This window comes from Helicobacter sp. WB40 (assembly GCF_027859275.1).
Taxonomy (GTDB): Bacteria; Campylobacterota; Campylobacteria; order Campylobacterales; family Helicobacteraceae; genus Helicobacter_D; species Helicobacter_D ibis.
This window is the reverse complement of record NZ_JAQHXS010000004.1, coordinates 1-115,343: the sequence shown is the minus strand read 5'-3', so window position 1 is coordinate 115,343 and position 115,343 is coordinate 1. Positions and strand designations below refer to the sequence as shown.

At 31.4% G+C, this 115,343-nt stretch carries 124 protein-coding genes and 3 pseudogenes (1 of these 127 running past the window's edge); 60 read left to right on the top strand and 67 right to left on the bottom strand.

Annotated features, from left to right (window positions below):
• From msrA to PF022_RS04180, 7 genes are all read right to left on the bottom strand, one after another.
• On the bottom strand, positions 1–396 hold the 5' portion of the coding sequence (gene msrA, locus PF022_RS04210) for a peptide-methionine (S)-S-oxide reductase MsrA (RefSeq protein WP_271021635.1). The gene continues 99 nt to the left of window position 1, outside the view; only the first 396 of its 495 coding nucleotides appear in the window; the start codon lies at positions 394–396; its stop codon lies off the left edge, out of view.
• On the bottom strand, positions 396–2,339 hold the full coding sequence (locus PF022_RS04205; RefSeq protein WP_271022887.1) for a ribonuclease J: 1,944 nt from the start codon (positions 2,337–2,339) through the stop codon (positions 396–398). The genes msrA and PF022_RS04205 overlap by 1 nt, the downstream gene beginning before the upstream one ends.
• 11 nt (positions 2,340–2,350) lie before the next feature.
• Positions 2,351–3,082 (bottom strand): 16S rRNA (adenine(1518)-N(6)/adenine(1519)-N(6))-dimethyltransferase RsmA, encoded by a 732-nt coding sequence (gene rsmA / locus PF022_RS04200; protein ID WP_320415072.1) that lies wholly within the window; start codon positions 3,080–3,082, stop codon positions 2,351–2,353.
• A gap of 66 nt (positions 3,083–3,148) precedes the next feature.
• Positions 3,149–3,820: a pilus assembly FimT family protein gene (locus PF022_RS04195; RefSeq protein ID WP_271022885.1), complete on the bottom strand. Its 672-nt coding sequence runs from the start codon at positions 3,818–3,820 to the stop codon at positions 3,149–3,151.
• Positions 3,810–4,982: a hypothetical protein gene (locus PF022_RS04190; protein WP_271022884.1), complete on the bottom strand. Its 1,173-nt coding sequence runs from the start codon at positions 4,980–4,982 to the stop codon at positions 3,810–3,812. The genes PF022_RS04195 and PF022_RS04190 overlap by 11 nt, the downstream gene beginning before the upstream one ends.
• The gene (ilvA, locus tag PF022_RS04185) at positions 4,960–6,165 is read right to left on the bottom strand and encodes a threonine ammonia-lyase (protein WP_271021630.1); all 1,206 of its coding nucleotides are present in this window, start codon (positions 6,163–6,165) and stop codon (positions 4,960–4,962) included. Before ilvA ends, PF022_RS04190 begins: the two co-directional genes overlap by 23 nt.
• Entirely contained in the window at positions 6,162–6,557 is a 396-nt protein-coding gene (locus PF022_RS04180; RefSeq protein WP_271021629.1) for a CoA-binding protein, read from the bottom strand. The genes ilvA and PF022_RS04180 overlap by 4 nt, the downstream gene beginning before the upstream one ends.
• Positions 6,558–6,633: 76 nt before the next feature.
• Here PF022_RS04180 and PF022_RS04175 point away from each other — a divergent pair, with 76 nt between their 5' ends.
• On the top strand, positions 6,634–6,873 hold the full coding sequence (locus PF022_RS04175) for a DUF2443 domain-containing protein (RefSeq protein WP_271021628.1): 240 nt from the start codon (positions 6,634–6,636) through the stop codon (positions 6,871–6,873).
• 12 nt (positions 6,874–6,885) lie between these two features.
• Here the strand turns inward: PF022_RS04175 and bcp are convergent, their stop codons facing one another.
• Positions 6,886–7,356: a thioredoxin-dependent thiol peroxidase gene (gene bcp / locus PF022_RS04170; RefSeq protein ID WP_271021627.1), complete on the bottom strand. Its 471-nt coding sequence runs from the start codon at positions 7,354–7,356 to the stop codon at positions 6,886–6,888.
• Between the two features lie 75 nt (positions 7,357–7,431).
• Here bcp and gltX point away from each other — a divergent pair, with 75 nt between their 5' ends.
• Together gltX and PF022_RS04160 are read left to right on the top strand one after the other, a co-directional pair.
• Positions 7,432–8,823 (top strand): glutamate--tRNA ligase, encoded by a 1,392-nt coding sequence (gene gltX, locus PF022_RS04165; protein ID WP_271021626.1) that lies wholly within the window; start codon positions 7,432–7,434, stop codon positions 8,821–8,823.
• A complete protein-coding gene (locus tag PF022_RS04160) occupies positions 8,817–9,989 on the top strand; it encodes an MFS transporter (RefSeq protein WP_271021625.1) in 1,173 nt (390 codons plus the stop codon). Before gltX ends, PF022_RS04160 begins: the two co-directional genes overlap by 7 nt.
• Here the strand turns inward: PF022_RS04160 and lpxD are convergent.
• Genes lpxD through PF022_RS04140 form a run of 4 tightly spaced genes read right to left on the bottom strand, consistent with a single transcriptional unit; the run spans position 9,982 to position 14,428 of the window.
• Positions 9,982–10,956: a UDP-3-O-(3-hydroxymyristoyl)glucosamine N-acyltransferase gene (gene lpxD, locus PF022_RS04155; RefSeq protein WP_271022868.1), complete on the bottom strand. Its 975-nt coding sequence runs from the start codon at positions 10,954–10,956 to the stop codon at positions 9,982–9,984. The two genes, PF022_RS04160 and lpxD, sit on opposite strands and share 8 nt — an antisense overlap.
• Positions 10,957–10,966: 10 nt before the next feature.
• Positions 10,967–11,434 carry an acetolactate synthase small subunit gene (ilvN, locus tag PF022_RS04150; protein ID WP_271021623.1) on the bottom strand — a complete coding sequence of 156 codons (468 nt, stop codon included), beginning with the start codon at positions 11,432–11,434 and terminating at the stop codon, positions 10,967–10,969.
• 2 nt (positions 11,435–11,436) lie between these two features.
• Positions 11,437–13,128, bottom strand: coding sequence for an acetolactate synthase large subunit (locus PF022_RS04145; RefSeq protein WP_271021622.1), 1,692 nt, complete (start codon positions 13,126–13,128; stop codon positions 11,437–11,439).
• Positions 13,082–14,428 carry an aminotransferase class V-fold PLP-dependent enzyme gene (locus PF022_RS04140; protein WP_271022867.1) on the bottom strand — a complete coding sequence of 449 codons (1,347 nt, stop codon included), beginning with the start codon at positions 14,426–14,428 and terminating at the stop codon, positions 13,082–13,084. Before PF022_RS04140 ends, PF022_RS04145 begins: the two co-directional genes overlap by 47 nt.
• A gap of 96 nt (positions 14,429–14,524) precedes the next feature.
• On the opposite strand from PF022_RS04140, the gene PF022_RS04135 reads away from it, so the two are divergent.
• Genes PF022_RS04135 through PF022_RS04125 form a run of 3 tightly spaced genes read left to right on the top strand, consistent with a single transcriptional unit; the run spans position 14,525 to position 18,593 of the window.
• Positions 14,525–16,285, top strand: a complete 1,761-nt coding sequence (locus PF022_RS04135; RefSeq protein ID WP_271022865.1) for an aminopeptidase P family protein — start codon at positions 14,525–14,527, stop codon at positions 16,283–16,285.
• A complete protein-coding gene (locus PF022_RS04130) occupies positions 16,255–18,030 on the top strand; it encodes a bifunctional anthranilate synthase component I family protein/class IV aminotransferase (RefSeq protein WP_271021619.1) in 1,776 nt (591 codons plus the stop codon). The genes PF022_RS04135 and PF022_RS04130 overlap by 31 nt, the downstream gene beginning before the upstream one ends.
• A complete protein-coding gene (locus PF022_RS04125; protein WP_271021617.1) occupies positions 18,027–18,593 on the top strand; it encodes an anthranilate synthase component II in 567 nt (188 codons plus the stop codon). The genes PF022_RS04130 and PF022_RS04125 overlap by 4 nt, the downstream gene beginning before the upstream one ends.
• A gap of 47 nt (positions 18,594–18,640) precedes the next feature.
• Here the strand turns inward: PF022_RS04125 and PF022_RS04120 are convergent, their stop codons facing one another.
• The 11 genes from PF022_RS04120 to PF022_RS04070 all read right to left on the bottom strand — a co-directional run bounded on the left by PF022_RS04120 (position 18,641) and on the right by PF022_RS04070 (position 30,579).
• Positions 18,641–20,824, bottom strand: a complete 2,184-nt coding sequence (locus PF022_RS04120) for an NADP-dependent isocitrate dehydrogenase (protein WP_271021616.1) — start codon at positions 20,822–20,824, stop codon at positions 18,641–18,643.
• A 102-nt stretch (positions 20,825–20,926) separates the two neighbouring features.
• Positions 20,927–22,345, bottom strand: coding sequence for a replicative DNA helicase (locus PF022_RS04115; protein WP_271021615.1), 1,419 nt, complete (start codon positions 22,343–22,345; stop codon positions 20,927–20,929).
• Between the two features lie 3 nt (positions 22,346–22,348).
• Complete coding sequence (locus PF022_RS04110) at positions 22,349–23,047, bottom strand: EI24 domain-containing protein (RefSeq protein WP_271021613.1); 699 nt, start codon at positions 23,045–23,047, stop codon at positions 22,349–22,351.
• 39 nt (positions 23,048–23,086) lie between these two features.
• Positions 23,087–23,806 (bottom strand): methyltransferase domain-containing protein, encoded by a 720-nt coding sequence (locus PF022_RS04105; protein ID WP_271022864.1) that lies wholly within the window; start codon positions 23,804–23,806, stop codon positions 23,087–23,089.
• Positions 23,806–24,432, bottom strand: a complete 627-nt coding sequence (locus PF022_RS04100; protein WP_271021611.1) for a pimeloyl-ACP methyl esterase BioG family protein — start codon at positions 24,430–24,432, stop codon at positions 23,806–23,808. The genes PF022_RS04105 and PF022_RS04100 overlap by 1 nt, the downstream gene beginning before the upstream one ends.
• Positions 24,416–25,579 carry an aminotransferase class I/II-fold pyridoxal phosphate-dependent enzyme gene (locus PF022_RS04095; protein WP_271022863.1) on the bottom strand — a complete coding sequence of 388 codons (1,164 nt, stop codon included), beginning with the start codon at positions 25,577–25,579 and terminating at the stop codon, positions 24,416–24,418. Before PF022_RS04095 ends, PF022_RS04100 begins: the two co-directional genes overlap by 17 nt.
• Positions 25,567–26,715 (bottom strand): glutamine-hydrolyzing carbamoyl-phosphate synthase small subunit, encoded by a 1,149-nt coding sequence (carA, locus tag PF022_RS04090; protein WP_271022862.1) that lies wholly within the window; start codon positions 26,713–26,715, stop codon positions 25,567–25,569. The genes PF022_RS04095 and carA overlap by 13 nt, the downstream gene beginning before the upstream one ends.
• On the bottom strand, positions 26,715–27,266 hold the full coding sequence (locus tag PF022_RS04085; RefSeq protein WP_271021608.1) for a DUF507 family protein: 552 nt from the start codon (positions 27,264–27,266) through the stop codon (positions 26,715–26,717). Before PF022_RS04085 ends, carA begins: the two co-directional genes overlap by 1 nt.
• A 45-nt stretch (positions 27,267–27,311) precedes the next feature.
• Entirely contained in the window at positions 27,312–27,953 is a 642-nt protein-coding gene (gene bioD / locus PF022_RS04080; RefSeq protein ID WP_271021607.1) for a dethiobiotin synthase, read from the bottom strand.
• A complete protein-coding gene (locus PF022_RS04075; protein ID WP_271021606.1) occupies positions 27,953–29,320 on the bottom strand; it encodes an L-serine ammonia-lyase in 1,368 nt (455 codons plus the stop codon). Before PF022_RS04075 ends, bioD begins: the two co-directional genes overlap by 1 nt.
• A complete protein-coding gene (locus tag PF022_RS04070; RefSeq protein ID WP_271021605.1) occupies positions 29,317–30,579 on the bottom strand; it encodes an aromatic amino acid transport family protein in 1,263 nt (420 codons plus the stop codon). Before PF022_RS04070 ends, PF022_RS04075 begins: the two co-directional genes overlap by 4 nt.
• A 71-nt stretch (positions 30,580–30,650) precedes the next feature.
• Here PF022_RS04070 and PF022_RS04065 point away from each other — a divergent pair, with 71 nt between their 5' ends.
• Genes PF022_RS04065 through PF022_RS04015 form a run of 11 tightly spaced genes read left to right on the top strand, consistent with a single transcriptional unit; the run spans position 30,651 to position 38,581 of the window.
• Positions 30,651–31,757, top strand: a complete 1,107-nt coding sequence (locus PF022_RS04065) for an epoxyqueuosine reductase QueH (protein ID WP_271021604.1) — start codon at positions 30,651–30,653, stop codon at positions 31,755–31,757.
• A gap of 26 nt (positions 31,758–31,783) precedes the next feature.
• Positions 31,784–32,509, top strand: coding sequence for a thiol peroxidase (locus PF022_RS04060; RefSeq protein ID WP_271022861.1), 726 nt, complete (start codon positions 31,784–31,786; stop codon positions 32,507–32,509).
• The gene (locus PF022_RS04055) at positions 32,509–33,606 is read left to right on the top strand and encodes an MlaE family ABC transporter permease (RefSeq protein WP_271021602.1); all 1,098 of its coding nucleotides are present in this window, start codon (positions 32,509–32,511) and stop codon (positions 33,604–33,606) included. Before PF022_RS04060 ends, PF022_RS04055 begins: the two co-directional genes overlap by 1 nt.
• A complete protein-coding gene (locus PF022_RS04050; protein ID WP_271021600.1) occupies positions 33,607–34,338 on the top strand; it encodes an ABC transporter ATP-binding protein in 732 nt (243 codons plus the stop codon).
• A gap of 9 nt (positions 34,339–34,347) precedes the next feature.
• Positions 34,348–35,151, top strand: coding sequence for an MlaD family protein (locus PF022_RS04045; protein WP_271022859.1), 804 nt, complete (start codon positions 34,348–34,350; stop codon positions 35,149–35,151).
• Positions 35,148–35,672: an ABC-type transport auxiliary lipoprotein family protein gene (locus PF022_RS04040; RefSeq protein WP_271022857.1), complete on the top strand. Its 525-nt coding sequence runs from the start codon at positions 35,148–35,150 to the stop codon at positions 35,670–35,672. The genes PF022_RS04045 and PF022_RS04040 overlap by 4 nt, the downstream gene beginning before the upstream one ends.
• Positions 35,669–36,007 (top strand): dihydroneopterin aldolase, encoded by a 339-nt coding sequence (locus PF022_RS04035; protein WP_271021596.1) that lies wholly within the window; start codon positions 35,669–35,671, stop codon positions 36,005–36,007. The genes PF022_RS04040 and PF022_RS04035 overlap by 4 nt, the downstream gene beginning before the upstream one ends.
• A complete protein-coding gene (locus PF022_RS04030) occupies positions 36,000–36,704 on the top strand; it encodes a hypothetical protein (protein WP_271022855.1) in 705 nt (234 codons plus the stop codon). The genes PF022_RS04035 and PF022_RS04030 overlap by 8 nt, the downstream gene beginning before the upstream one ends.
• Positions 36,695–37,219 carry a CDP-glycerol glycerophosphotransferase family protein gene (locus tag PF022_RS04025; RefSeq protein ID WP_333770822.1) on the top strand — a complete coding sequence of 175 codons (525 nt, stop codon included), beginning with the start codon at positions 36,695–36,697 and terminating at the stop codon, positions 37,217–37,219. Before PF022_RS04030 ends, PF022_RS04025 begins: the two co-directional genes overlap by 10 nt.
• 8 nt (positions 37,220–37,227) lie before the next feature.
• The gene (locus PF022_RS04020) at positions 37,228–38,370 is read left to right on the top strand and encodes an FkbM family methyltransferase (RefSeq protein ID WP_271022854.1); all 1,143 of its coding nucleotides are present in this window, start codon (positions 37,228–37,230) and stop codon (positions 38,368–38,370) included.
• Position 38,371: 1 nt separating this feature from the next.
• Positions 38,372–38,581 carry an alkylphosphonate utilization protein gene (locus PF022_RS04015; protein ID WP_271022852.1) on the top strand — a complete coding sequence of 70 codons (210 nt, stop codon included), beginning with the start codon at positions 38,372–38,374 and terminating at the stop codon, positions 38,579–38,581.
• Here the strand turns inward: PF022_RS04015 and flhB are convergent.
• Together flhB and PF022_RS04005 are read right to left on the bottom strand one after the other, a co-directional pair.
• Complete coding sequence (gene flhB, locus PF022_RS04010) at positions 38,578–39,642, bottom strand: flagellar biosynthesis protein FlhB (RefSeq protein WP_271021589.1); 1,065 nt, start codon at positions 39,640–39,642, stop codon at positions 38,578–38,580. The two genes, PF022_RS04015 and flhB, sit on opposite strands and share 4 nt — an antisense overlap.
• Positions 39,643–39,669: 27 nt before the next feature.
• Positions 39,670–40,221 (bottom strand): molybdenum cofactor guanylyltransferase, encoded by a 552-nt coding sequence (locus tag PF022_RS04005; RefSeq protein ID WP_271021588.1) that lies wholly within the window; start codon positions 40,219–40,221, stop codon positions 39,670–39,672.
• An 89-nt stretch (positions 40,222–40,310) separates the two neighbouring features.
• On the opposite strand from PF022_RS04005, the gene moaA reads away from it, so the two are divergent.
• On the top strand, positions 40,311–41,273 hold the full coding sequence (moaA, locus tag PF022_RS04000; RefSeq protein WP_271022851.1) for a GTP 3',8-cyclase MoaA: 963 nt from the start codon (positions 40,311–40,313) through the stop codon (positions 41,271–41,273).
• A gap of 109 nt (positions 41,274–41,382) precedes the next feature.
• Positions 41,383–41,820, top strand: coding sequence for a Dps family protein (locus PF022_RS03995; protein ID WP_271021586.1), 438 nt, complete (start codon positions 41,383–41,385; stop codon positions 41,818–41,820).
• Here PF022_RS03995 and gpmI read toward each other — a convergent pair.
• Positions 41,817–43,283, bottom strand: a complete 1,467-nt coding sequence (gpmI, locus tag PF022_RS03990; RefSeq protein ID WP_271022849.1) for a 2,3-bisphosphoglycerate-independent phosphoglycerate mutase — start codon at positions 43,281–43,283, stop codon at positions 41,817–41,819. The two genes, PF022_RS03995 and gpmI, sit on opposite strands and share 4 nt — an antisense overlap.
• A 70-nt stretch (positions 43,284–43,353) precedes the next feature.
• Between gpmI and mraY the strand changes: the two genes are divergently transcribed.
• Both mraY and murD read left to right on the top strand, forming a co-directional pair.
• The gene (mraY, locus tag PF022_RS03985; protein ID WP_271022847.1) at positions 43,354–44,412 is read left to right on the top strand and encodes a phospho-N-acetylmuramoyl-pentapeptide-transferase; all 1,059 of its coding nucleotides are present in this window, start codon (positions 43,354–43,356) and stop codon (positions 44,410–44,412) included.
• The gene (murD, locus tag PF022_RS03980; protein ID WP_271022846.1) at positions 44,412–45,650 is read left to right on the top strand and encodes a UDP-N-acetylmuramoyl-L-alanine--D-glutamate ligase; all 1,239 of its coding nucleotides are present in this window, start codon (positions 44,412–44,414) and stop codon (positions 45,648–45,650) included. Before mraY ends, murD begins: the two co-directional genes overlap by 1 nt.
• A gap of 86 nt (positions 45,651–45,736) precedes the next feature.
• Here the strand turns inward: murD and PF022_RS03975 are convergent, their stop codons facing one another.
• Complete coding sequence (locus PF022_RS03975; protein WP_271022844.1) at positions 45,737–46,300, bottom strand: DUF4879 domain-containing protein; 564 nt, start codon at positions 46,298–46,300, stop codon at positions 45,737–45,739.
• A 148-nt stretch (positions 46,301–46,448) separates the two neighbouring features.
• On the opposite strand from PF022_RS03975, the gene cfrA reads away from it, so the two are divergent.
• Positions 46,449–48,554: a TonB-dependent ferric enterobactin receptor CfrA gene (cfrA, locus tag PF022_RS03970; protein ID WP_271022843.1), complete on the top strand. Its 2,106-nt coding sequence runs from the start codon at positions 46,449–46,451 to the stop codon at positions 48,552–48,554.
• A 20-nt stretch (positions 48,555–48,574) separates the two neighbouring features.
• Here cfrA and PF022_RS03965 read toward each other — a convergent pair whose 3' ends face one another.
• A complete protein-coding gene (locus PF022_RS03965) occupies positions 48,575–49,459 on the bottom strand; it encodes a LysR substrate-binding domain-containing protein (protein ID WP_271021578.1) in 885 nt (294 codons plus the stop codon).
• A 94-nt stretch (positions 49,460–49,553) separates the two neighbouring features.
• On the opposite strand from PF022_RS03965, the gene PF022_RS03960 reads away from it, so the two are divergent.
• On the top strand, positions 49,554–50,654 hold the full coding sequence (locus PF022_RS03960; RefSeq protein ID WP_271021577.1) for a putative sulfate exporter family transporter: 1,101 nt from the start codon (positions 49,554–49,556) through the stop codon (positions 50,652–50,654).
• A gap of 13 nt (positions 50,655–50,667) precedes the next feature.
• Here the strand turns inward: PF022_RS03960 and PF022_RS03955 are convergent, their stop codons facing one another.
• From PF022_RS03955 to PF022_RS03910, 10 genes and pseudogenes are all read right to left on the bottom strand, one after another.
• Entirely contained in the window at positions 50,668–51,015 is a 348-nt protein-coding gene (locus tag PF022_RS03955) for a hypothetical protein (RefSeq protein WP_271021576.1), read from the bottom strand.
• Entirely contained in the window at positions 51,012–51,701 is a 690-nt protein-coding gene (locus PF022_RS03950) for an AzlC family ABC transporter permease (RefSeq protein ID WP_271021574.1), read from the bottom strand. Before PF022_RS03950 ends, PF022_RS03955 begins: the two co-directional genes overlap by 4 nt.
• Complete coding sequence (locus PF022_RS03945; RefSeq protein ID WP_271021573.1) at positions 51,698–52,468, bottom strand: hypothetical protein; 771 nt, start codon at positions 52,466–52,468, stop codon at positions 51,698–51,700. The genes PF022_RS03950 and PF022_RS03945 overlap by 4 nt, the downstream gene beginning before the upstream one ends.
• Positions 52,469–53,076: 608 nt before the next feature.
• Entirely contained in the window at positions 53,077–54,981 is a 1,905-nt protein-coding gene (locus PF022_RS03940; protein WP_271021572.1) for a heavy metal translocating P-type ATPase, read from the bottom strand.
• 9 nt (positions 54,982–54,990) lie between these two features.
• A complete protein-coding gene (locus PF022_RS03935) occupies positions 54,991–55,320 on the bottom strand; it encodes an ArsR/SmtB family transcription factor (protein WP_271021571.1) in 330 nt (109 codons plus the stop codon).
• An 84-nt stretch (positions 55,321–55,404) separates the two neighbouring features.
• Positions 55,405–56,598: a type II secretion system F family protein gene (locus tag PF022_RS03930; RefSeq protein ID WP_271022842.1), complete on the bottom strand. Its 1,194-nt coding sequence runs from the start codon at positions 56,596–56,598 to the stop codon at positions 55,405–55,407.
• The gene (locus tag PF022_RS03925) at positions 56,595–57,998 is read right to left on the bottom strand and encodes a GspE/PulE family protein (protein ID WP_271022841.1); all 1,404 of its coding nucleotides are present in this window, start codon (positions 57,996–57,998) and stop codon (positions 56,595–56,597) included. Before PF022_RS03925 ends, PF022_RS03930 begins: the two co-directional genes overlap by 4 nt.
• Positions 57,999–58,134: 136 nt before the next feature.
• Positions 58,135–58,736, bottom strand: a pseudogene (locus PF022_RS03920) (type II restriction endonuclease).
• A gap of 3 nt (positions 58,737–58,739) precedes the next feature.
• A pseudogene (locus tag PF022_RS03915) lies at positions 58,740–59,560 on the bottom strand (DNA adenine methylase).
• Between the two features lie 174 nt (positions 59,561–59,734).
• Complete coding sequence (locus tag PF022_RS03910; protein WP_271022840.1) at positions 59,735–60,940, bottom strand: argininosuccinate synthase; 1,206 nt, start codon at positions 60,938–60,940, stop codon at positions 59,735–59,737.
• A 123-nt stretch (positions 60,941–61,063) separates the two neighbouring features.
• On the opposite strand from PF022_RS03910, the gene PF022_RS03905 reads away from it, so the two are divergent.
• The 6 genes from PF022_RS03905 to PF022_RS03880 all read left to right on the top strand — a co-directional run bounded on the left by PF022_RS03905 (position 61,064) and on the right by PF022_RS03880 (position 65,373).
• Complete coding sequence (locus tag PF022_RS03905; protein ID WP_271021564.1) at positions 61,064–61,312, top strand: RNA-binding S4 domain-containing protein; 249 nt, start codon at positions 61,064–61,066, stop codon at positions 61,310–61,312.
• Positions 61,309–61,854 (top strand): phosphorylase family protein, encoded by a 546-nt coding sequence (locus tag PF022_RS03900; RefSeq protein ID WP_271022839.1) that lies wholly within the window; start codon positions 61,309–61,311, stop codon positions 61,852–61,854. The genes PF022_RS03905 and PF022_RS03900 overlap by 4 nt, the downstream gene beginning before the upstream one ends.
• Positions 61,844–62,887 carry a 23S rRNA (adenine(2503)-C(2))-methyltransferase RlmN gene (gene rlmN / locus PF022_RS03895; RefSeq protein WP_271021562.1) on the top strand — a complete coding sequence of 348 codons (1,044 nt, stop codon included), beginning with the start codon at positions 61,844–61,846 and terminating at the stop codon, positions 62,885–62,887. Before PF022_RS03900 ends, rlmN begins: the two co-directional genes overlap by 11 nt.
• Before the next feature lie 133 nt (positions 62,888–63,020).
• Positions 63,021–63,668 carry a glycerol-3-phosphate 1-O-acyltransferase PlsY gene (gene plsY / locus PF022_RS03890; RefSeq protein WP_271021561.1) on the top strand — a complete coding sequence of 216 codons (648 nt, stop codon included), beginning with the start codon at positions 63,021–63,023 and terminating at the stop codon, positions 63,666–63,668.
• Between the two features lie 70 nt (positions 63,669–63,738).
• Complete coding sequence (locus tag PF022_RS03885) at positions 63,739–65,112, top strand: anaerobic C4-dicarboxylate transporter (protein WP_271021560.1); 1,374 nt, start codon at positions 63,739–63,741, stop codon at positions 65,110–65,112.
• 105 nt (positions 65,113–65,217) lie between these two features.
• Positions 65,218–65,373, top strand: coding sequence for a hypothetical protein (locus PF022_RS03880; RefSeq protein ID WP_271021559.1), 156 nt, complete (start codon positions 65,218–65,220; stop codon positions 65,371–65,373).
• A gap of 14 nt (positions 65,374–65,387) precedes the next feature.
• Here the strand turns inward: PF022_RS03880 and PF022_RS03875 are convergent, their stop codons facing one another.
• The 7 genes from PF022_RS03875 to dnaA all read right to left on the bottom strand — a co-directional run bounded on the left by PF022_RS03875 (position 65,388) and on the right by dnaA (position 73,457).
• Entirely contained in the window at positions 65,388–65,945 is a 558-nt protein-coding gene (locus PF022_RS03875; RefSeq protein WP_271022837.1) for a restriction endonuclease, read from the bottom strand.
• Positions 65,932–66,846 (bottom strand): SAM-dependent methyltransferase, encoded by a 915-nt coding sequence (locus PF022_RS03870; RefSeq protein WP_271022836.1) that lies wholly within the window; start codon positions 66,844–66,846, stop codon positions 65,932–65,934. The genes PF022_RS03875 and PF022_RS03870 overlap by 14 nt, the downstream gene beginning before the upstream one ends.
• Positions 66,847–66,884: 38 nt before the next feature.
• Positions 66,885–68,012, bottom strand: coding sequence for an HNH endonuclease family protein (locus PF022_RS03865; RefSeq protein WP_271022835.1), 1,128 nt, complete (start codon positions 68,010–68,012; stop codon positions 66,885–66,887).
• A 215-nt stretch (positions 68,013–68,227) separates the two neighbouring features.
• Positions 68,228–68,602 (bottom strand): DUF262 domain-containing protein, encoded by a 375-nt coding sequence (locus PF022_RS03860; protein WP_271022834.1) that lies wholly within the window; start codon positions 68,600–68,602, stop codon positions 68,228–68,230.
• Complete coding sequence (gyrB, locus tag PF022_RS03855) at positions 68,602–70,917, bottom strand: DNA topoisomerase (ATP-hydrolyzing) subunit B (protein ID WP_271022833.1); 2,316 nt, start codon at positions 70,915–70,917, stop codon at positions 68,602–68,604. Before gyrB ends, PF022_RS03860 begins: the two co-directional genes overlap by 1 nt.
• A 24-nt stretch (positions 70,918–70,941) precedes the next feature.
• A complete protein-coding gene (gene dnaN, locus PF022_RS03850) occupies positions 70,942–72,015 on the bottom strand; it encodes a DNA polymerase III subunit beta (RefSeq protein WP_271021556.1) in 1,074 nt (357 codons plus the stop codon).
• 149 nt (positions 72,016–72,164) lie between these two features.
• A complete protein-coding gene (gene dnaA, locus PF022_RS03845; RefSeq protein ID WP_271021555.1) occupies positions 72,165–73,457 on the bottom strand; it encodes a chromosomal replication initiator protein DnaA in 1,293 nt (430 codons plus the stop codon).
• 108 nt (positions 73,458–73,565) lie between these two features.
• Here dnaA and ruvC point away from each other — a divergent pair, with 108 nt between their 5' ends.
• The 12 genes from ruvC to PF022_RS03785 all read left to right on the top strand — a co-directional run bounded on the left by ruvC (position 73,566) and on the right by PF022_RS03785 (position 84,158).
• Positions 73,566–74,045, top strand: a complete 480-nt coding sequence (gene ruvC / locus PF022_RS03840; RefSeq protein WP_271021554.1) for a crossover junction endodeoxyribonuclease RuvC — start codon at positions 73,566–73,568, stop codon at positions 74,043–74,045.
• A gap of 8 nt (positions 74,046–74,053) precedes the next feature.
• Complete coding sequence (gene thyX / locus PF022_RS03835) at positions 74,054–74,683, top strand: FAD-dependent thymidylate synthase (protein WP_271021553.1); 630 nt, start codon at positions 74,054–74,056, stop codon at positions 74,681–74,683.
• Between the two features lie 2 nt (positions 74,684–74,685).
• Positions 74,686–75,327, top strand: coding sequence for a DsbA family protein (locus PF022_RS03830; RefSeq protein ID WP_271021552.1), 642 nt, complete (start codon positions 74,686–74,688; stop codon positions 75,325–75,327).
• A gap of 60 nt (positions 75,328–75,387) precedes the next feature.
• Entirely contained in the window at positions 75,388–75,789 is a 402-nt protein-coding gene (locus tag PF022_RS03825) for a hypothetical protein (protein WP_271021551.1), read from the top strand.
• A gap of 110 nt (positions 75,790–75,899) precedes the next feature.
• Entirely contained in the window at positions 75,900–77,282 is a 1,383-nt protein-coding gene (locus PF022_RS03820) for a cation:dicarboxylate symporter family transporter (RefSeq protein ID WP_271021700.1), read from the top strand.
• A gap of 9 nt (positions 77,283–77,291) precedes the next feature.
• On the top strand, positions 77,292–78,575 hold the full coding sequence (locus PF022_RS03815; protein WP_271021550.1) for an adenosylmethionine--8-amino-7-oxononanoate transaminase: 1,284 nt from the start codon (positions 77,292–77,294) through the stop codon (positions 78,573–78,575).
• A 94-nt stretch (positions 78,576–78,669) separates the two neighbouring features.
• Complete coding sequence (gltS, locus tag PF022_RS03810) at positions 78,670–79,893, top strand: sodium/glutamate symporter (protein WP_271021549.1); 1,224 nt, start codon at positions 78,670–78,672, stop codon at positions 79,891–79,893.
• Positions 79,894–80,051: 158 nt separating this feature from the next.
• The gene (locus tag PF022_RS03805; protein WP_271022831.1) at positions 80,052–80,969 is read left to right on the top strand and encodes a hypothetical protein; all 918 of its coding nucleotides are present in this window, start codon (positions 80,052–80,054) and stop codon (positions 80,967–80,969) included.
• Between the two features lie 70 nt (positions 80,970–81,039).
• Positions 81,040–81,579 (top strand): hypothetical protein, encoded by a 540-nt coding sequence (locus PF022_RS03800; protein WP_271022830.1) that lies wholly within the window; start codon positions 81,040–81,042, stop codon positions 81,577–81,579.
• A complete protein-coding gene (locus PF022_RS03795) occupies positions 81,576–82,493 on the top strand; it encodes a hypothetical protein (RefSeq protein ID WP_271022828.1) in 918 nt (305 codons plus the stop codon). Before PF022_RS03800 ends, PF022_RS03795 begins: the two co-directional genes overlap by 4 nt.
• 131 nt (positions 82,494–82,624) lie before the next feature.
• Positions 82,625–83,146 (top strand): hypothetical protein, encoded by a 522-nt coding sequence (locus tag PF022_RS03790; protein ID WP_271022826.1) that lies wholly within the window; start codon positions 82,625–82,627, stop codon positions 83,144–83,146.
• A gap of 25 nt (positions 83,147–83,171) precedes the next feature.
• A complete protein-coding gene (locus PF022_RS03785) occupies positions 83,172–84,158 on the top strand; it encodes a hypothetical protein (protein ID WP_271022824.1) in 987 nt (328 codons plus the stop codon).
• Positions 84,159–84,173: 15 nt separating this feature from the next.
• Here PF022_RS03785 and PF022_RS03780 read toward each other — a convergent pair whose 3' ends face one another.
• Positions 84,174–85,112, bottom strand: a complete 939-nt coding sequence (locus PF022_RS03780) for a hypothetical protein (protein WP_271022823.1) — start codon at positions 85,110–85,112, stop codon at positions 84,174–84,176.
• A 140-nt stretch (positions 85,113–85,252) separates the two neighbouring features.
• Between PF022_RS03780 and PF022_RS03775 the strand changes: the two genes are divergently transcribed.
• The 4 genes and pseudogenes from PF022_RS03775 (at position 85,253) to PF022_RS03760 (ending at position 88,189) form a co-directional block, all read left to right on the top strand.
• Entirely contained in the window at positions 85,253–85,708 is a 456-nt protein-coding gene (locus PF022_RS03775; RefSeq protein WP_271022822.1) for a hypothetical protein, read from the top strand.
• 57 nt (positions 85,709–85,765) lie between these two features.
• Positions 85,766–86,761, top strand: a complete 996-nt coding sequence (locus PF022_RS03770) for a hypothetical protein (RefSeq protein WP_271022820.1) — start codon at positions 85,766–85,768, stop codon at positions 86,759–86,761.
• A pseudogene (locus tag PF022_RS03765) lies at positions 86,761–87,619 on the top strand (hypothetical protein). The gene PF022_RS03770 and the pseudogene PF022_RS03765 overlap by 1 nt, the downstream one beginning before the upstream one ends.
• A gap of 15 nt (positions 87,620–87,634) precedes the next feature.
• Positions 87,635–88,189, top strand: a complete 555-nt coding sequence (locus PF022_RS03760; RefSeq protein WP_271022817.1) for a C39 family peptidase — start codon at positions 87,635–87,637, stop codon at positions 88,187–88,189.
• 5 nt (positions 88,190–88,194) lie between these two features.
• On the opposite strand, the gene PF022_RS03755 is transcribed toward PF022_RS03760, so the two are convergent.
• Genes PF022_RS03755 through PF022_RS03745 form a run of 3 tightly spaced genes read right to left on the bottom strand, consistent with a single transcriptional unit; the run spans position 88,195 to position 90,211 of the window.
• Positions 88,195–88,548: a YraN family protein gene (locus PF022_RS03755; RefSeq protein WP_271021542.1), complete on the bottom strand. Its 354-nt coding sequence runs from the start codon at positions 88,546–88,548 to the stop codon at positions 88,195–88,197.
• Positions 88,545–89,816, bottom strand: a complete 1,272-nt coding sequence (locus PF022_RS03750) for a homoserine dehydrogenase (protein WP_271022816.1) — start codon at positions 89,814–89,816, stop codon at positions 88,545–88,547. The genes PF022_RS03755 and PF022_RS03750 overlap by 4 nt, the downstream gene beginning before the upstream one ends.
• 41 nt (positions 89,817–89,857) lie before the next feature.
• Positions 89,858–90,211 (bottom strand): hypothetical protein, encoded by a 354-nt coding sequence (locus tag PF022_RS03745; RefSeq protein ID WP_271021540.1) that lies wholly within the window; start codon positions 90,209–90,211, stop codon positions 89,858–89,860.
• A 108-nt stretch (positions 90,212–90,319) separates the two neighbouring features.
• Between PF022_RS03745 and PF022_RS03740 the strand changes: the two genes are divergently transcribed.
• From PF022_RS03740 to PF022_RS03705, 8 genes are read left to right on the top strand one after another with little or no spacing between them, the layout of a single operon-like run.
• The gene (locus PF022_RS03740; RefSeq protein WP_271021539.1) at positions 90,320–91,165 is read left to right on the top strand and encodes an ATP phosphoribosyltransferase regulatory subunit; all 846 of its coding nucleotides are present in this window, start codon (positions 90,320–90,322) and stop codon (positions 91,163–91,165) included.
• 42 nt (positions 91,166–91,207) lie between these two features.
• Positions 91,208–92,449 (top strand): adenylosuccinate synthase, encoded by a 1,242-nt coding sequence (locus PF022_RS03735; RefSeq protein ID WP_271022814.1) that lies wholly within the window; start codon positions 91,208–91,210, stop codon positions 92,447–92,449.
• Positions 92,446–92,865, top strand: coding sequence for a flagellar export protein FliJ (locus PF022_RS03730; protein WP_271021537.1), 420 nt, complete (start codon positions 92,446–92,448; stop codon positions 92,863–92,865). The genes PF022_RS03735 and PF022_RS03730 overlap by 4 nt, the downstream gene beginning before the upstream one ends.
• Before the next feature lie 9 nt (positions 92,866–92,874).
• Positions 92,875–93,405, top strand: coding sequence for a MotE family protein (locus tag PF022_RS03725; protein WP_271021535.1), 531 nt, complete (start codon positions 92,875–92,877; stop codon positions 93,403–93,405).
• Positions 93,386–93,607: a hypothetical protein gene (locus tag PF022_RS03720; RefSeq protein WP_271021534.1), complete on the top strand. Its 222-nt coding sequence runs from the start codon at positions 93,386–93,388 to the stop codon at positions 93,605–93,607. Before PF022_RS03725 ends, PF022_RS03720 begins: the two co-directional genes overlap by 20 nt.
• A complete protein-coding gene (locus PF022_RS03715; RefSeq protein WP_271022813.1) occupies positions 93,594–94,331 on the top strand; it encodes a type II secretion system protein in 738 nt (245 codons plus the stop codon). Before PF022_RS03720 ends, PF022_RS03715 begins: the two co-directional genes overlap by 14 nt.
• Complete coding sequence (locus PF022_RS03710; protein WP_271021531.1) at positions 94,331–94,684, top strand: hypothetical protein; 354 nt, start codon at positions 94,331–94,333, stop codon at positions 94,682–94,684. The genes PF022_RS03715 and PF022_RS03710 overlap by 1 nt, the downstream gene beginning before the upstream one ends.
• A 27-nt stretch (positions 94,685–94,711) precedes the next feature.
• Positions 94,712–95,491 (top strand): HesA/MoeB/ThiF family protein, encoded by a 780-nt coding sequence (locus tag PF022_RS03705; protein ID WP_271021530.1) that lies wholly within the window; start codon positions 94,712–94,714, stop codon positions 95,489–95,491.
• Between the two features lie 56 nt (positions 95,492–95,547).
• On the opposite strand, the gene PF022_RS03700 is transcribed toward PF022_RS03705, so the two are convergent.
• The 18 genes from PF022_RS03700 to PF022_RS03615 all read right to left on the bottom strand — a co-directional run bounded on the left by PF022_RS03700 (position 95,548) and on the right by PF022_RS03615 (position 110,496).
• The gene (locus PF022_RS03700) at positions 95,548–96,114 is read right to left on the bottom strand and encodes a D-glycero-alpha-D-manno-heptose-1,7-bisphosphate 7-phosphatase (RefSeq protein WP_271021529.1); all 567 of its coding nucleotides are present in this window, start codon (positions 96,112–96,114) and stop codon (positions 95,548–95,550) included.
• Entirely contained in the window at positions 96,115–96,279 is a 165-nt protein-coding gene (locus tag PF022_RS03695; protein WP_271021528.1) for a hypothetical protein, read from the bottom strand. It abuts the gene before it with no gap.
• Between the two features lie 11 nt (positions 96,280–96,290).
• A complete protein-coding gene (rpsR, locus tag PF022_RS03690; protein ID WP_271021527.1) occupies positions 96,291–96,548 on the bottom strand; it encodes a 30S ribosomal protein S18 in 258 nt (85 codons plus the stop codon).
• 10 nt (positions 96,549–96,558) lie between these two features.
• On the bottom strand, positions 96,559–97,050 hold the full coding sequence (locus tag PF022_RS03685; protein WP_271021526.1) for a single-stranded DNA-binding protein: 492 nt from the start codon (positions 97,048–97,050) through the stop codon (positions 96,559–96,561).
• 15 nt (positions 97,051–97,065) lie between these two features.
• Positions 97,066–97,458, bottom strand: a complete 393-nt coding sequence (rpsF, locus tag PF022_RS03680) for a 30S ribosomal protein S6 (RefSeq protein WP_271021524.1) — start codon at positions 97,456–97,458, stop codon at positions 97,066–97,068.
• A 68-nt stretch (positions 97,459–97,526) separates the two neighbouring features.
• The gene (locus PF022_RS03675; protein WP_271021522.1) at positions 97,527–98,528 is read right to left on the bottom strand and encodes a DNA polymerase III subunit delta; all 1,002 of its coding nucleotides are present in this window, start codon (positions 98,526–98,528) and stop codon (positions 97,527–97,529) included.
• Positions 98,525–100,636 carry an RNB domain-containing ribonuclease gene (locus tag PF022_RS03670; protein WP_271021521.1) on the bottom strand — a complete coding sequence of 704 codons (2,112 nt, stop codon included), beginning with the start codon at positions 100,634–100,636 and terminating at the stop codon, positions 98,525–98,527. The genes PF022_RS03675 and PF022_RS03670 overlap by 4 nt, the downstream gene beginning before the upstream one ends.
• Positions 100,629–101,441, bottom strand: coding sequence for an HDOD domain-containing protein (locus PF022_RS03665; protein WP_271022811.1), 813 nt, complete (start codon positions 101,439–101,441; stop codon positions 100,629–100,631). The genes PF022_RS03670 and PF022_RS03665 overlap by 8 nt, the downstream gene beginning before the upstream one ends.
• A gap of 442 nt (positions 101,442–101,883) precedes the next feature.
• A complete protein-coding gene (locus tag PF022_RS03660; RefSeq protein ID WP_271021699.1) occupies positions 101,884–102,315 on the bottom strand; it encodes a hypothetical protein in 432 nt (143 codons plus the stop codon).
• Entirely contained in the window at positions 102,315–102,878 is a 564-nt protein-coding gene (gene gmhA / locus PF022_RS03655) for a D-sedoheptulose 7-phosphate isomerase (protein ID WP_271021519.1), read from the bottom strand. Before gmhA ends, PF022_RS03660 begins: the two co-directional genes overlap by 1 nt.
• Positions 102,875–104,392 carry a D-glycero-beta-D-manno-heptose-7-phosphate kinase gene (gene rfaE1 / locus PF022_RS03650; RefSeq protein ID WP_271021518.1) on the bottom strand — a complete coding sequence of 506 codons (1,518 nt, stop codon included), beginning with the start codon at positions 104,390–104,392 and terminating at the stop codon, positions 102,875–102,877. Before rfaE1 ends, gmhA begins: the two co-directional genes overlap by 4 nt.
• The gene (rfaD, locus tag PF022_RS03645; RefSeq protein ID WP_271021517.1) at positions 104,389–105,384 is read right to left on the bottom strand and encodes an ADP-glyceromanno-heptose 6-epimerase; all 996 of its coding nucleotides are present in this window, start codon (positions 105,382–105,384) and stop codon (positions 104,389–104,391) included. The genes rfaE1 and rfaD overlap by 4 nt, the downstream gene beginning before the upstream one ends.
• 20 nt (positions 105,385–105,404) lie before the next feature.
• Positions 105,405–106,967 (bottom strand): class I SAM-dependent methyltransferase, encoded by a 1,563-nt coding sequence (locus PF022_RS03640; protein ID WP_271022809.1) that lies wholly within the window; start codon positions 106,965–106,967, stop codon positions 105,405–105,407.
• 38 nt (positions 106,968–107,005) lie between these two features.
• A complete protein-coding gene (locus PF022_RS03635) occupies positions 107,006–107,911 on the bottom strand; it encodes a sulfate/molybdate ABC transporter ATP-binding protein (protein WP_271021514.1) in 906 nt (301 codons plus the stop codon).
• Positions 107,908–108,573 carry a molybdate ABC transporter permease subunit gene (modB, locus tag PF022_RS03630; RefSeq protein ID WP_271021512.1) on the bottom strand — a complete coding sequence of 222 codons (666 nt, stop codon included), beginning with the start codon at positions 108,571–108,573 and terminating at the stop codon, positions 107,908–107,910. Before modB ends, PF022_RS03635 begins: the two co-directional genes overlap by 4 nt.
• A gap of 4 nt (positions 108,574–108,577) precedes the next feature.
• Positions 108,578–108,937: a hypothetical protein gene (locus PF022_RS03625; protein WP_271021511.1), complete on the bottom strand. Its 360-nt coding sequence runs from the start codon at positions 108,935–108,937 to the stop codon at positions 108,578–108,580.
• Entirely contained in the window at positions 108,930–109,694 is a 765-nt protein-coding gene (gene modA / locus PF022_RS03620) for a molybdate ABC transporter substrate-binding protein (RefSeq protein WP_271021510.1), read from the bottom strand. The genes PF022_RS03625 and modA overlap by 8 nt, the downstream gene beginning before the upstream one ends.
• Positions 109,695–109,704: 10 nt before the next feature.
• Entirely contained in the window at positions 109,705–110,496 is a 792-nt protein-coding gene (locus PF022_RS03615) for a molybdenum-dependent transcriptional regulator (protein ID WP_271021509.1), read from the bottom strand.
• Between the two features lie 122 nt (positions 110,497–110,618).
• On the opposite strand from PF022_RS03615, the gene PF022_RS03610 reads away from it, so the two are divergent.
• The 7 genes from PF022_RS03610 to traT all read left to right on the top strand — a co-directional run bounded on the left by PF022_RS03610 (position 110,619) and on the right by traT (position 115,255).
• Complete coding sequence (locus PF022_RS03610; RefSeq protein WP_271021508.1) at positions 110,619–110,843, top strand: hypothetical protein; 225 nt, start codon at positions 110,619–110,621, stop codon at positions 110,841–110,843.
• 9 nt (positions 110,844–110,852) lie between these two features.
• A complete protein-coding gene (locus PF022_RS03605; RefSeq protein WP_271021507.1) occupies positions 110,853–111,101 on the top strand; it encodes a tetratricopeptide repeat protein in 249 nt (82 codons plus the stop codon).
• Positions 111,092–111,490: a CiaD-like domain-containing protein gene (locus tag PF022_RS03600; protein ID WP_271021506.1), complete on the top strand. Its 399-nt coding sequence runs from the start codon at positions 111,092–111,094 to the stop codon at positions 111,488–111,490. Before PF022_RS03605 ends, PF022_RS03600 begins: the two co-directional genes overlap by 10 nt.
• 243 nt (positions 111,491–111,733) lie before the next feature.
• Positions 111,734–112,423: a response regulator transcription factor gene (locus tag PF022_RS03595; RefSeq protein WP_271021505.1), complete on the top strand. Its 690-nt coding sequence runs from the start codon at positions 111,734–111,736 to the stop codon at positions 112,421–112,423.
• Positions 112,424–112,426: 3 nt separating this feature from the next.
• Positions 112,427–113,677 carry an ArsS family sensor histidine kinase gene (locus PF022_RS03590; RefSeq protein WP_271021504.1) on the top strand — a complete coding sequence of 417 codons (1,251 nt, stop codon included), beginning with the start codon at positions 112,427–112,429 and terminating at the stop codon, positions 113,675–113,677.
• Entirely contained in the window at positions 113,670–114,647 is a 978-nt protein-coding gene (gene hemB / locus PF022_RS03585) for a porphobilinogen synthase (protein WP_271021502.1), read from the top strand. The genes PF022_RS03590 and hemB overlap by 8 nt, the downstream gene beginning before the upstream one ends.
• Positions 114,644–115,255 (top strand): complement resistance protein TraT, encoded by a 612-nt coding sequence (gene traT, locus PF022_RS03580; RefSeq protein ID WP_271021501.1) that lies wholly within the window; start codon positions 114,644–114,646, stop codon positions 115,253–115,255. The genes hemB and traT overlap by 4 nt, the downstream gene beginning before the upstream one ends.
• The last annotated feature ends 88 nt before the right edge of the window (positions 115,256–115,343 follow it).

The following is a 115,343-nucleotide window of genomic DNA, read 5'->3' as shown; positions in this document are numbered from 1 at the left end:
TTCTAATAGCATAACTTCAGTTACTATTTTTTGCTTAAGTGATATTTGATATTTTGCTACAAACTCCAATACAAATTCTAGTGTAGCAGAATCTTGTGTGTAGATTCCGCTTCTATATTGCTCTCCTATGTCATTTCCTTGATAATTTAGTGCAAAAGGATCAATAATGCTAAAAAATCTACGCAATATTTCATCTAAAGATAAAATGCTATCATCATAATAAAGCTCCAATGCTTCAACGGCACCACTACTTCCACTGCATACTAGCTCATAACTTGGGTTTTTGACTTTAGAGTTTGCATACCCAACGCTAGATTTAATACTACCTTTAAGTAAATCAAAATAACCTTGAATCCCCCAAAAACAACCTCCAGCTAGATATATAACACTCTTCATCAAAAAATCACACTAACAATAATTGAAGGATATTTTTTAGTTCTTTTAAACATCACTTTTCTTAGTGCGTTTTTTATCTCGTTTTCCATTGCTTTTTGGCTATTATATAGCTCTTTTTTGCAATTTTTCAAAAATAGCTCAAAAAACTCCTCTATTTCTTTGTTGAATCCCATAGTTTCCTTATTAGACACTATGCCCATAGAGTGTATTTTTGGCTTTTCTTTTAATGATTGCTTATTTTTATCAATTTGAACTACAACGCATAAGATTCCATTTTCAGCCAAGTTTTGTCTATCTAAAACTACATCATTAGATATTGTTGAATTTACTTGGTTGTCAATATATGTTTTGCCTGTTTTTACACTCTTTACCTTACGCATATAATTGTGAGCAATCTCTACTTGATCGCCATCTTCCATAAGATAGATATTTTTCTCATTTACACCACAAGAAATAGCGGTTTCTTTATGCTTTAAAATGTGGTTATACTCCCCATGCACTGGCAAGAAAAACTTAGGCTTTACAAGACGCAACATTAGCTTTTGTTCCTCTTGCGCTGCATGTCCACTTGTATGAATCTCGCTAAAATCTTGGTAATACACCTTAGCACCAGATTTTGTAATGAAATTTATAACATTTGATACAGCACCTTCATTTCCTGGAATCGCCTTTGCAGAGAGGATTACCACATCGCTTTCTTTGATTTTTATGTGTCTGTGCTCATCTGTTGCCATTCTATATAATGCACTCATGGTTTCACCTTGACTGCCGGTAGTAACTATTAGCACTTCTTCATCTGGGTATTTTGCTACTTCATGTGCTTCGATAAATATATTTTGTGGCAAGTCAATATAGCCTAAAGTTCTAGCAATTTCTAAGTTTTTCTCCATAGAACGCCCAATAACGGATACCTTTCTGCCATATTTGATTCCATGTTCTATTGCTTGATATACTCTATGGATATTTGAGCTAAATGTGCTCATAATCACTCTTCCCTTAGCACGAGAGAATAGTAAATCAAATGCAGGTCCAACACTTGCTTCACTTGGTGTATAGCCACTTTTATGTGAGTTTGTAGAATCACTTAATAACAATAAAACTCCTTGCTCACCATAATGTGCAATTCTATTTAGATCTGTTGGATAGCCATCAATTGGTGTATGATCTATTTTAAAGTCTCCAGTATGGAAGATTAATCCTGCTTCTGTTTTGATAGCTAAAGCACTAGAATCTACAATAGAATGCGTAATATGAATCCATTCAATTTCAAACTCTCCGATTCTAATAGGCTTCCTTTTCTCCACTGCTCTAAAGAGTGAGCGATATTTTTTAAGCCCATGCTCATCAAACTTAGAACCAATAAGCCCTAGTGGTAGTGGTGTGCCATAGATAGGAAACTGATATTTTTTAAAGAGATATGGCATAGCACCGATATGATCTTCATGTGCGTGAGTGATTATAATCCCTGCAATTTTGTCTTTAATCACTTCTAAATAACTAAAATCAGGCACTAAAATATCAACCCCATGCATACTAGAATCTGGAAAGCTCATACCCGCATCAATGATGACTGCAGAGTTTTGCGTTTCAATCACAGTCATATTCCCGCCAATCTCACCTAGCCCACCAATAGGAGTTATTCTAACCTTGCCATTTGGATTTACATGCACTTGAGAATGCGGAGTTAGCGTATTGTGATGAATCTTAGCATTTATATCAACAACCCTCTTTAGCTCTGTGTTATTTTCCTTTGGAGCTTGTCTGTTGCCATGCTTTGCTTTGTCTGTATTTTTAAATTTTTGATTATATCTAGGCTTAGATTCTTGATTTTTATCTTGTGTTCTCTCTTTGTTTTCTCTGTTTTCTCCCTTATTATGTGGGCGAAATCTCCTCTTTGGTCTTTGTTCGTTTGGTTTTGTTTCATTTTGTTTATTTTCTTCCATGTTCCGCTCTTTTATAAAAATTTCAAAAGTCGGTGATAAGTATCTGTATCCACTTCATGAGGTCTTGAATTTATCGGTATATTTAGTTTCTGCAAAATATCCTTAGCATTTTTATAAGTTTTGCTAAGGTTGTTTAACAATGTCTTTCTTGGGCTAGTAAAAGCAATTTTTAGCATTGCTTCTAGCTTGTCTAAAGATTCATAATTTTTTGTCTTTTGTATTAAAAATACTGCTGAAGTTACTTTAGGTGGAGGGCTAAATGCCTCTTTTGGAACAGAGAATAAATAACTGGCCACTCCTACACTTTGCGTCAAAATACTCAATGCTCCAAAACTAGAGCCAAATACATCAGCACAAAATTTCTCTGCAACTTCCTTTTGTGTCATAACAACACAGCCCTTACAAAAAGGATCTTTTAACACCTTTACAATAAGTAAAGTAGCAATATAATAAGGAAGATTCGAAACCAAAAAATATTTCTCGTTTTCTAAAGTCTCCCCTTTCCAATACTCAAGTATATCTCCTAGCTTTAGCTGCAATTGCTTTGATTTTAGAGCATCACTAAAACGCCTCTGCAAATGCGGCACAAGCTCCATATCGACCTCATACGCAGTGATACTTCCTAAGCTTAATAGCTTATTTGTTAAATCACCTAAGCCAGCCCCAATTTCTAATATTTTATATTGTCTCACATCTTTGGGAATGGATTGGATAATCTGTGTTAAAATAATTTCATCTTGCAAGAAGTTTTGCCCAAAACGCTTCTTAGCTACTACATTTGCACCTATGATAACCCTTAGATTCTAAAATTATTCAATTATATCACAAATATTTCCACTTTTTGTGATACATATCTTTTCGCTACTAAATTTATCAAAAATCTCTAAAATTACATTTTCTTTTGGACGAGAAATACCAACATTAGCAATCTTGCACACTAAAAACCCAAAATCATCAAACAAGATTCTATTGCTCTCCCCACAGCCACCGCTTATTTTTATATCAACAATCCCATATCTACTAGAAATAGCCAAACTTCCATCTCTTAGAGCATTAGCAAACTTTGAATTATTATAATTATAAACACTTAAATATTTTGAATCTATCGGACTTCTAGCTATTTCAAAAGAATCCATAGGTCTATCATCAAAATTCTTTGTCTTAGAATCTCTGGCACTATCACTAAAGATAGAATAACTCCAGCCAATATCTTTTAATTTATTAAATTGAATCCTATAAAAACTTTGTTTATATTTTTTCATTTCTTCACTACAAAAATCACTTTTGCAAAACTTATATTGTGTAATTTCCTTGCTATTTTGCAATGCCAAATATTTTGTGTATTGTATATGTTTTACTATCTGATTTTTTGCTAGGTGCAGTTTTGAATGAGGATATAAAACATAACCAATAGATGCTAAGATTCCAACAATAACAATAAAAAGCAGAATCTCAAATAAGCTAAATGCCCTATTCCACATAGAATCTAACTATTTCTTTATTGTGGTATATAATTGGCACTGGTCTAAAGTTCTCCTTTTTTATATAGCTAAGCTCTCTATCTCCTCTATCTATCCCATAGAATCTAAGTCTTTCTTGCAAAGGCACATCTGTCTTTACACTATAGATTCCTCGAATCTTCAAACTCTCGCTTAATTCCTTTGCTATATAGTGTCTAAGTGCGAAATTATCACTATAAGGCATTACCAAAAACAATAGCTTAGATACAAAAATACTAGAAGTAAAAATTATAAGCACAATAAAAGACACAACAAATGGAATCTTATATCTAGCTCTAAATTGTGGCAACCTAACTCTAAGCCCAGATAAAAATAGTAACACCATAAAAGGCAAGAAACACAAAAGCAATGGAGCATAATTTTGCGTATCTATCTTTTGTCTTAATGATACAAATAATATAAACAAAAGTGCGACAATAGCGATATAAAATCCAAGTGGTTTTTCTTTTTTATTTGCGAATCTATAAAGGCTATATAAAAAATACACAAAAATAAGTGGAGAAAAAATAAGCATCAAATGCCCCATAGTATCAGCAAAATATCCTCTAGGATACCCACCAATATCAATCCCAAAAATATAAGAATTAACCCCAAAGCCAATAAGTGAGACAAAAATCAATATAGTATTTTTATTGCTAATACCATAAAAAATCAAAGCCAAAAAAATAATAGAAAAACTCTCATCTAAGAACATTAAAAATACAAGTAGCCAATATGGAATCTTGTTATATCTTTGATACAAAAAACACAACAAAAGAGTAAAAAAAATCGTAATATTTACTTCTAACACAAGCAATGCCCCAGCATTAATGCCGGGCAAAAGCATAAACAAAATAGTGCAAAATAGCGAATCTTTATCGTTTTTCAAATTGCTTCTAGCATATAAAAACATAAGCACTATATTAAATATGTGTAATATTAAAAAAAAGATTCTAAGCCCAAAGTCATTTTGACCAAACAAATACACGCCAAAACGCGATAAATACGCACTTAGTGTAGTGCCATTAAAAAATGCTAAAGTTTCATGGTAGCTTATGCTTAAATTTGACCAAAACCAGCAAAGCAAAGCAACATGCAATAAAATAGCCAAAAAAAGATAACTAGAAACTCTCACTAAACTCATAGCCATTTATTCTTAGTTTATTTCTTATTAATTCTTGGTGTTCTTTGCCTTTTGTATCTAGCATAATGCTGACGCTTGCATCGCCATAAGAAGTAGAGATTCTATCAAAGTCAATCTTTACAATATTCGCCCCCAAACTTGATAGCAAATTGCTAAGTTCTTGCAAACTTCCGGGCTTATCAATTAAAGTTACACTAAACCTCATCTTTCTATGAGCTCTAACTAAGCCCTTTTCTATAATCACACCAAGCATTGTTACATCTATGTTTCCACCACTTAGCACAAGTCCTATATTTTCGTTTTTAGATATTTGAAACTTATTGTGCAAAAGTGCAGCTACGACACTAGCCCCGGCACCCTCGACTACTAGCTTTTGTTTTTCTAGCAAAAATAATATCGCCTCTGCTATTTCATAATCATCTACCATTACAATTTCATCAACACATTCTAAAATGTATCCAAAATTCTTTTCATTAACATTCTTAACAGCGATTCCATCAGCTATCGTCCGCACTGAATCTATGCGTTCTATTTCTTTTTTTAAAAACGAATGATACATAGCAGCAGCACCTTGAGCTACGACGCCTACTATTTTTGTATTAGGAATCATTTGCTTATACACAGCACCAATACCGCTTATAAGTCCACCACCACCTATTGGCACTACTATTGTATTTAGGTTATTTTCCGCTTCTATCATCTCTAAGGCTATCGTTCCTTGACCGGCTATTACCTCATCATCGGCAAATGGGTGGATAAAACATAAATTATTTTCTTTGGCATATTCTAGTGCATACGCATAAGATTCATCATAATTATTCCCCTTAAGTATCGCTTCTGCACCAAGCTCTTTTACGCCCATTACCTTTAAAAGTGGGGTAGATTCTGGCATCACAATTACTGCTTTAATACCAAAATGCTTTGCACTATATGCAACACCTTGCGCATGATTCCCAGCACTTGCTGCAATTACTCCTCGATTTTTTTCATCATCACTTAGAGTTGCTATTTTGTTAAATGCTCCCCTAAGCTTAAAAGAGCCTGTATTTTGGAGATTTTCTTGTTTTACATATACATTTGCCTCTCTTTTAGCACTAAGTCTTGGTGCAAAAGCTAACTTTGTGTTTTGCACCACTCCATTTAGCCTCCTTGAAGCGTCCATTATCTTTGATAGAGCAATCATCTAAAAAGCCTTTTGTGTTCTAGTTTTATACATAAATTTTCAACATAAAATATATCACTATTTTCTAATAACTCTTTTGATTCTTTAGATTCTATGCCTAGTTGCACCCACATGCACTTTGGCTTATTTTTTAAAGCTAATACCTCTTGTGCAATTCCAAAAATAGCCTCACTTTTTCTAAAAACATTTAAAATATCAATCCTTACATCAATTTCTTGTAGGCTTTTATATGTTTTAATCCCTAATATCTCATCATATTTTGGGTGTATTGGTATTATGTTATAGCCATTATTTAACAAATACTCCCCAACCATGTAGCTTGGTTTATTTATATCATTGCTAAGCCCTAAAATTGCTATATTTTTACTTGCTTGCAGAATCTCTTTTATCATTTTTTCTCTTTCATGTATTTGCTTAATTTTAACGCAAAAAATGATAAAATCACCAAATTACAACAAAGGTAGGCAAATGTTTGAAAGAATTGATTCAATATTAAGAGAAATAGAAGAAGCACAAGCTGAAATAAAACTACTGCTAAATATGGCAAAAATTTCATTCGTTGATTTTATAATGATAAAAAGAGGCTCACAAGATATGCCAGAAGGCTTAGGGGAATGGAATTTTCAACAAATAGACAATGAAGTAAGAAGATTAAAAGAAGCTATTGATACTTTAAACAAAATAAAAAAAGAAGTCCTAACTTGGTAAGTTTAGGTTTCTCTATTTAGATAGCTCTTTTAATTTATCCATTACTTCTTGTGCATGACCATTTACCTTTACATTTTTCCAAATATACTCTATCTTGCCGCTAGGGCTTATAATATATGTGCTTCTTAGCACTCCATAATACTCTTTGCCATATAGCTTTTTTAATCCCCAAGCATTATATGATTCTAAGACTTCTTTATTTGAATCGCTCAAAAGTGTGAAGTTTAATGAATCTTTTTCTATAAAGCTTTTATGACTTTTTATACTATCTGGGCTAACTCCAATTATAGTTGCCCCAAGAGAAGAGATTATCTTCATATTATCCCTAAAATCACACGCCTCTTGTGTGCAACCTTTAGTTTTATCTTTAGGATAAAAATAAAGCACAACAAAACTTCCAACATAATCTTTTAATGACACTTCTATTCCATCTTGATTTTGAAGCCTAAAATTTGGTGCTATATCACCTATTTTTAATTCCATTTTTACTCCTTTTTGAGAGATAATTTTTACATATTTTAGGGTAATATTACAAATTTATAATTTTTGGAGATAACAATGAGCACAATAGTAACTAGATTCCCGCCTTCACCTACTGGATTTTTACACATAGGAGGCTTAAGAACAGCACTTTTTAGCTATCTATATGCTAGAGCAAATAATGGCAAATTCCTATTAAGAATCGAAGATACAGACCAAGCAAGAAACTCAAAAGAAGCAACAGATGCAATTATAGAAGCATTTAAGTGGGTTGGAATGGACTATGATGGCGAGGTTGTATATCAAAGTCAAAGATATGATCTATATTCACAATATGTTCAAAAGTTACTAGAAAGTGGCAAAGCATATTATTGCTATATGAGCAAAGAAGAATTAGACCAATTACGAGAATCTCAAAGGCAAAGAGGCGAAACTCCAAAATACGATAATAGATACAGAGATTACAAAGGTACTCCACCTAAAGATATAAAGCCCGTAGTAAGGATAAAAGCACCACTAGAGGGAGAAATATCATTTTATGATGGAATAAAAGGAGATATGAATATAAATGCAAAAGAACTAGATGACTTCATCATTGCAAGAAGCGATGGAAGCCCAACTTATAACTTTTGTGCAGCCATAGATGATGCACTAATGGGGGTAACAGACATAATAAGAGGCGATGACCACCTAAGCAACACTCCAAAACAAATCATAGTATATGAAGCACTAGGATTTAAAGTGCCTAAATTCTACCATGTGCCTATGATACTAAACCCACAAGGGCACAAACTAAGCAAAAGAGATGGCGCTACTAATGTTATGGATTATAAAGATATGGGATACCTTCCACACGCACTCTTAAACTTCCTAATAAGGCTTGGCTGGAGTCATGGAGACCAAGAAATATTTAGCATTGATGAAATGCTAAGACTATTTAATCCAAAAGACATAAACACTGCTCCATCAGCATACAACCAAGAAAAGCTTTTATGGCTAAATAGTCAATACATAAACAAACTAAGCAATAATGAGATAAATGAACTCTTGCCAAATTATGGAGCAACAATTCCAAGCAAAGAAATACAAGACATACTTTACTCTGAAGCAAAAGAGAGGTCAAATACTCTAGTAGAGTTTGCTAACATAATAAATGAATGTCTAAATGATGAGATAAACTTTGATTCTAAAATGAAAGAAAAAATTAAAAATGATGAAAATATTCATATACTAAAAGAATTTCTAACATACACAAACACAATGACAAAGCCAAAAACCATACAAGATTCAGAAAACGAAATAAATGCTTTTGCAGATTTTCAAGGCATTAAAGCAAAAAGTCTATTTATGCCATTAAGATATGCTTTACTTGGCAAGAGCGGTGGTGTTGGCGTTGCAGTGTTATTAAGCATATTAGAAAAAGATCAAATACAACTAAGATTACAAAACGCAATTAATAGCCTATGCTAAGAGGACAATATTTTGCACTAAACTTAACAATACTAATATTAGTTGCAATAAACTTAAGAGCACCGATAACTTCAATAGGACCAATTGCAGAGATAGTTCAAAAATACTATCAAATAAGCTCATCTGAAGTTGGACTTTTAACATCGCTACCGCTTATGGCTTTTGGTATATTTTCTTTCTTTGCTATGTATTTACAAACAAGTCTTGCATTGTTTTTAGCATTAATATCAATGTTAATAGGCGAGATTCTAAGAAGCTATGGCTCACATTTCTTGCCAAACAATAGTGCATTATTTCTAGGCACTATAATAATAGGCTTTGGAATTGCAATAGGAAATGTGGTTTTGCCCATTTTTGTAAAATCAAAATTCAAAAAAAATCTATCAAAAATAATGAGTCTATATAGTCTCATTATAAACTCATCTGGTTTTTTAGGAATCTTAGTTGCCCTTCCACTAGTATTAATGTTACCAATCCCACATGCTCTTGCTACATGGACTATACTAGCCTTTATAGCATTGATTGCTTTCTTGCCATACACAAAGAATAAAAGATTATTCAAAAAGCGTAAAAGAATACAAAAGTCACAAAATTTATTTTTCTCAAAGACTGCATGGAGTGTTACTATTTTTATGGGATTCCAATGCTCTATTGCATATTGCTTGCTTGCGTGGTTTCCTACATTTATAGTAGAGAAAGGATATAGTTTGCAATATGCTTCAAACATTACTTTATTTATGCAACTAATCTCACTTCCAGCCTCTTTTATATGCCCCATACTTTTAACTAGATTCAAAGGCAAAAAAGAAGCATTATATATAGCTTGTTTATGTATATTATATTTTCTAGGATTCATATCTCTTTATTATGCAAAAGAACCTTTAGAGATATTCATATCTACATCGATAATAGCCATTCCATTTGGTGGAGTATTTGGGATTGTATTATTGTTTATCTCACAAAAAGCAATCCAAGTATCAACCGCCTCAAAGCTATCGGCTATGGCGCAAGGTATAGGATATATAATAGGTGCTATTGGACCATATCTAATAGGCAAGATTCATGATATAACTTTTAGATATGATTATGGGATATTGCTACTAGCATTATATGCTTTATTTTTACTAATTGTAGCCAGTCTTTCATATAGGGCAAAGCCTATTTAGACTTTAATAGCTTTCTTGTAATTGCGTGTGTCTTTAACCAATCTTGCAAAGGCAATAGAGGGTATCCAGCCATTTTGCTAAATGGCTTGACATCTTTTGTAATACCACTCTTTGCACCAATTTGAGAAAACTCTCCGATATGCAAATGCCCCACACTACCAGCCTGACCGCCAAGCACTACATTTCTTCCCGTGCTAGTAGAACCTGATAGTCCAACTTGAGATACAATAATACTATATTCTCCAAGCACACAATTATGTGCTATTTGAACTAGATTATCTATCTTTACACCTTTTTTGATTCTAGTCTCACCAAAAACTGCCCTATCTACTGATACATTAGAACCTATCTCTACATCATCTTCTATTATTACTACACCATTATGATATATCTTTATATGCTCCCCACTAGCAGTATGTGCATAGCCAAACCCATCTCCACCAATTACACTATTTGCATGAATTGCTACACTAGAGCATATTTTTGTATCATTGTATATACATACATTTGGATAGATAATGCAGTTATCGCCTATCTCTACATTTTCTCCTATTACAACACCAGACATAATTAGAGTATTATCCCCTATTTTGCTTCCATTGCCTATTGTTACATTATTCTTAATTACTGCACTTGTGCTAATGCTAGGACTTATAGTGCTAGAAAATAGTGGCTTTGCAAATAACTTTGTCAAATACGCCATTATTAAATATGGGTTCTTACTTATTACAACTATCCTATTCTTTGGCAAGATTTCTTTATGAATCTCCCTTGCTATTATCATACTTGCATTTGTATTTTGTATATCGATTATATATTTATCTTTTTCTAGGAATGTAATATAGCCACTCTGTGCTAGTTTTGGAGATTCAATCCCTAAAATCTCAAAATCATCACAAAATCCATCTCCAACCTCAACTCCATCTATCTTATCTGCTAAAAATTCCAAAACTTCCTTTAATTTCATAAGTATCTCCCTAATTAGCCTCTATTGATAAAATTCCACTTCTTGTTATATCTCTAGGAGAAAATGATTTTATAGCTTGTAATAAATTATTAATCCTAGAACTCGTATCATACGCCATAAACACGGCAAATTTCTCATTTACTTCCAAAAGCCTACCACCATATCCACTAAATATCGCACTTAATTCATTTAGAGATTCTTTTATATCAAACTTTATAAGTATCGCCTCTAGCCCACAAAAATCACTCTCATAGACCTTAAGCACTGGTATTAATTTGTTTAGTTGCTTTAATATTTGTTCTAATACTTTATTGTCGCCCTTAGTAGTTATAGTAATTTTAGAGAATTTGCTATCAAGCATTGGGGCTACATTTAATGCCTCTATATTATACCCACGCCCAGCAAATAGCCCACTAATGCGCGATAGAACCCCATGTTCATTTAGCACTATTATAGTTATTGTTTTTTGGCAATCCATAACTACTCCTTAGATTCAAGTATCATATTAAACAAAGCTCCACCCGTAGGCACCATAGGAAGCACATTCTCCATTCTATCTATCCTTACATCTAGCAATGCAACTTTGTTTTGTGATATTGCATCTTTTAATGCTTTCTCAAAAGAATCTTTATCCTCACATACATAACCCACACCGCCAAAAGATTCCACAAGTTTTACAAAATCAGGTTGTATTTCTAAATTAGTATTAGAAAACCTCTCATCATAAAAGAAGCTCTGCCACTGACGCACCATTCCTAAGTAATTATTATTAAGCACGATATTTATAACAGGGATATTTTCTACCACACAAGTTAAAAGCTCTTGAATATTCATAAGTATAGAACCATCGCCACTTATGTTTATAGAAATTTTACTAGGATTTGCACACTTAGCCCCCATAGCAGCTGGCAGACCAAACCCCATAGTCCCTAAACCTCCACTAGTTATAAACTCTCTAGGAGATGAGAATGGATAAAATTGAGCGCACCACATTTGGTGTTGCCCCACATCTGTGGAGATAAAGGCATTTTTGCTTACAATTTCTCCAACTTTTTGTATTACCCATTGTGGTTTTAATACTTCATTGGAATCTTTAAAGCTTAAAGGGTGAAGTGCATTGTATTTCTTTAGGCTATCTCTCCATGTTTTATGAATCTCACAATTATAATTATCTTTTAGCAACTCTACAATCTCACAAACAACACTAGAAACATCGCCAACAATAGGATAATCAACTTGAACAATCTTTGAGATAGAGCTTGGGTCTATATCAATGTGAATAATATCTGCCCCTTTAGCAAACTCGCTTAATTTACCAGTAACCCTATCGTCAAATCTAGCACCAAGTGCGATTAACAAATCAGCCTCACTCATAGCCATATTAGCAACATAGCTACCATGCATTCCAACCATTCCTAGAAGATTCTCACAATCACTTCCTAACACGCCTCTTGCCATTAATGTCTCAATAGCCGGAATCTTTGTAATCTCACATAACTTTAGTATAGAATCTCTAGCATTTGATGAGATACTTCCACCACCTATGTATAAAAGCGGTCTTTTAGATTCCTTTATAGCAGTAGCTGCTTTTTGAATCTGTCTTGCATTTCCTTTATATGTCGGCTTATAAGTCTCTAGGCTAATGGTTTGTGGATAATCAAACTCACCAATAGTTGCACTAATATCTTTTGGTAAATCTATATGCACAGGTCCCGGTCGCCCACTTCTAGCAATAAAGAATGCCTCTTTTAAGATTCTAGGAAGACTTTGTATATCTTTTACTAGATAATTATGTTTTGTGCATGGACGCGAGATTCCTACTGCATCTATTTCTTGGAATGCGTCTGTGCCAATTAGTGTTGTAGGGACTTGTCCGCTAATTATTACAAGAGGGATTGAATCCATATAAGCAGTAGCAATACCAGTAACAGCATTTGTAAATCCCGGACCGCTTGTAACAATTGCAACCCCAACTTCCCCGCTTGCCCTTGCATATCCATCTGCTGCATGAACTGCTGCTTGTTCGTGTCGCACTAAAACATGCCTAAAAAAATCTTGTTTATAAATTTCATCATAAATATTTAAAGCAGCACCACCGGGATAACCAAATACTACCTTTACACCTTCATTTTTTAATGCGTGCATTAGCATTAGTGAGCCATTTAACTCCATAAAAACAACCTTGATTATTTTTTATAATTTTATACAAACAATCTTTAAGATATTGTATATCCCTAATTTCATGCGTATAGTGTAAGCTAACACGCAAAAATCCGGGCTTACTACTAAATGTATCATTATCTCTAAACCCCAATAAATCATGCCCATAAGGTCCAGCACATGCACAACCAGCACGAAGCAAGATTCCATTATCTTTGTATAAAATACTTGCTATCTCGTATGGATTTTTATTTTTTATATTAAACGAAAATATAGATAATGCATTATGCTCTAAATTTCCGTAACTTATCACTCTTTTATCATCAAAAAAATCCAAAAATTCTAAATGTGCTTGATTCTTTTTCTCTGCTATATATTCTAATCCTATTTCATCTCTTAACGAATATGCTAAAGATGCACGAATAAGCTCTAAAATACCGGGAGTCCCAGCTTCTTCTCGAATCTCTTCTTGCGAGAAATAATTCTGTGTGCTTCTAGATACATAGCCAACAACCCCACCTCCACAAAAGCTAGGCGATATACTCTTATCAACAAGCTCCTTTTTGATAATCAAAATCCCACTTCCTCCAATACCACCTAATAGCTTATGTGATGAGATAAATGCGACATCATAAATCTCACAAGGTATATTAAAATAAGCAGAAGTGCTAGCCATATCAAAGCAAACTATCCCACCATAACTTCGAACCAACCTAGAAATATCAAAAAATGGCACAACAATACCGCTTACATTTGAGCCAAGCGAGAATGACGCAATAATTTCCCTACCTCTATTTTCTTGTAACACAGATTCTAAGTGCGATAAATCAACAAGCCCAGAATCTGTAAGCTTAATCCTTACAACATCGCAGATCCCTTCTCTAAAGCTAACTTCATTACTATGATGCTCATAAGGTCCAACTATAACTAATGGCTTATTTTTAATGCTATTTTTATCTATTGCTAATCTTTTTATTAACTTAGGTGGCGCATAAATCCCTAGTAATTCTTGGAATTTCTTTATAGCTGAAGTTGCACCAAACCCGCATGAAATTAAAGCAAAGCTTGAATCTAGCCTAAATCTTTCTTTTAAATTTTCTCTAGCTTTATTGTATATATTTGTAATTATTGAATCCTCGCTAGAGTGCGTATTAGAATAATATGGGAGTATTCGTTGAATCTTATTTTCTATATCTCTTAGCCCAAGCCCACTGCCTGTCCAATCAAAGTAATGAAAGCTAGAATCTAAGATTATATTCTCTCTTAAAGTATCTATGTTTTGTAAAACATCTTCAAAAAATCTATTATGCAAAATAAATCCTAAAGTTTTAGAGTGCATTATACAAAAAGCGTATAAATTTAAGCATTAATATCATATATTCACGCGATTAATTAATTAGGATATATTATGAATCCAAAGCAAAGAATACAAAAATTACAAAGCCTGCTAAAACAAACTAACATAGATGCATATTTAGTGCTAACTTCAGACCCGCATTTAAGCGAGTATACACCACAACACTGGCAGGAGAGAGAATATCTTAGTGGGTTTAGCGGTAGTGCTGGAGTTCTTATAGTAATGCAAGAAAATGCATTTTTATTTACCGATGGCAGATATTTTTTACAAGCAGAAAATGAGCTACAAGGAAGCGACATAAAACTACAAAAAATAATAAACAATAAAGATTCATATCTAAACTGGATTTTAGAAAATCTAAAGCCAGATTCAATAATTGCTACTAATGGGGAAGTCTTGCCATCTTCGCTTGAGAGCGCCCTAAGGCTAAAACTACTTACAAAAAATATAACTCTAAAAACAGACATGAATTTAATTAGCAAAATATGGGAGAATAGACCGCCACTACCGCAAAATATAATCTATGAACACAATAGTAAATACTGCTATAAAACAAGCAAAAAATTAACACTAATAAGAAAAGAAATGCAAAGAGTAAATGCAACGCATCATCTAATATCATCACTAGATGATATAGCATGGATAATGAATCTAAGAGGGAGCGACATACCATACAATCCTCTATTTTTATCATACCTATTGCTAAGCCAAACAGAAATAACACTATTTATAAACAACGATAAATTAATGCCAAAAATAAAATCAAAACTAGAAAAAGACAATGTAAAGATAAAGCCATACGATGAGATTTTCTATACTTTAGATAACTTAAATGGCAATGTGCTACTAGACCCAAGCAAGACAACATCAAAAACAATAAATCATCTAACAAAATGCAAAATAATAGAATCTAAAAATCCAAGCTCGCTTTTAAAAGCTCAAAAGACAAAACTAGAAATAAAGCACATAAAAGACGCTATGATAAGCGATGGAATTGCACTTTGTGAGTTTTTTGCTTGGCTTATTACATCTCTTAAAAAAGAAAAAATAACAGAACTAACAATAGATGAGAAACTACAATACTTCAGAAGTCAAAATGGGCTATACATAACAGATAGCTTCTCTACAATAGCTGGGTTTAATGAAAATGGAGCATTGCCACACTATAAGGCTACAAAACAGCACAATAGCACAATAAGCAGAAATGGGCTTTTACTAATAGATTCAGGTGGGCAATATCAAAATGGCACAACAGATATAACGCGAGTAATACCAATAGGAAAAATAACAAAAAAACAAAAAATCGACTATACGCTTGTGTTAAAAGCAAACATAGCATTAAGCATGGCAGTATTCCCAAAAGACATTTCACTATCAATGCTAGATTCAATAGCTAGAATGCCACTTTGGAAAGAGCATTTAGACTATATGCATGGCACTGGACATGGCGTTGGATACTTCTTAAATGTGCATGAAGGACCACAGAGCATATCATATTATTCATACAACCAACATGCACAAGCAAAAGAAGGCATGTTAACATCAATAGAGCCCGGAATCTACAAAGAAGGAAAATATGGAATAAGACTAGAAAACTTGGTGCTAAACAAATACAGCAAAGATAAAAATTTTCTATGCTTTGAAGTGCTTAGCCTATGTCCTTTTGAACCTAGTTGCATAGTAAAAAGTATGCTAAGTGATGAAGAGAAAAAATGGCTAAATGACTATCACAAACTAGTATATAAAAAACTCTCAAAACACCTAAGCAAAAACGCACTAAAATGGCTAAAGACAAGATGCAAAGCAATATAGATAAATTTGCTATTTTTGGTAAGTTCTTATACAAAAATCCTAAATTCTTGCTACAAGCATACAATCAACAACAATCCAAAAAAGCACTAAAAATAATAGAAAAATATAAGAAAAAATATTACTTCATAGGATACATAAAGTATGAATTTTATAAATATTTAGATAGTAAAGATTATACAAGCAGTGAGCCTTGCTTGGTTTTTTACGCCTTTAAAGATAGAGAAAAATACAAAAAAGAAGAATGCACCTTTGAATTTTGCCCAATTTTTACCAAACACATATTAAAAGGTAACTACAAAGATAATTTTAATAGCATAAAAAATAGCATTGCAAAAGGACAATGCTATGAAGCAAATTTAAGCGATGAGATACACTTTATCTCAAACCTAAATGGATATGAGATATTTAACTCTCTACACACAAGGCAAGATACACCATATAAAGCATATATAAGCACTGATTTTGAAGAAATAATTTCATTCTCTCCAGAGAGATTCTTCAAAATTAAAAACAACAAAATAACCACAAAACCAATGAAAGGCACAATCAAAAAAGGAAGCACAAAAAAAGAAGATAAAGACTTAAAAAATTTCCTAAAAACAGATACCAAAAGCATGAGCGAAAATGTAATGATTGTGGATTTATTAAGAAATGATATTTCAAAAATAATAAAAGCAAACTCGCTAAAAGCAAAACTCTTTCAGATTAAAAGCTATCCAACGCTACACCAGATGATATCAACAATAAGCGGGGAATTAAAGAATAATATAAATCTCTACAAAATATTAAAAGCGCTCTTCCCATGTGGCTCAATCACAGGAGCACCAAAAATAGAAACAATAAAACTCTTAGAATCTTTAGAAAAGCGAGAAAGAGGGATATATTGTGGTTCTGTTGGATTTATACATGGTGATGTTATGGACTTTAGTGTAGCAATAAGGACAATTTATAAAAACAACTCTACAGACTATATTTATGGCACTGGGAGCGGACTAGTATGGGATTCAAAACTAGATGATGAATTAAAAGAATTGGAACTAAAAAGCAAAATATTGCAAAATGATTTTTATTTATTTGAGAGCATGTTTTATAAAAATGGCGAAGTTTTGTTTTTTAAAGAGCATTTAGAAAGACTATTAAACTCTGCAAAATTTTTTAACTTCAATACAGAAAAGATTCTAAAAGCCTTTAGCACCACACTAAACTTCACGCTAAAAATAGCAGAATCATTTAAAGACATACACGACTTTGACCAAAAAGCATTTAGTAAAAAATATTTTTTCTCACCTCTAAATTCAGATAGCGGAACAAAATGCTTAAAATTAAAGCTATACAAAAATGGAGAATATGAGCTATTAGCAACGCCATTGCAAGAATCTAAGAACAATAAACTACTAATCTCAAAGACAACCATAAAGCCAAACTTCTTGCTAAATCACAAAACTTCACTAAGAGAGCACTACAAACAAGCTACACAACTATGGCAAGATAACACATGCTATGATGTTATATTTTTTGATGATTGTGGTCTTTTAAGTGAGGGTGCAAGAAGCAACATAATAATAAAGCTAGATAACAAATTAATAACCCCAAAAACAAACAATGCACTAAATGGAATTTATAGACAAAAACTCTTGCAATATGATCTAATAAAAGAGCAAAATATAGACAAAACAATGCTACAAAATGCAGATGAAATATATGCGATAAACTCGCTAAGAGGCTTAAAAAGGGTGGTTTTATGAAAGTTTTAATAATTGATAATTACGATTCATTTACATATACGATTGCCTACTATCTAAAAGAGCTAAATGTAAAATACAAAGTAATAAAAAATGATAAATATAAAAATGTAAAAAAGCTAGAAAAATACAATTTCACACATCTAATAATATCTCCCGGACCAAACTCTCCAAAAGAATCAAAGCTAAGCATGGACGCTATCAAATACTTTGCAAAAACAAAAAAGATTCTTGGAATCTGTCTAGGACATCAATGTATTGCCGAAGTTTTTGGTAGCAAGGTAGAACAACTATCAACCCCCATACATGGCAAAGTAAGACAAATACACTTTAAAGATAGCAAGATATTTAAAGGACTAAAAAACAACTTCAATGTATGCTTATATCACTCATTGCATGTGAGCAAAATAAGTAAGGAGTGCAAAATACTAGCACAAAGTGAAGATTCAATAATCATGGCACTAAAACATAAAAAATATAAAGTGTATGGGATTCAATTCCACCCAGAATCTGTGCTAAGCCAAAATGGAAAAAAGATTCTAAAAAACTTCTGCTATAAAATATAACATTTAATTCCTATGCTACTGCAAGGAGAAGCTCTCTCCATTGCATATTAAAATTTCTCTAAAATCTCATTAAATGTCTTGCTAGGTCGCATTATTGCATTACACTTATCATCATCAAGCTTATAATACCCGCCTAAATTGACGGCTACACCTTGGGCGTCTATATACTCTTTATATATTTTTTCTTCATTGCTTTCTAATTCTTTTGAAATCTCACTAAAAAACTCCGCTAGATTTTTATCTTCATTTTGTTCTGATAGCGATTTTGCAAAATACATAGCCACATAAAAATGGCTAGTTCTATTATCATCTTCTTTTGTTTTTCTTGATGGTGCTTTGTTATTATCTAAATACTTACCTATTGCATAATCAAGGCTTGTAGCAAGTATTTTGGCTTTTTTATTATGCGTTTTTTGCGAGAGGAATTCTAAGCTTGCCTGCAAAGCTAGAAACTCTCCTAAACTATCCCATCTTAAGTGATTTTCAGAGATTAGTTGTTCTACCTGCTTTGGCGCACTACCACCAGCACCAGTCTCAAACATCGCACCACCATTTAGCATAGGCACGATCGATAGCATTTTTGCACTTGTGCCAAGCTCCAAAATAGGAAACAAATCAGTCAAATAATCCCTTAGAACATTTCCAGTAATTGAGATACAATCCCTCCCAGCACGAATCTCGCCTAGAGATTCCAAACAAGCCTCTTTTGGTGCTAGAATCTTTAGCTTATCACTTAGACTAATACCTTTACTAGCTAGTCTATCTTTTACAATATCTATCATTATTTTATTGCTTGGACGCTTCTCATCTAGCCAAAATATAGCCTTAGCCCCGCTAAGTTCTGCCCTCTCTAATCCTAAGTCAATCCAATTTAACACAGCATCATTTTTAGCTTCATTAGCTCTATAAATATCTCCCTTTTTCACACTATGAGATATTAACACTTCCCCATTAGCTATTATTCTAAACTCTCCATCTTCTGGTGCTACAAATGTCTTATCATGTGAGCCATATTCTTGAGCCTTTTTTGCCATTAGGCCGACATTTGAGACGCTTCCTAATTTGCTTGGGTTAAGAGTGCCATTTTTTCTTAAATCCTCAATTACCGCTTCATATATCGTAGCATATGTTTTATCTGGTATTAGTGCATTTGTATCTTGCTCTTTACCATTCTTATCCCATAATCTAGCACCATTTTTTAGCATTGCTGGCATTGATGCATCGACTATTACATCACTAGGGACATGCAAATTGCTAATGCCTTTATCAGAATTAACCATAGACAATGGGGCGCTATTTTTCAAAATCTCGTTGTATTTATTTAATATCTTATCCTTTAGGCTAGAAGATTCTATCTTGCTTAAAAGTTCTGCAACGCCATTATTTACACTTACTCCAAGAGATTCTAATTCATCTTTAAACTCCAAAAACAAATCTTTAAAATAAGCTTTTATTGCATAGCCGAAAATAATTGGATCGCTAACCTTCATCATCGTAGCTTTTAAGTGTAGGGATAGAAGGATATTTTCATCTTTGCACACTTGAATTTGCTCTTCATAAAATTTAAAAAGCTTCTCAACGCTCATAAATGTGGAATCTAACACCTCATCTTTTTCTAACTTCCACTTGTCTTTTAGAATTTGAATCCCTGTGCTACCTACAAACTCGATTCTAGCCTCGCAGTTATCCTTTATCAACACTGCTTTTTCATTGTCAAAAAAATCTCCACTAGCCATGTAAGAGATTCTACTTTTAGAATCTTTATTAAACTCAACTACTCTATATGGATTTTTCTTAGCATACTCTTTGACTGCCTTTGTGCATCTTCTATCAGAATTCCCCGCCCTAAGAACTGGATTAACCGCACTACCTAATACTTTTTGATATTTTGCTTTAATCTCTTCTTCTTCTTTATTGCTAGGATTATCAGGGTAGCTTGGAATCTTAAATCCCTTTTCTTGCAGTTCTTTAATGGTGGCTTTTAGTTGAGGGATTGACGCAGAAATATTTGGTGTTTTTATCAAATTTGCCTCTGGCTTTTGCACTAGCTCACCCAAATATGCTAACTCATCTTTAAAGTCCAAAAAAGAAGCCATAACTCTAGCACTAAGTGATATATCAGAGCTTTCGACTTCTATATCTGCTTTTTTCAAAAATGCTCTTATTATTGGCAGAAATGAATATGTCGCCAATGCTGGAGATTCATCAGTTAGAGTGTAAGTGATTTTCATACGCTATCCTTTTGTGAGTGTTTTAAAGAGTATAGCAAGAATCTAGAATCTTTATGCAGTTTTACAATTATTTTTTAACTTTTTAGTTGTGGTTGTTACTAATTATATACTTGGCATATCTATTAATTCTGTATTTATATTGATGTGTGGCTCTCTTACATCAAGTGCAATATCTTCAAACTTAGAAAATCTCTTATGAAACTGAAGCTTAATTGTCCCAGTTGGTCCATTTCTTTGTTTGCCTATTATTATTTCTGCTTCTTCGTTATCTTGTATTTGCTCTTGTTGCACTGCTTTTGCCTTTTCAAACTCTCCTGCTTTCTTTAGTGCTTCTTCTCTTTCTTTTGCGTCTTTTGCTTTATATACTGCCTCTCTATAAACAAACAAAATAATATCTGCATCTTGCTCTATTGCTCCAGATTCTCTCAAATCCGATAGCATAGGTCTCCTATCGCTTCTACTCTCCAAACTTCTATTTAGCTGTGAGAGTGCTATTATAGGCATTTTAAGCTCTCTTGCTAGAGTTTTTAAGCCCCTACTTATATCGCTTACTTGCTGATGCCTATCTTTGTTATCAGAACTTATCATTAACTGGAGATAATCCACAATAGCAATGGAAACTTCTGGGTGCTTAGTTTTCAATCTCTTTAGTTTGCTTTTTAAATCATTTATAGTTAAAGAACTATTGTCATCTATAAATAATGGAGCTTTTGACATTTCATCTGCAGCTTTTGATAGCATTGATAACTCACCATCTTGCAAGTCTCCAATTCTAAGATTCTGCAATGATATTTTTGTCTTTGCTGCTAACATTCTTAGCATTAATTGCTCTGATGGCATCTCAAGCGAGAAAAATGCAACTCCCTTGCCAGTATCCAATGCTCTTTGTGCCATATTTAATACAAGTGTAGTTTTTCCCATGGCAGGTCTTGCGGCTACTATTATTAAATCCCCCTCGCCAAATCCAGTAGTCTGCTTGTTTAAGTCTCTAAATCCAGTATCTATACCTATTAGCGTTAAATTTCCCTTCTTTTTCATATCCTCTATGTAGAGCATTGTTTTTGTAACTACTTCTTGTGCTACTTTAAATTCGCTACTTTCTTTTGTGGTGGTAATATTATAAATTTCACTCTCAAGCATGCCAATAATTTCGCTAGAACTTTTATCAAACATATAATCTTCATTTATCTGTGTCGCTAATTTCATCAGCTTTCTTTTTAAAGAGTATTCTTTTATATTATGAGAATAGGTTTCTATATTTGCAACACCAGTTATGCTTAATACCTCAAGCAAATCAGATTCAGAAAATTTATATGTCTTTGCTTTTTGCAAAATCGCATTATGCTCTATTGGTAGCTCTAAATTTTTTAACTCCAAAATAGCCAAAAAGATTCCACCATTTGGCTTATAAATAAAATCATCTGCACTAATTATCCTCTCTGCTACTTCTATGTGTTCTTCATTATATATCATAGAACGCAACACAATGCGTTCTTCTTGAATCCTATGAACTTCTGACATAATCTATCCTTGTGACTTTTTGGTAAAAATCAAATGAGAAAACACAATAAGAGAGAAAAACGGCACAACAAAATTCAAAAAAGGTATCAAACTAGCACCATATAGTAATCCGCCTAAGATTCTTATGTCTCTTTTGTTATTAGATTCAATTTGTTTTAAATTTGAAACTCCAACAATTATGCTTCCAACATCAAAAACAACACATTTTGTAAAAAACCAATAATTAATAAACAATAACACACAAGCCCCAAGCACTGGGATAAAATATATAGGGATACAAACTAAAAGCACAAACAAATACAAAACATATATCTTTAAAAGACTAAAAATACTAACAAGATTGGAATCTTCAAGTAGCTCTATGCTTCCATAGTGCTTATCTTTAGTATGTTTCACAACCAATGGTGCTAAAAAAGAACAAACAATCAAATTGCTAAACAAAATAAATACAAAAAACAACACAAATAAAAGCAAAAAAATCGTAACTTTAGAAAGCCAATCAAGCACATATTCAAGCCAAGTTAGCCAAGAGCTAGTAAAGCTAACATCAACAAAAGAAAACAAATACACAAATAAATCATAAGAAAAATAATAAAAAATAACTGCCCAAAAAACAAACAAGCACACAATCGGCAAAAAAGTTAGTTTTAGCATATAAGGTGAGAGAAAATCTTTTATGGACTTTATTATCAAATCTTTCACAAAAATTCCTAAGTTTTAATTCAAATTTTTATCATTTGTTTAATAAAGAATAGCTTTTTTAGCCAAGATATAAATAGGCTCATAAGTGATTGTATTTTGTGCTTCTTTTTCTATTTTGTTTAATATTTTCTTTGTAAGTCTAAAGTTATTGCTTAGCGAGTTTGTTCCTGTGTTTTTAAAATGTCTAAAAACTTCTATTGGGTTTTTAAAATGTATTTTTTTCACTTGTGAATAGCATTCTAAAATCCTCCAGCCATCAAGCATTCTCTTATAATCATCAACACAAAAATAACTAAGCCCAACACCACAAATATCTCTTATTTCTTTTAGATTATTTTTTCCAAAGATTCCAAGTAGCAAATAAGAATCTCTACTGCTTATCTTGTTAATTCCTATAAGAATCTCTTTTTGATTCCCCCATTGCAGTGCAGCGTTTGAAACAATAAGATCATATTTATTATCTAAAGATTCTAAGCTATTCATATCTAATAGCCTAAACTCCATATTCAATGAAGAAAGACACTCTCCAAATGGCGCAATATCTATGGCTAGAAATTTTTTGTATCGTATATATTTTGCTATAAGCTGTGATAGCCCTCCACTGCCACAACCAATCTCTAGTACATTTTTAAAATCTATCTTGCATAAACTATGTTTTTTAGCAATTTGTATTAACTCATTTTGCATTTGTATTTGGACAAATGCATTATCTAAATAGCTATCTTTTGAATCTAAAAACTTTCTGGCAATATATTTCATTAAATCTCCAAAGTAAAAAACGCAAAATGCGGAGAATCAATAAAAACAACCCTATCTAAAAGCCCCTCTCTTTCCCAAAACCGCACTTGAGATTCGCTAGAGAAAATCGAATCATCTTTTGAGATATAAACCTTATCCCAAGAAATATATTGTTTTGGGGCTTCTTTATTCTTTATAAAAAATAACAACTCATCTTTTAAGACAGAAATCTCTAAAAACAAAAAATCTTCACTCCTAAACCTCCCAAATAGATTCTTAACAAAACTTTGAAAATCAAAATTTCTATATACCGCTTTAAAGAGATTAGGATTTATCCCATACGCTCTATCTATGCCAAACCCAGTACCATTTACCGCAACTTTTGTCGAATTTTTGACAAAATCTCTTAAAGATTCATATAGCATATAAAAAACCCACACTCCCATAGAAAATGCTACTACTTTATTAACTTGCATATTATTTTCTTGTAATAGCTTTACTAAATTATCACCTTTTAAAGTATTATAGCCATACACAACGACTATATTCTCACCAAAAAATGGCAAAAAATGACTATAATGACTAGCAAATCCACCAAAAATTAATGTTATATCTTTATTATTATTTGATTTATGATAAATATTCATTATCAATCTCTATAATATCTCGAACAAATAACGATAGCTCTTCATATCCAAAGTTAGAGCATAGTGAGATTCTAAGCAAAGCCTTATTTTTTGGTATTGTAGGCTCTTTGATTGCTGGTAGATAATATCCCCTTTCTTCTAGCATTTTTTGAAAATGCACAGCTTTTTTATTCTCTTTTAGAACAATTGATATAATGTTGTAATCTCCCATTATCTCATATGGCAATTGCTTTAGAGAATCTTTGAGATATTTTGAAATATCACTTAAGTGTTCTCTCCTATCTTGCATAGATTCTAGCTTTTTAAAGACAAAATAACTCATAGCAACGCTAAGAGGCGGCAATGCGGTTGAATATATAAGACTTCTTGCTTTGTTTATAAAATAATCTCTAAACTCACCATAGCATAACACACAAGCCCCAAAGCTGGAAATAGCCTTACCAAATGTTAAGATTAAAATATCAATCTCATCTAAAAGCTTATAATAGTGTGATAATCCAAGCCCACTTCTCCCAACTATGCCTATACTATGTGCCTCATCTATATAAAGATACATATTTTTGTATTTTTTCTTTAAGCTAACTAGCTCTTGTAGCTTTGCAAAATCACCCTCCATGCTAAATAGCCCCTCGCTTACCACAAAGACTGCTTCATATTTGCTGCTATCTTGCAAGATTATCTCTAAAGATTCCATATCATTATGCAAATATCTCTTAAAATTGGTTTTTTTGAACCCCTTTAATCCATCAATAACACTTGCATGGATACTCTTATCCACCACAAATAAGACATTATCCAAGCTTGCCAAAGCACTAACAATTCCAACATTTGCATGGTATCCGCTATTAAAAAGCAGAGATTCTTTGTTAAAAACTTCAGACAAATATTCCTCAAACTCAAAAAACACACTAAAGCTACCACTCAAACTACGCGATGAGGAACTGCTAAAATGCAAATTATCAGAAAATAACTTCGAATCTAAAAACTCATCTACAAAATCATTTGCACATAGATAGTTATTACTAGCTAAGTTTAGGAGCTTTTTATTGTTTTTGTAGATATGCTTACCATTGTGAATCTGAACAAATAGCTCCCTAAAGTTAGATTCTTGTTTTAAAGATTCTAATATCTTACTTATTTGCTGCATTTAACACTATTTATAAACTCTGCAAACTCTCTAAAAATGGCTGTAGATTCTAATGGACCAGGACCTGCTTCTGGATGGTGTTGCAGTGAATATATAGGATAGTCCTTATACTTTAGCCCTTCAATAGTGTTATCAAACAAATTAACATGAGTTATATCTGCAATTTTTACTATATCATCTGGCACAGAATAGTTATGATTTTGTGCAGTTATTTCAATTTTATTTGTTAGTGTATTTTTTACTGGGTGATTCCCACCATGATGACCAAAAGGTAGTTTATATGTAGGATATCCCATTGCTAAAGATATAAGCTGATGACCTAAACATATAGCAAAAATAGGAATTTTTGCTTCAATTAGACTAGATATTTCTGCCACTTCAGAACTTAGCACTTGAGGGTCTCCCGGACCATTTGATAAAAATATAGCATCAAACTCGCTATTTTTATACCCCTCTATAAGCTTACTAGCCTTTGTAGTATTTGGCACTACTGATACGCTAAATCCAGCATTTACCAATTGTTGAAGAATGCTTCTTTTAATACCAAAATCAATTGCTACTATTTTTTTAGAAGTATTTGGGGTTTCATATGCCATAGTATTAAAGTCAAATTTCCCAAAATAATAATTATAAGCTTCCTTTGTGCTTACCTCTTCTATATAGTTTATATCTTCTATTCTCTTAGACTTTGATAGCATTTCTTTTAACTCATCTTTAGAAGATATTTCGCTTGAAGCTATCATCATCATAGAACCATTTGTCCTTATACTCTTAGTAAGCTTCCTAGTATCAATGCCACAAATCCCCATGCAATTATTTGCCCTCAAAAACTCACCAAAGCTAAAATCCGCTCTAAAATTTGAAAAAAACTCATTATAGTTTCTACAAATAATTCCTTTTGCGTAAATCTTGACATATTCCATATCTTGATTATTAGCGCCAACGATACCTATCTCTGGCATTGTTAGACACACAAACTGCCCTGCATAGCTAGGATCACTTGATATTTCTTGATAACCACTAAGAGAAGTGTTAAAAACTATTTCTCCAACATAGCTTCCACTAGCACCAAAACTCCTAGCTTCGTAAAAATCGCCATTTTCTAAATATATCCACGCCTTTTGTAATTCTTGCATTATAAAAAGCCTTTCTTTTTTAGCTCTTCTTCATAGAGCTTATCAAATATTAAGTCAAACTCCTCGCTTCCAAAGACTATTTTTCTTTTATAGTTACTAATTTTGTCATAAATTGAATCTTCTATCTCACTATATGCCTTTGAGTAGCTATTTATAGCTTTAAAAATTATATTTTTCACCATTACTTCAGATACAGAAAAATCTATTAAATCTTCATCTAAAAGTTCTTGCATAATATTATGTGATAACTTATTGTATCTATCTTCAAAATTTAGTTCAAAATCCGATTCTTGTGCAATATGTCTTTTAACTTTCCAAAACAATTGATGTTCATCAGCTTGCATAAATTCTATTTCTTCTGAATTTTCCTCTACTATTTCTCTTGCTTTTTCTTCGATTTTTAATTCTTCTTGTATATTCTTAGTCAAAAGCTCACTAGCTACCTTTACAATACCATCCAAACCATGTAATAAGCTCACAAAATTACAATTTGCCAAATCAATAGCTATTTTATTTCCAATATAAGGTGCATGAGATACTTTAAATTTCATTGTTATACCTTAGATAATTTTTATAAAATTCTACAATTCTTTGTCTTAAAGTTTAAAGCAGTTTTTAAATTCGCTATTTTGCAATTCCTCCCTTAATAAATCAGCATTTTTTATAAACTCGTCTTTTGATGAATAATGCTTAAAGTTGAAAAATTTGACCCCGCTGTAACTTTCTATAAAACTAGAAAAATTAATATCTACTCCACCACTAAAGATTCCAAAAAGCACATTGATTTTTTTAACTTTCAGAATCTCTAAACTCAAAAGAGTATGATTTATAGCACCCAAATAATTACTAGATACCAATATAACTGGCAAGTTATGCAACAGCACAAAATCAAGCATACAACTTTTACCATCAAGTGGAGTTAGTATTCCACCTGCACTCTCTATTACAAGATTCTCTGAAGCTGGCATCTTTATATCAGTTAGGCTATACAAAATACCCTCTTCTTTCATCGCTATATGAGGGCTTTTTGGAGCTTTTAGAGTAATTCCATTATTAAATATTCTGGCATTACTTAAAGAGGCTATCACTTCTTTATCTTCTATAATGTTTTCTCCATTATACACACCGCTTCCTGCTTGAACTATCTTAAAATAATCCAGCATAAACGCGTAACACAAAGCGGCACTTACGGAAGTTTTCCCAACTCCAGTATGAATCCCACATGTGCATACACGCATTAGCACACACTTTTACTTTTGCTTAGTGTTTTTGCTAATCCACCAAGTGCAGTTTCTCTATATTTTGAATTCATATCCTTGCCTGTTTGATACATCGTAGCTATTACATTATCTAGACTAACTACTGGGTGGCTTTTACGATTCATAGCCATTCTTGCAGCTGATATTGCTTTTATAGCCCCAAAAGCATTTCTTTCGATACATGGTATTTGCACAAGCCCAAAAGCCGGATCACAAGTAAGCCCCAAGTGATGTTCCATAGCAATTTCAGCCGCACTACATGCTTGATCTATATTTCCACCAAGTACACTAACCATAGCAGCGGCAGCCATAGAACTAGCAGATCCAATTTCAGCTTGACAACCTGCTTCGGCACCACTAATTGAGGCATTCTTCTTATACAGTGAGCCTATCATCATAGCAGATAACAAGAAATCAACCGCCGTCTCATCACTAAAACCTACGCTATGATTTTTCAAATACAACATTACACTTGGTATCACAGCACATGCACCATTTGTAGGTGCAGTAACAACCCTACCGCCACCTGCATTTTCTTCGGCAATAGCAATTGCATACAAACTAACATAATCTAAAATACCAAATGGATCGGTGCTTGGCTTTATCCTCTCGCTTAGTTCTTTTGCCCTCCTATGAAGCTTTAAAGGTCCGGGAAGCTCCAAAGATGATGGGTTGCAACCACTCTTAAAAGATTCTTGCATTACCTGCCACATAGAAAGACAATACTCAACTATATGACTTTTGCTATGAAACTGCCTTTCATACGCCATAGATATTTTTGATAGATTTTTCTTTCTCTTTTTAGCTTCTAGTATTAATTCTTTTGCATTATTTATAGATATATCAAGCTTTTGCGTTTCTTTGTCATCGTTTTGTTGCATTTCCTGCTCGGTTTTGACAAATCCACCGCCTATTGAATAATATCTCTCTTGCAATAAAATTTCATTGTTACTATTTAACGCAAAAAATTCAAGCCCATTTTCATGTAATGGTAGAAAATCGTTACAAAACTCTATATTTTTTTCATAATCAAAGGTTATTTTTTTGCAAGAATGTAGATTTAAAATTTTATTATCAAGCACCAAATCCAAAACTTCTTGCTGAATCTTTGGTGTAGCCATCTTTGGCGTAATCCCACTTAGTCCCCACATCAATGCCTTATCACTCAAATGCCCCTTACCAGTTAAGCTAAGAGAGCCATAAAGAGTGCATTTTATGGTGTGTGTTATATCTAAAAGATTCTTGTTTATTAATAATTCACAAAATAAATTAGAAGCAATCATAGGACCAAGAGTATGCGATGAACTCGGTCCTATACCTATTTTAAAGATACTTAAATTACTCATAATAATTTATATACAACGCTAGTTATAGTTAAAAGCCCAGTAATAATTACAAAAGCGTCTAATGCTGGGTTTTTATACTTTTTAAATTTACTAACACTCCAAATAGCAATCATTGGCATGATAAATAAAATCATAGCAATAATAGGACCGCCTAAATCCTCTATGAATCCTAAAATACTTGGATTAATATAAGCTACGATAATTATTGTAATATACATAAATAATGTACTAAATACTTTAATTACTTTTATGTTTGGGTTTTCATTACCACTCATTTTTACTGCTTTTCTTACAATTCCATTTAATCCCTCATAAGCACCAAAATAATGCCCAAAAAACGAACTAACAATAGCCAAAAATGCAACCAAAGGTGCTCCATAAGAAATAATAGGAGTATCAAATTTATTTGCAAAATAAGAAAGAATAGGAATATTTGCCTCTCTAGCGGCGGCAAAATCACTAGAATCTAAACACAAAATACAAGAAAATACAAAAAACATAACAAATGCTAAAAGCATTAAAGAAGTTCTAAATAGAATCTGATTCGCCTTTGCAACTGAAGCTTCTTCTCCATACTCTCTTCTTACGCTAAGAGTAAATGTAGAAATTGCAGGAGAATGATTAAAAGCAAAAACAAGCACAGGTAAAGTAAGCCAAACAACTTCTAAAAATTCTTTTAAGCTAGGTGAAGTCTGTATTATTTCTAACTTCCAATGAGGTATCAAATATAGAGAAAAACCAAACAACACTAAGCACAAAGGATAAACAAGTGCATTACAGGCTTTTGTTACTACTTCTTCTTTTAGCACCATAACAGACATCATAGCAGTAACTAGAACAAATGCTAAGCCCATTCTAACTGCTGGATACATAGTCATGGTCTCTGGATCATATAGCCCCTCTAGCTTAAGTTGATTAACAAAAAAGCTACCAAATGTATTTGTAATACCAACACCATAAGCCAAACAAATAGGATAAATAGCAAAAAAATACAATATTGTTATAAAAAAACTAACATTTCTGCCCCAATACTCTTCAGCTGCGTGAGTTATATCATGCTCAACACTTTTAGATTCATTGACAAATCTGCTAAGTGCTCTATGAGATAGCCAAACCATAGGAAAAATTAATAATGTCATAACAACAACAGGCCAAAATCCTCCCGTCCCAGCTCTAATTGGCAAAAACAAGATTCCAGCACCAACTGCCGTCCCAAACAAGGATAACATCCACCTATTGTCAAATTTATTCCATTGCATTAAAAAACCTCCAAAAAAGCTTATATTTTCAATATAATTGCGGAATTATAATAGCAAAAAAAGGCAAAATAGTGAGTGCATTTAACTTTAAAGATACAAATACAACACTAGTTCATATATGTTGTAGCGTAGATAGTCATCATTTTTTAACTCAATTGTTACAAAAATACCCAGAAAAGAATTTCTGCGGATATTTTTACAACCCAAACATACACCCATATGAAGAATACAAAATGCGACTAGATGATGTAAGGCGAAGTTGCCAAAGACTTGGGATTCCGTTGGTTGAAGGCAAATATGATGATAAAGAATGGCTAGAAAATGCAAAAGGTATGGAAAATGAACCAGAAAAGGGCATTAGATGCTCTTATTGCTTTGATTATCGGCTAAAGAGTTCTGCGAAAATTGCAAAAGAATTAAAATGTGTAGAATTTACAACAACACTTCTAGCAAGTCCCATGAAAACACAAAACGAACTATATACTCAAGGCACAAAAATAGCACAACAATATAGTCTAAACTTCCTGCCAATAGACGTCAGAAGCAATGGTGGCACACAAATACAAAGCAAAATCGCAAAAGAAGAGAATCTATATAGACAAAATTATTGTGGTTGTATATTTGGACTAAGCAAACAAAGAGAACAATCAAAAAAAATGCCATTTGAACTTTTTTCATCTTTATCACTACCAAAGGATAGTAGCACACTGCCAAAAATAAGGATAAAAAACTTCAAAACAAGAGAAGAATTAGAAAAAAATAACACAAAATATAAAATGATAAGACAAAAAGTTCTAGCATACAGAATTTTAAAAGGCCTATTAAGAGTAGAGAGCGTTGTGATTCCTAGCTTTATTTGTAGCTACTCATATCTTAAAAAACCACTAAAGAGTGAAATAGAATTTTGGCATAACAATATAGGCTATGCCCAAAAAGAAGGGGCAATTTTTATACTCTTTGATTCTATTAAAGAACAAATAAAATACGATAGTTTTGAATCTCTATTGAAAAATGGCTTAGATGAGAAAATACAGCTAAGCTTGAGACTAAAATTTAGCGACAATGGCCTCTTTACCTCACCTATTGTAATAATAAAAGATAAGTTTTATGGAAGCTTTATGCTAGAGATTGACGCAATATCACAAGATGAAATATTTGAAAGCTTTATTGTAGTATAATCTTTACTTTTACTAAAAGGAGATTTATGAAAAAAATACTTGTAATAGCATTATTAATTAGCAGTGTATTTGCAAATGCAAATTTTGACAAAAACTTCCAAAAAACAATAAAAGAAGTAGCAGATATAGAAATAGAAGTGCAGTTTAAAAAAGAGTTAAAGAGCTTTCCAGCCTTCTTTGTAATAGGAAAGACAAAGGGCGGAGATCTATTTCCAGTAATATCAAACAAAAATGGAGATTATTTCTTTGGTCTTAGTAATGTTATGCACCTAGATGAAAAAGATTCTAGCATGATAAGAAGCGAGTTGAACAAAGCACAAGCCCAAAAAAACAAACAAGACAAGGTAGTGCTAGACAAGTTATTTAGCAGTTTTTCAGATAATGATTATTTATTCTTAGAAGGAAATTCTAAGAATCTTCCTACACAAATTGTAGTTAGCGATCCTGATTGCCCTTATTGTAGAAAACACTTAGATGAAATAGAAGACACACTAAAAGTAGCAAATGTAAAATATATTTTTGCACCTGTGCATGAAGGAGATGCATTTGTAAAATCACAACTAATAATGGATGAAGCAAAGAATCTAAAAAGCACTAAAGACAAAATAAAAGTAATGAAAAAATACTACAAAGATATAGAGCTAAGCAAGAAACAACTAGGCACAAATACTTCACAAATAGATAAAAATGCAAAAAAAATATTTGAATCTGGCGTAATACGCGGAGTTCCATTTGTCTATGAAGTAGAATAATGCCCTTTCTTAAGATTAACTACTCTAATAAAATCGAAGTAACTCTAGGTGGTGCTTGGGACTATAAAATCCCAAGTAGCACCATAAGGCAGCTTGAACAAATTCCTAACAATAAAGAAATATCACTAAAGCTAGATGATGATTTTGATTTAGATTTTTGTGGTGGCAAGATTCTGCATTCATGGTGCAACAATAGAATCTTTGCCCAAAATGAACTTCTCTATAATCAAAAAAGCAAACATATACTAAAAGAACTAGATAGCAGTCAAAAACCAAAAGACAAAACTCTGCACGAAGAGATAATAGTAGCCCATAAAGATAGCTTCAAAATTATTAAAAGCTTCTCTAAAAAACTCTATTTTGCGTTTGGGTTTTTAGGGGAGATTATTTCTCTTGTAATACTAAGTTTTATAAAGCCAAAGAATATCAGAGTAAAAGCATTTTTCTATCATACTCAAGAATCTCTAATAAAAGCCGTAGGAATAGTATCTTTAGCCTGTTTTCTAATAGGAATTGTAATAGCATATCAAGGCTCAATTCAGCTAAAACAATTTGGTGCAAGTATCCTAATAGTCGAAATGAGTGCAATGCTAACTTTAAGAGAAATGTCGCCAATTATTGCTGCAATAATAATTGCCGGAAGAAGTGCATCTTCATTTAGCGCAGAAATAGGCATGATGAAATCCACACAAGAACTAGATGCAATGTCTGTTATGGGATTTAATCCGATTACTTTTTTAGTTATCCCTAGAATCTTAGCCCTATGCTTGATTATGCCTTTGGTTGTATTCATTGCTGATTTGTTTGGGATTTTAGGCTCTATGTTTATTAGCTCACTACAGCTTGATATAAGCACGGAGCAGTTTTTAGAGAGATTTTTAACTATGGTAGATGAGAGACATTTTTGGGTAGGTATGATAAAAGCACCATTTTTTGGACTTATAATATCCCTAATTGGGTGTTATCATGGATTTATAGTGGCAAAAGATACTAGAAGCATAGGTTTGCACACGACAAAAAGCGTAGTTGAATCTATATTTGCAGTAATAGCATTTGATGCAATTTGTTCTGTTATCTTTACCGAGCTTGGATTGTAGATGCAAAATATAATTGAAATAAAAAATCTAACTACCAAATATGGAGATAGAATAATCCATGATAATATAAGCTTCAACATACAGCAAAAGGACATATTTGCCATACTTGGTGGAAGCGGTAGCGGTAAAAGCACCCTGCTAAATACAATGATATTTCTAAAGCCTCCTACAAGTGGCGAAGTTAGATTTTTAGATAAAAATATATGGACGCTAGATGAAGAAGAATCTCTAAAGATGAAACTAAAATGCGGAGTTTTATTTCAGTTTGGTGCTCTTTTTTCATCTCTTAGTGTGCTTGATAACATTACAATTACTCTAAGAGAATACACTTCATTGCCAAATAGAGTAATAAACGATCTTGCATACATGTGGATACATCAAGTTGGACTAAAGCCTGAAGTAGCAAATCTATATCCTAGTGAGCTAAGTGGTGGAATGATAAAAAGAGTTGCATTAGCTAGAGCATTATCTCTTAGCCCAAAAGTGCTATTTTTAGATGAACCAACAAGTGGACTTGACCCAAAGAGTGCTAGACATTTTGATGAGCTAATAAAAGAGCTTAGAGATATTTTAGGCATTAGCATAGTTATGATAACGCATGATATGGATAGCGTAAAAAGCGTAGTAAATAGACTAATAATTTTAAAAGAGAGAAAAATATTTTTTGAAGGAACTATTAGTGAGCTAGAGAGGCAAACGGAATCTTTGGATTTATTTTTGTATCAAATTTAGGAGGAGATAATGGAGGCTAGGCTAAATCATGTGCTAATTGGTGTATTTTTTGTATTATCATTATTTGCACTTGCTTACTTTGTGTATTGGATTGGTAGATATGATAGAAATATTTCAAAATATAATGAATATTATGTATATAACACAGAGCTTCCAAAAGGGATTCGTTCAGAAACACAAGTTAGATTCCTGGGAATCCCAGTTGGTTTTGTCAAAAGCTATAAGCTAATAGACGATAATGTAGAAATGGTAATATGGATTAAAAAAGACATAAACATTAAAAAAGGAGCGAAGATTCTTGTAGATTCCCAAGGATTAACAAGTGGTAATTTTCTATCATTAATACAAGGCAACGAAGGGGACTTCACACAAGGAGAAAAGGCTGTCTTAGGCTTTGAAGAAAACTGGGTAGATAGAGTAGGAAACAAAGTAGAAAAAGCAATGGAGCAACTAGAGACAAGTTTATATAAAGTAAATATGCTTCTAAACGATAAGAATCTACAAAACATAGAATCTAGTTTGGAAAATTTTGCAAAATTTTCACAACACCTAGATAGAACACTCCTAAATATAGAGAGTGAAATACTAAAATTTGGTAACACAAGAGAGGTTTTTGAAGAATCTATAAAAAATGGAGACTATAATTTAAGAGAAATGATTACACCTCTTATATTTGACTTGCAACAAAGTGCAAAAAGATTTGACTCAATCTTGCAGAGCACACAAAGTATCACAAATGAAATAGAATCTTCTCCTTATGATTTTATTTTTGGAATTAAGACTAATAAACTTGGACCTAGGGAGGAGAGATGAGACAAATACTATTTTTAGGAATTAGTGCGATACTATTTGCTGGTTGCTTTAGCAAACAAATACAAGAACAAAATAAATATGAAATATACACCCCACTAAATAATAAAGAATGCCAAAAATATATAACAATAAGCTATCTTGGAATCGAAGTGGCACAAAAGATAAATAGCACAAAAATAGCTTACAAAGAAAACAATAACAAACTAGAATATTTTGCAAAGAATAAATGGGCTTCAAATCTGCAAGATATGCTAGAGATAACACTAAATAAAATAGCAAAAAACAACTGCATAGCACTAAGTGACAATAATAGCCCAGGGAGTATGAAGCTAAAAGTGCTTGATTTATACTTCGATGAATCTAGTAATAAAGCCGTTTTTAATGCTATTTTGGAGTTAGGAGAGAGACAAATATGGATAGCAAAGCACACAAAAGTAGAGGAAGGTGATTTTAGTAAAATTATAAATGCACTAAATAGCACTATAAACTCTGGACTAGATGAGGCATTAGGTGAAATATGATATATACGATAAATATAGAAAATCTAAGACTTAAGGCAATAATAGGGATTCTGCCATTTGAAAGAGAAAATCCACAAGAAATAGAGGTGAATTTTTCTTGTAAATACGAAAAAAATAAAGAGTTTTTAGACTACTCAAAAATAAAAGAATTTATAGAAGAATCTTTTAAGAATGATTTTTTACTACTAGAAGATGCACTAGAGTTTTTTTATAACGAGATTCCAAAACGCTTTATAATTATTGATAGCTTTTCTTTAAAGATAACAAAACTAGACATTTTTAAAAACTGCAAAGTATCAATGGAGGTAAGCTATAAAAAGGATATAAATGAATGAGATAATAGATTTTATAAACCAAAGACATAAAAACTACGAAACAATAAAACAAAAACTAAAAACGCAAGATAAAATCCGTATAGGAATCCTAGTATGCTCTGATACTTCATTCCAATATCATTCTTTAATTACAGAATTACAAAAAGATTCTAGATTTGTAATAAATATTTTCGTAGTGCCAATGATTACTAAAAGTTTAGAAAAAATAAACGAAATGCTTACGACAACACTTACAAATTTACGCCAAAAATATCCGAATGTATATTCTGTATTCAATTTTGAAAAGCAGTGCTATATGGATATTTCGCCACATATTGACATTGCATTTTTTTGCAATATATATGATGCTGGAGTGCATGAATTATATAGAATAACTTATTTATCACAATTTATGCTTACTGTTTATGTGCCATATGGTTATACAGGGTTATTAAACTATGATGTGAATCACATAATAAATAAAATAGGATACAACACGCTTTGGAAAATATATGTAGAAAATAAAAAAACACAAAAATTAACACAAAATACTAAATATATGCCACACGATAATGTAATAGCTGTAGGCTATACAAAAATGGATCTATTACCAGCTCCAAAAATGACTGGGGGGGGGGGGCGATATGAAAACAATAATAATTTCTCCTCATCATACTATTACAAATTGGGAAGGATTAAGGCTATCAAATTTTTTTAGAATTTAGTGATTTTTTCTTAGAATTACCAAAGCTATATCCTCAAATACACTTTATCTTCAGACCTCATCCACTTCTATTTGATACTATAAAGCAAAATCCAAATCTATGGAATGATAGCGTCGAATCTTATCTGACAAAAATCTCAAGAATACCAAATATGACATACGATGATACAAGCGATTACTTACAAACTTTTATGGATTCTAGTGCTTTGATACATGATTGTGGATCATTTCTGGCAGAGTATCTATTTACAGAAAAGCCAATGCTATTTATAGCAAAGAGAGCACAAGCAAATGATAGCTTCACCAAACATGGCAAAGACCTACTAGATAGACTATATCTAGCATATACACAAGAAGAAATAATAAACTTCATAAACGAAGTGGTTATAAACAATAATGATTACATGAAGAAAAAAAGAGTAAATTTTGCCAACAAGCAAATAATCTACAATCAAGGCAATGCTGGAAAAGCAATCGCTAATGATATAATAAGAGAAATTTTTGGGTAAGGAAAATAATGCTACAAAGAAAGAATCTAAGATATGAAAATGGATTATTAGTAAAGGAAAAATACTATCTAGGAAAACTATGCGTATTAAAAAGAACTATAGACTATAAAAAATATGACACACAAACCACAACATATCTCTTTGGAATCCCACTATATAAAGAAAGCACAAAAATTAGCTCTAGACTTCTTTATAAATGCCATATACAAGAAAGCAAATACAACCACACGCTAGACGCAAACCATTATATGTCCCAAGATATAGCAAACGCAACAACGCAAAATAATCTGCATGATAGGCTAGAGAGGCTATGCAAGAATCTAGATCCACAAAGCATAGAAGTAGTAAGCAGAATAATAAATAGACTAAAGCTAACAACACTAAGCAAGGATAAATCATACACTGGAGTAAGCAAAGAAGAACATAAAGCGCTAGAAAATCTAAGAGATAACTATCTAACAAATATAATAAAGCTAGATGAAAATTTGTATTTTTATAATGGATATTTCATGCCAAAAAATCCACTTTACGAAGCTTCAGTATGGCTGTATGAACATAATATGAATCTATTCTCTACGCTAGATAAAATAAAAAATAAAAACATAATTGATGTTGGTGGATATATAGGAGATAGTGCCATTATCTTTGAAAAATACACAGACAAAAATATATACTGCTTTGAGCCTGTAAGTGATAACTACAAGCTAGTGCAAGAAACAATAAAACTAAATAATGCAACAAAAATAATACCTATAAACAAGGGTCTAGGCTCCAAGAAAGAAAATCTATCTATAATGAAAAATGGTGCAAACTCTACTATAAACAATACAGATAGTAGTATAAAAAACAAAGAAAAAGAACAAATAAGCATAACAACCCTAGATAGCTTCGTAGAGGAAAATAACATTGAAGTAGGATTCATAAAAGTAGATACCGAAGGCTTTGAAATGGAATTCCTAAAAGGGGCACTAGAGACTATAAAAAGTCAAAAACCAGCAATGCTACTTAGCATATATCATAGTGCAGATGACTTTTTTGGTATCAAACCATTTATAGAGTCTCTAAATTTAGGATATAGTTTTACTATTCACAAACCTATTGATTTTACTATTTCAGGTGAGTGTGCATTATATTGTGAAGTAAGGAATTAAAATGGCAAAAGATTCAAATGGAACAGAACTAAACGCTGGAGATAGCGCAAGTGTGATAAAAGACTTAAAGGTAAAGGGTGCAAACTCCACTATAAAAAGAGGCACAACAATAAAAAACATAAAGCTAACTAATAAAGATGATGAAATAGAAGCAAAAGTTGATAAATGCGGTGTGGTAGTGCTTAAGACTTGTTTTTTAAAGAAAATTTAGAGTTTCTTTTTCTTTGCTTCGTTAATTTGTTGAACCTTAATTAACACTTGAACCATTGCTTGATAAAGAGATTCTGGAATCTCTTTATCAATATCTACATCTTTATACAATGCCCTTGCAAGTGGTGGGTTTTCTATTATTGGTATTTCATGTTCTTCTGCTACTTTTTTAATCCTTTGAGCGATTAAATCGACTCCTTTTGCCAAGACTCTTGGTGCTCTTTCTTTTTGTGTATCATATCTTAGTGCCACTGCATAGTGAGTTGGGTTTGTAACTACAACATCGGCACTTGGTATATTTTGCATCATACGCTTTTTTGAAGCCTGGAACATAAGTGAGCGAATCTTTCCTTTTACTTGCTGGTCTCCTTCTTGGTTTTTAAACTCATCTTTTACTTCTTGTTTTGTCATTCTTAGGGATTTAAAATATTGATAACGCTTTAACATATAATCAGCCGCTGCCATAACTAAGAAAAATGCCAAAAGTATGCCAATTAGAATCAATGCTTTATCCCTAAACCACAACATTTGATCGCCCAAATTAAAAAGTGAAACCGTTGCTAATTCATGCATGAATCCTAAAAACACAAAAAAAGCAATAATAAATGCACTAAAAACCTTAAAGGTAATCAAAAAGCCATCTAAAAGCTTTTTTAAGGAGAATAGATTCTTAATTCCAGAGATAACATTTAACTTTTGAAGCTTTGGTTGTATTGCCTTTATAGTTAATAAAAGTCCGCTTTGTGCTACATTTGCAACAACTCCAGTTATCATCAATGCAGCAAAAATAGGCACAAGAAGCAATATGGTCTCAAATGCCAACGACAAAGTTAAAGACATTGAATTTGCTAGGTTTAAATCTCTATTAAACAATCCATATACCGCATGAAACATATCACTTAATCCAGAGACCCAAAAACTAAAACACAAAAATATAAGCACAAGCCCAACAACCATACCCAAAAAAGCATTTACATCAGGGCTTTTTATAACATTACCTTCTTCTCTTGCCTTTTCTATCTTACGCCCGGTGGGTTCTTCTGTCTTTTCTTCATCAGCCATTTATAACCTTTAAATCCGCAAATTATATCAATATTTATAAACCATTCTTAAGGCTTCTTTATAGTCTTCTTTATAGTTTAGATTCTGTGTTTCTTTTAAATCTATACTTACATAATCTGCTTTTAATGATATAAGCAAATTTTGTAATTTATAGTTATTTTCTTGTATATGCTTTTTTACAACATTAATCGAATCTTTCGGATATATACCTATTAGCGGGTGGATTTTAGAATTACTCTTAGCAAAAGTTGGTCTTTGCATCTCATAAAAAGAATTAATAAGCCTAGTAAAAGATACAAAAAAGGGAGTATCAACCGCAAGAACAAAAATATCATCATCTATAAACTCTAAAGAGCTACAAAGCCCAAAAATAGGTGCATAAATATTGCTATTATCAAATATTGTTGGTATGTTATATGAATTTAACACAGATTCTTTGCTTGAGAAATATAATTTTTCAAAATTAGCTTTCATTTTTTTTGCTTGATAGTCTGCAAGAGTGAAATCTGCAAATTTCAAATACTCCTTTTTTTCTCCCATTCTTTGACTTCTGCCACCACATAATATCACGCCTACCATAATATCACCTTTTGCAAATTGATAAAAATTATAGCTTTTTTTATAACACTTAGGTAAGATTATGCTTTACTTTATAAAGGGAGAAATATTTGCTAGTTGATAGTTTTGGACGCACAATAGACTATATAAGAATAAGCTTGACTGAAAGATGTAATTTTAGGTGCATGTATTGTATGCCAAATACACCTATGGATATAGGCAGTGAGAGTGATGATGTGCCATTAGATTCTGTATTAAACTTCATAAAAATAGCAATAAAACAAGGTGTAAAAAAAATAAGAATAACAGGTGGTGAGCCATTACTTAGGAGCCAAATTGTGCCTTTTATTGCAAAAATTTATGAACTAAATCCAAATATCGATATAGCACTAACTACAAATGCTTTTTTATTAGCTCCACTAGCAAAAGACTTAAAACAAGCTGGGTTAAAGAGAATAAATATCTCCCTAGATTCGTTAAAACCAGAAAAAATAGTACTAATTTCAAAACGAGATGGTCTAAATAAAATCCTACAAGGCATAGAATCTGCAGTCAAAGAAGGCTTCACAATCAAGCTAAATATGGTACCACTACTAGGCATAAATGATGATGAAATTGTGGATATTTTAGAATATGGAATGAATCTTGGAGTTGGAGTTAGATTTATAGAGTTTATGGAGAACACACACGCAAAAGATTCCACAAAAGGGCTTAGAGCAAATGAAATACTACATAAAATAAAAGCAAAATATGAAGTAGATTTATTAGAGAAGGATTTTTTTGGTCCTGCAACACTATTTAAGCTACCAACAAAAGATTGTATATTTGGAATCATAGCACCACACAATGATGATTTTTGCAAAACTTGTAACAGAATAAGGCTCAGCAGTGAAGGTAAATTAATACCATGTTTATATCATGAAAATGCAGTTGATATAAAAGAGCATATGTTAAGAGGAAATGAAAAAGAGATTCTGAAAAATCTAAAACTATGCGTAGAAAAAAAACCAGAAAAAAATGACTGGGACAATAATGAAGTATCTACTAGGGCATTTTATAAAACAGGTGGATAATAGTTCTAAATAATAATAATTTTCTTTTAAGAATTAATCTATATAATTACACCAACTTTTTCAAATAAAAGTGATATAATCAAATTAACTTCAAATTAAGGAAAAAATAATGAGCAAAGTAGTTCAAACTTTAAAACAAATTCAAGCAGATAGTGCAGTATTCTACATTAAGCTTCACAACTATCACTGGAATGTAGTTGGTATGGATTTTCACCCTGTGCATAAAGCATTAGAGGAAATGTATGATGATATTACTGATTTAATGGACGATTGTGCAGAGAGAATCTTGCAATTAAACGAAAAGCCTTATGTAACACTAAAAGATATGCTAAGTGCTAGTAAAATTGCTGAAGAGAGTGCTACAAAATTTGATTCAAAGACTATCTTAAAAGCTATTTTGCCTGACTATGAGATGTTCTTAAAGAATCTAAGAGAGCTATCTGATATAGCTGGTGAAGCAAATGACAAAGCAACAGTTGCACTAGCAGATGAGAAAATAGCTTCTTTAGAGAAGTTCTTATGGATGCTAAAGGCTCAACTAGCCTAAAACAAAGGAGTATCCATCTCCTTTGGAATCTCTAGCCCCATTAGTTTTAGCACACTTGGTGCAATATTATTAAGTCCTCCATTTTTTACACTTTTGACATTTGGTGCTGATATAAATGCCCACACCTCGCCTATAGTATGATTTGTAAGAATCTCACCATTATTATTTTGCATTTCCTCACAATTCCCGTGATCACTTGTTAGAATTAGTGCATATTCTTTTTCTTTGGATTTCTCATAGATTCTGCCTATTTGAGTATCCACTGCTTCGACTGCTTTTATAGCTGCAGACAAAGAACCTGTATGTCCTACCATATCACCATTTGCAAAATTAACAACAATAAAATCATACTCCATATCCATAGCTTTTAATACCTCATCACACACTTCAAAAGCACTCATTTCTGGCTTTTCATCATATGTTTTAACCTTTGGTGATGGTATTAAGATTCTATCTTCTCCATTATATGGTTCTTCAATTCCGCCATTGAAGAAAAATGTTACATGTGCATATTTTTCTGTCTCTGCTGTGTGGAATTGTCTTAAGTTATTTTTAGAAATTATCTCTGCAAGTGTATTTTGTATGCTATCTTTTGGAAACATAACTGGAAAGTTAAAATTCTTATCATATTGTGTCATTGTAACCAACGGTAATTCAACAAAACCTTTCCTGACAAAAGAGCTAAAATCAGCAATCCCCAATGCACTAACAATCTCTCTAGCTCTATCACTTCTAAAATTCACAAAAATAATGCCATCATCTTTACTAAAGCTCTCTCCAATAAAACTAACTGGCTCTATAAATTCATCAAAAATTTCTTTAGAATATTGAGTCTCTATATACTCTAGTGGCGTTTTATCTGTTAGATTTTCGCCAAGTGCTATTGTATTATATGCCCTCTCTACTCTGTCCCACCTATTATCTCTATCCATTGCGTAGAATCTCCCGCAAAGAGAAGCCACCTTGATATTTGTGCCTTGAATCTTCTCTAAAATAGACTGCACAAAACCTAATGCACTTTGAGGCAACACATCCCTACCATCGCTAATTAAATGTAAATATATCTCATGACTATCTTTAAGTCCAAATGCCAAAGCATTTATATGATCTATATGAGAATGCACACCACCATCACTTGCTAAGCCTATTACATGAATCTTTTTTGTGTTTTTTAGAGATTGCAAGGCTTTATTTTTTAACAATTCTCCACTCTCTATTGCTTTGTTTATTTTTACTAAGTCTTGGTATAAGATTCTGCCACTTCCTATACACATATGCCCCACTTCAGAATTCCCCATTTGTCCATCTGGTAGCCCAACTGATAATCCATAAGTCTTTATCATTCCATATGGAACTTCTTTGAAAAGCTTTTCATAATTTGGCTTATTAGCGTGGAAAAATGCGTTATATTCTGTCTCTTTACTATATCCTATGCCATCTGTTATCGCAAGTATTGTTTTCATTAGCTATCCATATTTAAACTTTATTTAGTTAGAATCTTACCTTAAATTTTGGATTTTAAAGTGTTTATTCATGTTATACTATATTTATTCTATATTTGACATAAATATCTTTCAATACATCTCTGTAAGGGCGGCTATAGCGTTTTTCGTAAGCTTCATTTTGGTTTTAATTTGTATGCCAAAATACATACTATGGACACAAAAGAGAGGCACAAATCAACCAATATCAGAGTTCGCTCCCAAAAATCACCAACAAAAGACAAACACGCCAACAATGGGTGGAATAGTATTTGTATCATCAACACTAGTTGCTTCTTTTATATGCGCCAAATTAACAAACGAATATGTAATCTTAGGATTTTTGAGCATTATATTATTCTGCTTAATAGGAATCAAAGACGATTTATCAAAAGTCTTACAAAGAAAAAACGCTGGTATGAGTGCTAGAACAAAACTTCTTTTGCAAGGACTTAGTGCTTTTGTTATTGCACTTGGATTATATTTATTTAATTTTGATACATCTTTTTATGTTCCATTTTTAAAGAATCCTTTGTGGTATTGGGATATATTTAGTATTTGCTTTTGGATTTTAGTCTTTATTGCTACTAGTAATGCGGTGAATCTAACAGATGGACTAGACGGACTAGTAGCAATTCCATCAATTTATGCAATCACAACTCTTGGTGTATTGGTATATATTGCTGGGCACTCTGTGTTTAGCTCATATTTATTGTTGCCAAAAATAATCGGAAGTGGCGAAGTTGCCATTGTTGCTTCAGCTTTAGTTGGCTCTTTAATAGGGTTTTTGTGGTATAACTGCCACCCTGCACAGGTATTCATGGGAGATAGTGGCAGCTTGGCTTTAGGTGGGTTTATAGCATATATGGGGATAGTATCAAAAAATGAGATTTTATTATTTGTAATAGGTTTTATTTTTGTCGTTGAAGCATTATCTGTATTATTACAAATAGGAAGCTACAAAACAAGAGGTAAGAGGATTTTTCTAATGGCACCACTTCATCATCACTTTGAAGAAAAGGGACTAAGTGAATCTAAAATAATAGTTAGATTTTGGATTGTTGCATTAATTAGCAACATAATTGCATTAATTACTCTAAAGCTTAGATGATGATTGTATTACTTGGATTTGGTGGGACAACACAAGCTATTGCAAAGCAATTTGCACCTTGTGCTATTTTTGATGATAAGTTTCTATATAAACAAACAGACGAGCTTGGAAATATTCTAATGCCTACAAATATGCTTGTATCTTTTTTATCAGAAAACAAAAATATACAAGTCATAACAAGTCCCGGAATCCCGCCACAAAACCAAATGATACAAGATACAATAAAGATTCTAGGCAAAAATAATTTGCTTAGCGAATATGACTTCTTTGCCAAAGATATGCCTCCTAGCATATGGATAAGTGGCACAAATGGCAAAACCACAACAACACAAATGCTACATCACCTATTATCACATAGAGGTATTGAGTGTGGGGGCAACATAGGCACACCACTTGCAAATCTATCCAAAAATGCACCAATGTGGATTTTAGAGACTAGCTCATTTACTCTGCATTACACAAATATTGCAAGACCAAATTTATATATCTTATTACCACTTAGTGAAGATCATATAAGTTGGCATGGAGACTATGAATCTTATGTAGATTCTAAACTAAAAGTGCTTTTACACATGAGAGAAAAAGAAATAGCCATAATCCCCAAAAATCTGCAAAACCATAAATACTGCAAAGAAAGCTTAGCTTGTCTTATATTCTATGAAAATAGCACAGATCTTGCAGAATCTTTTTATATAAATTTGCAAGATATACCATTTAAAGAACCATTTTTGCTCGATAGCATTCTTGCACTATGTGCTAGTAAGGCTCTATTTTCAGAAGCAAACTACAAATTACTATCAGAATTTAAAATAGGGCAACATAAAATAGAAGAATTTTTTGATAATAAAAATCGACTATGGGTTGATGATAGTAAGGGAACAAATGTAGATGCTACTATACAAGCTCTAAAAAGATACAAAGACAAAGAGATTCTGCTAATTTTAGGCGGAGATGATAAGGGTGCTAATTTAGACTACTTATTTGCAGAGCTAAAAATGCTAAATGTAAAAATATATGCCATAGGAAGCAACGCAGAAAAGCTAAAGCTCCTAAGCGATGAATCTAGCATAACATGCACCATGTGTAAAGAGCTAAAAATAGCAATAAAAGAGATAAACAAGATTCATAGCACAACTTCTGTTGCACTACTATCGCCTGCTGCTGCTAGTTTGGATCAATTCTCCTCATATAAACAAAGAGGAGAATTATTTAAAAAATACGCATTAGAAATAACATAAATCCTTCTTAGATTCCTAAGCTAGTAATTATGTTATCTATTTTCTTTGTTACAAAATTATACACTTAACTCTAGGGTAATTTTATCTTACTTTATAAAAATCGTCGTATTTAATGCTGGGCCTACATTTATAGAGCGAGAAGTATAGCTAAAGATTCCACTATCGTTTGCCAATTCAGAAATATCCCATAATTCTAAATATCCATCAACCCTTCTATCACCATCAATGTCTATACCAGAAGTCTCTATTAATCTAGCTTCATTTCCCAAAAATGTAGCACTCCCATAGCCCTTACCACCATAGCCAATAACAGCAGTTTGCACCACAAAAAAGCCCCCTTCATGATCGTATTGCGTAGCTAGTTGATTGTTTGGTATATCTTCACATACTTCCTTTGTTGTTTGCAGCTTTTTTGTAGAACACACTTGCAACACCATAACCCTAGATACAGGAGGCGCTGAGTTGCTACTTTTTATATTCAAATTGTTAAAGATTCTTCTAACTTGCGCTAGTGATTTATCCATACCGCCTTGTTTTATGCGATCTTTATTTATAGAATCTCTATCTACAAACACATTAACACCGCTCCTTGTGATAGTCTCACCAAATACTATGCCCACAGATAATAAAATACAAATTATAAATTTCATATCAATTCCTAGAAAATTTTTACAGAAATTAAGCAAATTACATTCCTACAAATAAAAATAAAAATAAAAATATTTCTCATTTTTATTTTTATTTAAATAAGTTTAAAATACTATTGTGCCCATTTCAATATTTTAAGAAGGAAAATTTATGTCAAAATTTACAAAATACACAGGAATCTTGTCTATCATATTGCCAATTATAAGCAATGCTAATGAAGAATACAGACTAGATAAATCAGTGGTTAGTGCTTCTGGTTTTATGCAAGATGTAAAAGAAGCACCAGCTACAATATCAGTAATAACAAAAGAAGAGTTATCAACAAAGCCTTATAGAGATATTGCAGAAGCTATATCTGATATACCCGGAGTGGATTTACATGCTTCAAAAGGTAAGACTGGCTCATATTCAATAACAATGAGAGGAATTACAGGATATACTTTAATCCTAATAGATGGCAGAAGACAAAGTGTAAGCGGTCAAATTGGACCAAATGGATTTAGTGAAGCCCCAAGTGTATTTATGCCACCATTATCATCTATAGAAAGGATAGAGATAATAAAAGGACCTATGTCAACTTTGTATGGTTCAGATGCATTAGGTGGTGTTATAAATATAATAACTAAAAAAATATCTAACACATGGAGTGCGAGCATACAAACAGAAGGAATCTTTAATCAAGATTCTAAATGGGGAAATTATTATGGCACATCTCTATATACTTCAGGTCCTCTAATAAATGATAAATTAGGTTTGACACTTAGGTTAAGAGAATATTATAGAGAGGGTTCTAGCGTAGAATTTAGACAACAAAATGGAGAAATCTTATCCCCAAGTGTAGCAGGACCTCAAAACCCAACAAGAGCAAACTTGCACAACATAGGAACAAAATTAACATATACACCAAATGATAACAACACTATTATTTTAGATTTTGACTATGGACTAAATAAATATAATAACAATAAATCTCAAATAGGGACACTTACTAAGCCTAATTCTGAAGGTGGATTAACTGGTGGATACACGGACTCTATGGGATTTGAAAAAATTGTTACTTACTTAACGCATGAGGGAGCTTATGATAATTTCGTAATAAACTCTGGTATACAATACAACAGCGTATCAAATGATGGCAGGGAAGTAGTTGGGGATAAAAGCGTAAAATATCTTGGCGAAAATAGAGATATTCTAGCACAGACATATATAGCAGATACAAAAGTTACCACATTAATTGGCGACAAGAATATGATAACTTTAGGAGGAGAATACAGGTTAGAAAAAATGCAAGATAAAATAGCAAATCCTACAAATTTTGATCAATATTCAATAGCTATTTTTGGAGAAGATGAAATATCAATCACAGATAAACTGAATTTAACACTTGGTGCTAGATATAATTATCACGAAACATTTGGAAATAATATATCACCAAGAGCATATGTTGTCTATAATCCTACAGACAATCTAACACTAAAAGGAGGAATCTCCACAGGCTTTAAGGCACCAGAGCCAAATTTATTAATACCCGGAGAATACAATTATGGAGGGCAAGGCGCAGTGCCAATATTTGGCAACCCAAACCTAACAGAAGAAACATCTATAAACTATGAGGCCTCCATATACTATAATACAGATTTATTCTATATTGGAGCAACTGGCTATATTACAGATTTCAAAGATAAAATAAGCAGTGTTTCTATCCAAAAAGACGCAATAGTGCCAAATACAAATAGAATCTGCACACCATTTGGAGGCAGGACAACTTGCTCTCAAGCAATAAATCATGGCGAAGTTGAATACAGGGGCATAGAACTTCAAGCCGGAATTTCTCCTTTTGAGAATTTAAACTTTGATTTTGGATATAGCTATACAGATAGTAATATAAAAGAATCTCTAGCAAAAGAAACCATAGGCACACAAGTGGCATATACATTAAAACACAACATAAATGCAAAAGCTAGTTATAAAATATTAAATTTTACACCATACATAAAAGCGGAATGGCAAGGAGATAGATACAGGGATCCAAGCGAATACGAAAGCTTAGGAAAAACATATAAAAATATATTTCTATTATCATTTGGTGCTAGTTATGAAATCAATCCTAACTGGACATTAAATGGCGGAATATACAATCTCTTAAATAAAGATTTTACCAACGAATTCATTTATGATGGTAGCGGATATTACAATGCATATAATAGAGTTGAGGAGGGGAGAAGATTCTGGCTGTCTTTAACTGGAACATTTTAAAATATAGAATCTAATGTCAATTAGATTCTATCTATCATATATTTTTCAAATCTTGATATTACTTTATTAAATGGGGTTGATTTTCGTCTTAGCGAATAAAAATACCTATCAGGATTCAAATTTATAATCTCAATTGCAAAAAGCTTTTTAGATTCTAGCTCATCTTTAATGGCTAACTTTGAAAACACAGAAATAGCACCTTTATTTATAACTAAATTCTTAATGGCACTTATCCTATCTATCTCTAAAAATATAGGAATCTCGCTTTGTATATCACCAATTGAATCTAAAAACTTATCTCTAAGGCCTGAACCATACTCTCTAAAAATCCATTTCCTATCCAATAGCTCATCAATATATCTAGGCTTTGAAGCTAAAAGAAAGTCATTACAAGCAACAACTAGTTCATCTTTTTGCAACACCTCCCTTATAAAGCCCTCTTTTTCTGCTAGATTCTGACTTATTTCTCCCTCTACAAGCACAAAATCAACATCACCATTTTTAAGTAGCTTTAAGCATTCTTTTGTGTTATGTATTTGAGAGTTTATTTGAATCTTTTGGTATTCACTTGCAAAATCAAACAATATTGATGGGAGTAGATATTCCCCTATGGTGTGTGTTGAGGCTATCTTTAGCTCCCCATGTAACTCATCATCTCCCAGCACTTCAAAACTCTCATAATATTTCTCTACCACCTCTAGCCACATGCTACCCAAAAATAGTGCCTTTGACGTTGGAAGCAACTTTTTGCCCTTTCTTTCAAACAAAACCTCCCCTATTATGCTTTCTAAATTTTTTATTATTACTGATATGTTTGGCTGCGTTGTTTTAAAGTTTTCAGCAGTTGTTGTTGGGCTTTTTGTCTTTAAAATATCTAAAAAAACCTCAATATCCCTTATTCTCATTACAGTTCCATTTATATTTTTTATTATTTTAATAAAAATAATATATTTTTATTATTAAAATAAAATAAGTATAATTCACAAAAAAGGAGGATTTATGTCAAAAACAATACATATAAACCAATTTATAAATTCAAATATTAAAGGCTTCTTGTTTGTTGGCCTTATAGTATTTATATCATTCTATCTAGCCAATATAGAAGCTATATACAAGACCACACATCTAGCGGCAACTGCTTTTGCTATCCTTTTGGGTGCTTTTTTATCACCGATATTTTTTAGATTCGAACATACTTTAAACGCAGGCGTTAATTTTAGTGCCAAGAAGCTTCTTCGTCTTGGTATTGTGCTATATGGATTTAATGTAACTTTCACAGAGCTTTATAGTATCGGAATCTATGGCATTATCATATCGATTATTATAATTTGCAGTGTATTTTTTATTGCTATCTTGGCAGGTGTTAAGATTTTTGGACTTGATAAAGAAACTTCCATATTAATAGGTGCTGGTAGTGCCATTTGTGGTGCTGCTGCAGTCTTAGCAGTGGAATCTTCGCTAAAATCAGAACCATTCAAAGGCATAATGGCAGTTGGAACGGTGGTTGTCTTTGGACTTTTGGGCATGTTTTTATATCCACTTGCATACTACTATGGACTTATACCAAACTTGGATACAAATAGTGTTGGAATCTTTATGGGTGCCACTTTGCATGAAGTTGCAAATGTGGTTGGTGCTGCAGAAATGGCAAAAGATTTAAGCCAAGGAGAATTCACTCAAAATGCAGCAAATATGGCGATTATCCTAAAGATGATGAGAGTTATTATGCTTGTTCCATTTTTGTTGTTGCTAACATACTTTATAGCACATGATAAGAATGAAAAAGAAATTGTTGACAAGAAAAAGATAGCCATACCATATTTTGCGTTTGGATTTTTGGGAGTGATTATTTTAAATACATTTCTATCAGACTATAAAGATTCAATATTGCTTGGCATAAGCGTTGAATCTCTTTTAAGCTTTGGCAAACTTTTATGTTCTATTTGTATTGTATTTGCCATGGCTGCTTTAGGCTTACAAATAAATATTAAAAAATTTCTAGGCTCTGGAAAAAGTGCATTTGCACTAGCTTTTCTTCTATGGATTGTTTTAATTGTTGGGGGATATTTGCTAACTCTAGCCTTTAGAGACTTTATATAGAAATATAAAATCTCTATATAGGCATATACCACAATACAAACCCTACAAAAATAACAAGAGATAGTAAAAATGCACTAAGTAGCCTGTTTGTCACCATTGTTGCAATAAATACAAATATCAAAAGTGCAAGTTTTACTACATCGACCAATGCAAAATCGCTTACAAAACTTACTATATCTTTACTAAAAAATGCAGTAGCATACACGATTGCCCCAAGCATTGCTTGTGTGCTATATGTTAAAAACCTATAAAATACTCCATCTTGATTGCTTAAATAGGCACTTTTGGCAAAGAAAAATGGCAAAATGCGAAAAGCAAATATACTTAAAGCAGAAAAGATTAATAAAGCCCAAAAACTCATGCTACATCTCCTCTTTTTCTCTGAATCTCATCAAAAACAACCATAAAAAATCCTATAACAAATGGCAAAATAAGCAAATAATAACTAGGTGCAAGTGCCAACCCAAAAGGAGCAAACAAAAAACCTAAAAAGTAGGAATTAACTTCTTTTAAGTTTGGATAATGCTTAGCAGCTAAACCTGTAAATTGTAAAGGAAGCACTAAAGATATGATTTCTTTAAGTTGAGGAGAATTAAGCGATGAGCCTGTCTCATATCCTATGGCAGTGGAGAGAATAGATACTAGCCAAATAGGTATCCCAAGCCCCAAAAAGTAAGCAAATGGGTGAATACTTGCCTTTTTAAAATAAGAAATGCAACCACTAAAAACTGAAGGACAAATTACTATACTGCTTAAAGAAAGTTTTATAATGCTTTGATTTTTAAAATAAGGGGCTAAAGTTGCACTCATTAGCAAGAATCTAGCATTCATAGCTAAAATTAGCGGAATTAAAATATAGCCCTCTTTATAGCTTTGCACAAGCAAAAATTGTAAAGGAGTGGAAAATACAAAAAGCGTAGTTGATAAAGTCTCAAAAAAACCTAAAGCATTTGCATAGCCATTTGCCCCGATGGAGAGATACAAAAATATAAAAGACACACCAAAAATAGCTGAATCTTTTAGCCCATCTAAAAGATAATTTTTCATGCAAAATCCTTATAGTTAAACTTTAAACCCTTGCTTCTTATTAGAATTCTTGGTTTTTCTGCATCTTTTTTTATGTTATTTAATTTATCTCTTCCATGTAACACTTGCTTGTTTTTTATAATAAGAAACGAACCAATCCCATTAAACTTATTTGTATTAATTTTATTTTCTACAATATTTCTTAGTATTTCTATAATATGATGTGAATCCTTATCTATACCCACCATTCTAAAGCCAACATTAGTATCGTTTCTGAAATCTAAGTTAACGCTTAGTGTATCGTTATATGTTATTAAATTTTTTATCGTTTTCTTTATACAAGATACATTTTTACCTGATATAAATTTTGCTTTTGCTCTTAGGAGTGCTTCTAATTGCTTATCACCTAGTAAATTTATTATTTCTCTTATTGGTAAATAATTTGTAGGGGTATTACTTATATCTTTACAAATACTTAAAGAAAGCAAGTCTATATCTCTAGTTTCATAAATATCATCGCTGTGCAAGGATATCATTCCAACTCCACCACCCCATTCCTTGTAATCAAAAGCTTTTTCTTTTAAACATAGCCATTTGTGATCTTCATATTCATAATGTATATCTATAAGCCCAAAAATATCAGATAAACTTTCATGGGCTATATAGTGTAGCTCTAAATCACTTTCTTTTAATATATTATTTATAATTACAGCAGAGGTAAATTTATCATCAAACCTTCTTATTTTCTCTAAATCTTCTTTACAAATATTATCTAATACAAGACTCATAAAGCTAGCTTTTTAAAAGATAATGGCTCTTGTATATTTTTTGACTCCAACCACCAAGATTCTATTTTTTTTGCAAATAGGACAAGTCTATGGTAATTTCATATTGTTTAGTGCAATATTCTCTTATAAGCTCTATCATTATTATTATCTCCTTTGTCTTAAAAATTAAAATAAATATAACATTTATGAATATATTTTGGTTAAATATTTCTTTAATTTTTTAATTTTCTTGTGTGTTTGTTTCTAAATTACAAATTTATTAATACTTTAAGCAGGGATTTAATTTTACAATAGTAAAAGGAGGAGTTTAAAAGAGCTTATGAAAAGCTAAAGTTGCATCTATCTTAAAACTCTAGTAAATGGATTTGTGCTGTGCTTGTTCCAAAGAATAGGTTGCTTTAGCAACCAATGGATAACTTTGCTTGTATGCTTGATTGACAAAACCTCCTTGCAATGACAAGATAAAAAGATGGTTAATTCTATAATGACAGAAGTGGGAGTGTAAATCTCACAATAACAAAAGATAAAGCCTTGTAATAAACGCAAAACACTCCAGTGTGATACTACAAAGGCTATATCTTGTTAGTCTAAATATTGCAACTACTAAATTACCTTATAGCTCTAATTGCATTTAATAGTGCAAGGAGTGCTACACCCACATCACCAAAAAGTGCTACCCATAAATTTGCCACACCAAATGCACCTAAAATCATGATTCCTGCTTTAACCCCTAATGCAAAGATTATATTTTGCCAAAGGATTGTGCGTGTTTTTTTAGCTATTTTTAAAAGCTTTGGAATCTTTTTTAAATCATCGTTTAAAATAACTACATCAGCTCCCTCTAGTGCTACATCGCTGCCTTTACCCATTGCAATTCCAACATCACTTAAGGCTAAAGATGGTGCATCATTTATCCCATCTCCTACAAATATGGTTCTTTTATGATTCTTGCTTTGCTCTTTTATTATGCTTTTTAAATGTGTAACTTTATCACTTGGCAATAATTCTGCATAATAATTTTTAATCCCAACAATATTAGAAATTTCCTTTGCTATATTCTCTCTATCTCCACTTAGCATATAGAGTTCATAGCTTTGAAGCTCTTTTATAGATTCTACTGCTTCATTTTTTAATTCATCTTCTAGCTCTATGCTACATATTAGTTCTAAATCATACGCTACAAATACTTGGCATTTTGAATCTGTATTAACTTCTATGTTTTTTTGTATTATGGACTCTATATATCTTGCATTTCCTACTGCTACATTTACACCATTATAAGTCCCACTTATACCGCCCCCTGCACTCTCTTTTATATTATCAATATTTAATATCTCATCTATTTGCGATAGTTGTATTGCTTTTGCTATTGGGTGATTTGAATTATTCTCTAATGATTTTGCTATTTTTAATACAAATTCTTTATCATATTTAGAATATAGATATATTTCTTTTATTCTTAACTCACCTTTTGTTAGCGTCCCAGTCTTATCAAATACTATCGCATTTACACTATTTAGAGTTTCTAAATAGCTAGAACCTTTGATTAAAATACCTTCTTTGCTCGCCCTTCCAAGTGAGGCAAAAAATGTAAGTGGTATAGATATAACAAGTGCACAAGGACAAGATACGACAAGAAAGATTATCCCTCTATAAAGCCATGTTTTAAAACTCTCTAAAAACACAGAATCTAAAAATAAAACTTCATACAAAGTAGGGAAAATGACGATACCCAATGCTAAGAGCGTAACTATAGGGGTATAAAGTCTAGCAAATTTTCTTATAAATTCTTCACTTTTGCTTTTTTGTGCTTGACCTTCTTCAATTAGCTTTATAATTTTAGAAAACGCAGAATCTTCATAACTTTTTGTAGCCTTTATATGTAATGTGCCCTCCAAGTTTATCCCACCTGATAGCAAAGAATCACCACTTTTTACACTTTGTGGTAGAGATTCACCATTTAATGCAGAGTTATCAATACTACTCTCACCCTTTATAATCACACCATCAGCAGGGATTCTATCTCCTGCTAATACAACTAAAATATCATCTATTTTAATATCTTTTGGATCTTTTTCTTGTATTTCATTGTTTTGTAGAATCTTTACTGATTCTATTTTTAGAGAACTTAGGTTTCTTATTGATTGTTTGGACTTTTCTACTATTAGAGATTCTAAACTCTCTCCAACGCGATAAAAAAGCAAAATAGCAACAGCCTCTGCACCATCGCCTATAATCCATGCACCAATAGAAGCAATAGCCATAAGACTATTTTCGTTAAAAAATTCTTTCCTAACAAGCCCTAAGAATGCCTCTTTTAAAATCTCATAACCCAAAGCAAAATAACAAAATAAATATATAGCACTCAAAATTAACTCTTGCACATCTAGCTTCATAAAATCTATGCCTAAAGTGCATACATATATAGTCGAACTTGCTATAAATAATATCTGCCTATAACTAGCTCTTTCTTTCTTGCCACCACAGCAACCACTATTACAACAGCCTTCCATTACTATTCCTTACACCTCTTGAATATGCTCTAATCCCTGCTCAAATATCTTTTCTATATGATCATCGTCAAGTTCATAATAGACTTCTTTGCCATGTTTTTGGTATCTAACAAGCCTTGCTTGACGTAAGATTCTTAATTGATGAGATATTGCAGAATTAGACAAATTTAATATTTTTGAAATTTCACTTACGCATAACTTCTCTTTGCTTAATAACGATAGGATTCTTATCCTAGAAGAATCACCAAATATTTTAAAAAGCTCTGCTAACTCGTATAACAATTCTTCCTTTGGTAGATTATTTGCTACTTTTTCTAAAATTTCATCTCTTGTTTGCATTATATTTCTTTAAAATAAATTTATATATGAACAAATATTCATATGTTCAAATATTAATAATTATATTCTTAAATGCCAATGAATCTATATTTGTATCTGACTAGGTAACTCCCAAAGTGGCAAAAATACGCCAAGTGCCAACCACAAAACCAATAATCCTAAGACAAAAATCATAAATGGCTCTATTATGCTAAGTAAAGATTCTGCCTTGCTTTCTAACTCATCTTTGTGCAATTCCAAAATAAGCTCTATACTCTCTATAAACCCATCTTCATCTTTACTGCTTTTTAGAAGTTGCTTTGTTAGGCTATCCCATATATTTAATTTAAGCAAAGATTCTTGGAGACTAAACCCCTTATTTACACTTATATACACACTATTTAACTTTGATTTTAAATATTCATTATTTAGAGATTGTATAGATATGCTTAATGCAGCCTCTAGTTTCACTTTACTCTTATAAGTCCAATAAAAGCTAAGGAAAAATTTCACACTTTCATAATAATAAAATACCGCTCCAAAATATGGTAGTTTTAAAGACAAATAAGACAATCTTTCTCTTACAAAACATGACTTTTGATAAAATATTTTTATTATTATATAAATAATAATAAAAATTACTGCAATAAGGATTCCATATTCTAAAACCAAGAATCTCATAAATAATAAGCTGACACTAGCAAAAGGCAAATCTCCTTTAATACTCAAAAACAAGGATTCAAATTGTGGCAAAACAAAAATAGTAATAGCCAAAAACACACATGCCATAACAACACAAACAAATGCAGGATAGGAAATAGCCTTTTTTAAAAGCTTTGTATTTTTTGCTTTGTTTTTGAAATCCAAAATTATAAATTCCAAAGAAGATAGTAAATTCCCAGATTTCTCACCTATATCTATCATAGAACATATAAAATCACTAAATTTTGCCTCAACAAAACACATATGCAACGATTTTCCAGCATTTAGTCCAAGCAAGATTCTTTGTATTTGTAATTGTAATTTTTTATTTTTTGTCCCATCTAGCGTATCGCTTAGTATTTTATTGAATGGTAATTTTGCCTTTAATCCAAGCTTTATATGATAGAACATATTTATCATTTCTTTTGTGCTTGGTTTTAGTTTTATAAATCTATTAAATATACTCTCTTTTGTTTCTATTTTTATTGGCTTTATTTGCTCTTTACTTAATGTTATATCTAATGCTTCAAAACTATCACATTTTATTTTTTTGGATTTTAACTTACCATCTTTTTTATAGGTGATATAAAAAATCATTTAACAACCCTATAAACCTCATCAATATCAGTTATACCACTCTTTACTTTCAGCATTGCTTGGCTTGTTAGAGAGAAGTTCTCATGTTTTGCCTCTATTATTTCTAATAGCTCACTTTTTGTTATTTTCCCATTTATAAAATCACTCAAAGATTCATCGTTTAATAATATTTCAGCGATTACTTCTCTATCTTTATACCCGGTAAAACTACACTTTTGACATGCTTTTTTTATAAATCCTATATCTGTCTTTTCTTTGCAAGTACATAGTTTTCTAATTAGCCTTTGAGAGATTATCCCACTTAATGCCTGTGATATAAAATAAGGCTCTAAACCAAGCTCTAATATCCTAGAAATAGCATCTAAAGAATCATTTGTATGAAGAGTAGCAAATACTAAATGCCCTGTAAATGCTGCTTGTATAGCTATTTTTAGCGTTTCTTTATCTCTTACTTCACCTATCATTATCACATCTGGATCTTGTCTTAATACATTCCTTAACACATTGCTAAAGCTTACTTTATGATTTATGGCAACTTGAGATATTTCTTGCAGTCTATATTCTACTGGATCTTCTATTGTGATTATTTTTAGATTCTTATTTTTTATTATATTTAGCATTCCATATAAAGTCGTGCTTTTCCCACTTCCTGTAGGACCTGTAACTAAAACTAGCCCATATGGCAAGTTATATAGATACTCCAATTTTTGCAGTTGAGATTCACAAAACCCAAGATTATCTAGCGTTAATATTGTCTTATTTTTGTCCAAGATTCTAAGAACTATTGATTCGCCATCTATTAGAGGTAAAGTTGAGACTCTAAAGTCAAACTCATTATTTTCTCCATTTTTTCTTTTAAGATTAAAGGAGAATCTCCCATCTTGTGCTACGCTATTTTCAGTTATTTCAAGGTTTGCAATTAGCTTCAAACATAAAGAAAGTGGTGCAAAACAAACTTCTTCAAACAAAAATCTATCAATTAAGATTCCATCTACTCTAAGCCTTATACGCATGTTATTCATATCTTTTTCAAAGTGTATATCACTTGCATTTTTATAGATAGATTCTTGCAAGATAAGTGTTAAGAGATTCATAGCACTAGAAGTGCCATCTTGTGTGATTTCATCATTTATTTCTTGTAGCATGGAAGATTTATATTTGTTTATTTGCTCTTCTACCTGTAGATATTCTATTAAGCTATTAAAACTATCTTCATTTATTGTATTTATCTCTAAAGTTTTATCTTTGTGTAATGCTTTAAAAGAATCTAGATTCTCGCTTTTTTCTGTGGTTACTATGCTTAGTTTGGAGTCTTCTATTTTTACAATCACAACACCAAAATACTGCATTTGCAACACGCTTAAACTAAGTGCAGAATCTACATTTAGACCTTGTATCAATCTTATCCTTTAGAGTTTAGGTAGATTGTAACATGTCAAATCAAATCAAGTAAATAATTAAAAAGCTTTTTGTAGTTTATAAAAGATATTTGTAACTATTTGCAATAAATATAAACTAGAATAGCTCATTACTGCATTATCTTTTAACCTCTTTTCTATTCACTTTCTTTTCTCTATTTTGTGCGTTTTGTTGCAATGTTGCGTGTTCATTTTTGATTTCTAGTGGCCAATCCATTCCTTGCTCTTGCACATTCCATTCTGGGTATTTTCCATTTTCTTCTTTCAAATAATCATCAATGCAACATTGTTCTATAAGTTTATATGAAATATACGCATTTTGCACTAATTTAGTTCCAAATAAACCTTTAATTTCTTTTTCAAAATTTTCTTGGTAAATCATATAAAATTCTATTTTTGCACCCTCTAAAATCGTATAATACAAAAAATACCACACACCAAAACTGCGTATGCTAGGACGCCCTTTTACTCCACCATCTCTATAAATCTCTAAAGTGCTTTTAATTCCTCCATTTGCTTGACTTCCACCAATTTTCTTAATCTCTCCATTAACAACAATTAAATATACCCTAGCTACATTATCAGTTAGAATCTTTTGTGGTAGTGGCTCACCATTTTCATTTTTTAGCTCTTTTAAATAATTAAAATTAAGTTTTGTGCTACCCTCTACAAACTCAACATCAGCGATTTTAAAGCAGTTTTTACCTCACTTATTTTCATTACTTACTCCTTTATAATTAAAAGCTCGTGGCTTTGCTTTATATTATTATCATCACCTCGTTCTATGCGATTTTTACCGATTCTAATCTCACCTTGTCCCATTGTGTATTGCCATTTTGGCTCTAGAATCTTAAAGTCTTTATAGGCTTTTCGCACAAATTCACAATCATTGTAGCTTAAAATAAATTTTCCTTTGTGATTCTTTAAACACTCTGCCAAAAGTTCGTGATTAAAGTCATTATGATGAATAGGAAAATTTCTCATAGGATAGTTTCCTTTAAACATCTTAGAATCTCCTTCTAAGAAATAAGGCGGATCACAATAGAAAAAGTCGTTTGGATATTCTCTAAAAACTTTTTCAAAACTTTTACATTCTACTTTTAGATTTTGTGTTTTGAAGTTTTTAATTTTTTCCAAGGTGTTTAAATAGCGATTTTTATCTTCATAAATCTTGCTCATCCATCCTAGAAATCCAGGACCATAACTAAGATTAAAATTAAAATAATAATCTCTTGCAAAAGTGATAGAATCTAGATTAATTTGAGGCTTATTTTGTGGATTTTTATGCCTTTCATTCCAATAAAGTTTTAGTTCATCTTTAATTTTTTCATAGGTTTCTTTTGTCGGTTCTAACTTCTCCAAGGATTCATAAAGTGCTTTAGAATCTTTATTTAACACCTGCCAAAATTAACCAAAATATCAAAAATATCAAAGGCTAAAACCTCTAAATTTAATTCCAAAGCACACGCTACTTCTAAACTACCCCCACCAATAAATGGGCTAACTACACGCTTTACATTATTTGGAAAATTCTCTATTATCATCCCAACGGCTAAAGATTTACCCCCACCATAACGCAGTGGGCTTTTTGTGTAGCGTTTATAAGTTAAACTTTTACCTTTTAAATTTTTTAAAAAAATTTCTTTAGTAAATAAAAAATCATTAAATAGACAATCTGCATAATTTTTTAATAAAGTCAATTTACTTCCTTAACTTTTCTATCTTGCTTTCCCCGCAATTATAAACCTCAACGCATTTAACTTTATAAATCCTGCAGCATCTTTTTGGTTATAGACAGAATCTTCTTCAAAGGTGCTATATGCAGCATTAAAGAGGGATTTTTTAGATTCACGCCCTAGAATTGTTACATTACCTTTATATAACTCTAGTCTTACTATACCCTCAACTTTTTCTTGCGTTTTATCAATGAGTGCTTGTAGTGCCTCTCGCTCTGGGCTAAACCAATATCCATTATAAATAAGCTCGGCATATTTTGGCATTAGAGAATCTTTTAAATGTGCTTCCTCTCTATCAAGACATAGAGATTCTATTGCACGATGTGCTTTTAGATAGATTGTGCCACCCGGAGTTTCATAGCAGCCACGAGATTTCATTCCCACATAGCGATTTTCTACTAAGTCAAGGCGTCCGATTCCATTCTCACCACCAAGCTTATTTAGTCTTGCCCAAAACTCTGCTGGACTTAGCTTCTCTCCATTGATTGCCACACCATCGCCATTTTTAAACTCTATTGTGATAATTGTAGGCTTATCGGGTGCATTTTTAGGGCTTACAGACCATCTCCACATATCCTCTTCAGGAGCGACATTTGGATCTTCTAATATCTGCCCTTCATAGCTGATGTGAAGCAAATTTGCGTCCATTGAATAAGGAGATTTATTCTTTTTCTTTTCTATCTCTATTCCTGCTTTTTCTGCATAGTCTAGGAGCTTTTCACGGCTGTTTAAATCCCATTCTCTCCAAGGAGCGATGACTTTAATATCTGGGTTTAGTGCATATGCACCTATTTCAAATCGCACTTGATCATTTCCCTTGCCTGTGGCACCATGAGAGATTGCATCAGCACCTACTTTTTTGGCAATTTCAACTAGTCTTTTTGCTATAAGTGGTCGTGCGATGCTCGTGCCAAGTAAATATTCTCCTTCATAAATGGTGTTTCCCCTAAACATAGGAAACACAAAATCTCTAATAAATTCTTCCCTCAAATCTTCAATAAAGATATTTTCATTCTTTATGCCGAGCTTCTGTGCCTTTGCTCTTGCAGGCTCTACCTCTTCTCCTTGTCCGATGTCTGCTGTAAATGTTACTACCTCACAATTATAAGTATCACCAAGCCACTTTAAAATCACGCTTGTATCAAGCCCCCCGCTATATGCTAAAACTACTTTTTTAATCTCTTTCATAACTTCTCCTTAGCCTTAAGATTCGAACGATTATAAGAAAAAAGCTATTACAAGATTATTAAGCCTCTTAATTCCATATTTAAGCCAAAACTATGTAGAATAAATCAAAAAATAAGGTTATTTGTGAGAGTTGATAAGTTTTTAAATGCTGTAAATATAACTAAAAGAAGAACAATAGCACAAGATATGATAGAAAATAGCGTAGTAAAGATAGATGGTATAGCTATAAAAGCTAGTAGAAATGTGAAAGTTGGAGATATAATTGAAATTGCATTTTTAGAGAAATCTAGATTCTATGAAGTGCTAAAAATCCCAGAAACAAAAACAATAAAGAAAAATGAATCTCATCTATATTATAGAGAGAAGCTATGATTTATTGTGCTGGTAATATCGAAAGTTTTGCATTTGCAAAGCCCATTGGAGTAGGATTAGTAAATAGTACTATAAATCTTGTCCGATCTATAATGCATGATAAGCCAGAAGAAATAGTATTTATAGGAAGCTGTGGGGCTTATGATAATAGTGCTAAGTTATTAGATATATTTGAATCCCAAAGTGCTAGTAATATAGAGTTATCATTTTTAACTTCAGATTCATACACACCAACTGATAACTATATCACATTAGAAAATGTTTCACATGAAACAAAAGAACTCCTAAACATAGTAAATTGCAGTAATTACATAAGCACCAATCAAAACCTAGCACAAAAATTATTTAAAATGGGTATCAGATACGAAAATATGGAGTTTTTTAGCATTCTATCTGTGGCTAAGGAATTTAGCATTCCAGCATTAGGGATATTTTGTATAACAAATCATATACATAAAGATTCGCACAAAGAATTCCTAAACAATCACAAACAAGCAATGAAAAATTTAGAAGAATACATAAGGTCAAAAAATGCCAAATGAAAAGAAAAATATATTTTCTCTCACATTACAAGAGCTAGAAGAATCTCTATCAAAATTCCATAAATTTCGTGCGAAGCAAATTTATAATTGGCTATATACAAAATATGAAGACAACTTTGATAATATGCTAAACCTCCCAAAAGAACTAAGAGAGTATTTAAAAGAAAATTTCACTACTAAATTAGTAGATATGGTGAAGTTTGAAGAAAGTAAAGATGGTAGCGTTAAATATCTCTTTAGAACTAAAGATAATTATACATATGAATCTGTATTTCTAAAAATGAAAGAAGATAAATACACCCTATGTCTATCATCGCAAATAGGCTGTAAAGTTGGTTGTAGCTTTTGTCTAACTGCTAAAGGTGGGTTTATTAGGAATCTAGATTCTGGAGAAATGGTATATCAAGTATTCTTTATAAAAAAGATTCAAAATATTCCTAGCAACAAAGCAGTAAATATAGTCTATATGGGTATGGGCGAACCACTAGATAATTTAGAAAATACAAAAAAATGTATAGAGATTCTAAAGGATAATAATGGGCTTGATATTTCTGTAAGAAGACAAACAATCTCTACAAGCGGACTAGCTCCAAAAATTAAAAAACTTGGTGAGTTAAATTTAGGTGTGCAACTAGCAATATCACTACATGCCGTAGATGATGAACTAAGAACAGAACTAATGCCAATAAACAAAGCATATAATATAGAATCTATAATAAATGAAATAGCAAACTTTCCAATAGATAATAGAAAAAGGGTTATGTTTGAATATCTAATGATTGATGGTTTAAATGATGGATTAGATAGTGCTAAAAAATTAGTAGCATTACTAAATAAGATAAAAGCTAAAGTTAATCTAATATATTTCAATCCTCATGAAGGTAGCAAATACAAACGCCCAAGTAAAGAAAAGGTTGAATCTTTTAGAGAATATTTACTAAAAAAAGGACTTCTATGCACTATTAGAGAAAGCAAGGGACTAGATATATCAGCTGCATGCGGACAACTAAGAGAAAGAGAAAAAACACTATAAAGGAAAATAATGCAAGTCTTAGATATAATAATGCTCGTATTTTTAACTTTCGTATTTATAGTTGGTATGGGATATTTTCTATATCAAGCATACAAAAAATAATTGTTTCACATGAAACATAAAAAGAGGTAATATGGCTTTATTAGGATTCGTTATCGATTTTTTTACTAGCATTAATGGAATCTTCTATCTAATAGCATATCTTTTTGGTGGGATTCCATTTGGTTTGATATATGGCAAAATATTTGGAAAAATAAATATAACAGAACATGGCAGTGGTAGTATAGGAGCTACAAATGTTTTAAGAGTATTAAAAGAAACAAAACCAGAAATCGCAAAAAAAATAGCAATACTCACTATAATAAGTGATGCACTAAAGGGAATAATAATAATTGCAATAGCACGATATTTGGGACTTACTTACGAAGCTCAATGGTTTATAGCACTATTAGCTGTTCTTGGACATTGTTATTCACCATTTTTGAGATTCGAAGGTGGTAAGGGTGTGGCTACTGGAGTTGGTGTTATTGCTATGTTTTTACCGCTAGAAGCATTAATTGGACTTGTAACTTGGTTTATAGTTGGTAAAATACTAAAAATATCCTCTATAGCTTCATTATTTGGTGTATTAATTGGTGTTAGCTCTAGTTTTATAATCCACCCTGAAGTGCCATATATAGAAACTCACACTCCTTTAGTAATAATAGCTTTTATAATATTTTATAAACATATACCAAATATAGTAAGATTAATACAAAAAAAAGAAAGTAAAATAATATAACTTAACTATCCTCCTTAAACTATAACATTTGTGATAAAATAAAATATTCCATAAAGATTAAGGAGGGGTTATGGATTTATTAGTAAATTTAAGTGAAGGGACGCAATTTACAATACAAATTGTAGTCGTGCTTATTTGTTTATTTTATGGAGCAAAGAAGGGTGGTATTGCACTTGGATTGCTTGGTGGTATAGGTTTATTAGTTCTTGCATTTGGTTTTGCGGTTAAACCGGGAAAACCTGCAATTGATGTTATGCTTACAATTTTAGCAGTTGTTGTTGCTAGTGCTACTTTACAAGCTAGTGGTGGATTAGATGTAATGCTACAAATAGCAGAAAAGATTCTAAGAAGAAATCCAAAATTTCTTACAATCCTAGCACCATTTGTTACTACATTTTTAACTATTCTTTGCGGAACTGGACATGTTGTTTATACAATGATGCCAATTATTTATGATATTGCTATTAAAAATGGTATAAGACCGGAAAGACCTATGGCAGCCTCATCAATATCATCTCAAATGGGCATTATTGCTTCACCTGTATCAGTAGCAGTTGTATCATTAACAGCATTATTATTAAATTCAAATCACCCATTAGCTGGATTTGATGGATATATTGATTTATTAAAAATTACAATTCCATCTACATTGTTTGGTGTATTATGTGTTGGAATCTATTCTTGGTTTAGAGGTAAAGACTTAGACAAAGATGAAGAATTCCAAGCAAAATTAAAAGATGAAGAATTTAAAAAATATGTGTATGGAGATTCTAAAACTCTTCTTGGAGAAAAATTACCTGCAAAACAATGGCTTGCTATGTGGATATTTTTAGCTGCTATTGTTATTGTTGCATTACTTGGTGCTTTCCCAAATTTAAGACCCGAGTTTGATGGTAAAGCTATGAGTATGGTTTCTGTAATACAGATATTCATGCTTTTAGCTGGATCTGCACTATTAATTTTTACAGATGTAGATGCTGGAAAAATAGGAAAAAATGAAATTTTTAGATCAGGTATGATAGCTCTTGTTGCAGTATTTGGAATCTCATGGATGGCTGATACAATGTTTGCAGTGCACACTCCAATGATGAAAGAAGCATTAGGAGGGATAGTGCAACATTATCCATGGACATATGCAATCATGCTTCTACTTATTTCAAAATTTGTTAATTCTCAAGCTGCTGCTATTGCTGCATTTGTGCCATTAGCACTTGGTATTGGGGTGCATCCTGCTGTGATTGTTGCTTTTGCACCTGCTTGTTATGGCTATTATATATTGCCAACTTATCCTAGTGACCTTGCTACGATTCAATTTGATAGATCTGGCACTACAAAAATAGGTAAATTTGTAATTAATCATAGTTTTATATTACCTGGACTTATAGGAGTATTTAGCTCTTGTGTATTTGGATATATTATAGCTGGCATTGCTGGATATCTATAATTTTAAACTAGAGGATTATCCCTCTAGCAATTCTTTTTTAAAATATTTTTATATTTTCTTTTACTATCAATATACAAATTTTAATAAAATCTTTAAGAAACTTGCTTGAAGAGTGTAATTAGTCTTTTTTATGGTTGTAGTTGGCTTGATTTAGAATTTATTAAAGCTGGATTTGAGATTATTTTTGCATATGCACAAATTGGCAACGCAGTCCCACCATTAATGAGCTATTATATTGCTAAAGAATTTTTAAAATGCTAAAACAAGAATCTAATTTATATTTTAAAAATTTGGATATCATCAATTAAACTATCTATATTTTTTAAATCATTTATACTTAATGTTAATTTATAATTAACAGAATTTCCTGGATTCATTTGCACTAATTGCTTATCTTTATTATTAATTTTAATAAATTCTTTCCTTAATGAGTGATTATAAATGTAATCTTGCTTTTTATCTACTATGTGGTAATACACATCATCATATGTAATACCTAATAAAATAATATAATCATAGTTATACTTTGGATTTATTCCATTAAATTGAAAGGTATTATTTTTTAAACCTTTTCTTGCTGTTTTAATTTCTATTTTTTTACCATTTGATAATAAATCAAATTCATCATGTATTGTTTCTTTTTCAACATTATCAAATGGAATATTATTATATATAAAAATCTCCTTTATAAATTTTTCTCCTATCTGCCCTATAGCATTTCCTTCAAAATATTGAATCTTATCAAATATACCACTTTGTTTATATTTATTTAATTCATTATACTTACTTTCTATGATTTTTAACAAAATATCTCTCAAATTAAAAACCCTCATCTTTAAGTAACTGAAATATATGTGATTTTCCTATATGTCTACAACCATTAGTAGCAAGTGAGCTATATTTTTTCCAATCAGCATTCAAAAAAAGTTTATCAAGTTCTTGTTTATTAGAATTTTCATTATAAATTATTGCCACACCACTTTTATACTTAACTTCAGAAAATTCTTTTACTACTGAATTTTCTTTAAAAAAAGTAGATGAAAGATAAAAATTTGCTTTTTTATTAAAAATCCATTCTTTGCCACATTCTCTATTTTTTGCTAATGAAACTGTTACAACTTTTAAAATATCAGAAAATGGTTCTTGCTTTTCTTTTTGTCTATACCAACTAAATTCATTTTTTTCATCTTTATAATTTTTACTCCAAATTTGAAAACAACATTTCACATCTTTTTCTTTTCCATTACTAAGATAAAATGAATTATTTGGCAAAGATTCTTCATACAATAAATTAAAATCTTTAATCCTATATCTAATAGAACCTTTACCTAAACTCTGAAAAAACATAGGTAAAATAAAAGCTACAAAATCAGCTCCTTTAGAATGTTTTATGAATTCTAAAGCTAAAACTCCTCGATGACCAAAAGGTGGATTTCCAATTACAATAATTGGTTTTTTAGGTAATTCAAATTCTAAATAATTACATTGAATCGTATTAAATTGTGTTTCATTTATATCTATACCTATTTTATTTTCTGGAAGAATGCTATAAAAACAACCATCACCAACGCTTGGTTCAACCCAAGTATATTTACTAATATTTTCATATTTTGAAATAACTTTTTTAGTTTTTTCAAAAAGCATTTTTGAAACTTCTGGCTTCGTAAAATACTCGTCAAAAACATTGCTATGATTTTGCTTCATAGTTCTACCATTAACATATTTTAAACTCATAAAAAAACCCTATATTTTATTTATTAATTTTACATTTTTTAAATCTCAAATAAATCTACATTCCAAATTTTAAAAAAATCATCTATAAATTTTGAAGTTCTTTTTTCTATTTCAGTTTTAGTCCAAAGTTTATCTTCTAATTCTTTATTTATTAATAAATCAGTATTAACCTTACCATCGATACGAATAAGCTTATTATTCCAAGAATTATTTTGTAAAGTAGAATTAAGTTTGCTTTTCAATAAAGTCATATTTCCTATTTGGTATATGAATTCCTTAGCTTCTTCTTCATCTTGTATAATATCACTCCAGTGTGTTTCCCAACTTTGCGGTAATAAATGCTCTAGAGTATAATTATACTCTAGAGATGAAGTATCATCTTTATAATCTTTCTTTTGTTCTCGCTTATATAATTCAATCCAAAATAAAATTAAAGTTGCTTTCTTGTTATTTTTTATGCACTTAAGCTTACTTTTTATTTTATCTTTATCAAAACTTTCTTTATCTTTGTATTTTTCGCAAATTGCTTCTTTTATGCTATCTATTACATCATTATCTTGTTTTCCTTTAATTTTTTCAATAATTTGTGGAAAAAACTTATTATAATCCTTGCTACTGACATTACATAAAATATTACATACAATCAATGCTTCTAATAAATATAGACATTCTTTATAAATACTCTTTTTTTGATTTAATAAATTTTTTAAAAACAACACTAAAGGCAAAATTGTATTAATGTTATAAACACTTATTATGTGAAAAAATCTTAATTCATATTTTTCATATTTGAAAGTAGTTTCTTTATTTATATCTGGAAAATCACGATATATTTCTGAATAATCTTTTAATTCTTTTAGTATTTGTTTTAGCTTATTTTCATCTAAATTTTTAATATGCTCTTTATACAATGAACTTAAATGGCTTAAACTATGCTCACTTTTAAAAATACCATTTATAGTAGCATAAGAATGCAAAAGTATCTCGCTTCTACTTCTTTTAATTCTACCGGTTTCAACTTCTTTATTCCAAAATTCTTGTGTTGCCTCATCTTTATCAAATACATTATTCCAGTAATCTTGGTAATACTCCATAGCTTTATTTTCGTTTGTAATTTTTATAATCTTATCAAATAAAGCATTTTTTATAATATCAGTAGAAGACAATCTCTGTCCTTTGGAATTTATAGAATCAAATATTTTTTGCTCATCTTCATTTTCATCTAAATATATAATAACCCATAATTTATTTTCTTCTTTTGTAATAAATTTTGCAAATTCATATAAATTAATTTCTTTTTTTAATCTCTCAACTTCTGATTTGAAATAATTAAAACAACCAAAAATTCCCTTTTCTTCTTTGATATCAATAATTTCACCTGTTATAATTTTTTCATATTTTTTTTATCTAGCTTTGAATGATTAATTTTTATATTTGTTTTATCAAATAGATAATTTCTTAAATCTAATTCGTCTCTTTGTTCTTGCTCTAAAAAATCATACAAAATCTTAATTAAAATCGAACAAGTAGTAAGTCTTTGTTGTCCATCTATAATAGAGTAAATTTTTTTATCATTTTCTTTCAAAATAATAAAGCCTAAAAAAATACTTCTATTTTCTTTAAAACTATCTTTTAAATCACTCAGTAATTGCTTCCAGTGATCTTTTTTCCATACATAAGGTCTTTGAAAAAAAGGAACAATTACTCTTGTTTTATTGTCTCTTATAAATTCAAAATTATTTGTTTCTGCTATCACTAAATATCCAAATGCTTAACTTCTTTTGCGTGGGTTTGTATGTATTCTCGTCTAGGTTCTACTTCATCGCCCATAAATAGTGAGAATACATCACTAGCACTCTCATTATCGTGTATCTCAACTCTAATTAATCGGCGATTTTCAGGTGTCATTGTAGTCTCCCACAACTGCTCTGGATTCATCTCACCTAATCCCTTATACCTTTGTATATACGCACCTTTTTTACTACTTTCTTCTACATTATTTAGCATATCTAATGGATCACTACCATTTAAAAATCCTAAATCTCTCTCAATAATCTTAGAATAAACGAAATTTGCTTCAGTAAATAATGGATGAGAGAATAATTCGTCATCTACTTTTATATCTACAAGCCCAGAATCTGTCTGAACATATAAATGTATAAACTCATCATTAATAACTTCATTTAAAATATTAAAATTTAAAGAATCTAACTTTTTCTTTATTTCTTTATGAAGCTCTGTATTTTGTAGTGAAATTAAATTGTTATTTTCTATTAAAAACTTAACAATTTCTATTAACTGGAATCTTTTTTGTAGATTATTCAAAGTCGCTCTATAATGTGCGACAATTTTGAAGAATTCTATTAAATCCCTCGTTCCAATTCCACTAAATTCAAAATTTTCTATACCATTTTCTATTAGATATTCTGATAGAGCTTTTTCATCTTTTAGATATATTTCTTTTTTGCCTTTTTTGAATCTATATAGCGGTGGCTGTGCAATATAAAGATACCCTGCTTCTATAATTCCCTTTAAATATCTAAAGAAAAATGTCATTAAAAGAGTTTGTATATGACTACCATCTACATCAGCATCTGTCATTATTATTATTTTGTTATAGCGTATTTTAGAAATATCAAAATCTTCTCCTATGCCACAACCTAAAGCTGTAATTAGATTTTTAATTTCTTCACTTTTTAGAATCTTATCTAGCCTGCTTTTTTCTACATTTAGTATCTTACCTCTAAGTGGTAAAATAGCCTGATAACCTCTATCTCTACCTTGCTTTGCAGAACCACCAGCAGAATCTCCCTCTACTAAATATAATTCACTAACACTTGGATCTTTACTTTGACAATCAGCTAATTTACCAGGTAATGTGCCAACACTAAAAGTTTCTTTTTTTCTTGTTAGCTCTCTTGCCTTTTTAGCTGCTTCCCTACCTCTTGCTGCAAGGAGAGCTTTTTGCATTATGGCTTTTGCTTCATTTGGATTTTCTTCAAAGAATTTTGCTAGTTTCTCATAGGTAAGTTTTTGAACTATAGGACGCACAAAAGAACTTCCTAATTTACCTTTTGTCTGTCCTTCAAATTGTGGATCTACAACCTTAGTAGATACAACTGCAACAAGACCTTCTCTAATGTCATCTCCCGTGATTTTAGAATCTTTTTCTCTTGCATTTGCATTTGCTTCAATATAATTTGTAATAGCTCTTGTAAGACCCATTCTAAAGCCAGATTCATGTGTCCCACCATCAGTTGTTCTAATATTATTTACAAAACTTAAAACTCTCTCATCAAATCCATCATTATAAGCTAATGCAATTTGCACTTCTACATTATTTTCCATACCCTCAAAACTAATAATTGTAGAAATAAATGATTTTTTATTTAAATCTTCTATGAATTGATTTAATCCACCTTCAAAGTGATAAACTTCTTCAAAATCATCTCTTTCATCTTTGAAATGTATTGTAATTTGACGATTTAAGTATGCTAATTCTTTGAATCTCTTTGCTAAAATCTCTCTTTGAAAAGTTGTAACTTCAAAAATACTATCATCTGGGATAAATTCTATTGTAGTTCCACTATCATTACAATTACCTATTATTTCTAGCTCATCTTGTGGAATCCCTTGTTTAAAGGTTTGTCTATAAACTTTATCATTTTTATGAATTGTCATTACCAAACTTTTAGATAATGCATTAACAACAGATACACCAACACCATGCAAACCACCAGAGACTTTGTAAGTATCTTGGTCAAACTTACCACCAGCATGAAGAACAGTTAAAACAACAGTTGCTGCAGGTATATTTTCAGTTGGGTGAATATCAACTGGAATCCCACGACCATTATCTTTAATAATAGCACTGCCTTCTTTTGTCAAAGTTATATATATTTGATCACAAAATCCAGCCATAGCCTCATCAATAGAATTATCAACAACTTCATAAATTAAATGATGAAGACCATTAATGTTTGTATCTCCAATATACATTCCCGGTCGTTTTCTAACAGCTTCTAAGCCTTTTAGAACTTTGATACTGCTTCCAGCGTATTCTTTTTCCATTTTTATCCTTAATAGATTCTAAATTTATAAAATAATAGGCATGATTACGGTTTTAAAATTTTCACTTTGCAATACAACAGATGCATTAGTTTCGTTTAATCCTATTACAAATTCAGCTGTATCTATTGAATTTAAAAAATCAAGTATATGTTTTGAACTAAAACCTATTTCAATATCTTCTTCTATATCTATATTTATATCTATTTGTGTTTTTGCTTCTGAACTATCTTGGCTTATTGATTCAAATAGGATCTCATTTTTTCTAAATGTTATTTTTACATCATTTGTAATTGCATTTATTAGTTTTATACCTTCTATTATTTTTGATTTTGGTATTGTAATTTGTGTTTTTAATTCTTTTGGAATTATCTTTTCATAGCCTGGGAATGTTCCATTTATTAGATGTGAGAAAAATACATAATTTTGTGATTTTAAAATTACACTTTTTTCGCTGTAATATAATTCAATGTTGTCAAAGAATAATTTTTGAATCTCTGTGATTGATTTTTTAGGGAAGATTAGAGTTACATTACCGCCTGTTGCTTTGTTGTAGTTTATTACTGCTAGTCTTTTTGTATCACTTGCTACAAAGTCATATGAATATTCTTTTATAACTAATGCTGCACCATTTAGTTCTCTTTTAATATTATTTACATCTATTACGGGGAATATTTTTTTCATAGAATTTATTAATTGGCTTGAATCTATTTCTAATTTTGGTAGTGATTCATACTCTGGGAATATTGGGAATTCCTGTGCGTTAAACATTTGTAATTTAAAGGAGCTTTTACTTTGTTTTATGTTTAATGTCTCATTTTCACTATTTGTGTATAGTTCTACTTCCCCATCTTTTAATCTTTTTATAATATCTAGTGCTTGTTTTCCATTTACGGTTGCGATTCCTTGTTCTTGTATTTCTAATTGTTCTGTAAATGTGCATAATCCAATTTCAAAATCAGTGGCTTTGCATATTAATTTATTATTTTGTGTTTCAAAATATATGTGAGATGTTATTTGGCTTGAATCTTTTTTGTCTAAGAATGGTTGAAGTGATGTAAAAATATTATCTAACACACTGCTTTGTATTACTATACGCATTAAGTCCCCTTTATTAATAAAAATTTAGAAGTATTAGTAGGTGTGTTGAAATTATGAATAAGTGTTTCTAACAACCTATTTTACTTTATTTTATAGATGAATAACTTTGTATTTTTTATTCATATTAATTCATAAAATTTTATCAAAAATTACTTAATTTTGCTTTTTAAGTCGTTTATTATTATACTTATATTCCCGCCTTTGTTTATTTCTTCTGTTATGCTTTTCATTGCTTTGCTAATTGAGCTTGGTGATTTCATATTAAATACTTTTGCAATTTCTGGGGTTGAATTTGGAGTTAGTTTTATAGCTAGATATATTGTTATTTTTCTTGCTATAGCTATGCTTTGTGTCCTATTTTTACCTTTTATATCAGATGGTTTTATGTTGAAATATTTTGCAACTATTTCTATTATGGATTCTAAAGATATATTTTCTTTTTTCTCTTTTATATATTCTTTTAGTATATCTCGGACAAATTCTATTGTTACATCTTGCATATTTGTTAGAGTAATTGAGAAATTAAGTTTTATTAATATGCCTTCTATCTCTCTTATATTATCATTAATGCTTGCTGCTATGAAGTTTATAATGTCATCTTTTAAGTGGATTCCATCTGTGGCACATTTTGTTTTTATTATGTTTATTTTTGTTTCTAATTCTGGTGGAGTTATATTTGCTAATAGTCCTCTTGTGAATCTTCCTTTTAGTCTATCTTCTAATCCGTCCATATCTTTTGGTGGGCAATCAGATGTTAGCACTATTTGTTTATTATCGTTTTGTAGTTGGTTAAATGTATGAAATAATTCTTCTTGAATCTGTGATTTTCCTATAAAAAATTGCACATCATCTATTAATAAATAATCGCATTTTCTATATTTATTTCTAAAGTTTTCCATATTATTTGTTTTTAGGTTATTTAAAAAGTCATTTAAGAATTGTTCGCTTGTTGTATAAATTACATTTTTTCCAACACTTGTATTTGCATTTCCTATGGCGTTTAATAGATGTGTTTTTCCAAGTCCAGTAGCACCATATATCATTAGAGGATTATATTTTGAGCCTTGATTTTGTGCTACCACTTTTGCAACATCAAAAGCAAATTTATTGGAATTTCCAACAACAAATGAATCAAAAGTCAAAGAAAGATTCAAATTAGATGCATTTTGTGCTTTTCTTATATTTAATCTTGTTTCTTTTTTCTTGCTTGCTCCTAGCACTTCTATTATTACATCTGGTTTTATTCCTGTTTCTTCTTCAAATATTTCTGCTATTTTATTTGCATATCTTCTATGTATCCAGCTAACTAGTCGCATATGAGGGACATTAAATACAGCCCTATCATCTCTTGAATCTTTATTGTTGTATGTTAGCTGTTGTATGTAGTTTTCAAATTCTACTGGTGTGATTTTGTCTTTTAATTTTAATAATATGTTATGCATGTGAATAACTTATGAAAAACCTATGAATAATTTGTGAATAATTTTGAAATTATAGCTAAAACTTTTTTGTGATAATATTCTACCAAATCTTAAATTTTAAGGTTAATATTGAATATTTTAGGTATAGATCCAGGAAGCAGAAATTGTGGTTATGCTATTTTAGAATTAAATAATCAAGGTATAAAATTACTAGAAGCAGGACTTATAAAAATAAAAGAAAGAATCTTACAACATCAAATTGTAGAGTTCGTAGAGGGAATTGATTTAGTTTTAAAAAGCCATACAATACATGATGTTGCAATTGAAGATATTTTTTATGCTTATAATCCACAAAGTGTTATAAAATTAGCACAATTTAGGGGAGCTTTGAGTTTAAAGATATTACAAGAACTTGGAAATTTTGCAGAATACACTCCCTTACAAGTTAAAAAAGCTCTAACTGGCAATGGAAAGGCTACAAAAGAGCAGGTGGCTTTTATGGTAAAGCGACTTTTAGGGATTAAAGGTGAGATAAAGCCACTTGATATTACAGATGCAATCGCCATTGCAATTGCTCATTCACAACGATTAAAATTACATGTTAAATAAGGAACGAAATGGAAATAACACTTTTAAATTACACTGATTTAAAGATTTGTTCTCATGCAATTAGAACTTGTTGGCAAAGTTTTGAAAAAGGTGATAATGGTGGAGAAATAGACATTGAACTTATCGATAGAGTAGGAAATAAATTTAAACATGCCTCCACGCTAGAACATTTAAATTATACTTTTTATATTCAAGGTATAAGCAGGGCTTGCTTGCAAGAACTTGCCAGACATAGAATGGCTTCTTTATCGGTAAAAAGTAGTCGCTATACTCTAAAAGAACTAAAAGAAGAAGAATCTTTTTTGCCATTTTGTGAGGATAATTTAAATAGAGCTAAGAGATTCTTAGTCTTTACAGAAAATCAAGCAGTAAATGAAGCCTCTTTAATGGCATTAGAAAATTTACGCAAACTTTTAATTGTAAATATTAGTAATGATTTAGCAAAATTTGCAATGCCTGAATCTTACAAAACAGAGCTAACTTGGAGTATCAATGCAAGAAGTTTGCAAAATTTTCTAACTTTAAGAAGTTCTAAGTCTGCTTTATGGGAGATTAGAAACTTAGCACAAAATATTTTTGAGAAACTACCACAAGAGCATAAGTTTATTTTTGAAAATTGTATTACTAAGGAGAATTAATAATGAAGTTGTTTAAAGTTTTGTTTTTAGGAATTTTAAGTTTTGGTGTTTTGTTTGCTGGTGATTTAAAAGAAGGTGAAGACTATATTATCTTAAAGAATCCCATAAAAAATACAGAAAATAGTGTAATAGAGCTTTTCAATGTCGGTTGTCCGCATTGTGAGTATTTTAATAAAGACTTACCAAAGGTGTTAGAGTTTTTGCCTAATAGTGTTGCATTTTATCCTTATCATTTAAGTGCTGGTGTTAGGTTGCATGAAGTATTTTCCGAGATTCTAGCAGTGGCTTTGAATTTGGATTTAGATACTGGACTTAGCACAAAATCTAATAATTCAAACTTTAAAAAAGTTACGAATCTTTATTTTGACCTAATGCATACAAAGCAAAAGAAGTGGCAGTCTGAAGATGAGTTTTTATCCGATGGATTAGCTATTTTAGGGATTTCAAGTGAAGAATACAAAAAGATTCTAAAGGATAAAAATACACAAAATACTCTAAAAAAATGGCGTGATTCTATGCAGTATGCAGAGTTTCAAGGTGTGCCAAGCTTTATAGTAAATGGTAAATATATGATAGTAACAAAAAATATTTCAAGTACTGAAGATTTAATTTTTAAAATAGATTCTTTATTGGAGAAAAAATAATTCACACTTGCTTTATAAATAGAATCTAAAATCACATCATAAATTTATTAAGGAGAATTTATGAAAAAGAAATTACTTTCAATGGTTTTAGGTGTGTGTATGTGTGGTAGTTTATCATTTGCTGATTTTGATTTTGATGTCAATGGACAAATAAGTGCTGTAGATAATGCAAATAAGACTATAACACTATCTAGCATGAATGGTGGTAAGTTAGTTATAAAAGTGTTGCCTTATACAGAAATTAAAGGTGATGATTGTGGTGCTTTTGGGCAAGATATATATGGTAGTTTTAAAGATTTGACTATTGGCAAGTTTGTAAAGGTTGAGGCAGTTCCACATGGTGGATATAATGCATATAACGATAGTAATTCTCAAGCAATAGATCCTAAAACACAATTACCACAAAATATGGAGCTTGTTGCTAAAGAAATAGAGTGGAAATGCATTCCTAGAGCATATTAATACAATGAGTTTTTAACTCATTGCTATTTTCTTTTATAATTTCAGTCTCACTTAAGAACTTTTTTTATAACTTCACTTCCTAAAATTTTTCTCTTTATTTATGTTAAGGTATTGTTATGAAGTTTGTAGAATCTTTTTTAATATTATCTCAATTGCAAACAATCGTTACTTTAGGGTTTTTATTTGTTATATTTTTTGTAATTTATAAAATGTATAAAAATAATATTAGCTTTTCAATACGAATGCTTTTTGCACTTTTTGTTGGATTGGTACTTGGGTTTGTTTTGCAGTATTTAGCTGGGTATCCAGATGTAAAAAGCGCTAAAGAAATAATTTGGTTTAATGAAGTTAAAACATGGTTTAGTTTTGTTTCAACTGCTTTTATTGGATTTATCAAAATGCTTGTAATACCTATTATAAGCGTGTCTATTATTAAAGTAGTTATGAATCTCTCCAAAGATATAAAGGTTGCTTCTTTACTCTTATATAGTTTGTTTTGGATACTTTTTACCACTGCTATTGCAGCGTGTGTTGGGCTTTTACTTGGTTGGTATTTTGAGCTTGGTAGTGGATTTGATATACAAATTGGAAATAGAGAGATTCGAGATGTGCTAAGCATTACTGATATATTACTTGGGTTAATACCTAGTAATATAGCTAAGGCCATGACTAGTGAGAATATAATTGCAATTGTAATTTTTTCGTTTTTTATTGGGTTTGGTGCTAGAAGTTTGCAAAAACAAAATGACAGAATCTCATATAAAGTTTTTGAAAAATTTATTTTTGCACTACATGGTATTATTATGAATATTACTAGCTTTGTTATTTCATTTATGCCTTATGCAATTTTGTGCATGATGGCAAATGTGGTTGTATCAAATGGGTTTGAAGCAATTAAAATAGCTTTATTATTTATTGCATTAATTTATGTTGCAATGATGGTTATGTTTGTTGTGCATTGTGTGCTTTTAGGGATAAATGGACTAAATCCTTTTGTGTATATTAAAAAGTCATTTTCTGTATTGCTTTTTGCCTTTAGCTCTCGTTCATCAGTTGGGACATTGCCACTTACTATTTCTACGCTACAAAACAAGCTAGGAGTTAGCTCTTCAGTGTCAAACTTTGTAGCTTCCATTGGAACGACGGTTGGACTAAATGGTTGTGCTGGATATTTTCCTGCACTCTCTGCGGTGTTTATTGCATATTGTATTGGAATTGATATTGATTTAACATTTGTTGTGATGGTTATTTTAATTGCAATTTTGGGTTCTTTAGGAATCGCTGGTGTTCCGGGATCTGCAACTATGGCAGCTTCAATCATGCTTACAGGAATAGGCTTTGGTGAGTATTTTGTGTATCTTACTTTGATTTTAGCAGTAGATCCAATAGTTGATATGGCAAGGACTGCTAGCAATGTATCTGGTGCTATGACTTCGGCTATTTTAACAGACAAGAATCTAAATGCACTTAATAAGGATACTTATAATTCTTAAGGATTTTTAATGGATAGTTTGGTTAGAGAAGATTTGGAATATATTTGGCATCCTTGTATGCAAATGCATGACTTTGAAAAAAATGTCCCATTGGTGCCTATAAAAAGTGCTAGTGGAGTGTATTTGTATGGTTATAATGGAGAAAAATATATCGATTGTATATCAAGTTGGTGGGTAAATATATTTGGGCATTGTAATCCTTACATAAACCAAAAATTAAAAGAACAAGTAGATAAATTAGAGCATGTTATTTTTGCTACTTTTACACATGAACCAATAATAACTCTTTCAAAAAGATTAATAAAATTGACAAATTATTCATTTGATAAATGTTTCTATGCTGATAATGGTTCAAGTGTTATTGAGGTTGCATTAAAAATGGCATTTGCTGCTAAGAGATTTGAAGATAAAAATGTAAATTCATTTATATCGTTACAAAATGCGTATCATGGGGAGACAATAGGTGCATTATCCATAGGGGATATTGGAATTTATAATGAATCTTACAAGCCACTTTTATGCAAAAGTATAAAAATAAAAGCACCAAGAGGAGATTTCTATTTAGAATCATTAGAAGAATTAGAAAATACACTAAAAGAAAATAAAGATAAAATAGCTGCATTTGTTCTTGAACCACTAATACAATGTGCTGGTGGAATGAATATGTATAATGCAGAATTTGTAAAAGAAGCAACAAATTTGTGTAGAAAATATGGAATTTATGTCATTTTTGATGAAATAGCAGTTGGGTTTGGTAGAACTGGAAGCATGTTTGCATTTGAGCAGTGTGGTGTAACTCCTGATTTTTTATGCCTTAGTAAGGGCATTAGTGGTGGGTATCTACCTCTATCTGTGGTTTTGTTAAAGAATGAAGTTTATAATATTTTTTATGCACCATTTTATGAAAATAAGGCTTTTTTGCACTCTCATTCATACACTGGGAATGCTCTTGCGTGCGCATGTGCAAATGCTACACTAGATATTTTTGAAAAAGATAATGTAATAGTGGCAAACAAGATTCTAAGTGATTTTATTTGGGAGAAGGCACAAGAGCTTTTGGAATTTAATTTTATACAGAATCTTAGGCGTTGTGGTATGGTATTAGCCTTTGATATTGTTGGGTTTGTCAATGAGCGAAAAGGTTTAGAGGTTTTTAACAAAGGGCTTAAGAAAGGGCTATTGTTACGACCACTTGGAAATACCATTTATTTCATGCCACCTTATGTAATCACTAAAGATGAGGTATTGTTCGTTTTTGATAATCTAAAGTGTATTTTTGAAACTTTTCAATAAAATTACAAAAAGTTAAATATAATTTAACTATAATTTATACAATTTTAAAAATCATCGTGTTACTTTTATTGCATTTGATTAATGGAGGTAATTCATGGAACTTACAATGAATTTCTATGCAACACTTGCATGTTTGGTGGGAGTGTTGTTGCTTGGTAGATTTTTTATAAGTAAAAGTAAGTTTTTACAAGATTACAATATACCAGAGCCAGTAGTTGGAGGAATTGTTGTGGCTATTGGTATTTTTATACTGCTTAAATATTTCGGTATCAAATTCAACTTTGATGGTTCTTTAAAGGATCCATTAATGTTGGCATTCTATGCAAGTATAGGTCTATCTGCTGATTTTGCTTCTTTTAAAAAGGGTGGCAAGATACTCTTTGGCTTTTTGATAATTGTTACAGGACTTTTATTTTTACAAAATGTAGCAGGTGTTCTTGTTGCACAAGCCATGGGGGTTAATCCTCTAATAGGTCTTTTGGGTGGTTCTATAACAATGAGTGGAGGTCATGGGACAGGTGCAGCATGGGCTTCTGTGTTTAAAGATATGCCTTATAACTTTAATGCGGCATTAGAAGTTGCTGTTGCGTGTGCTACATTTGGACTTATCGCTGGTGGTTTGGTTGGTGGTCCAGTAGCTCATTATTTGGTAAAAAAATATAATCTAGCTCCTAGTAATCACGCAAAAGAGGCACAAGAAAATGGGCAAATAAATAGCACTGCATTTGAAACTCCAGAGCGTCCAAAGCTAATAACTGCTACTTCATTTGTAGAATCTTTAGCATTAATTGCTATTGCTTTGCTTATTGGAACTATAGTGGCAGATTATTCTAAGGGGAGTTTGCCAGTTACGATACCTACATTCGTTTGGTGTTTGCTTGTTGGTGCTATTTTGAGAAATGTGCTTGAAGCAACCAAATTGCATAAAGTTTTTGATAGAGAAGTAAGTGTAATTGGAAATGTAAGCTTGTCTTTATTTTTGGCATTTGCACTTATGACTATTAATATATTAGATCTAGTGTCTTTAGCATTACCTATGATTGTTATTTTGACTATACAAGTTACACTTATGGTTCTATATGCAATATTTGTAACATTTAGATTCTGTGGTAAAGACTATGATGCAGCAGTTCTTGCATCGGGACATTGTGGATTTGGACTTGGTGCTACTCCTACAGCAATGGTTAATATGCAAACTGTTACTCATCATTATGGGCCTAGTCATATGGCATTTATCGTTGTGCCATTAGTTGGTGCATTTTTTATAGACATTATAAACGCACTTGTTATAAGTGGTAGTTTAAAAATATTCTTTTAGTCTTTATTTATAGGAGCATTTGCATGCTTCTATAACTCCTCTAATAATATTTATTCATGGAATAATTTTTGCTTGTATTCTTTAAGTGGCTTGTATCGTTTTTGATATCTTATTTATTTAGATTCATCATCTAAATAGTGTGCAAGAAGGGCAATCTCATGGTTCTTTCATCAATCAACAATAATGCAAACTTATTTATAAGAAATAATTCTTCTAATAATACAAATACAGAATCTAGCTTTAATGCACATATACATAACAAAGATAGATTAGTAAGCAAAAGCCAAGAAAGATATGACTTAATGATAAATGGTATCACATATGGTGGTATATTCGATGATTATATTTTGGCTGATAAAATTACAAATAAATTAAACAATAAAATCAATCATTCAAATAAACAACAAGCAGATGAAGCAAAAGCATTTTTGCAACAAGAGATGAAAAATTTTTTAGAAGAGCATAAAGAATTAATAGAAAAAGCAAGATATGCTATGGATAATTTAGATGTAAATAGCCAAGAATACAAAGATATTATGGTTAAAAATGGTGGATTGGAGCTATTAAGCAATTTGAGATTCATAGAAAAAAATGAATCTATTGGAGATTATGATATAAAGCCTGATAGCTACAACAATGAAGTAACTTTTAATGGGATCATAGGTAGTGCAATAAGGAAAGAAATAGATTTTTTTGGAGCTATGTTGCCATATATTAGTGATGATAAAGCAGACAAAATAACAGATGCACTAACTACTATATATTCTTATTATCTTAGTGGAGATAATGTAGAGATAGATGGTAAAGTGTATAACTATGATGTAAAGCCAGATAAATCACACCCATTAACTTATTTGGCTTATCTTAAAGAAGAGCCAACAAATATACAAAACAATAATATATCTCTAGAATCCTTCCTCCTCTCTGCACAAACCAATATGCAAAAGAGTATGTTTGATGTATTAGATATTAGAGATAATAATACATACAATAGTAATACTAAATACTATAAAGAATCTAAATATGATTCTATTATTAAAGATATATTAGAGATTTCTAAGGAAGTATATAGATGAGATATTTTTTACAAAGTAAGTTATTTTTAAAATATTTTATTTATTAAATTTTAATAGAAAGGAGTAATTTATGAAAAGAGTTATTTTTAGTTTATTATTTATCTTTAGTATTGCTTCAAATATATATGCAAATGATCTAATATCTATTGCTACTAATGGAATCTACAATAAAGATTCTCTAGATGTTAGAGAATTAAATGATGAAGAGATGAAAAGGGTTGTGGGGGGAGCAAGTATATATAATGAAAATAACATTTGGTATAGAGTATATACAAATGGAGTTAAAGACAATAGCGGAAGTAAAGTCTATTATTTGGCGTATTATCGTTTATTTCCAACTTCCACTAATGAGCTGTCCCTTCTTAGTTATGATGATGGTAGTGGTAGGTATATACCAGCTGTATCTGTTGGTGTAGATTTGCGTGGCAATAGTATTCAGACATTATCTATCATAGGGTTTGACCCTAATAATCCAGTTAGAGTAAGAAGTACAAATAAATATTATGCCGATAAATTATTGAGTGAAAATTATGGGAGATTGAGGGGACAAGTTAGCTATTTGGCAAAAGAGCATGCGCGTAGCTGGAAATATAGCAGGAGCCCAAAATGATAGTAGCAAGATATTTGGATAATAAATTTTCTGATTTTGGGATTGTAAATAGCAATATAGATAAAAGAAGTGATAACAAAGAAAGCAATAAAGTAGATATTGAAGATATTAAGAATGATATAAAATCACTAGATAAGATTATTTTTGGTGTAGATATGCAAGTGCATACAAATTATAGTAACTTTGAAAATCAAGTAGAATCCAAGAGAAATCAAAAGCTAAATGTATCAAAGGGTCAGCTAAATAGCGCTAAGGAATATTTGCAAAAAGAAATTAATAACATTTTGTCATACATTTATGAAAAAGAAGGAAGCCAAAAGATAAAAGATGCAATAGAAGCAAGAAATAACTATATAAATAATGTATCAACCAAAGAAGATATACAAATATTAGATAATGGCGGATATAAACTAACTGATATTTTGATGGCTTCTCCAATGTATGATAGTTCTAATAAAAATATTGGTATAGATTCAATTAGTGATAATAGTGAAATCTTAGAAATATATAAGCAAATCTCTAAGGATATGAACGAGGTTAGCAATGTATTTTTCAATCTAGCACAAGAATATATTCCAAATGATAAGCTAGAAAAGATTCAAGATGCTTTAGCAACTATTGGTGCTTATTATAGAAATGGTGAGAATGTGGAAGTAAATGGCTTTGTTTATAACTACACTACTGATGGTTACAACATTGTAGATATAATTAGCAAAAAGTCTTTAGGAAACCTAGAATCCTTCCTCCTCTCTGCACAAACCAATATGCAAAAGAGTATGTTTGATGTATTAGATATTAGAGATAATAATACATACAATAGTAATACTAAATACTATAAAGAATCTAAATATGATTCTATTATTAAAGATATATTAAGCATGAAAGAAACTAAGATACAAGAAGGAGTAAGATAGTGTTATGCAATATTAATAGAGTTACTTTAAGTAATATTGTATTTTAAATTATTTTTTAAAATCAATAAACTTAAGTTAATAATAAAAACTATTAACTGAGAATGAATTAATACTAACATAAAGGAGAGAGCATGAAAAAACTAATACTTAGTATATTTATACTATCAAGTATTACTTCAAATATATATGCAAATGATCTAATATCTATTGCTACTAATGGAATCTACAATAAAGATTTTCTAGGTGTTAAAGAATTAAATGATGAAGAGATGAAAAGGGTTGTGGGGGGAGCATACCTACTTAGAACAGATCGCCCTTATGTAGATTATGGAGTTGTTAATAATTCAGGCACTAGAATTAGCTATACTGCATATTATGCACTTGGAGAGAGTTATATAAATGAATTTAGAATGTTTGGTGTTGATGATGGTAGTGGTAGATATAAACCAGCCATTAAAGTTACATATAACTTTCTAAATGGTTCAGTTGGTAGATACGAGTTAATAGGTGTAAATAAATACAATGTAGTCTATACTAGGTATCCGCAAGGATATTATGAGTTACCAAGAAATATGGAGTCATTAAAGAGGGAGATTAATAGAGTAATTAGGTCTCATGCTAGTCGCATGACTAATGGAGCTTTAAATCAATAATATAAAGTAAAGTAAGGTTTAGATTATGATTAATAGTATTTCAAGCTTAAATAATTTCATATATCGTGGAGAAAATAAATCAAACAAGACCAATGATTCACTTAGCCTAAAAGAGGCTTCAGATGTAATTTCTAGCTTTACTTTAGGAGGAACTACCATGCTTAAAGGCAATGATAAGCTTCTTTTAGCTGGGGCATCTCCAGATAGCTTTTCTTATTATGGTAGCGATATTGTTGCAGAAGTCTCTTATAAGGCATTTGAAATGAAAGCTACAACAAGACAACAAGTAGATGCTGCAAAAGATAAACTAAAAAATATCATGCAAGAGCTTATGAATGAAGTTTATGATTCTAAATTAGGAGAAATGGTAATAGAAAGCATACAACATGAAATTAACAATCATGATAGAATGTTTGAAACTGGAGATGTTATGGAGGCAATATCTTTACTAAGCAGCTATTCATATCTTATGTTTAATGATAATGATACAAATCGTCATCAAAATGATAAGGCTTTTGGTTTTGGTGAGGGTGCGCTTACTATGAATGATGAAGAATGTAGAAAATTGATTTTAGATTACGAAAGTGGGCTAGTTGATGAAGATACATTTAGAAGTCAAATGCACACATTTACACGCAACAATGCTGATAATTTATTTCTTTTTGAGGAATTTTTTTCTATTTTTGAAGGTATGTTCCCAGATAAGATTAGTCCAGATATGAAAAGTGAAGCAAGAAATGCTATGGCAACGATAATGGCTCACACTATGAATGCAGAAGGCAAGATTGATTTAGGTGATATAGTAATAAAAAGAGATATTGAAGGAGGCTTTGCTGTTGGCAATCTAGAGATAATACATAAGCCTTCAAGTGCTGATATATCCCTACAATCCTTTCTCCTCTCTACACAAACCAATATGCAAAAGAGTATGTTTGATGTATTGGAGGTTAAAGAATCTAAATATGATTCTATTATAAGAGATATATTAAATATGAAAGTAAAGCAAAAGTAAGTTAATGTGCTAGGATTAGACAAATTTATCTAATCCTAGCATTGTTTTCAAAAACCAATCTAGCATATGTTTATTAACTTTTTTACTTGTTTCTTTAAAAGCTTCATTTTCTAATATTGTTGGGCTTTCTAAATAAGAATTAGGCAAACCAGCTAAATATTTTCCATATTCTCCTAATTTGCTTTTATCTGATTTAGCATAAGATTCGCCATAGTTTGAAACAGAAAACAATAGTACAATCCCTTCTATGGCTATTTTTTCTTCATTATTTTCTACTATTGTGTAATCTTTAATTAATGGATTATCATGTGTTAGACGAGTTATAAAGTCTTCATTATCTTTAAAAGATTGCAATAGTTCTTCTTTTGTATAGCTTTCTTTGAGGTGTGAATTGTCTGTGCTTGCAAGAATCTCTTTTATGCTTTTAAAGGCATTATTTAATCCCCCTGCTAAATCTATGCTATCAAAGTAGTTAGATAGATAGGAATTTCCATTTTGTTTATTATGCTCATAAAATGGAAGTGTTAAGTAATTTTTTATTGCAACTAAAGAGCTGCTATGAAATTTCAAATTATCAGGCAATTTAGCTTCTTGTAAAAAATCGCTACCCATAAAACCATAAATATCAAGACTATAATTTTCAAAGTTTTTATTTGTATCTTTTGTGTTAGTTGTCTTTGAGTTTTTAAAATCTTCTTGGCTAAATGCACTTAGTTGCTTTTTGCTCTCATCATTTACACTAGCTATTGTGCAATACATCAATGAGCTTATAGGATTATCCAATGCTAAAAACTTGGAATCTTCGTTAGAGTTATCAAGTATTTTTTGCAAATCACTAGTGCTTGGTTCTTCGAATGCTTTTTTAAATGTATTGGTATTAGTATCTACATGATTTCTTGTTTGTGTTTGGTGATTATAATTGATTTGAGTAGTATAAGCATTATTTATTTGCATTGCTTGTCCTTGTAATAATTATACAATGACAAGCAAAAATTATTCCTATCAACTATCTAAATATTTATGCAAGGAATATTTTTTGCTTGATATTATTTGAAGCAAGGGTAAGTGTAGGTTGTTTTATAAGGGAGTAATTTATGAAAAGAATTATCTTTAGCTTATTATTAGCCTTTAGTATTACTTCAAATATATATGCAAATGATCTAATATCTATTGCTACTAATGGAATCTATAATAAAGATTCTATAGGTGTTAGAGAATTAAATGATGAAGAGATGAGTAAAGTTGTGGGGGGACTGCAATTTTATGATAGATTTTATGTGCAAGGTTCGGCTATATATACAAACTATTATATAGTAAATCCTTATGATTTGAGGCCATACCCTGTGAGTGATTTTTCTAATGAATTGTTAAATATACTTCAGCCAAATGAGGTATTGGGTTATGCACAAAGATTTAATTTAGGGCGTGAGGAATGTTGGCTAGTTGGAATAGATACTAGTAGGAAATCTATAAGAGAAATACCATTTAGTGCTTCTACAAGGTTGTATAAAGTTATTAATGGTAGATATAGTAGTAAGTATGGCTATTAGTTGATAAAATAAGGATAAACAAATTTTGCAAAGGATTGCGTTGAAAAAGGATAAAAAATGATTTCTAATACAATGCAAACAACATATAAGCCTTTTGAGATACGAAGCGATTATTCTGTATCTTATGAAAGGATAGAGGCAGAAAAAGAGCGAATTAAAAATATACAATCGCAAGGTCAATATAGGGTGGAGTCTTATTTAGCTCCTGATTCTTATGAAAATGCAACTTCTTATCTAGGGGCATATGTTACAAGTGGTAATTTTAAGCATGATACGAACAATCCACTTAGCTTTAAAAACGATATAAAAGCCGAAGAATCTTTAATTGCAAAATCAAATATGCAAAACTTTCTAAATACTTCAAATCCAGCAGGTATTTCTTATAAAAATACTTTTGGTGGATATAGCATAGATGAAAATGCCTTCATGGGGCAAGATTTTTTAAAGGCTTCTAATTTGCATAGCGATTATAAGATACATAAAAACGCACTACAGGCTATTAATGATTACTTTACAACACCTATTGCAAGGGAAAAAGATGTTTATTATCCTGAGTTTGAATCTATCGATATAATTGCTGGTTTATCTCATGCAAACGGAGAATTTAATTTTTTGTTTTCAGACAATAAACAACATTATACGAAAGAAGAAATAATGCAAAAGGGCAATGGAGTTTTTGACGCTAGTGATTTTAACACGCCTTTAATGCAAGATTATATGACTGAGAATGGAGAGTTTAAAAGAGAAGGTATTTTACTAATGTATGCTTTTAAGAGTGATGCATTTGCTAGAGCAGAATCTCCACATACAAAGCTTAGTGAATATGGGAAATTTCAAAGAGGAATGCCAAGTGAGTATTCTCCTAGTGGTATTGTTGAATCTGAAAAAGAGGCAAAAAGCCCAGAGGAGATTCAAAAAGAAAATAAAGATAAGCTAATGGATTATTACCTTAAGGCTATTGCAAAAGATGAAAGCGAAGATATACATAAAGAATCTAAATATTATTCTATTATAAGAGATATATTAAAAGATTCTAAAAAGGAAGAGTATTAATGTTAAAAAAGTTATTATGTTTGGTTGGGGTATTTTCTTTTTGTGTGGCATCAGAGCCTATTACTATGGATTCTTTGTTTAAAAAGCAAATAGGATTAAGAAGCATAACAAGTGTAAGTTATTTAAGTAGTGGTAATGCTTATATTTATAATATGTATCCTACACTAGTAGCACAGCCTGATACTAAAAACTGGACTGATACAAAGAGATTGTCAATAAATCAGACCTTTATATATTCTATAACTCCAAAGCTAGATTTGCTCATATCTGGCAATGGTAGTTATAAACAAAATGAATATGTTAGTAATTTTGGGCTTGATTATCATACTAATAGGAGTTTTGATTTTGATTCGTTGTGGATAGGTGGTATTTATACGCTAGATACTATAAAAGATATATTTGTGCCACAAATTACACTGCAAAGTGGTGTAATACAAAGAGAAAATCATTTTGATGAAGATAAAAACTTTATATTTAAATCATATTCTGCACGATTTGCATTAAAAAACTACTCCGACCCCATCATATCATCTATTTATATAGGTGGAGTCTATAATGCAGATAGAGATTTTGCATATGGATCTTTAGAATATGGAAATAGTATTTATTTTGGATTTGATATGTCTATAATTTTAAGCCCTAAGATTTCGTTTGATGTAGGATTGGAGCAGAGATATCAGAGTGCTTCTAAGTTTGAAGGAAGAAAAACTTCTAATTCTTATTCTATACCAATCTATGTCTCTAGGAACTACATATAGCATTAATTCTAATACAGCTATTTCTGTAATCGGGACAGCAGGAGGCAGCTCATCAGCACACGATAGTGTATTTACTATTAGTCTGTGGAAGAAGTTTTAGATTGTGAGGTTCGAGTTGAGAACCTTGTTTTTGTTTATTTTTATGATTAATTTTGCAGAAGCATTTGCAGTAAAATCTATGCAAGAAATAAATGCTAAAAATATTATAAGACAAGAGTTCGAGGAATCTTGTGGCGCTGCTTCGTTGGCAAATTTGATAAATTATTTTCAGCTAAAGCAACTAAACGAACAAGATGTGCTAGATATGATTAGTAATAAAACTGATATGCTAAGCTTTAAAGAACTACAAAATATAGCTAAAAGTCTAGGATATACAGCAGATGGTTTTAGGCTTACAAGAGACATTTTGGAACAAACTTCATATCCCATCTTAGTTCGAATAGAAGATGATCCTAGATTCCCTCATTTTGTGGTTATTATAAATTATAGTGGAGATTTTATAAAGATTCTAGATCCAAATTTTGGGGAGTATATAAGTAGTAAGAAAGAATTTTATTCCATTTGGGATAGGGATAATAGCGGAGGATATGCACTTTTAATAGGCAAGGATAATGTAAAGCCAGAAGTTGGAGGGCTAAATTTTCCTACAAGTATATTTTTCGGTAAATAAGAAACTTAGTATATTGTTAGGTTTTCTAAAAGATTGATTGTAGCTTGTGAGTTTTCGTTTTCTTTATAAATCGTGATTCCATCGATACAAAATGGATCTTTCGTGTTTTTGGTTTTTATATAGATATTTATGCTTTTTATTATTTTGTCTAGTTTTGTTTTTGTGATATTAAATACAGGTTCAAAGCCAATCCCGCTTTTTACCTCTATAAAGTGGAGGGTTGAATCTTTTTTGGCTATTATGTCTATCTCGCCAAATTTTGTATAAAAGTTCCTATCAATTATAACAAAGTCATTTTCTTTCAAAAACTCACACGCCAAAGATTCTGCTTCTTTGCCCTTTTGTGTGGTGTTTTTCATTCTTCGATTCTTATCATTACTGGCATATCTTTTGTTATTTCTAGTTTGCTTATTCTGTCTATTGCATTTTTGATTTTGGATTCTTCGCATATGTAAGTTGAGAGAAGCAAGGTAGAGTAATTTTGTATGTTTGATTGTTTTTGTAGAAGTGTTTGTATAGATATATCATGTTCTCCAAGTATTGATGATATTTGTGCTAATACGCCCGGTTTGTCTTGTGCTAGGATTCTAAGATAAAAGGCACTTTTGCTTCTTTCTTTTGGCTTTAATTGCAGATTATTTTCTATTGGTGTTTTAAAGCCAAGCATAGGAGAACTTTTTGTTCTTGCTATTTCTATAATATCAGAAATTACCGCACTAGCAGTTGCATCTCCTCCTGCACCTGCACCATAAAACAAGCTTTCTTTTGCATTGTCCCCTAGCACACTAATTGCATTATTTACGCCATCTACTTTTCCTATTATTTTATCTTTTGGTAGGAATGTTGGTTGCACTCTTAATTCAACCTCATTTCCGTCTTTTTTGGCGATTCCAAGTAGCTTTAAATTATAGTCAAACTCTTTTGCAAAGACTATATCTTCTTGTGTTATTTTTCTTATACCTTCTATTAGTATATCTTCTGGCTTTGCATCTATTCCATAGGCAATGCTTGCTAGTATAAGTAGCTTGTGTGCTGTATCAAAGCCATCTATGTCAAATGTAGGATCGCTCTCTGCATAGCCTAGATCTTGTGCTTCTTTTAGGGCTTCTTTGAAATTAGTATTTTCGTCTTTCATTTTTGTTAGTATGTAGTTGCAAGTCCCATTTATAATCCCATAAATACTTAAGATATGGTTCGCACCCAAGCCGTCTCTAAGCCCTTTTATAATTGGGATTCCACCACCTACACTTGCTTCAAAGCCTATTGGTAAGTCCCCAGCTATTTTTTGTAGCTCATATCTATGGTAAGCCAACATAGCTTTATTTGCAGTTACGAATGCCTTGTTGTTTTGGAGCGCTTTTTTTGCTATTTTAAATGGTTCATCAATACCGCCTGCAAGCTCGACTATAATATCTATGCTTGAATCATCTAATATTTCATCAACATTTGTGCTTATTTGAAAGTCAAATTTACCCTTTACTTTATCCAAATTTCTTACAATGGCTTTTTTTATATTTATTTTGCAACCGGCTCTAGCTGATATTAAATCAGCATTGTCTTTTAAGATTCTAGCTACACTGCTTCCAACAACACCTAGACCAACTATACCTATGTTTAGCTCTTTCATTTGACTACCTTAAATTAAAGCAAATATTGTAGCATAATAGATTAAGAATCCCTTTTATTGTGCGAATTAGTCGTATTTTTAAAGCCACTTAGTAAAGCCTCTAAGAATCCTTCAGGCAAAGAATCTTTTAGGGTTTCTTCTGTGATTCCAAACTCCTTTTTTAGCCATTCTTTAAGTGGGAGACTTAGGGAGCTAAAGGCACTATTTGTCGTGCTTGGAAGAGAGTTATCTACCTCTCCTTTGTCGTTGTTGTCCTCTGGTGGATTTGGTTTTTCTTCAGGCTTTTCTGGTTCTTGTGGTTTTTCTGGTGGTTTTATTTCTGTTGGAGGCACTACACTTGGTGGCTCTATTGGTGTTTGTGGCAATGAAACATAGGTATTTATTTTAAAAGCCATGTCTTATCCTTAAGTGATTTATAACTAATCAAGCAAAATACATTCCTAAAGGCTTAGCAAATACCACATTATGCTATAATCTATGAAATTTTATTTTTAGGATTTTTAGTGATTTTAAGCCATGAAATACCGCAAGGTTCGAAGCTATATTTTGGCAAAAGCGCAAAGATAAAGAGGGATTTAGAAAATTTGGTTAGCAATGTTTTAAATCTAAATGGATATGAAGAGATTCTAACGCCCACTTTTAGCTATCTGCAATATCAAAGAGATATACAAAATAGAGAAGCAATAAGAATTAGCAATAAACATAATCATCAAATGATATTACGACAAGATTCTACAATTGATGCAATGAGGCTATTAACGCCGTATCTAAGCGAGAATCTAGTTGGCAAAAAGTGGTTTTATATACAGCCTGTTTTTGTATATCCTACAACAGAAATAAATCAAATAGGTGTCGAAAACTTGGAGGATAACGATATTTTATCGTTTATTGATATTTGTGTTGATATTTTTAAGAAGATAAATTTAGCTCCATATTTGCAAATAGGTAGTGGAAATATTGCTAAGATATGTCATTTAGAGTTTGGTGTGCCTTTAGAAGTCTTTAAGAAAATGGATATTAATGCACTAATTAAATCAGATTTTTTTCTTAAAGAGTTGTTAGAGGCAAGAGATGTAGAATCCTTACAAGGTTTAGCTAAAAAAGCGCCAAAGAATCTACAAAATGAGCTAAATAAAATAATAGAATTTGGTAATAAAATAGCCTATAAAGATTTGATTATCTCACCGCTTATGTATCCTCCTATGGAATATTATGATGATTTATTTTTTAGGTTTTTTATTGATAATCACACAATGATACTAGGCGGTAGTTATGAGATTCTAAAAAGAAGAGCTTTGGGGTTTGGGGTTTATACAGATAATGTAATTTGTAAGCTTATGGACTTATAAAGTGTTATAATTTAATTTTTATTAAATAAGGAGAATATTTTAATGGCTAAGGCTGATTTGATTGTTGGGATTCAATGGGGAGATGAAGGCAAAGGCAAAATGGTTGATATGCTAGCTTGTAATTATGATTATGTAGTTAGATATCAAGGTGGGCATAATGCCGGACATACCATAGTTGTAAATGACACTAAATATGCACTTCATTTAATTCCATCTGGAATCTTATACGACAAATGTAAAAATATCATCGGCAATGGTGTTGTAATAAATCCTCAAGCATTAATTGATGAAATGAAACAATTTAAAAATTTAAAAGATAGATTGTTTATAAGCTCTAAGGCACACTTGATATTGCCATACCATGAAGGGCTAGACAAATTGAAAGAAAGTGCAAAAGATGCAATAGGCACGACAAAAAAGGGAATAGGTCCAGCATATACTGATAAGGTCTCAAGAGAGGGGCTTAGGATTGGTGAGCTAAGAGATATAGAATCTTTATGCGATAAAATATTAAACAAATATGAAGATAACAACTTTAAAAATATAAACACCAAAATACCAAGTAGAGAATCTTTATTGCAAGAGCTAGAAGGCTATGCAAGAGAGTTAGTTCCATTTATAACAGATACTACAACTATGTTGTGGGAGGCATTAGATAGAGGCGAGAAAATATTGTGCGAGGGTGCACAAGGGAGTATGCTAGATGTTGATTTTGGGACATATCCGTTTGTAACTAGCTCTAATACAATAGCCGCAGGTGCATGTAGTGGCACAGGTATAGCTCCTAGATATTTAGGCGATGTAATAGGCATTATGAAAGCATATTGCACGAGGGTTGGAAATGGACCTTTCCCAACAGAAGAGATTGGAGAAATGGGAGAATATTTAAGAGAGAAAGGAGGCGAGTTTGGAGTAACGACAGGCAGAGCTAGAAGATGTGGTTGGTTAGATGCTATGCTTGTTAGATATGCATGCAAATTAAATGGTGTAAATAAACTTGCTGTAATGAAGCTTGATGTATTGGATGGGCTAGATACGATTAAAGTATGCGTTGGATATGAAGATGATAAAGGAAATAAGTTAGAATCTTGCCTTGATGATTTGGGTCTTGCAAAGCCAATATATAGAGAGTTTAAAGGGTGGGATAAAACCGCTGGAATCAGGGAGTTTGAATTCCTTCCAAAAGAGGCACAAGAATATATCTTAGAGTTAGAGAAGATAATCGGTGTAAAAATAGAGATGATATCAACTAGCCCAGATAGGCTTGATACAATCATTAGATGAAGACAAAATTTACTCCACTAGTGCTACTTTGTAAAAATAAAGTAGATGAAGCAGAGAGAATGCTTCAGCAAAATGCAGCAGAGATAAATGCAAAACAAGCAGAGATAGATTCTGCTGTTAGAGAATTTGCGGCTTGGAGTTTAAATGAGCCAACAAGTGGGCTTTATCAAGAGCATTTAACATTTTCTTATCACAAAGATGAATATAGATCTCTAATAGATAGAAAGGTTATGGAATTAGCACAGCTAAAACAACAAAGAGTTGAGCTTCAAGAGTATTTTAGAGTGCAAAATATGGAATACGAAAAAGCAAAATATTTAGAAGGGCTTGAGATAAAGAAGAATCTAGATAGACTAAAGAGAAAAGAAAGTATCGATATGGATGAAATATCAGTAATGTTACATAATGCAAAATGAGGTGTTTTTATGAGGGTTTTTAGTTTTTTTATTTTTTCTTTTGTTGTTTTTGCGCAAGAGGGTAGAAATGTGGTTGATTGTAATATCATATTTGAGCAACGCAAAGATGAGATTTTAAAAGAATTAGAAAAAATAGATGAGCAACAACAAGCATTGCAGGCCTTGCAAAGTGCTACTCAAAGTGTGCTAGATCAAAAAGATGCTGATTTAAAAAAGAGGGAAGCAGAAGTTAGCAATCAAAAAAAGGAAATAGAAGAAAAAGAACAAAGAATTGCTAGTTTGCTAAAGAAAAATGAAGAGATTTTAAAGCAAATACAAAATGCGACAGGAAGCAAACTAAATGATACTTATTCTAGTATGAAAGATTCAAAATCTGCTGCTATTTTGGAGAATTTGCCAGAAAGTGAGGCAGCACAGATACTCTTTGGGCTAGATACAAAAGTAATGAGCAAAATACTTTCCAAGATGAATCCACAAAAAGCGGCAACTCTTACTCAAATAATCCAAAAAGGACCTCCTTTTGACAAGAAAGAAGAATAAAGCTTTTAGCCTACTAGAAATGGTGGCTGTGTGTTTTCTTGTGGGCTTTATTGTTTTAGTATTTATAAAAAGTGCTGAAATAAGAATAGACGCAGTAAAGATACAAGATATAAATTTGATACCAATTTGCACCAATACTTATGACAAGTGCGTGTTTGTATCAAATGTTAGAAATAATTTTTTATTTTATGATATACCATAGAGCATTTGGTTTATTTGAGATTCTAGTTTGTGTTGTTATTATTTCTATAATTGGAATTTTAGGTGCTAAGTCTTTATTGTATATTTATAAAAAATATGAAATAGAAAAAACACAATATTACAAAACCATATCTCACAAAAATGCACTTTTGCAACTTAAAAAAATACTAGATAGTGCGTATTTGGAAAGTTTGTATATAAAAGATGATAAGATAGTATTTTATGAAAAAATACAAGAGAGGCAATATTATAAAGATTCAATGCTTCCATGCTTGATTAATGTGTTTAATCCAGAATCTATCAAGCTTGCTTCCAATCTTAGTTTAGAGTTTTTAACTTTAAGAAGTGGGTTTATGCCTAATTGTAATGTGTATAATGAATCTTTAGAGGTTATTTTTGTAGGTGAGAGTTTTATCTTTCCAAATGATTTTTATAGCAATAAATTTAGAGCAAAAGTTATTAGTCTAACTCATAAGAATCTAACTAGCACCATGCCCCCATTTTTGCAAAATAGAGAAAAAATAAAGCCGTATTTGTATTTTATAAAAGATAAAACAGAAATTTTGCTACAAGATTCGCTAAAACTAGTAAGAAACAAAGAAGAATATACTATTCTTGATAAATATGATAGCTTTAATATTAGGAGGTTGGATTTTGGCTATGTAGTGGAGCTGTGTGTAGATGAGGTATGCTTTAGCGATGTATTGCATAGTGAGGTATTGTAATGAGGGCATTTGTTTTGTTGCCATTTTTGTTTTTTATTTTACTTGGTGGAATGCTTATAGCTTTGACTTTAAAATTTGAAATGTATGGTAAGCATGAAGATTCAAGTTTTTTTGCTTTATATTTTGTCTCTTTTAAAGAGAGGATCAAAGATAGCATATCAAATAATAAAATTTACTTTGAGAATGGATATGCTTTTGTCTCCTATAATGTAGAGCAATACAGATATAAGGCTGTTATTTTGGAGTTTGATTCAAAGCTTGTTGATAAAAGCGTGTATTTGGTTGATATTTTTGGAGAAGATATAAATACGCTAGAATCTTCTAGGAGAGAAGACTTTATTTTTAGCCCATAATTGTTACAATAAACAAAAAGGATATATATGGAATTTAGCAAAGAAGAGTTACAAAGATATGATAGGAATATTCTGCTTAGCGGGATAGGTATAGAGGGTCAGAAAAAGCTAAGAGATTCAAAAGTTTTTGTAGTTGGAGCTGGTGGGCTTGGATCGCCGGTGTTGTATTATCTTGCAGCAGCTGGAGTTGGCCATATAGGCATATGCGATGGTGATATTGTAGAGTATAGCAACTTGCAACGACAAATATTGCATAATACAAATGACATAAATAAAAACAAAGCACAATCTGCAAAAGAAAAACTCCAAGCATTAAACCCGCATATAAAAATAGATATTGTTATAGAAAGGCTAAGTGTTACAAATGCAATTAATATAATTAGTGAATATGATTTGGTTATTGAATCTTGTGATGCATTTTCTTCGAAATTTTTGATAAATGATGCGTGTGTATTGGCTAATAAGATTTTAATAAGGGCTAGTGCATTGCATTTTTGCGGACAGGCTATGAGTATCAAGCCTAGAGTTAGTGCTTGTTATGCTTGTCTGTTTGATGCACCACCAAAGGGAGAAGTGCCAACTGGAGCTAGTGTTGGGATATTAGGTAGTGTCGCTGGAATGTTTGGTTGCATAGAAGCTAATGAAGCAATCAAAATAATCACAGGAGTTGGCACACCACTTTTTAACCAAATACTAAGTTGTGATATAAGGGATATGGAGTTTAGAAAAATTGAAGTAAAAAGAAATATGAATTGTAGGGTATGTGGCAATAGTGGAATTACACAATTAGATTTTGATTTGTATTAATATTGCAATAGAGCAAAGAGTAATTCTGTATTTTTAGATGAGCTTAAGCTCTAAATTTATCGTAGGAGTATAATATCCATTGCCTCTTTTAGGATATGTATCCTATGTGTGTGATTGGTGCTTGGTTCATCTCCAATTAGGATTCGTGTTTGTATATTTGCATTTAGTGCTGCTACCATATCTGTATCTTTGTCCCCTATCATATAGCTATCATAGAGTTCTAAATTTATGCCAAAGTCTTTTATTGCATTTTGTATCATTGTGCTTTTTGGCTTCCTGCAGTTGCATTGCTCTTCTTTTGTATGCGGACAGAAGTAGATTCCATCAAATGCTATATTCTCTGGCACAAAACCACTCTCTCTAAGTGGAATGGTAAGGTTTGAGATTATGCAATTTTGCATAAATGAGCTTAGAATCTCAAAGTCCTTTTGCGTAAAAATCCCTCTATTTATGCCTGATTGATTGGTTATTACAAAGCATAGAGAATCTAGCTTTTTGAGCTCTAAAAATAATTCCATGAAATGTGGTGCAAAATAGAATGTTTCAATTTTGTATCCATATGGCTCATCTTCTAAATTCACCACTCCGTCTCTATCAAAAAATACTACTTTTCTTTTTTTCATTTAGTTTAGAATCCTTAAAAATCTTTTAATTATAAGATGATAGAAAAATATGTATTTACATGCGTGAATTGTGTTTGTGTGGGATTGTTTATGGTGTGATAATATAAATGGTGCAGTGAAGATTCCAGCTAATAGGCTAAGCATAGCCTTGCTTGGATTTTTCACTACCGCTCCCTTTATAGTTTAAATGGGTTTTCTACAACTTTCTTTCTATCTACGATATAAGGTATAAGTGCCATATGTCTTGCTCTTTTGATTGCAACTTCTACTCTTTCTTGCCACTTTTTAGAGTTGCCTGTTAGCCTTCTTGGCATTATTTTATATCTTTCTGATAATGAGTGTTTTAGCATATCTACATCTTTGTAGTCTATGAATTCTATTTTTGCTTCAGTGTATCTACAATATCTCTTTGAGTATCTCTTTTTTTCTGCCATATTTTATCCTTTAAAATGGTATTTCTTCATCATTTATATCAATAACGGGCACTTCTGGTTCTTTTGTGTTTTGTCTTTGTGGATAGCTTTCTTTGTATCCATCTCCACCATAGCCATTGCTACTATAAGAGTTATCCGAACCATACTCCCCATAACCGCCACTTTGTTCGTCTTTGGAGGCTCTACCTAGCATTTGCATACTTTCAGCTGATATGGAGTGCTTACTTCTCTTAGCACCAGTGTTATCAGTCCAGCTCTCCAGCACCAAACGCCCCTCTATTAAAACTTGAGAACCTTTTTTTAAGTATTGATTTGCCACTTCTGCAGTTCTTCCAAATAGATTTACATCAATGTAGCACACTTCATCTGCTTGTGTGCCGTCTTGTTTTTTATATTTTCTATTGGTTGCTAGATTGATCTTTGATACTGCCAATCCACTTGGTGAATATCTAAGCTCAACATCACGCGTTAAATTCCCTACTAAAATGACTTTATTAAACATAAGGCTATCCTAAAGCTATTGTGCTTCTTCTTTTTTCTCTTCTTTAGCTTCTTTTAGTGGAGTTGCTTTTTTATTGTTTATGGCTCTATCCACAAGACTTTCCCAAGCTTTTTGCTCTTTTTTGCTTTGATATTTAATTACTATGAATCTCAAAATATCTTCATTTATTCTATAAAGTCTCTCAAGCTCTAAAACTAAGCTAGGGTCAGCTTTGAAGTAAATCACAAAGTAATAACCGCGTTTGTTTTTCTTAATTTCATATGCTAGATTTCTCATACCCATATCAAGTGTAGCACTAATTTCACCATTGTGATTTAGTATCGTAGCTTTGTAGAAATCTATTTTTTGGTTGATTTCTTCTTGTGTTAAAGTTGGTTTTACAATGAACATAGTCTCATAAAAACGCATATTTCTCCTTTTGGTTATCGCCCTTTTTCTCTCAAAAAGAGCAAGGTTTTAAAATAAAAGGATAAATTCTACTTTAAAATTGCTTGAATTTTTATTAATGCCCTTAAAAACCCATTAGTCTTTGTATTTCCGCTTATAGAATCATGTCTCCATGTGTTTAAAATTAAAAATATTTGCTCATATTGCATTTCATTTAATTTTGTAGCTAGGAATCTTTTTTTATCAAATATATGTTGAGGAAGCTTGTATCCAAGCACATCTTCAGAAGCCACGCTCCCGTATATTTTTGTATGACTTTGGAATAAAAATAGTTGAAAAAAATACTTTTCTATCTCTTGTATTAGCATAACTTCTTCATATCCCTTTTCTAAAAAGTGATTTAATGCCTCAAAATACGGCTTTTTATAGAGTAGCAACTCTAAAATTTCTTCACACTTTACACTTCCTAAAGAATATCCTAGCTCATCTATTGTTTGTGAGTTTATTTCTTCATCATATATGCTATATTTTCTCATCTCCGCTATGCTAAGCCCTAGATTGTTGCTTTGTTGTTCTAGTATTTTTCGTAATACAAAATCGCTAGTTTGTATATTTAGTTTCTTTGCATATTCTTTTAAAATACTCATAGATTCATTTAGGTTTGGTGCAAAAAGCCTAGCTTCAAACACCCCATTGCCTCTAAAGCTAGGTATCATTGATTTATAATCTAGTGCGTATTTTGCGGCACTTTGATTATCACTTTGATGAAATTCAAGTATCAAATATCCAGTTTCATTTTTTATTAGTGTATTTATTAGTGTATCTAGTTGTTTTTTGGGGATTTTTTTGTCTGTTTTTATCCATACTAGTGATAGCTCTCCAAACAACGACCCAGAAGAAAAGCAAGAAAGTGCAGATTCAAAGTTGAACTCACCAAAATAAAATGTATTTTTTTGACAATCTTTTGCTAATGCTTTTTGTGCGAGTTTTTCTCCATAATATTCTATTAGAAACGAATCCTCACCATATAGCATTATTGCTTTTATTTCTGTGTTTCCTGTTATTTTTGATTCTAGTTCTTTTTTTGTCATTTATATCTCTTTTTTGATTTTTTGGGTTTATTTTTTATGTTTTGCTTTATTTGTTTTGCATTTATTTTTGCTTTTTGTTTTAGATTCTTCTTGTTTTCTAGAATCTTATTTTTTATATATGTTTCATCAGTGTAATTTTGCCCTAATATTTCATTGTAGCATTCTACTATTCTTCCATAAACTTTTGCAGTTTTTAAATTTACATCTATTATTTGGATTCTTACTTTTTGATACTTCACACCCTTGCCTTTTAGGGCTATTACTCTTGCGCCAAGTAGCATTTTATGTCTTAGCGATACTAGCTGTGGCGTTTGCTCATCTATTATTATTCCATCAAAGCTTTGTGATATTTTTGTGTTTAAGAATCTAGCGAATTTTCTATCATTAAAATCCCACTCTATTTTGGCTATGTTTCTTTCTTCTTTGTTTAGATGTTCGCATAGCATTGGGAGAGATTCTTTTATTGTTATATTTTCTTCTAGTTTTATCTTTTGTTTTAAGATTCTATGTAGCACAAGATCGCTATATCTCCGAATCGGAGAAGTAAAGTGGCTATACGATTCAAACCCCAAGCCAAAATGCCCTATATTATGACTTGCATAATTTGCTTGTTGCATTGATTTTATTATTAGCTTATCTACTTCTTGTGTTAGGTTTTTTTTGTTGGCTATTTTTTGTATTTTTAGTATTGTTTTGTGCAGGTCTTTTTGGGCAGGGATTCCTTTATCCCATATCCCAAGCAATCTTAGTTCTAAAAATAAATTCTGCAAACTTTCTTTTTTTGGTGAGGCGTGGATTCTGTATATTCCTAGCTTTAGGCTTGAATCTACTTTGGTGTTTTTAGATTCTAGTAATTTGGCACTTTGTATATTTGCTAGTAGCATACATTCTTCTATTAATTGGTGGGAGGCTGTTTGTTTGCTTTGTTTGATTGATTTTAGTTCTTGGTTTTTATCTAGCTCCAATCTTGTCTCATCATTTCTAAAGTCAAACCCACTCTTTAAGCGTTTTGCCCTTAGTTTTTGTGTTGTATCCTTCAAGGATAGTAGCATATCGCAATTAGTGCCTTTTATCTTTTTGTTTGTGTCAAAAAACTCATCTACTTGATTGTATGTTAGCTTTGACTTTACTTTAATTACAGCTTCAAATAGTTCGCTATTTAATATGGATAGATTCTTTTTATGGAGTTTTATTTTCCATACCATTGCTAATCTTAGTTTGTTTTGTTGTAGTGAGCATAGTCCTTCGCTTAAGATTCGTGGTAGCATTGGTATTGATTTGTGGGGAAAGTATATGCTAAATGCCCTATGTCTTGCATCTTCATCTAGTGGAGATTCTTCTTTTACATAGTAGCTTACATCTGCGATTGCTATATATAGAGTTGATTTATCCTCTATATAGCATATAGCATCATCGTGGTCTTTTGCATCATCGGGGTCAATCACGCAAAAAGGAAGAGAGCTTAAATCCACTCTTTCTTTAAAGTCTTTTAATCTTGCTTCTTTAAAGCTTTGACTTTCAATCTCGCTATTAAGCGAAAATCCCTCATGTTTATCATATAGACTTAGAGAGATTTTCTCATCTATTTTTGGATCGCTCATAGCACCAAGTATTTCTACTATTTCTCCATTATCTTGGTTGATTTTTATAATCGTATCTTTTGGGAGAGAATCTAGAGATTTTTTACTTGCTTTTATTTTGTAGGCTAATTCATTTGGGATGCTTATTGCTATATAGTTGTTTTTGTATTTTTCTATGTAGCATATTGCGTATTTTTGCGTTGTTTGGAGTTTTGTTATTATTTTTCCCTTTTTTTTGCGGGAATTTGTTGTTATTTTTGTTAGGACTATATCATCTTTAGTGGCGTTGTTTGTGTTTGTTTTTTCTATTAGTATGTCTTGTGAGCCATTTAGTGGTATTACATATCCATAGCCTTGCTTTGTAGGGCTAAATGTCCCTATGCAGTAATCTTTGTGCAAATAGTATTTGAATTTATGCAAAATAATTGCGTTGTGTTTTTTTAGGATTTCTAAAGATTCTTCAAATACTCTTGCTAACTTTTTTTTCTTTGGGATTCCTCTCTCTAGTAGGTTTGCAAGTTCAAGCATTCCCCAAGTCCATATTTTGTATCTTTACTAAAGCTTCATTAAACAAAGCTATATCCAATTCATATTCCTCTATTAAGTCTATACATTCAGCTATTTGCTCTTGTGTAGCTATTTTGTATGGAGTAATTATAGTGTTTAGCACTCTTAGTGGATATACATATTGCTTTAGCGAATCTGGCACATCGTTTGAATATAAAAAACGCATAGTCTCTACCATTGTCTCTTCAAAATTCCAATGACTAAATAATAGCTCTAGTATTTCATATTGTGTATTACCTGCTATTTGTAGCTCTCGGTTTAAAAAGTGATCTTCATCTATTAGTGCTTTGAACTCTTTTGCTTTGCCAAGTTTTTTTATGTATTCTGATATTATCACCATTCCCATATGCATAAGCAATGAAGTTGGCATTAGTATTTCTAGTTTTTTAATCTCGTGTTTATACCATTGAAGCATGAATTTACTTTTTGTTAGAGATATTTTAATAAATTGTTCCGTATCTAGCTTATATGGTTCTAAGTCTATTTCAAATGATGATCTTATAACGCTTGAAATTGCCAAACCTTTTATTGTTACAATTCCAAATAGGCTTATTGCCTGTGTCACTGAAGTAATTTTATGTGAGAATCCATATATTGGAGAGTTTGCACTTTTTATTATATCTGCACTTAAGAATGGATCTTCTTGGACTATATATACAACTTCTTTTATGCTTGTATCTTTTTCTAAAGATATTGATTGTAACTTTGTAATAGTGCTAGACAACGGCGGTAGAGAATTTATATCTTGCATAATTTGGCTTTCCATTAGGTTAGGTCGCCCCCCCCCCCTATTATTTTGTGATAATTATAAATAAATAATAACATAAAATCCTAATACACAATTGCATAATGTCTAAAATATGTGATTTCTTACATACAACAAGATAAATATTTTATGTTTAAAATAAAACTATTATTTATTTATAAAATTTTAAACATTATTTTATACTTTAATAAATAAAAATTTGATTAATAAATAAATAATAATAAATAAATAATAATAAAGTAAAATATATTAGTAACCATTAAGCCTAAGTTTATTGGGTTTAATTTGGCTGATAAATAAAAAATAAGTTCTTTAATTTATAAAAATATAATTTTATTTTAAGGAATACTTATTATAATTTTAATCTCTCTCTTTAAAAATCGTAGTAGCTTTATATAGCAAACCCCACTTTGTTATGTGGGGCTACTATGGGACAAATTTATCAATCTACTAAAAATTTTTGCAAACTTCCGAATTTATCTAGCGTTATTTTACATTGTGGGCAGATTGATAATGGTTTGTCGTTGTAAAACTTAATTTGCGTTCTATGTGAATATATCCCTATAAAGAACTTCATATCATAGTTAATAATGGCGGTAAAGTCTTGGTTGTTTAGATTTATCTCGCTTTCTTTGCATTTGCATATATGCACAAATGGGTCTCCATTACTTCTAAAGAATCCTTCTTGAATCTTGCTTTGATATAGCATTATTTTTTTTGTGCTTCCATTTGGGAATGTAAAATATATGCCATCTTCATCTAGGTGCAAATCAGCAAGATTTGCCCTTATGCCACTGCTTTGTAGCATGTTTAATAGATGTTTATTTAATGAGAGTTCAAAATTACAAGCCTCTTTAAACTCTGTAAAAAACATCACTTAAACGCTCTTTCTATCAAATCGCAAATAATATGTGCCATTAATATGTGCATTTCTTGGATTCTTGGTGTGTCATTGCTTGGGGATATTAATAATACATCACACAAAGATGACATCTTGCCACCACTATGTCCGCTAAAGCCTATTGTTCTTACTCCTAATTTTTTGGCTTTTTGTAGTGCGTTTATTACATTTTGACTATTTCCACTAGTTGAAATTCCCCATAATATATCTTGCTTGTTTGCTAAGCCCTCAAATTGTCTAGAAAATACAAATTCATATCCATAGTCATTGCCAATGGCAGTTAAAGCACTAGTATCAGTTGTAAGTGCAATAGCAGGGATAGATGGTCGCTCACACTTGTATCTGCCTATTAATTCTGCTGCTATATGTTGGCTATCAGCAGCACTTCCGCCATTGCCACATAGTAGAATCTTGCCACCATTTTTTAGAGATTCTATACACATTTCTGCTGCTTTTTGTATATCATCACTTAGACTTTCCATTTTGTTTGCTACTAATAAATGCTCTTTTATTTCATTTAGGATATGTTCTTTCATTGATTTCCTTTTATTTTGTTTATTATGTTTGTTGTGCTTTTTCCTTCTATGAAGTCTATTAGTTTTACTTCATTTGCAAACTCTGCTCCTACAACTTCTTTATTCTTGTAGTCTCCACCTTTTACTAGAATGTTTGGCTTTATTTGTTTTATTAGATTAAATGGAGTTTCTTCATCGAATATAATTACAAAGTCAATACATTCTAATGCACATAGCATATAAGCTCTATCTAGTTCATTATTAATTGGGCGATCATTCCCCTTTATGGCTTTAATAGAAGAATTACTATTTAGCCCTACAATTAGCACATCTCCTAGCTTTTTTGCTTCATTTAGGTAGCTAATATGTCCTATGTGCAGTATATCAAAGCAACCATTTGTAAAAACAATCTTTAGATTTGTTAGCTTGGTTAGAGATTCTAAAAAATTATCAAAATCATCTTTTGTAATTAGTTTGTTTTGTGGGTTTATTGGTTTTTTTCTTTGCACTATTTTGTGGAAATTTGATAAGAATTTCGCGCCATCTTGGCTAAATGCTTCCATAAATTTAGTGCTAACAAGTGAGCTATCAAGCAAATCATTATCATATAGATATGTAAAAATATCCTTTTTGTTTGTAGCAACAGAGCCAACTTTGCTAACAACAACAGCAGCAGCAGCATTTGCAAAATATATGCTAGGGAGAATCTCTTCCTTTTGTGATAGCATGAAAGCTAAAGAGGCAATAACCGTATCTCCAGCACCCGTTACATCAAAGACTTCTCTAGCAATTGTTGGCACTTTTATAAGCTTTGAATCTTGCAAAATAGCAATCCCATCTTCGCTAAGAGTAATTAATGAGTATTCTAAGTTGCAAGTATTTTTTAGTTTCTCTAAGGCTTGTAGTAGAGATTCATCATCTATTATATTTATTCCTGTGGCTTCTATGGCTTCTTTTTTATTTGGTGTTAGAAGTGTTGAATCTTTGTATTTTGAGTAGTCATGTCCCTTTGGGTCTATTAGTATTTTTAGATTCTTTTGTTTTGCTAGTTGTATTAAGCTTTGTGTTAGTTTTGTGCTTAGCACACCTTTTTGATAGTCAGATAGCACAATGCAGTCTATTTTATCTATCATAGTTGTTGTAAAGTCTAAGATGAATTTTTCTCCATCATTGCTTATTTGGCTTTTGTCTTCTTTATCTACTCTTATTACTTGTTGGTTTGAGGCTATGATTCTTGATTTTTGTGTTGTTGGGCGATTTTTGTTTGTGTAGATTCCACTTGTGTTTATGTTTAGAGATTCTAGTCTATTTTTTAGTTTAGCACCTGCATCATCATCGCCTATCATTCCGCATATAAACACATCTGCACCAAGTGAGATTAGATTATTTGCTACATTGCATGCTCCGCCTAAACTTAGTGTTTCTTTGTTTATGCTTACTACTTGCACTGGTGCTTCAGGTGAGATTCTTTGGCATTCTCCCCACACATAGTGGTCTAATATCAAATCTCCAACGACTAAAATTTTTGGATTCAAAACTCGCCTTTGTCTGCAATTTCTTTTATGCTTTTTGCATATTCTTTTATTCCATCTTCTAGCTTATATCTTGGATTGTATCCTAGTGCTTCTTTGGTTGGCTCTATGTCCGCATGTGTATGGTTTTGGAAGAATTTATAAGGATTGTCAAAATATTCTACTTCAAATTCTCCAAATTCATTTTGCAGACATTTTACAATATCATTAAAGCTTCTAGATTCTCCGCTTCCTACATTATATACGCCACTTTTGCCACTTATAGCTTTTATGTTTGCCATTACCACATCTTGCACATAGACAAAATCTCTTTTTTGTTCGCCCATTTTAAATAATCTTACTTTTTTGTTCTTTAGTGCTTGGATTCCTAGTTGCAATATCATTGAAGCGGTTTTGCCTTTATAAAGCTCATTTTCTCCATATACATTAAAATACCTTAAGCCAACTATATGCTCTGGATTTTCTTTTAAAAATTTATATGTTAATTTGTCCATGCAAAGCTTTGAAAATCCATAGACATTTTCTGGAATCTCTCCTTGTCCTACTATGTTTGGTGCTTGAGTGTTTCCGTAAGTTCCAGCACTTGATGCATATATCATCTTTGCTCCATGTCTTAGAGACATTTCTAGTAGATCTTTATAGGCATTTACATTTGCTCTTAATATTGCATCTTGGTCTATAACCGTGGTATCAGAGATTGCGGCTTCATGGAATATGTAATCAAACTTTATTTTATCAATCCTTGCTAAGTCATCTTTATTTGTAATATCCCCAACTATTACTTCCCCATTGAAATCTAAGAGGTTTTTAAAATGTCCTAGTGATTTAAAATTTCCATTGCTAAATGTCTTTTCACTTCTAAAGCTATCAAAAACTATAACTTCAGCATTTGGGTGGAATTTCTGAAAATACATTGCAAGGTTTGATCCTATAAAACCAGCCCCACCTGTTATTAGAATCTTTTTATTGTTTAGGCTTTCATCTGTATATTTCATTGTTTTTCCTTGCAAATTGTTCAATCTATTATTCCTAAGTTTTTAAAGATACCTATTTTTTGTTTAAACTCGTTAGCCATTTGTGTTATTTCTTTTTTGATTTCTGAATCGGTTGTTAGTGTTTTTCCATCTTTAATTGGTTTTGAATCTAGCTCTTTTAGTTTTTCTATTGTTCTTGTTATTAGATTATTTTCAGCCGTTATTCCTTGCATGTAAAATCCAAGCATGAATCTATGCAGATCGTTAATTGCGATTGCAGAGCATGTTACAGGAGAAGCTATGTATGAAGCACTTAGGATTGATTTTTCTTTGTTTTTAATTATGTTTTGATTGTATATTTTGGTTCTATTTTTTATAGTATCACTTATGGTTTGTGCGGGCGATACTATTCCTTGTTGCATTAATATCGCTAAAATACTCATCAATTCTTGGAATTGTAATTTGCATTTTTCGCTAATCTCCCAACCGGTTTTTGAAGTATAATTTTTAGATTCTAGATATTCTAAAACGCTATCATATTTTTCTCTCTTTAATGTCCCTTCCCCGAGTACGAATTGCATTTTGGTAGAAAATTTTTCCTTTTGTTCTACTAATGCAAATTTTGTATTTAATAGTTTTGTTTTTGCTGTATTATGGTTAGTGTATGCTACTCCTTTACAATATATGTCTTTTCTAAACTGTCTATTCAAACAAAAATCTTTTAGTTGTTCTTGGAATATTTTATCTTTTATATTGCTTAGATAGCTTACCCATTCGGGTCTTAAAGTCCATTCGTTAAAGTGCTCTAATATCTCACCCATAGTTATATAGCTACACTTTGCCATATCTTGCATTCTTTCTGCTATCTCATGGAAATAAAAAATATCCCAAGTAGAATTTAGATATTCGTGTCCTAAGTACTTATGGTTATTGCTCTGAGTGAGTTGTGTGACCAATGATTGCGCTATTTGATTGCCTTGAAAATACATAGGATTTGTTTCCATAAATTCCTTTAAGAAGTTTGCAGAATTTGCAATAGATTCGTGTGCACCTGTGCTTGCATTTGTATAATGTCTATTATGCATTCTAAAAATTTCTCTCAACGCCATTTTGGATGACCAACTTGGCATACAATTGTAGCTATTATAAACGATACCACCAGGCTTTAGGAATTTTCTTATTATTTCTAGTATTATGTCTTGGTTTTCTCTTGATATCCATGAGAAAATACCATGAAATACAATGTAGTCAAATTCTAGCCTAGTTTTATTTAGTCTTTCTAATAATTCCTCAAAACTATCATTGTATAGAGTAATATTATCAAGTCCATTAGCATAAATGTTGGCTTTATGTGTGTGGGTTGGAGTAAAATCGGTCCCATAGAATATACCATTATTTGTTGCTGCATTCAGCGTTATGCTAATTCCCATTCCGTAGCCAAGCTCAAGGTAGCTAAAGCCATCTTTTGGTGTTATATCATGTTCATTTCCAACTTCAACTCCAGCTAACGCTAGATTTAAGTTAATCATCATAGGACTAATTTCTTTATAATATCCCTCTGTATATTCGGTATTTGTAAAATATCCATCGCTCCAAGATTCCATGCTATTTTCCTTGTAAAGTATAGTTTGCAAAATTGTAACTAAAAATATTGAATATTTTTAGTTAATTTTGTTATTGTAGGATTGAAGGCTTTTGTGCTAATTATTACTAGGTCTCCTATTTTTAGCTCTTTTGCTTCATTTTTTGTTATGCTTAATTTTATTATGTCATTTCCGGTTAGAATGCTAACTATACAAAAAATCCCATTTTCTGTTATATTAAGCACATTTCCACTTTGTCTAACTTTGCCACTTGGAATCCCGCGTAAAAACACTTCATTAGCAGTTCCACTTTTTATAACCTTTCCATTTTGCATATGTAATACATGGCTTGATAGAGAAAATACCTCACTAAAGTTATGGCTAACTAAAAAGGTGCTAAGAGAAAAGTGTCTATGTATCTTTAATAATTCCTCTCTTAACTTTACATTCATCTCTATATCCAACGCACTAAATGGCTCATCAAGTAGTAGAATCTTTGGTTTTCTAATTACTGCTCTAGCTAGCGCTACTCTTTGTTGTTGTCCTCCGCTTAGCATATTTGGCTTTAGTTTTTGCAGGTTTGTTAATTCTGTTATTTCTAGTATTTCATCGATTTGTTCTTTTGCTTGTATCTTGCTTGTTTGCTTTGGTATTGCAAAGGCTAGATTCTCCCTTATAGACATATTTGGGAAGAGTGCATAGTCTTGAAATACGAATCCTATTTGTCTATTTTGCGGTTTTAGGTTTATGTTTTTTTGCGTATCTAGCCATATTTCATCTTCTACTTTAATTAAGCCAACTTCTGGGGTTAAAAGTCCGGCTAGAATCTTTAGTATAGTTGTCTTGCCAGCACCTGATTTTCCAAATATAGTTGTTAGTTCATTTTTGTTTATTTTGCAATCTATATCTAACAGTAAATCTCCATTTGCACTTATTAGATTCTTCTTAAATTTGAGTTCTATCATAGTTTGTCTTTTTTGTTTAGATAAAATGTAAGGAGCAAGATAGAAAATGTAACTAGAAACAAAGTTAGTGCGTATTTATGTGCTAGTGCATAGTTTAGAGATTCTACTTCATCATAGATTGCAATACTAGCAACCCTAGTTACTCCTTCTATGTTTCCACCTATCATCATTATGACGCCAAATTCTCCTATGGTATGGGCAAATGTAACTACAATTCCAACTATGATCGAGTTTTTGATATTTGGGATTAGTACTTTAAAGAATATCTCAATCCTACTTTTACCAAGTGTTAGTGCTGCTTCATATAGTGATTTTGGCAAACTTGCGAAACCAGCTTGAATCGGATTTATCATAAATGGCATTGAGAAAATAATAGAGGCCAAAATTACACCTTCAAAGCTAAAGACGAACTTTATATCAAAATATTCTAATAAAAATGCTCCTAAGAAATTTTGTGGGCTAAAGGCAATTAGTAAATAAAAGCCAAGCACACTAGGAGGCAATACAAGTGGCATTGAGACTATGGTTTCTAAAATCGGCGTTATTTTGCTTTTATAAAATGCCAAAAAATATCCCAATGGTAACGCAATGCAAAGTAATATAGCAGTTGTGATTATGGATACTTTGAAAGTTAAAAGCATGGTTTGTAAAAAAGATTCCATATCTCTACTCTATTATCATTATTTCACTCTCTAAAATATGCCACACTACTTTTTCTCCCTCTTTAAAGTTGGAATCTATATTGGTAATTGCCTCTATTTGTAAGTTATTACTTTTTAGCTTTAGCTTTAAAAACATGGAATCTTGCTCGCAAGATTCCACATTTGCAACGAAAATATTGTTAGCTCCTTGTATATTTCTTGCTACTAAGATATTGCTTTCTTTAAAGGCTAGTGTGATTATATCTCCTATTTTTCGAGATTCTAAGAGTATTATAGAAAATATCAGTCCATTTGCATTTGCAATTATGCGAGAAATATCTCCACTAGTCTTAGAATCTATAACTTTTGCTTGTATTTTATTCAACGCTATAACCAAATTTTATAAATTTTTCTTTTGCGTCTTTACTTAAAATATAGTCTTTAAATTCATTTGCTAGTTTAGAATCTTTACCAAAATTTGGAATTATTAGTGCTTGTTCTATTGGCTTGTATAGCTTTTCATCGATTGCTACAAAGCTCATAGCAGGAGTATTAATCCCGCCTTCACCAAGCATTGATAGTGCAGTAAAGCCTACTTCTGCATTGTTTGATTCTACATAAGTTGTAGCAGTACCTATGCTCTCACCAGTTACAAATTTATCTTTTACATCTTTTAGCATATTTGTAGATTCTAGTGCTTCCATGCTTGCTCTTCCATATGGTGCTAGTTTTGGGTTTGGTATTGAAATATGCTTTATGTTTTTGTTTAAAATATCTTCAAATTTTGTAATTTTGAAGCTTTTATTATTGCTCCATAGCACTAATTTGCCTTTAGCATATACTTCTTCTTTGTTTGGTGCTAGATTTTCTTTAAATAATTTTGCAGGATAGTCTGTATCTGCTGATACAAACAAATGCACAGGTGCTCCATTTTGAATCTGTGCGAAAGCCTTGCCACTTGAAATGTAAGAAATTTCTATTTTATCATTTGGTCTGTTTTTTAAAAAGTCATTTTTTATATCTTCTAGCACATATTTTAGCGAAGCTGCACCTAGCACCCTAATATCTTCTGCATTAGCATTAATGCTTAAGCAGATTCCAGCAATTACGCTTATTGTTAGTTTTTTGATTACATTTTTCATCTTTTCTCCTTTAAATTCCTAAAATTACATTATTAGCCTTAAAGCCAAACCAAACTTTATCTCCGATGTTTAGCTTTATTGAATCTTGTGAGGATTCTGTTATTATCGCACTTAACCTCTCACCATTGCTATTTATCTCTACTTGACAATTTATAGCACCATTAATTATGTTTGTTACCTCGCCTTCGATGCAGTTTTTCATTGAGATTTTGCTTGGCTTTTCATCAAAGACTACAATCCAATTTGCCTTTATTAGTGCATAGCATTTCATGCCCACTTTTAGCCCTAGCTCATCTAATGAACTCATCGTTATTATGCTACTAATTGTTAAATTGTTTCGCGTTTTTAATATTACTTCAGCATTTACTTTTCCGGTTTTAATTTCGATTATCTCGCCTTGTAGTTGATTTCTAGCGCTAGTTTTCATCGTTACGCTCCTAAAATGTAGTGGATTTTCTATTGTAGAATCTTCTAAAGATTCTAAGTCGTTTTTAAACACATTAAGTAATGCTTCATTGAGCCTTTCCATTTGTCGGAATATTTTTATAAGTTTGAGACCTTTTTGTGTGAGTTTTGCTCCGCCGCCACTTTTACCTCCCCTTACTACACATACCAAAGGCTCTTTTGATAGCTTATTTATGCTATCTATACTATCCCATGCGGCTTTGTAGCTCATTTTCATAGTTTTGGCAGCTTGTGAAATTGAGCCACTTTTGTCTATTAACTCTAGTAGCTCAACTTTGCCATGCCCTAAGAAGTTTTTGCCTTGTTCTTTAATCCAAAATCTTCCTTCTACTTCCATAAATCAATCATTCCTTAACTTTAGTGTTCTACCAAAGTATATAAATTTATATATTGCTTGTCAAGCGTTAAAACATGATATAATCAAAAATTGTTAAAAATAAATACATCTTAAGGAATCTTATGACCATTATTTCGCATGAGAGCCAAGAAGTTCTAGTAGATGGGATAAAGGCTTCTAGCTTGGAAAATCTGACTTTGAGCATAGAGCATGCGTTGTTATCTAATGATATTGAACCGCAAAGAATCTTTTTTCTAAAAGTGCCAGAGACTTTTAAGAAGTTCCTTTATAGCAAGGATTGGTATTGGAATGGAAGAAAACTTGTAGTTTATAAAGATGATTTTTAGGATATTTAAGTGAAGACTTTAACTTTAGCAAATATCTATGAAATACAGGGTCATAGGCATGAAGCAGCAGAAATCTACAAAGAAATACTAAAAGAAAATCCAGATAATGTTGAAGCTAGAATCGCATTACATAGGCTAACAAGCAATAGAAAGAGATATGGCAAGGCAAATTCTGATATGTTAGATTTATTTATAAAGATGGATAGCAAGGTAGAGTTTAATGAGTTTGAAAGGTGGTTATTGCAGTTATGGAATTAAAAGAAGCGATTTTACAGACATTAGCAGAAATAGATACAAAGGGTGATTATTCACAAGATAGTGATAATATAGACGGAAAACCAGAGCGAGACGCACTGCTAGATATAATACCTAGTGATGATTTTGATGAGATTCCACAGATAGAGAGTGCATATAAGCGAAAAATAGAAAAATTAAACTATAAAAATGCTGATGAGTTGAAGGAATTATTAGAAAAATATTACTTAGAAGAAGAAAAGTTTTTAGAATCTCTGCAAGATAGAATCTTAGTGTTATTTGAAGGATTGCAATCTCCAAATAATAGAAATATAGAGGCAAAATTAGACATGGTACTTAATTTCTTAGAATTTACCCTAGCAATAATTGATGAAAGAAAAAGTGCAAAATGAAAAAATTATTATTTACTATCTATTTACTTTATGGATTTATAATTTCAGTATCTCAAATGAGTGATTTGAGATACAAGCAAAAGCTTGTTTTTATAAAAGATGTTTTTCATCCGCTCCTCCTTTGTTTAAGGAAGATTAGTGCGAGTAAGTTCTTTGAAATTATCAATCTAGCAGGTGTTATTCCTAATAAAATAACCCCCCCTAAAATACCCAATCCTCCTTTTTCTTAAATAGGAATACGCCATGCTAGAAATATTGATGATAGAAGATGATTTAGAGTTAGCTGCAATCCTTGCTGAATACTTGAAAGCTCATGATATTAATGTAGTAAATTATGATGAGCCCTATACGGGTATGAGTGCAATAAACGCTCAACATTTTGACCTCCTTCTTTTAGATCTAACACTCCCAAATTTAGATGGGCTTGAAGTATGCAGAAGGGTAGCTAAAGAAAAACAACTACCAATTATAATTACCTCCGCAAGAAATGATGTTGATGATAGAGTTTTAGGACTAGAGTATGGTGCTGATGACTATCTGCCAAAACCATATGACCCAAAAGAGCTTGTAGCTAGGATATATAGTGTCCTTAGAAGATATAATAAAAACATTAAGCAAGATGAAAATCAAGTGTCAATTTTGCCATTTAAGTTAAACAAGGATAGCAGAGAAATATATTTGCATGATACTTTGCTTCCTTTAACCAAAGCAGAGTATGAAATCCTTAGCTTCATGTTGGAGAATAAAGATAAAGCACTAACTAGAGATGCAATAGCAATGAATGCAGATTCTATAAATCCAGATTCTGGAAATAAAAGTATAGATGTAATAATAGGCAGACTTAGAGCAAAAATAGAAAAAAATGGTCAAAAGTATATACATTCAATACGGGGCATAGGATATAAGCTACAAATAAAAGGCGATACGGACTAGGTAATGTTTAAAACATCTATATTTATAAAAATTACAATCTTATTTGTAGTTGCTATCTTTTTTTTGGGTGCTTCTTCGTATTACTTCATAAGAGAAGAGATTAATAATGAAATGCTAAATAATCAACTAAAATACAATCAATTTTTAGCAACCATAAACCAGCTTGTAAGATTTGGCGGAAATATAGACTTGATAGAAAAGTATTTGCATGAGTTGGATTTAAATGAGATTAATGATTCTGATATTTTAAGAAAATTTTCTCATCATTTAGCTAACAATTTAGAATATGGAGTATATGCAAAAATAATCAAAGATGATCATGCAGTATATTTATTGTTACAAACGCCTACTTCATGGAGTTTGTATGGCGATTTTCATACAACGAAATTGCTAAATTATTATATATTAACCTTTGTTGGATTTTTTGTTGTAGTTTTTTTGTTTGGCCTTGTTATAAAGAGTATCTTGCCACTTAAAATATTGCGACGAGAGATAAGAAAGTTTGCCAATGGTGATACAAATATATCAATACCAATTAAGCAGTATGATGAGATTGGTGAAGTTGCAGATGAATTTAATCATGCAGTAGAAAAGATAAATGCATTAAATAATTCGCGGAAACTATTTTTAAGAGCAATAATGCATGAGCTAAAAACTCCAATTACAAAGGGCAGAATCACCGCAGAAATGTTAGAAGATTCTGTGTATAAAGATAGACTTTGTTCGGTATTTATTCGTTTGAATTCTCTAATTGATGAGTTTGCCAATATAGAAAAACTAAGCTCAAAAAACCATGCATTAAACAAACATAGTTACTATTTAAGTGAAATTTTGGATAAAGTTTTTTCTATGTTGCTTTTAGATTCTCAACAAGTTAGAGAATACTTTATTTTGCCAGAAGATGAATATTTGTTGTATGTTGATTTTGAGATGATTAGCTTAGCTGTTAAGAATCTTTTGGATAATGCTTTAAAATATAAGACACATGGGAGAGTAGAAATCATCGTCAATGATAGAGATGTGTTGATTAAAAATTATGGAATAGAACTAAAGGGAGATTTTAAGGATTATTCTAAGCCTTTTTTTAAGCAAGATTCAAATCCTAGTGGCGGTTTTGGCTTGGGTATATATATTGTAAATAGCACGTTAGAAAGCCAAGAATTAAAGCTAGAATATAAACATAGCAATGGATATAATATATTTACAATCAAGCAAGTTGTTCAAAACTTTTGCAGAAAGGAAAAAGATGTTTAAGCGATTAAGAAGAATGAGACTAAACCCTATTGTGCGAGATATGGTAGAAGAAACTTCGTTACATATAAAAGATTTTATTTATCCTATTTTTGTTGTGCTTGGGAATAATATTAAAAACACAATAGAATCCATGCCGGGCGTTTATCAGCTAAGCATTGATGAGGTTTTGAGAGAATGTGGAGAGTTGCAAGGTTTGGGGATAAATTCCATAATTCTTTTTGGGATTCCAAATATAAAAGATAGCATAGGAAGTGAAGCATTAGATGATGAAGGCATAGTTGCAAAAGCTGTGCGAGAGATAAAGAAGAACTTCCCAAATATGCTTGTTTGTGTTGATTTGTGCTTTTGTGAATATACAGACCATGGGCATTGTGGAATCTTAAATCCAAAACTAAATAGCGTAGATAATGACTTAACCTTGGAAATATTAGACAAACAAGCCTTGATACTAGCACAAAGCGGTGCAGATATAATTGCTCCAAGTGGTGCTATGGATGGCATGATATATTCTTTAAGAAAAGCACTTGATGAAGGTGGATTTAGTCATTTGCCTATAATGAGCTATTCTACAAAGTTTGCTAGTGGATATTATGGTCCATTTAGAGATGTAGCACAAAGCACACCTAGCTTTGGTGATAGAAAGAGTTATCAGCAAAACCCAGCTAACAGAAGAGAGGCCATATTAGAATCAATCGAAGATGATGCACAAGGTGCAGATATTTTGATGGTAAAACCTGCCTTAGCGTATCTTGATATTGTAAGGGACATTAGAGAAAGGACGCTACTTCCGTTAGCTGTGTATAATGTAAGCGGAGAGTATGCAATGCTAAAATTTGCACAAAAAGCTGGGATTATTGATTATAATAGAGTGTTATTAGAGACTATGGTTGGCTTTAAGAGGGCAGGAGCAGATATTATAATTAGCTATCATGCTAAAGAGGTTGCTATGCTTTTAAGGAGTGAATTATGATTCGGATATTTTCTGTATTAGCGTTTTTTATTTTTTTATTATCTGGGTGTGCGACAAACCAAGTGCAAAGCAATGTGAGTATGACAAATAGTATATTCATTGATCCTGTGCATATGAATGATAGAGTGATTTTTATTTCTGTTAGCAATACAAGTGGCGAATATGTGAATCTAAAACCAAAGCTTGTAAAAAGCCTCGAAAATATGGGCTATCTTGTAACTAACAATCCAAATGAGGCAGTATTTATTTTGCAGACAAATATTTTGTATTGCAATGTAAAAAGAGAGGAAAATACTGCAGATGGTGCGATCATTGGCGGTGCGATTGGTGCTGGTATTGGTGGATATAATAGCGGTGCTACTGGTGCGGTTCTTAGTGGATTAGCTGGTGCTACACTTGGTGCGTTGCTTGGACATGCTTCAGAGGATACTATAATACAAATGCAAGTTGATGTTAGTATAAAGCAAATAAATAACTATGGGCATTATACACAAAGGCAAACAACCATGATAGCCGAAGCTTCAAGGCGTAATCTACAATTAGGTGAGATAGTAAATATGCTAGAAGATAGAATCTCTTCACAAATAAGTGGAATTTTTAGGGAGTAATTTCAACCTCCCTTAAGCTTCTTTCGTTATACTTTCATTCCTTTTTTGTTGATTTTTCTTTATGAGCTTTCAATAATAAAGAGGTGTT

Coding starts and splice junctions, on each gene's coding strand:
- PF022_RS04205 (WP_271022887.1), bottom strand. CDS start 2,339: ATGGAAGAAAATAAACAAAATGAAACAAAACCAAACGAACAAAGACCA.
- PF022_RS04195 (WP_271022885.1), bottom strand. CDS start 3,820: ATGTGGAATAGGGCATTTAGCTTATTTGAGATTCTGCTTTTTATTGTT.
- PF022_RS04190 (WP_271022884.1), bottom strand. CDS start 4,982: ATGAGTTTAGTGAGAGTTTCTAGTTATCTTTTTTTGGCTATTTTATTG.
- ilvA (WP_271021630.1), bottom strand. CDS start 6,165: ATGATTGCTCTATCAAAGATAATGGACGCTTCAAGGAGGCTAAATGGA.
- PF022_RS04180 (WP_271021629.1), bottom strand. CDS start 6,557: ATGATAAAAGAGATTCTGCAAGCAAGTAAAAATATAGCAATTTTAGGG.
- PF022_RS04175 (WP_271021628.1), top strand. CDS start 6,634: ATGTTTGAAAGAATTGATTCAATATTAAGAGAAATAGAAGAAGCACAA.
- bcp (WP_271021627.1), bottom strand. CDS start 7,356: ATGGAATTAAAAATAGGTGATATAGCACCAAATTTTAGGCTTCAAAAT.
- gltX (WP_271021626.1), top strand. CDS start 7,432: ATGAGCACAATAGTAACTAGATTCCCGCCTTCACCTACTGGATTTTTA.
- PF022_RS04160 (WP_271021625.1), top strand. CDS start 8,817: ATGCTAAGAGGACAATATTTTGCACTAAACTTAACAATACTAATATTA.
- lpxD (WP_271022868.1), bottom strand. CDS start 10,956: ATGAAATTAAAGGAAGTTTTGGAATTTTTAGCAGATAAGATAGATGGA.
- ilvN (WP_271021623.1), bottom strand. CDS start 11,434: ATGGATTGCCAAAAAACAATAACTATAATAGTGCTAAATGAACATGGG.
- PF022_RS04145 (WP_271021622.1), bottom strand. CDS start 13,128: ATGGAGTTAAATGGCTCACTAATGCTAATGCACGCATTAAAAAATGAA.
- PF022_RS04135 (WP_271022865.1), top strand. CDS start 14,525: ATGAATCCAAAGCAAAGAATACAAAAATTACAAAGCCTGCTAAAACAA.
- PF022_RS04130 (WP_271021619.1), top strand. CDS start 16,255: ATGGCTAAAGACAAGATGCAAAGCAATATAGATAAATTTGCTATTTTT.
- PF022_RS04125 (WP_271021617.1), top strand. CDS start 18,027: ATGAAAGTTTTAATAATTGATAATTACGATTCATTTACATATACGATT.
- PF022_RS04120 (WP_271021616.1), bottom strand. CDS start 20,824: ATGAAAATCACTTACACTCTAACTGATGAATCTCCAGCATTGGCGACA.
- PF022_RS04115 (WP_271021615.1), bottom strand. CDS start 22,345: ATGTCAGAAGTTCATAGGATTCAAGAAGAACGCATTGTGTTGCGTTCT.
- PF022_RS04105 (WP_271022864.1), bottom strand. CDS start 23,806: ATGAAATATATTGCCAGAAAGTTTTTAGATTCAAAAGATAGCTATTTA.
- PF022_RS04100 (WP_271021611.1), bottom strand. CDS start 24,432: ATGAATATTTATCATAAATCAAATAATAATAAAGATATAACATTAATT.
- PF022_RS04095 (WP_271022863.1), bottom strand. CDS start 25,579: ATGCAGCAAATAAGTAAGATATTAGAATCTTTAAAACAAGAATCTAAC.
- carA (WP_271022862.1), bottom strand. CDS start 26,715: ATGCAAGAATTACAAAAGGCGTGGATATATTTAGAAAATGGCGATTTT.
- PF022_RS04085 (WP_271021608.1), bottom strand. CDS start 27,266: ATGAAATTTAAAGTATCTCATGCACCTTATATTGGAAATAAAATAGCT.
- bioD (WP_271021607.1), bottom strand. CDS start 27,953: ATGCGTGTATGCACATGTGGGATTCATACTGGAGTTGGGAAAACTTCC.
- PF022_RS04075 (WP_271021606.1), bottom strand. CDS start 29,320: ATGAGTAATTTAAGTATCTTTAAAATAGGTATAGGACCGAGTTCATCG.
- PF022_RS04070 (WP_271021605.1), bottom strand. CDS start 30,579: ATGCAATGGAATAAATTTGACAATAGGTGGATGTTATCCTTGTTTGGG.
- PF022_RS04060 (WP_271022861.1), top strand. CDS start 31,784: ATGAAAAAAATACTTGTAATAGCATTATTAATTAGCAGTGTATTTGCA.
- PF022_RS04055 (WP_271021602.1), top strand. CDS start 32,509: ATGCCCTTTCTTAAGATTAACTACTCTAATAAAATCGAAGTAACTCTA.
- PF022_RS04050 (WP_271021600.1), top strand. CDS start 33,607: ATGCAAAATATAATTGAAATAAAAAATCTAACTACCAAATATGGAGAT.
- PF022_RS04045 (WP_271022859.1), top strand. CDS start 34,348: ATGGAGGCTAGGCTAAATCATGTGCTAATTGGTGTATTTTTTGTATTA.
- PF022_RS04040 (WP_271022857.1), top strand. CDS start 35,148: ATGAGACAAATACTATTTTTAGGAATTAGTGCGATACTATTTGCTGGT.
- PF022_RS04035 (WP_271021596.1), top strand. CDS start 35,669: ATGATATATACGATAAATATAGAAAATCTAAGACTTAAGGCAATAATA.
- PF022_RS04030 (WP_271022855.1), top strand. CDS start 36,000: ATGAATGAGATAATAGATTTTATAAACCAAAGACATAAAAACTACGAA.
- PF022_RS04020 (WP_271022854.1), top strand. CDS start 37,228: ATGCTACAAAGAAAGAATCTAAGATATGAAAATGGATTATTAGTAAAG.
- PF022_RS04015 (WP_271022852.1), top strand. CDS start 38,372: ATGGCAAAAGATTCAAATGGAACAGAACTAAACGCTGGAGATAGCGCA.
- flhB (WP_271021589.1), bottom strand. CDS start 39,642: ATGGCTGATGAAGAAAAGACAGAAGAACCCACCGGGCGTAAGATAGAA.
- PF022_RS04005 (WP_271021588.1), bottom strand. CDS start 40,221: ATGGTAGGCGTGATATTATGTGGTGGCAGAAGTCAAAGAATGGGAGAA.
- PF022_RS03995 (WP_271021586.1), top strand. CDS start 41,383: ATGAGCAAAGTAGTTCAAACTTTAAAACAAATTCAAGCAGATAGTGCA.
- gpmI (WP_271022849.1), bottom strand. CDS start 43,283: ATGAAAACAATACTTGCGATAACAGATGGCATAGGATATAGTAAAGAG.
- mraY (WP_271022847.1), top strand. CDS start 43,354: ATGTTATACTATATTTATTCTATATTTGACATAAATATCTTTCAATAC.
- murD (WP_271022846.1), top strand. CDS start 44,412: ATGATTGTATTACTTGGATTTGGTGGGACAACACAAGCTATTGCAAAG.
- PF022_RS03975 (WP_271022844.1), bottom strand. CDS start 46,300: ATGAAATTTATAATTTGTATTTTATTATCTGTGGGCATAGTATTTGGT.
- cfrA (WP_271022843.1), top strand. CDS start 46,449: ATGTCAAAATTTACAAAATACACAGGAATCTTGTCTATCATATTGCCA.
- PF022_RS03965 (WP_271021578.1), bottom strand. CDS start 49,459: ATGAGAATAAGGGATATTGAGGTTTTTTTAGATATTTTAAAGACAAAA.
- PF022_RS03960 (WP_271021577.1), top strand. CDS start 49,554: ATGTCAAAAACAATACATATAAACCAATTTATAAATTCAAATATTAAA.
- PF022_RS03955 (WP_271021576.1), bottom strand. CDS start 51,015: ATGAGTTTTTGGGCTTTATTAATCTTTTCTGCTTTAAGTATATTTGCT.
- PF022_RS03950 (WP_271021574.1), bottom strand. CDS start 51,701: ATGAAAAATTATCTTTTAGATGGGCTAAAAGATTCAGCTATTTTTGGT.
- PF022_RS03945 (WP_271021573.1), bottom strand. CDS start 52,468: ATGAGTCTTGTATTAGATAATATTTGTAAAGAAGATTTAGAGAAAATA.
- PF022_RS03940 (WP_271021572.1), bottom strand. CDS start 54,981: ATGGAAGGCTGTTGTAATAGTGGTTGCTGTGGTGGCAAGAAAGAAAGA.
- PF022_RS03935 (WP_271021571.1), bottom strand. CDS start 55,320: ATGCAAACAAGAGATGAAATTTTAGAAAAAGTAGCAAATAATCTACCA.
- PF022_RS03930 (WP_271022842.1), bottom strand. CDS start 56,598: ATGATTTTTTATATCACCTATAAAAAAGATGGTAAGTTAAAATCCAAA.
- PF022_RS03910 (WP_271022840.1), bottom strand. CDS start 60,940: ATGAAAGAGATTAAAAAAGTAGTTTTAGCATATAGCGGGGGGCTTGAT.
- PF022_RS03900 (WP_271022839.1), top strand. CDS start 61,309: ATGATTTATTGTGCTGGTAATATCGAAAGTTTTGCATTTGCAAAGCCC.
- rlmN (WP_271021562.1), top strand. CDS start 61,844: ATGCCAAATGAAAAGAAAAATATATTTTCTCTCACATTACAAGAGCTA.
- plsY (WP_271021561.1), top strand. CDS start 63,021: ATGGCTTTATTAGGATTCGTTATCGATTTTTTTACTAGCATTAATGGA.
- PF022_RS03885 (WP_271021560.1), top strand. CDS start 63,739: ATGGATTTATTAGTAAATTTAAGTGAAGGGACGCAATTTACAATACAA.
- PF022_RS03875 (WP_271022837.1), bottom strand. CDS start 65,945: ATGAGGGTTTTTAATTTGAGAGATATTTTGTTAAAAATCATAGAAAGT.
- PF022_RS03870 (WP_271022836.1), bottom strand. CDS start 66,846: ATGAGTTTAAAATATGTTAATGGTAGAACTATGAAGCAAAATCATAGC.
- gyrB (WP_271022833.1), bottom strand. CDS start 70,917: ATGGAAAAAGAATACGCTGGAAGCAGTATCAAAGTTCTAAAAGGCTTA.
- dnaN (WP_271021556.1), bottom strand. CDS start 72,015: ATGCGTATAGTAATACAAAGCAGTGTGTTAGATAATATTTTTACATCA.
- dnaA (WP_271021555.1), bottom strand. CDS start 73,457: ATGCATAACATATTATTAAAATTAAAAGACAAAATCACACCAGTAGAA.
- thyX (WP_271021553.1), top strand. CDS start 74,054: ATGGAAATAACACTTTTAAATTACACTGATTTAAAGATTTGTTCTCAT.
- PF022_RS03830 (WP_271021552.1), top strand. CDS start 74,686: ATGAAGTTGTTTAAAGTTTTGTTTTTAGGAATTTTAAGTTTTGGTGTT.
- PF022_RS03825 (WP_271021551.1), top strand. CDS start 75,388: ATGAAAAAGAAATTACTTTCAATGGTTTTAGGTGTGTGTATGTGTGGT.
- PF022_RS03815 (WP_271021550.1), top strand. CDS start 77,292: ATGGATAGTTTGGTTAGAGAAGATTTGGAATATATTTGGCATCCTTGT.
- gltS (WP_271021549.1), top strand. CDS start 78,670: ATGGAACTTACAATGAATTTCTATGCAACACTTGCATGTTTGGTGGGA.
- PF022_RS03805 (WP_271022831.1), top strand. CDS start 80,052: ATGGTTCTTTCATCAATCAACAATAATGCAAACTTATTTATAAGAAAT.
- PF022_RS03800 (WP_271022830.1), top strand. CDS start 81,040: ATGAAAAGAGTTATTTTTAGTTTATTATTTATCTTTAGTATTGCTTCA.
- PF022_RS03795 (WP_271022828.1), top strand. CDS start 81,576: ATGATAGTAGCAAGATATTTGGATAATAAATTTTCTGATTTTGGGATT.
- PF022_RS03790 (WP_271022826.1), top strand. CDS start 82,625: ATGAAAAAACTAATACTTAGTATATTTATACTATCAAGTATTACTTCA.
- PF022_RS03785 (WP_271022824.1), top strand. CDS start 83,172: ATGATTAATAGTATTTCAAGCTTAAATAATTTCATATATCGTGGAGAA.
- PF022_RS03780 (WP_271022823.1), bottom strand. CDS start 85,112: ATGCAAATAAATAATGCTTATACTACTCAAATCAATTATAATCACCAA.
- PF022_RS03775 (WP_271022822.1), top strand. CDS start 85,253: ATGAAAAGAATTATCTTTAGCTTATTATTAGCCTTTAGTATTACTTCA.
- PF022_RS03770 (WP_271022820.1), top strand. CDS start 85,766: ATGATTTCTAATACAATGCAAACAACATATAAGCCTTTTGAGATACGA.
- PF022_RS03755 (WP_271021542.1), bottom strand. CDS start 88,548: ATGAAAAACACCACACAAAAGGGCAAAGAAGCAGAATCTTTGGCGTGT.
- PF022_RS03750 (WP_271022816.1), bottom strand. CDS start 89,816: ATGAAAGAGCTAAACATAGGTATAGTTGGTCTAGGTGTTGTTGGAAGC.
- PF022_RS03745 (WP_271021540.1), bottom strand. CDS start 90,211: ATGGCTTTTAAAATAAATACCTATGTTTCATTGCCACAAACACCAATA.
- PF022_RS03735 (WP_271022814.1), top strand. CDS start 91,208: ATGGCTAAGGCTGATTTGATTGTTGGGATTCAATGGGGAGATGAAGGC.
- PF022_RS03730 (WP_271021537.1), top strand. CDS start 92,446: ATGAAGACAAAATTTACTCCACTAGTGCTACTTTGTAAAAATAAAGTA.
- PF022_RS03725 (WP_271021535.1), top strand. CDS start 92,875: ATGAGGGTTTTTAGTTTTTTTATTTTTTCTTTTGTTGTTTTTGCGCAA.
- PF022_RS03715 (WP_271022813.1), top strand. CDS start 93,594: ATGATATACCATAGAGCATTTGGTTTATTTGAGATTCTAGTTTGTGTT.
- PF022_RS03710 (WP_271021531.1), top strand. CDS start 94,331: ATGAGGGCATTTGTTTTGTTGCCATTTTTGTTTTTTATTTTACTTGGT.
- PF022_RS03705 (WP_271021530.1), top strand. CDS start 94,712: ATGGAATTTAGCAAAGAAGAGTTACAAAGATATGATAGGAATATTCTG.
- PF022_RS03700 (WP_271021529.1), bottom strand. CDS start 96,114: ATGAAAAAAAGAAAAGTAGTATTTTTTGATAGAGACGGAGTGGTGAAT.
- rpsR (WP_271021527.1), bottom strand. CDS start 96,548: ATGGCAGAAAAAAAGAGATACTCAAAGAGATATTGTAGATACACTGAA.
- PF022_RS03685 (WP_271021526.1), bottom strand. CDS start 97,050: ATGTTTAATAAAGTCATTTTAGTAGGGAATTTAACGCGTGATGTTGAG.
- rpsF (WP_271021524.1), bottom strand. CDS start 97,458: ATGCGTTTTTATGAGACTATGTTCATTGTAAAACCAACTTTAACACAA.
- PF022_RS03675 (WP_271021522.1), bottom strand. CDS start 98,528: ATGACAAAAAAAGAACTAGAATCAAAAATAACAGGAAACACAGAAATA.
- PF022_RS03670 (WP_271021521.1), bottom strand. CDS start 100,636: ATGCTTGAACTTGCAAACCTACTAGAGAGAGGAATCCCAAAGAAAAAA.
- PF022_RS03665 (WP_271022811.1), bottom strand. CDS start 101,441: ATGGAAAGCCAAATTATGCAAGATATAAATTCTCTACCGCCGTTGTCT.
- PF022_RS03660 (WP_271021699.1), bottom strand. CDS start 102,315: ATGTTTTTTACAGAGTTTAAAGAGGCTTGTAATTTTGAACTCTCATTA.
- gmhA (WP_271021519.1), bottom strand. CDS start 102,878: ATGAAAGAACATATCCTAAATGAAATAAAAGAGCATTTATTAGTAGCA.
- rfaD (WP_271021517.1), bottom strand. CDS start 105,384: ATGAAATATACAGATGAAAGCCTAAACAATAAAAAGATTCTAATAACA.
- PF022_RS03640 (WP_271022809.1), bottom strand. CDS start 106,967: ATGGAATCTTGGAGCGATGGATATTTTACAAATACCGAATATACAGAG.
- PF022_RS03635 (WP_271021514.1), bottom strand. CDS start 107,911: ATGATAGAACTCAAATTTAAGAAGAATCTAATAAGTGCAAATGGAGAT.
- modB (WP_271021512.1), bottom strand. CDS start 108,573: ATGGAATCTTTTTTACAAACCATGCTTTTAACTTTCAAAGTATCCATA.
- modA (WP_271021510.1), bottom strand. CDS start 109,694: ATGAAAAATGTAATCAAAAAACTAACAATAAGCGTAATTGCTGGAATC.
- PF022_RS03615 (WP_271021509.1), bottom strand. CDS start 110,496: ATGGAAGTAGAAGGAAGATTTTGGATTAAAGAACAAGGCAAAAACTTC.
- PF022_RS03610 (WP_271021508.1), top strand. CDS start 110,619: ATGACCATTATTTCGCATGAGAGCCAAGAAGTTCTAGTAGATGGGATA.
- PF022_RS03600 (WP_271021506.1), top strand. CDS start 111,092: ATGGAATTAAAAGAAGCGATTTTACAGACATTAGCAGAAATAGATACA.
- PF022_RS03595 (WP_271021505.1), top strand. CDS start 111,734: ATGCTAGAAATATTGATGATAGAAGATGATTTAGAGTTAGCTGCAATC.
- PF022_RS03590 (WP_271021504.1), top strand. CDS start 112,427: ATGTTTAAAACATCTATATTTATAAAAATTACAATCTTATTTGTAGTT.
- hemB (WP_271021502.1), top strand. CDS start 113,670: ATGTTTAAGCGATTAAGAAGAATGAGACTAAACCCTATTGTGCGAGAT.
- traT (WP_271021501.1), top strand. CDS start 114,644: ATGATTCGGATATTTTCTGTATTAGCGTTTTTTATTTTTTTATTATCT.